The following is a 115,343-nucleotide window of genomic DNA, read 5'->3' on the forward strand; positions in this document are numbered from 1 at the left end:
CCGGCCGAATGACGTGCATATGGTGCTGGATGGCCCTGCGACCGTAAAGACCCTGCACCAGCGCATTGCGCGCGACCCCACGCTATCAGATACGGAACGGCACGACCTTGCGCGGTCGCTGGATGACATGCACCCGCTGGCGCTGAAGGCCTTCGGGCAGGAATTGATGGAACGCGCGGTTGCGCAGGGCGCGGATACGATACCGCTGCTGAAAAAACATACGGCCCCCAAGGGAACCTCATGACGGGCTGCTGCCCCTGCATGCCTGTACGGTGGTATTCATTCTGAAACCAAATATAAGAAAAAATGCATATAAATTTAATACATAAGTCTTATTTCAATAAAAACTTACCAGAGTAAATAAAAATCCCCTGCCGCATGTAAGTTGCAAAAGGGTAGGTTATTTATTGCATATCAGGTCGGCTCCCCCCTATCTGCGCTTTTACTGCCATCTCTGCGATAACGCACGGTATCTGTCTGAAATGGCCAGTGATGGCGCCATGTATACATGGCGGCCCGTGCCGGTCAGGCAGCCGGGATGGAAGGGGAAAGATGCGGCACTTTACCAGGACCTGTCAGCGGGGTGGCAAGGGGCATTCGTTGCTGGCGCTGTGGCAGGTCGCCGTTGCGGGACTGTTTGCCCTGTGCATGATTGTCACGCCAGCGCACGGCCATGCCGCCGAAGCGGATGCCGATACGGGGCAGGGCATGACCCGTGACCAGGCCCGGCAGGTGCTGGCCGTCATGAATGATCCGGAAAAACGCGCTGAATTCGCCAGTACGTTATCCGCCATCGCGTCCCGGCTTCCGTCTGTCCCGGCTGCGCCTGCCGCCGCACCCGCGCCCAAAGCCGCCGCGGATGCTCTGGCGGTTGAACCTGATACCCTGGGCAGCGACCTGGTGCAGGACATGGAAACCCTGCGTGGCCGGCTGATCGTGCAGGCCCAGCATTTCGTGGCCCTGTTTGGTGATCTGGTGTTCGTGGTGCACTGGACCCATACCATTTTTGCCGATCCGCAATCGCGGGTCATCCTGTTTGACGCCGTCGGGCGGGCCACCCTTATCCTGCTGCTGGCGCTGGCGGCGGAACATGGCTTTTCCCTGCTGTTGCGCAAGCCACTGCTCAAGGTGACCGAACGGGCGGTTGCGACCGAACGCCGCCTGAACCTGCCCGATGCCCCGGCCGGACCGCCCGTGCCGCCAGCCCCGGCGGCCGCTGCTGCGGCGCAGGACAGTGATGAAGCACAGACCCGGCAGGTCGACATGCAGGCGCAGCACGCGACGCTCCGCCTGCTGGCGCGTGTGCCCTATTCGCTCATGCACCTGCTGATCAAGCTGCTGCCGGTGGGGCTGTTCTTCGCGCTGGGCACCAGTTTCGCCTACCTGCTGACCACAACGCATCAGGCGATGCTGGTCACGCTTACGCTGACCAATGCCTATGTGGTCGCGCGCGTTGTCTATCTGTTGATGGAAACGCTGTTCGTGCCCCATTCGCCCGCCATCCGCCTGTGCAGCGCCAGCGACCAGACCGCCTTCATGGTCACGCACTGGCTCAATTTCCTGGTCGCCGCGCCATCGGTGGTGGTGTGCCTGTCCACGCTGGGCGGGGTATTTGACATGCCCGCGCGGGGGACGGAGGCCATCATCCGCTCTGTCGTGCTGATCGAACATGTACTGGTCGCCATTTTTACCTGGCGTGTCCGAAGGCACGTCGCACTGGCGCTGCAGCCACCCGCACGGTTGCGCACGCAGCCTTTCTGGATGTTCCTCGGGCGTCTGGTCTATCTGTGGTGGGTGCCGGCCATGTTCTTCAACTTTGCCCTGTGGCTGATCTGGGCCACGCATATCCAGGGCGGGTATGCGTGGATCATCCGCACCGTCATCCTGACGACAACTGTCGTGATCGTGTCACGTCTGCTGTCGGTCGTGATCTATAACCTGCAGAACCGGCTGTTCCATATCTCCCCCGCGATGGAGGCGCGTTATCCCGGCCTGCAGGCGCGGGTGAACTATTATTATCCCACGTCACGCAAAATCCTGTCGTTCCTGATGTTTTTTGCATCCGCCACGCTGTTCCTGCAGGCACTGGGGCTGCCCGCCATCCATTTCCTGTTCCACGGCAGGCTGGGGCCGAAGATCATTGGCGCGATGCTGTCCATCCTTGTCGCCTATACGGTCGCCATCATCACGTGGGAGGCCGCCAATGCGGCCCTGCAGGGACAGATCAGCCGGTTTGAACAGTCATCACAGACCGGACGCGCCAGCCGGCTGAGAACGGTCCTGCCGATTATCAAGACCGTCCTTCTGGCGTTGATCATCATCATTGTGGCTGTTACCACGCTGTCACAGATCGGGATCAATGTGGCGCCACTGCTGACGGGTGCGGGGATCATGGGTGCCGCCATCGCCTTTGGCGCGCAGAGCCTGGTGAAAGACTTCATCACCGGCTTCTTCATGCTGGTGGAAAACGCCATTCAGGTGGGCGACTGGGTTACGGCGGGCGGCGTGTCCGGCACGGTCGAACATCTGTCGATCCGTACCCTGCGGCTGCGTTCGGTCAACGGTGACCTGCATATCATCCCGTTTTCGGAAGTGTCGTCCATCGCCAATACGTCGCGTGACTATAACCTGGTGGTGGTTGATTTCATGATCGACCTCAGCCAGGACACGAAACAGCTTTGCGCCATACTGCATGAAGAACTGGAACTGATGCGCAAGACCCCGCGCTACGGGCACCTTATCATGTCCGGGTTCTCATTTCTGGGGATCGAGCAGGCGGATGGAAATGGCGCCCGCTTCCTTGGTTCGGTGCGGACCATGCCGGGCGCCAAATGGACGGTCTATCGGGAATACTACAGTCGTCTGGCCGTGCGCATGAATAATGAAGGCATCAAATTCCCGGTTCCCAGTTCCCTGAACCTGCTGGGAAATGGCCCGGACCCGGATGGCCTGAAGGTAACAGCCGCCGTATCGCCCACGCCTGGACCGCACGCGCCACAGGCGTGAGTATTCCGGGGGCAGGGTTACGGGCCCGCGGTCAGCCCTGTTGCCGATGACAGGGCTACGCCGGCGTTGACGAACAGGCCCTTCAGCGGAATGCTGCTGATGGATTTGAAATAAAGCGGGGTCCATCCGGGCGTGCCGTCAGAGGCGACCAGCCGGTAGATGTGCAGCGTTGTCGGCGCGGGCGCTGGCGCCGCCCCGGCAGGGGAACGCACGGCCTCGATCAGCAATAATACAGGCGTATTGTCAATCCGGGCGGTCGCAAACGATAGCGCGGCAAGGGCGTCGTCACCCGTGTGCGGGGTATCGGTCAGGTGGTCATGAAGGCTGTGGTCCCTGCTTTCGGGCAGGGGATCGGCCCCGATAACGCTCTGTCGTCCATCCGGTGTTACGGCCGTGACAAGAAAGACGTGATAGCCCCATGCGTTGCCATTATCGCGCCATGCCTGAAAGACGGATATTTTTGTCCCCATTGGAATATCCGGCCGGTCCCCTGGCAGCACCCCTGGCGGAAGGGCCAGCACATTCGTGCCGTCATGGAGCGTGACCGGCGCAAGGCCGGCAGGCAGCCCGGCAACGGGTGCGGCCACAGCGGAAGAAACCGTGCCTGCAATGGCCAGCATGACAGTCGTTATTGTGTGGATCGACAGTTTTATCATGGATTGAATCCTGATGCCCGTATCTGTTCAGCCATACAGTTTCAACAGGGCAGGAACAATCACAATGACCATAATAATGACAGTAAAACGTCTCCTGCCTTTGCTACCCCGGCTGCGGGGAACTGTAACAGTCAGATCATTCGGCATCCCGGCAGGTTGCCTGCGGCACCTGCCGTCCGGGGGCAGGTCGCGAATACCATGGCACGGGTGGAAATGCTGTATCCGCAGGATCAGGACGATGGAAAAACCGTATCGAACAGCAGTTTGAAGTTCAGTACCACGATAATGGCCGCGACAAGCCACGATACCATGGCAAGGGGCCGGGAGATGACGAATGTCCCCATTTTCTGCCGGTCGGATACAAACATGACCAGCGGAATGACCGCAAAGGGTAACTGCAGGGACAGGATCACCTGACTGGCCAGCAGCAGGTCGCCCACGCCCCTGTCGCCATAAATGGCCGTGACAATGACAACCGGCACGATAGCCAGCCCACGTGTCAGCAGCCTGCGCGCCCAGTGGGGAATGCGCAGCCGCAGGAACCCCTCCATAATGATCTGGCCCGCCAGTGTGCCGGTAATGGTGGAATTGGTGCCTGCCGCCAGCAGTGCAACCGCAAACAGGGTAGAGGCAATGCCCATGCCCAGCACGGGCGACAGCAGGCGGTACGCATCTTCCAGTTCCGCGACATCCTGATGGCCGGTGGTATGGAAGGCAGCCGCCGCCACGATCAGGATCGCAGCATTGATGAACAGCGCCAGCATAAGCGCAAGCGTGCTGTCCCATGTGGCCCAGCGTATGGCGTCCCGTCGCCCCGGTATGGTGCGGGGAAAGGCGCGCGTCTGCACGATGGAGGAATGCAGGTACAGGTTATGCGGCATGACCGTCGCCCCGATAATGCCAATGGCGATATACAGCATTTTGCTGTTGGTCACGATCCGGGTGGAGGGCAGGAACCCTTTCAGCAGGGCGGCGATGGGCGGACTGGCGGCCGCAACCTGCACGGCGAAGCACAGGGCAATGATGCTGAGCAGCCCGATAATGAATGCCTCCAGGTACCGGAAGCCACGGTTCATCAGGAACAGGACAAGAAAGGCGTCCAGAACGGAAATCAGGGCACCTGCCAGCAGGGGAATGCCAAACAGCAGTTGCAGCGCCACAGCCGTTCCAATGACTTCCGCCAGGTCGCAGGCAATGATCGCCAGTTCACAGGCCAGCCAAAGGATAATGTTCACGACCGGCGGGAAATGATCGCGACACGCCTGCGCCAGATCGCGGCCGGTGGCGATGCCAAGCCGCGCCGACAGGGACTGCAGCACGATCGCCATAAGGTTGGACAGCATGATGACCGCCAGCAGCGTATAACCGAACTGCGCGCCGCCCTGCAGGTCGGTGGCCCAGTTGCCGGGGTCCATATACCCGACGGACACCATGTATCCCGGCCCCACGAACGCCATGAACCGGCGCAGCCATGATGCGCTGGCATCCGGCACGCGCACGCTGGCGAACGCTTCGGGCAGGCTGTTGGTGTCAGGTTCCCCCGTCCGGGCAAAACGCCATCCTGCGGATGAAGACGAAGGGGAGGTCGGGGGTGTTGGTGGCGTCATGGTCATACTCAATCGTATCCGCCATAAATATGCAATATGCTATATCACATTGCACAGGGAAATTTTATCAGCCTTTACCATGGCTGGGTGCTTGCGGGGGTATTGAAGAAAAATATGGGAATTTCTGAAAACTATATTTAATTTATAAAATAGAACTGAAAATATTTTGTATTTCCATTAAATAATATGAATTACCAAACAACAGGTTGTGTTTCATGTGTGCCGCATAAAACAGACGGTTCCATAAACCTGCCGACGATACGCCAGAAGTTTTTGGTGAAGCTTTTTTTCAAAAGCTTCGGTCCTGTCAGGAAAGGGGGAAGGTATCCCGCAGGCGTCGGTGCCTTACGCCATATCCAACGTAAATATCGCACGCAATGCTGTTGGAATGGGGATATTCTGGCCGGATATCCCTGATACGGCACTATCAATGGCGCGGATCAGGGGCGCAGCACGCGTCCTTTCCGGTGGAAAGGCGCGTAGTCGCTGTCCCTGTTTACGCCAGGGCTGCCTTGCCAGCCGCTGCCAGCGCGACATCCGCCTGTGGCGTATGGATACGTGCGCACAGTACATTGCGAAAATGACGTTCCAGCGGATTGTCCTGACTGAGTGCCGGATTACCAATCGCCGCAACCCCCAGTTCCACGGCCCTGATGGCGTTTTCCGTTATGACGTATTTGGCCAGATTGGCTTCCGTACCGGGATAATCCCCGCTTTCGGTCCTGCTGAGCGCACCAGCCAGTATGCTGCGGTTGGTCATCAGCAGCGCGTCAATCTGTCCCAGCAGGGTATGGAACCGTGGCAATGTTGCCAGCGGCCGGCCCAGTGCGGTCGGCACGCGGGCATGCAGGAAGGAGATCAGCCAGTCGCGGGCGGCGCGGGCAACGCCATCATACAGGGCCGCAATGGCCAGCGCGTGGCCGACAACCAGCGTGCCATCATTACTGTGCCACTGGTCTGGCGCCCGCAGGTCAACCAGCGCCGTTCCGGGCAGTTCGACATTTTCAAATATGAAGGTGTGGCTGCCTGTGGCGCGCATGCCCATCTGGTGCCAGCTTCGTTCAATGCGTATGCCCGGCGCATGCAGGTCAACCAGCACCTGCCCGACCCGTGGCTGCGCCTCATCTGTCGCAACCCATACCATTCCCCAGCGGAGCGCGGTTGACCCGGTGGAATAGATTTTCCGCCCGTTCAGCACGGGCCTGCCTGAAGCCTGCGAAATGCGCGTGGCAGGCAGGCCGCCGCGCGACGGGGTGCCAAGATCAGGCTCGACCCGTAAGGCATTGATAAGCGCACCATCATGCAGGGCGGTTTCAATGACCCGCCGCCGCGTGGTTTCGGGCCAGCCGGTGGCGCGTGCGATCAGGGCATGCTGCAGGAAGTGCATGGCCAGTATCAGCGCCGTGGACGGATCGCCCGTGGCCAGTGTGCCCGTCACTTCCACGATCTGCCTGATCCCGCCGCCCTGTCCGCCGTCCGCGCGTGCTATGGTCAGGCCATACAGGCCCGCGGCGCGACAGTCAGCAAGGTTGTCCATGGCAATGTCGCCAGACCGGTCATACGCGCCCGCGCGGGGGGCGAAACGTGCCGCCAGCGCATCCAGCGCCTGCTGTGTCACGGCGGGGGGCGGGGAAATGGGTGAACCCATAGTTCAGATGTCCTTGCAGCAGTTATCCATGGCGGATCGGGGTATGTGGACTTCATCATCATGAAACGGCAGGCGCAAGGCATGTCGTCCATCGTGATCCGCCCCGGCCAGACAGCCCGGCGGTCATCTGGCATTTGGACAGGAAAGCGCGTCCGCGCGGTTGCGCCATACGGGCGGGGTTGCAAGTATGGCGGCCCGTCATGCGGCGGTGCGGGTCATGCACGCGCCGCCCCCCTTTTTCCAGACCGCAGGTTTTTGACATGAAGCAACGTGAACTCGGGTGTACCGGTATCAGGGTCAGTGAAATCTGTCTTGGCACGATGACCTTTGGCCAGCAGAACACGGAAGCCGAGGGGCATGCCCAGCTTGATATGGCCGTGGCGCACGGCATCAATTTCATTGATACGGCCGAACTCTATTCCATTCCCCCGCGTGCCGAGACCCATGGCGCGACGGAGCGTATTGTCGGAAGCTGGCTCAGGGCGCGCGGAGGACGTGAGCGCCTGATCATTGCCAGCAAGGTGGTCGGACGCGGGACCATGCCATGGTTTCGTCCTGGCGGGGAGGAAACGCGCCTGACGCCGCAACAGATCCGCTACGCGCTGGACGGGTCGCTGCAGCGGCTGGGCACGGATTACATCGACCTTTACCAACTGCACTGGCCTGACCGGAAAATCGGCCTGTTCGGGGCAGGGGGCAACACGTTCACCACGCCGGCCGATGCGGATGAGGTACCGATTGCCGAAACACTGGGCGCGCTGGCCGATCTGGTGAAGGAAGGCAAGATCCGCCATGTCGGCCTGTCGAACGAAACCGCATGGGGCCTGTCGCAATATCTGGCCGAAGCCCGTAACGGCGCGCCGCGCGTCGTGTCCATCCAGAACGCCTATAACTTGCTGAACCGCACGTTTGAAATCGGGCTGGCGGAAATGTCGCTGCGCGAGGGCGTGGGCCTGCTGGCCTATTCCCCGCTGGCGCAGGGCTACCTGACCGGGAAATACCTTGATGGCGCCCGGCCCGCCGATGCGCGCACGACCCTGTTCAATCGCGGGCAGCGATATGAAAAACCGGGGGTGGATGACGCCATCCGCGCCTATGTCGCGCTGGCGCGCGAACATGGCATCGACCCCGTCCAGCTTGCCATCGCCTTTGTCACATCGCGGCCATTCGTGACATCCAACATTATCGGCGCGACCAGCGTGGCGCAGCTTGCGACCATTGTGGGGGCGGACAACGTGACCATTACCCCCGAACTTGAAGACAGGATCAATGCGATCCATCAGGTCCATTCCAACCCCGCGCCCTGACCATGTCCCGGTCGTGCGCGGTTTCAGGATAACGGGGACATGAAAACGGTTCCCGGGGCCGCCTTTTTAACAAAAGGCGGCCTTCCCCGAGGTCCGGAATGGTCCATGGACCCCACGCATCCGTGTCGCCATGACGGTCGTTTTCGTGGTGGCATCATGCCTTTTTCATCAATGTCCGGGGACAAAGTATAAATGACAGGGTGATCCTGTCAGATGGAACATATCTGTACAGATTTATAAAATGACATGCTATATTGTCCGCCGGTCATTTCATGGGTGTTCCGGTGATTTTGTTTTTTTCTGGCCTGATTGCGCTTGTTCTTCTGGTCGCGCTGAATATTTTCATTTCACTTTCCGAAATATCATTTGCCGCGGCGCGTGATGCGCGGCTGCGTTCCCGCGCCGAGGCGGGTGATGAACGCGCCACCGCGTTCCTGAAGCTGCGGCGCAACAGCGGGCAGGTCATGACGGTCCTGCAGATATGCCTCAACGGCGTGGGCGTGCTGGGCGGCATGATCAGTTCGGAAATGATCGCGCCCTCCCTGACCCATGGGCTGATGGGGTGGGGGCTGCCCCGTTCCACGGCGGAAACGCTGGCCACCCTGTTCGGTTTCGTGCTGGTGACGGGCCTGTTCGTGCTGTTTGCCGACCTGCTGCCAAAACGCGTGGCCATGAACGCGCCGGACAAGATTGCGCTGGCTGTCGGCTGGTTCCCGGCGCTGGCGCTGAAGCTGCTCTATCCCATTGTCTGGGTATTTTCCAAACTGTCCGACGCCATCCTGCGGGCGCTGAAGATTCCGGCAGCCTCGGCGGTTGAACCTGTCACGCCAGAGGACCTGCGCGCCATCCTTGCCGCAGGCACGGCGTCTGGTGTCCTGCTGGAACAGGAACACCAGATGATCCAGAACGTACTGGGCCTGCAGGACCGTTCGATCACATCCGCCATGACCCCGCGTGATGAAATCGTTTTTCTCGACCTTCAGGAAACCATCGAGGAACAGAAAACCAAGGTCCGGGCCAAGCCCTATTCACGCTATCCCCTGTGCAATGGCGGGCTGGATAATGTCGTTGGTTCCATCCGCGCCGAGGACGTTCTGGCGGCCGTGGTGGACCGGGACCCGGCGGAAGCCCCCCCGCCGGGGCCACAGGGCGCACTATCCAGCGGCAATGCGATTTTCCGGGTGCGACGGGATGTCCTGTCCGTACCCGAGACGATCAACCTGTGGGATACGCTGGCGCAGTTTGACACGCATGGCGTGGGGTTTGCGCTGGTCGTGAATGAATACGGGCTGGTCGTGGGGCTGATTACCTTCAAGGACATCATGGGCGCGCTGATGGGCGGACTGGCCAACCCGTTCGAGGAACAGCTGATCGTGCGCCGCGACGCCAATTCATGGCTGATTGACGGCGCGGCCTCCATCGGTGACGTGCGACGCGAACTGGAGGCCGCTGATCTGGATGAAGGCGGCCCCTTTGATACCATCGGCGGCTTTGTCATGCACCGCCTGCGCCGCATGGCGCGCAAGGCTGACCGCGTGGATACGCTTGGCTTCCGGTTTGAAGTGGTTGATGTGGAGGGCTTCCGCATCAACCAGCTTCTGGTCACCCGGCTGAACGGGGCGTAACCACGCCACGGGCCGCGCGATTACGGCCCGCGCATGCCGCCGCCCATATAGGGCCCCCGTCCCGGACCACCATATCCGGTGCCATATCCCCCGCGGCCATAGCCGTCATCATGCGGGCCACGGTGATGGTGGTGATAGCGGCCGCCATCATGGCAGGCCGCAACGGACAGGCCGATGGCCAGGGCGCAGAGCAATTGTGTGATACGTGTCATGTGTGCCTCCTGTAATCGCATGACAACGTCACGGCGGCGCGAAGGTTTGGGCGGAACGACACCTGACCGTCATTCCGCCCGACGACTGCGTTTCCGGACGATCCGGGCATGCATGGCGCGGACTCTCCACAGAATGGGGGCTGGAAGCTGGCGCGATCCGTCTGCGCAAGGTCAAGCAGGCACTGGGCAAGGGATTCAAGACAAGTCGATGACATCACGGTACAGGACCATGCGTTGTGCCGCAGGCGGCCAGTTCGGTCCGCATGTGCAGCCCTCCTGCCAGGGTGTGCGGGAGGGGCATACCGGCCCGGTTCCATGCCCGGCCCGCCAGTCAGGATCGGGACGGATATGCCTGCGTCGTGTCCGCCATCCCCTGGCCGGGGGCATGCGATGACGCTGCATGGCCCTGAAAAAGCGCCCTTACGTGGCGCAAGGTTCAGTCGCGCGGGGCGGGAGCGGATGATACGGTATCGACCGGCGTGCAGCCTTCTGGCGGGTTGTCACGCAGGAAGCGGGCGAATTCATTGAACGCCGGACCACGCGGGTCGGATGTGCGCCAGACAAGCCCGATCGTGCGGTAGGCTGACGGAAGCGCGGTCACGGTGATCAGCCCCTCCCATGCGGCCCGGTGGCGCAGGGCGAGACGGGGGATGAGGGAATATCCCTCGCCCGCGCCAATCATGTGCCACAGCATTTCCAGGCTGGTGGCCAGACGCGGCTGGTCACGCTGGGGCGGCATGCCACACAGCGTCAGCGCCTGGTCACGCAGGCAGTGCCCGTCTTCCAGCAGCAGCAGGTCCGGTCCCCGCAGGTCGGGCATCGCCAGCGTCCTGCGGTGCGCCAGCGGGTGACCGGCGGGAAAGGCGGCAAGAAAAGGTTCGCGGAACAGGGGCGCACATTCGAATCCGTCGCCGCCCACCGGCAGGGCCGCGAACACCACATCCAGTTCATCATGCCGCAGCATGCGCAGCATTGTATCCGTCAGGCTGTCGGTCAGCTGCAGCTTCAGTTGCGGATAGGCACGGCGCAGCAGCGGCAGCAGGTCGGGCACGTAATAGGGGCCAAGCGTTGCAATGACCCCCATGCGCACCAGCCCTTCCAGCGGGCCAGTGCGCACGCGCGCGGCCTCGATCATGGCGCGGGCGGCGGCCAGCACGTCGCGCCCCATCGCAATCAGGCGCGCGCCATCAGGGGTTACGGTTACATGACGGCGGGAGCGTTCAAACAGCACAACGCCCAGCAGGGATTCCAGCTTGCGCACCTGTTCCGACAGGCCGCCCTGGCTGACGCCGCAGCGTTCGGCCGCGCGGGAGAAGTTGCGCAGGTCATCCACCGCCACCACATATTCGATGTCGCGCAGCGACAGGCCGGAAAGGGGAATATAGCTCATGTCTATAGATAGGACCGATTTCGGTGTGTTTGTAAAAAGGTTTTTCCGATCACACCCATTGACAGAAACGGTTTCTCCCCATTTCGTGTTTGTGGGACAAATGGCCCGTCAACACCTGACAAGCCAAAGTAAGGAGCATTCCGCATGGCACGCATTAATTCATCTCTGAAGCCGTTTGAGACAGACGCTTTCCACAACGGAAAGTTCATCAAGGTGACCGATGCCGATGTGAAGGGTAAATGGTCCGTATTCTTCTTCTATCCGGCGGATTTCACCTTTGTCTGCCCGACGGAACTTGAAGATCTGGCTGACAATTACGAAGCGTTCCAGAAGCTCGGCGTGGAAATCTACTCGGTTTCGACCGACAAGCATTTCACCCACAAGGCATGGCACGACACGTCGCCGGCCATCAGCAAGATCAAATACGTCATGCTGGGTGACCCGACCGCGCACATCGCACGTAATTTTGATGTGTATATCGAGGAAGCTGGCGTGGCCGACCGCGGCACCTTCCTGATCGATCCGGAAGGCAAGATCCAGTACATCGAAATCACCGCCGGCAGCGTTGGCCGTAGCGCGGCCGAACTGCTCGCCAAGATCGAGGCCGCGCAGTACGTCGCCTCCCACCCCGGCGAAGTCTGCCCCGCGAAGTGGAAGGAAGGCGGCAAGACGCTGACCCCGTCGCTGGACCTCGTCGGCAAGATCTGACGTCCATGGTCATGGTCCGGCCCTTCGGGGCCGGGCCAGCCATGCCACCTTTTCCCAAAGAGCGGAGCCCATTCCCATGTTGCAAGATCCCATCAAGACGCAGCTCAAGGGTTATCTGGCCAGCCTTGCGCACCCGATCGTGCTGGAGGCCAGCCTGGATGAAACCCCTGCATCGCGCGAGATGCACGAACTCCTGCACGAGGTCGCCGCCCTTTCGGACAAGGTGCAGGTGTCCGAGGCGGGTCAGGCCACCCGGCGGCCCAGCTTTGTCATCCGCCGCGATGGCACGAAAACGCAGGTCACGTTCGCCGCCATTCCCATGGGGCATGAATTCACGTCCTTCGTGCTGGCCATGCTGCAGGTTGGCGGTCACGCGCCAAAAATCCCCGATGATGTGGCGGCCCGAATCCGCGCCCTGCCGGGACAGTACAGTTTCGAAACCTACGTTGCCCTGTCATGCCAGAACTGCCCCGATGTGGTACAGGCGCTCAACGCCATGTGCGTGCTGAACCCCAACATCCACAACGTCACGATTGACGGGGCGCTGTTCCCTGATGAAGTCGCCGCGCGCAACATCATGTCCGTGCCGCAGGTGTACCTGAATGGCAGGCTGTTCGAGACGGGGCGCATGGAAATCGAGCAGATACTGGCCCTGCTGGATGCCGACGCACCCCGGCAGGCCGCCGAAAAGCTGAAGGACATCGCGCCGTTTGATGTCCTGATCATCGGGGAAGGGCCCGCCGGGGCGTCGGCTGCGGTCTATGCCGCGCGCAAGGGACTGCGTACCGGGCTGGTGGGCGACCGTTTTGGCGGGCAGGTCATGGATACCGCAGGCATCGAGAACTTCATCTCGATCCCCGAAACCGATGGCCCGAAACTGGCTGCGGCACTCGAGGCCCACGTCCGGCAGTACGATGTGGAGATCATTCCCGGCCAGCGTGCAAAGGAACTGTTTCCCGCCCCCCAGCCCGGCGGCCTGCATGGCGTGGTGCTGGAAAATGGCGCGGTGCTGCATTCGCGCACGGTCATACTGGCGACGGGCGCGCACTGGCGGCATCTGGGCGTGCCGGGTGAGGAAGAATACCGCAATAAGGGCGTGGCCTACTGCCCGCATTGCGATGGCCCGTTCTACAAGGGCAAGCGCGTGGCCGTGGCCGGTGGCGGCAATAGCGGGGTGGAAGCGGCAATCGACCTTGCGGGTATCGTGGCCCACGTGACGCTGCTGCAGCGCGGGTCGCACCTGAAGGCGGACAAGGTGCTGCAGGACAAGCTGCATACCCTGCCCAATGTCACGGTCCTGACCGAAGCCCTGACCACCCGGATCGAGGGGAATGGGCGTAACGTGACGGGCCTGACCTATCGTGGTGGCGATGGCGCGGACCACCACATCGACCTGGAAGGGGTGTTCGTACAGATCGGCCTGCTGCCCAATACCGGCTGGCTGAAGGGGACGCTTGATCTGAATGACTTTGGTGAAATCATCGTGAATGACCACTGCGCCACATCAATCCCCGGTGTGTTCGCTGCGGGTGATGCGACAACCACGCCCTACAAGCAGATTGTCATTGCCGTGGGCGAAGGGGCGACGGCCGCGCTGTCCGCCTTTGACTACCTGATCCGCGTGCCTGCGCCCGCGCGGGAAAATCTGGTCATGGCCTGATCATCGATCCATCTGTCCCGACAGGACCATCATGAAGCGTTCCAAATGCCGCCTTTTTCAAAAGGCGGCATTTTTCTTACGTGCGAATGCCACGCAACCCGTCTGCCTTCGGGCCGTTTCGCAGGGGCAGGCGACATGAAGGTGGCGTTGGCCGACAGGTGCCACGCGGCCGCATGAACCACGCCTGTTGCCTCATGATCCCGACGGAGACAGGCCAATGGCGTACAAGACAGTCAATCCGTTTACCAACGAAACCATTGCAACATTTCCCGATCTGACGGATGCGGAACTGGCGCAGAAGCTGGACCGCGCCCATGCGACCTACAGGGACTGGTCGAAACTGCCCTTTGCCCGGCGTGCGGCGATTGTGGGCAAGGCCGCCGACCTGCTGCGCGAACACAAAGACAGGTATGCCCGCCTGCTGACGCTGGAAATGGGCAAGCTGTACCGCGAAAGTCTGGCGGAAGTCGAACTGTCCGCCGATATCCTGCAATATTATGCCGATAATGCCGAAACATTCCTTGCACCGCAGAAACTGACGGAAAAAAGCGGACGTGGGGATCTGGCCATGGTTGTCAGCCAGCCGCTGGGCATCCTGTTCGCCATCGAGCCATGGAATTTTCCCTACTACCAGCTTGCCCGCGTGGTGGGGCCGCAGTTCATGGCGGGTAACGTGGTGATGGTGAAGCATGCATCCAACGTGCCGCAGGCGGCTGCCGCCTTTGAACAGCTGTTCCGTGATGCCGGCGCGCCGGAAGGGCTGTACACCAACCTGTATGCCACCCGTGACCAGACGGGGCGCATCATTGCCGATGACCGTGTGATTGGTGTCGCCCTGACCGGCAGCGAGGGGGCAGGGGCCATTGTCGCGTCACAGGCCGGCAAGGCGCTGAAAAAGACCACCATGGAACTGGGCGGTAGCGACGCGTTTATCGTGCTGGAAGATGCGGACCTTGAAAAATCCGTGAAATGGGCGGTCTGGGGGCGCATGAACAATGGGGGGCAGTGCTGTGTCGCAGCCAAGCGCATTATCGTAGCCGAGCCGATTGCTGATGCCTTCCTCGATCGCTTTGCAACCGAACTGGGGAAGCTGGTGCCCGGTGACCCGATGGATGAAAAAAGCGGGGTTCCGCCCCTGTCATCGCAGGGTGCTGCCGACCAGCTGAATGAACAGGTGGAACTGGCGGTAAAGAATGGCGCGAAACTCATGCGTGTTGGCCCCACGCCCCCCAACCAGGGCGCGTTCGTGCAGACCGGTATCCTGACCGATATTACCCCCGACAACCCGGTGTTCCATCAGGAACTGTTCGGGCCGGTGGCCATGTTCTTCCGTGTCCGTGACGAGGCGGAGGCCATCGCCCTTGCCAATGACAACCCGTACGGGCTGGGTGGCTCGGTCTTTACGTCCGATCCGGCACGCGGCATCCGGGTGGCGGAACAGATCGAAACAGGCATGGTCTATGTCAACCATCCCACATGGACCACGTCAGACCTGCCGTTCGGTGGTGTCAAGCGCTCGGGCTTCGGTCGGGAACTGTCTTCCATGGGCATACAGGAATTCGTCAACAAGAAGCTGATTGACGTCGTGCCGATTGATGCCGGTCCGTAAAGGACGTTTGTGCGGTGCGCTGTATTGCCCGTCCATGACTGGATGATGCTCCACCCCTCCCGTTCAGCCCGTTACGACGGGTTGGCCGGGGCGGCTGGTCCCCGCGCGGCGTCAGGCGCCGGTGCCGCGGTGGGGGAGGCTGGCGCAAGCTGCGACGTCCGGGTGTCGGGCGTGGTGGCGGTAGCCGTGGCGGGCAGCCATCCCCCTTCAAACCCGGCACGTTCCAGTCCCGCGCGGATATAGGGGTTGCGCTTCATCACGTTCCATACCAGCCCGCTGCGCCAGTTTTCAATCATGAGCAGGATCGGCCCCTGATCGATGCCCAGATATTCCCTGTCGGTCCAGAAGGTCTGCCCGTTGCGGAAACTGGGGTTGAACGCATCAACGAAACCGTACTGGCCGTAAATACTCTGCCCGTACCTGTTTTTCATGTTGCGCAATGTCGGCAGCACGATTTCCGGCGCAAATGCGATGGACCCGGCAGCGGCGGTAGGGGCAACGGTGCCATCATCCTGCGTGTAGTCACGGCCCGTGCCACGGGCGGAATAGGACAGGAAGTGCCGCGACTGCCCGTCAATCTGCCGGGTGACATCACCGGGACCGTCACACGCGGTCAGGCCCCACATCGTGGCACTGTAATCATGCCATTTACCGGGGTTGGCAATGGCATAGGCCCGCTGGGCATAGACGGCGCGGCGGCTGTTTTCAAAATAGTCGATCTGCTTTTCACGCGCCCATGCATCCCGCACGCCACGGAAATCGATCCATGCATGGGTGTACTGGTGGCCGAACAGGGGCGCGAAATTCAGGAAAGTCTGTCCGTAATAATCCCCCCAGCGCTGGTTGTTCGTGGCCAGCCACGCCTGCCACGACGTAGGCGCAAGCGCATGGGTGGGTGAACCCAGGCCAAGGATATAGGCCATCATCCCCTCGCTGTACCCTTCCCAGTAGCTGGGAATGAAGCCGTGTTCGGGACTCCATCCCATGCTCAGCCGGTTGTCGGGGCGGGTCATCCACTGCCAGTTGACGCGTTTGTACAGCTGGTCCGCCAGGGTGCGGATCTCGGCTTCCTGCGGTATATCGCGATCAAAAAAGGACTGTGAAAACAGCACGCCCTGCATCAGCAGTGCCGTATCGATGCTGGACAGTTCGATATCATGGCTGAACCGCAGTCCCGTGCCTTTGTTCAGGAAGTGATAGTAAAACCCCTGATACCCCATCGCCCCGTCCGCCGTGTCGTTCTGGGGACCATCCATAAGATAATGCAGGGTGGCAAGTGTCCGTGTCGCGGCCTGCGCGCGGGTGACGTAGCCCCGGCTGGCCCCGATGCCATAGGCCGTCAGACCGAACCCGATGGAGGCCACGCTGCTCAGTGTCTGGGGGGATGGGTACCGGTCTGGCACCAGCCCGGTCTTCGGGTCGCCCGCATCCCAGAACCAGCGGAACGTCCGCCGTTCCAGATCGTTCATGAGCGCGGTATCCGCAGTGCTGGCGGCGGCATGGGGAACGGATGGCGCCGCCGCCGCGCTGGCCGTTACGCCATCAGCCGCGCGTGCGGACAGGATGGGGGAGGATGAGGCAATAATCAGGGCTGACAGGATGACACGCGCGTGCCGTCCCCTTGGTCGAGAATGCAAAACCCGGTCTCCCGCCCGTTGCCGTTCGGCTTTTATGAATTCAGATCCGGGCCGTGGCAATATCCCGGCAGGCATCCGGGGGCAGAAGTTTCATTACGAAATGTAACTGACGAAGCGGGCAGGGAGGTTTTAACGTCCCGCCGTGCGGAGCGGCTCAGGCGACGGTGTGGCGGATTCCCACCCCAGCCCAAGCGCCTTCTGCACGGCAATGTAGTCATTGGTCATGCTGGCCTGCGCCTGTGCCTGCTGCTGTTCGATCTGGACGCGCTGGCGTTCCACATCCAGCGCGTCAATGACCGACAGGGTGCCCGCGCGCTGGCGCTGCTGCGCCAGTGTCCATGACCGGTCGGACGCCCCGCGCGCTTCCTGCAGTTTCAGCACGTATTCCCGCTGGTGGCCAAAGCGGGACAGCGCGCCTTCGGCATCCTGCAGCGCGGACAGGACGACACCCTGATAATGGGCAAGGGCGGCATCACGCCCGCCCTTTGCTTCGCCCACGCGCGAATTGGTGCGGGCAAAGTTCAGGATGCTCCATTCCAGCGTGGGGCCGCCCATGTAGGAAAAACTGTCGCCCGAGAAGAAACGCTGCCCGTTGGCGGCGGTGAAGCCGACCGTGCCGAACAGGCTGATCTTGGGGAAATACTGCCCGATGGCCTGCCCGATCTGGGCATTGTTCGCGGCAATGTCGCGTTCGGCCACGCGGATGTCGGGACGCCTGCGCAGCAGGTCGGCGGGGTTGCCAACGGGCACCACGGCAGGCGGCAGGGGAACCGGGGCGGGCGTGGATAACTGCGCGTCAAGCTGCCCCGGCTCGCGTCCGGTCAGGGTGGCCAGCGCGTCCATGTATCCCGCCTGCTGGGCCTTCATGGGGGCAATGGCGCCCTGAATCTGTAACAGCTGCCCCGCGAAGCGTTCCACATCTTCCTGCGATGCCGTGCCCTGTGCCCGGCGCTGGCGGGTCAGGTCCAGCATGGTCTGCTCGATTTCGACGGAACGCTGCATAAGCTGGAGCCTGCGCTGCACATCACGCAGGCTGACGTAATTGCGGCCCACATCTGCCGCCAGCCGGACACGGGTATCGGCCAGCTGCGCCATCTGGGCCTCGCTTTGCGCACGGGCGCCTTCGTATCCGCGCCGGTTGCCGCCAAAGGGGTCGATTTCCCAGCTGGCGTCAAATCCCGCGCCATAGGAATCCGACTTGATGGCAGGCGGCAGCGACATGGCCTCCGGCTGTCCGCTGCCGCCAAGGACCGAGGTAATGTCCCCCGTGGGCAGGCGCGTGCGGTCCCAGAACGCGGCCATGCCACCGCCGGGGAAGAACCCGGCGAAGCGTTCACGCTGGGTTGCGCGCGCGGTATGCAGCCGGGCCGCCGCCTGCTTCATGTCGGGGCTGTTGTGCAGCGCGGTGGTGACAAGGTCGGTCAGCACCGGATCGTTCAGTCCGTCCCACCAGTGCGACAGGGGTGCCTGCGCCGTGGTCAGCGCGGGGTCTGCGCGGTGGAATCCTGCCGCATGTTCGGCCACGGGGGCGACGTGCGGCGGCCCCTTGTAATCAGGGCCCACGGAACATGCCGCAAGCGTCGTGGCCAGGGTGATACCGGTAACGGTGCGGCATGCGCGTGCATGACGACGGGAGGGGAAAAGGGTCATGTGCGTCATCCCACCGTCATGCCGGCATCTTTGGGCATGGGCTTGATAAGGATTACAAGGGGCATCATCACCAGCAGGGCGATGCCAAATATCCAGAACAGGTCGCCATAGGTCATGACCGTGGCCTGCCGCGTGATCAGGGCGCTCAGGCGCGCCAGTCCGTAATGCTGCACGAATTCCTGCCCCAGCGGGGAATTGGCGGTGATGGTTTCCTCGATACGGGCGGTATGCAGGTCCATCCGGCGGTCATGCAGGGTCGCGACCGCCGCCAGTCCGAATGATCCCCCAAGGTTGCGCGCGGCGTTGAACAGGCCGGACGCATCTTCCGCATACTGTATGGGCACCGCGCTGGTCGCTGCCTGGTTGAGGAACAGCAGCGAGAAGAACTGCGCAAAGCCACGCACCACCTGCGACCAGAAAAAATGCGGCCCCGCGCTGTCGGGTGACAGGTGCGCGTTCATGAAACAGCTGACGACATACAGGAACATGCCAAATGCGATGGCCAGCCGGATATCAAGCTTGCGCACCAGAATGGGAAATACCGCCAGCATAAGCAGGGTGGGAATGCCGCTTATGGCGGCCACCACACCGGACTGTTCGGAATTGTAGTCGGGAACGGCGGCAAGGAACTGCGGGATCAGGTACAGGATGCCATACAGCGCGCCACCCACCCCGAGGCTGAGGACAAATACCCCGAAAAAGCTTTTCTGCAGCAGGATTTTCAGGTGGATGACCGGCTGTCGTGACCGGAACTGTCCCACCACCAGCAGGATCATGCCAAGCAGGGACATGATGCTGAGTTCGCGGATCATGTCGGATTCAAACCAGCGTTCGCGCTGCCCTTCCTCCAGCACCACGGTCAGGCCACCCAGCCCCAGCACCAGCCCGGCAAGGCCGTAATAATCGGTGTTCCGGAATTCGCCCCAGTCGATCCGGCCCTTGGGCAGGCCGACAAACAGCAGCACCATCAGCCCGATGCTAATGGGCAGGTTGAGGAAAAAGGCATAATGCCAGCTCAGGTTTTCCGTCAGCCACCCGCCAATGACCGGCCCGATCACCGGGCCAAGGACCGCGGTCATGCCAAACAGCGCGATGCCCACCGGCCGTTGCGCCGGTGGCAGGCGCGTGGCCACGATGGTCATGGCGGTCGGGATCATCGCCCCGCCCGTAAAGCCCTGTCCCACGCGGCCGATGATCATGTGCATGAGGTTGGGCGAAAGCCCGCACCACATGGAAAAGATGGTGAACAGCACGGCTGCGATCAGCAGGAAATTGCGCAGCTTGAATATGCGCTCGAACCATCCGGCCAGCGGGATCATGACGATTTCGGCCACAAGGTAGGCCGTGGTGACCCATGTGCCCTCGCTGCTCGACGCCCCGATTTCCCCCTGGATGGTGGGCAGCGCCGAATTGACGATGGAGGTATCCAGCGTCGCCATAAGCGCGCCGATGGTGCCCGCCGCCACCGCCAGCCATGCCGCCGCGTCCGCTTTCTGCGGGGCGGTGGGGCCGCTGGGGTCTGCTGGCTGCGTGCTCACGATCCGCCACCGCCGGGGGCCGGGTCGGTTCCGGCTGCCAGCGTATCGACTGCCGCCGTAACCGACAGACCGGGGATCAGCACCACACGTTGCGCCGGATCTGGCTGGATATGGATGCGCACCGGCACGCGCTGCACCACCTTGGTGAAGTTGCCGGTTGCGTTGTCCGGCGGCAGCAGGGCGAACTGCGCGCCCGTGCCCGGCGCAAAGCTTTCGACCGTGCCGTGTATTTTCTCACCACCCAGCGCATCGACCGATACCGTGACCGGCTGGCCCGCGCGCATGCGACGGATCTGCGTTTCCTTGAAATTGGCGACAAGGTAGATGTCCTGCACCGGCACGATGGTCATCATATGCGTGCCCACGGCGGCGTACTGCCCCACGCGGGCGCTGCGGTCGCCCACGCGTCCGTCCACGGCGGCGCGGATGGTGGTGGCGTCCAGATCCACCTGCGCGGAACGCTGCTGGGCTATGGCCTGTTCAATGCGGGCCTGCGCCTGCAGGATCTCGGCGCGGAAGGTGGCGATCTGAAGCTGTGCGGATTTCAGGGCGGCTGTGGCCTGCGCCAGCTGGGCATGCGCCTGTGCGCTGCTGTTGCGCAACTGGTCGTAATGTTCGTTCGTTTCTGCCCCCGTGGCGGCCAGCGCACGGTAGCGGGCAACCTGCCGGTCGGCAAAATCGACCTGTGCCTGCGCTGCGTCGCGCCGGGCCTGCGCCTGTGCGATTTCGGCATCCTGCGCGTCGATCTGGGCCCTGGTCTGGATGATCGCGGCATTGCCCTGATCCGCCAGCGCGCGGGCCTGTTCAAAGCGCGCGCGGGGGTCGCGTTCATCCATGCGCACCAGTACCTGCCCCTTTGTCACCGTCTGGTTTTCCGCCACCAGGACCTGATCGACAAAGCCGGCCACGCGGGTGGATACCGTGACCTGATCGGCCTGCAGGTAGGCGTCGTTCGTGGACTGGATGAACCGCCCATGCGTCCACCAGTGAACCAGCCAGACCACAAACGCGATCAGGGCAAGACCCGCGATGCCTGCCAGTACCAGCCTGCGCATTGCGGCCTTGCGCGGGTCGACCGGTTTTTCCGGGGGGATGTCCGTTGTCGCACTGTCTGGTGCGCGCTGGCCTGAGGAAGAAGGATCGGTCTGGTGTGTATCAGGCATGCGCCACCATATATGGAACGATTTGGTACTGTTTTGTTAGGTGGACATCACGATATGGTCAAGCCACCCACGCATCGTGGTGGCAGCAGGTCACACGTGCACCGGAAGGCTGCCGCCAGAGGCCATGCCGGAGCAGGCCCCGGCATCCAGCAGGCCAGTTCCGGGCATGTCGTGCCGCTTCGGGGGCAATCGTCGGGCGCTGGGGCGGATCAGGGGCATCATGTGGCCTGCGATGCGCAGGATGCTGTCTGTGCACGACAGGGCAGGCCGGATGTGCGCGCACCTGCGCCCCACGGTGCTGATGGCAACACAGGTCAGTCACGTTTTTCAAACGCACCGGCAATGGTCAGCGTGACGGTATCGCCCAGCATTGGCATATAGGCCGTAACCCCGAAGTCACTGCGGCGCAGTGTGGCTGTCGCCTCGAACCCCACGGTATAGGCCCTGTCCAGCGGGTTGACGCCAGCGCCGACATAACGGGCCTGCAGGACCACCGGGCGGGTTACGCCATGCAGCGTCAGGTTGCCCGTAATGGCTGCGCCGTTCACGCCAGCGGGCACGACTGATGTGGAGGGAAAGGTCGCATCCGGATACCGGCCCGCGTCAAACCAGTCCGCATCCTTCAGTTCCCCTGTCAGCCTGTCGCTGGTGGTCTGAAGGCTGCCGATCGGCACGCTGACTGTCAGCCGCGCGGCGGATGGATGCGCCGGATCAAGCTGCAATGTGCCGCTTATGCCTGAAAACATGCCGGAATAATGCGTGAACCCCATGTGCAGCACGGAAAAGATGATCTGGGTATGGGCCGGATCGACCCGATAGCGTCCGGCCTGCACCTCTGCCACGGGTGGCGCGGCCAGGGCAGGGGCCGCCAGCAGCATGAAGGCTGCGGTAACGCTGGTCATGTAGTGTGTCATGAAACCACTCCACAGACGGGATGCCTGCCACCTTCAGCCAAACCGGAAACCCGATAGCGCCTTGCCCATCACGGTATCGCTGTAATCGCGCACGCCCCGGTCCGTCCCGGCGGCCCCCGCTACGAACATGAGCGGCAGCAGGTGCTCGGGCCGGGGGTGGCAGATCCGTGCGCCCGGTGCGTGCATCCATTGTGTCAGCGCCTCGGTCCGTACGTCCGGTGGGGCTTCCACCGCATGGGCCAGCCATGTGTCGAATTCCCGTGATACGGCGTTGGACTGCGGGTTCTGGCCCATGAAATGGTGCAGGTTATGATACGTCATGCCCGTGCCCACAATCAGGATGTTCCGCTCACGCAGGGGGCGCAGCGCCGCCCCGATCCGTATTTCCATTGCGGCGTTCAGGTCGCGTTGCAGCGACAGTTCCACAACCGGGATGTCCGCCTGCGGAAACGCCAGCATGAACGGGATGAACACGCCATGGTCAAACCCGCGTTCGGGGTCCTGCGCGCAGGCAATGCCCGCCCTGTCCAGCAGGGTGCAGGCATGCGCCGCGAGTTCCGGCGAACCCGGCGCGGGGTAGCGGAGCTGGTATGTATGCGGTGGAAAGCCGGAATAGTCATATATCAGCGCGGGATGCGCGCCGGATGTCACCGTGGGCACCCCCGTTTCCCAATGGCTGGACACGACCACGATCCCGTCCGGAGGCTGCGGCAGGCCTGCCGCCACCCCGCGCAGGTAGGCCGCCATACGGTCCCATGTATCGGACCAGTCCATGAAGAAACATGGCCCCCCGCCATGTGGCAGGAACAGGACGGGCTGGCGGGGCCGTGCCGTTTCGTTGATGGGGCGTGAGTGCTGTTCCATGCCGGTCACCTTCCTGTCGTGGTCGTCATGATCCCTTCATATCAGGATCAACGCCCCATATGCGCATCCGTTACGTTGCAGGGGCTACGTGCCAGCCCGTGGGGCGTGGCTGCGTGTGAATGGGGACGTCAGAATTTTATCTGGAACATCGACATGACCGCATGAAAATGTTCGGGCGTGTCACCGCCCGTGATCTGCCCGTATTCATATTGTATGGTCGTGCGGATGATTCCCGTGGGCCACCAGTTCACGGCCAGCGACCCGGTCTGCTGATCGCCGCCATGTATGGGGCCGGCGTCAAGGTCCGCCTGGGAATAGCGGGCTGCCACCTCCAGCACGCCATAGCCGTTGCACAGCATGCTCTGCTTCGTGTCGCATGAGGGCGAGGAAAACGCCGCCGTGCGTCCCTTCCACTCCCGTCCTTTTCCATTGATGGTGTAGCCAAGCTGCCCGTACCACCCGTGGAAGCGCAGTTGCTGGCTGCTGCTGTTGATGTGGCTGTTCAGCATGATGTCAAAGGCTTCACCCTGAAACAGCAGTTTCTGCCATGATACGGCGGCCTCCACCCCGAAGGCGCCTGCACTGTCGGACTGGATTTTTCCTGTATTGAGGTATTTTGAAACCGTTCCGGGATTGATTTCCGGATTGTCGGACAGCGACAGCGTGGGCGCCGCATTGCCCGCGGAGGCCGGGCGGAATATCCATTCCCCCGAAAACCCCAGATGGAACAGCAGCGAGCGCGTACGCACCGGCAGGCCGACCAGGCGGAACGCCATGGCGCGCTGGTTGCCGTTTTCGCCCGGGCCTGCGGTGCCAGCCGTGGCGGACAGGGCAAAATGATAACGTTTCCCATACGTTTCCGCCTGCACCGCCTGCCGTTCGATGCCCGTGGCCAGGTTGCGTGTCAGGGTGGAGATGCTGGAACGTTCGATAAAGACGGTATCGCCCTGCGCCTGCATGGATTCAAGGCCGAAGCTGGGTTTGAAAATACCCGCCGTAAACACGAAATGCCGCAGCCCGATATAGGAAACCTGGCCTTCAAACAGACGCATGGGCCCGCCGGGCGCAGGCCCGAAGTCCCATATCGCCCCGATTTCGACCTGTTTATGGATATTCAGCCGCACGCCATTGCGCATGCGCGCGCCACGTGCCCCCGTGCCCGGACGGGCAGGCGACGCGCCGGGAAACCCGCCAACATCAAGCTGGTCCGTGGCGTAGGGCTTTATGGTTATGCCGTGCAGGTCAATGGTGGGAACGCTTTGGGCATGGGCCGTGCCTGCGCACATCATCACGAAAGTGCACAGTGCGGATCCGGCTTGCAATTGGCATGACAAGGGGCAGTGCTCTCCACACAACGTCATGAGGCGGGTCTACAGCCCATAGCATGGAAAGGCGGGGGAAGAAGTCATCAAATCTGTGCACGGGCGCGTTGCCCGTCGGGAAACAGGGCGTGGCGGTCACCGGGCATGGTCTTTCGTGCGCATGACCCGGCCAAAGGGCACCTGTCCAAAATCATGGGCATAACCGCCATCGGTCCACGCGGTCCGGCCTGCGATCATGACATGGCGCACGACGCCGGGCGGCCGGTTGATGACCTGACGGCAGCCGAATGCGCTGCGATACACGAACTCATAGGTTTTTTCCGGGTCCCACCGGCGCAGGGCATCAGGGTCGATGACGCACAGGTCCGCCTGCGCCCCGATCTTCAGCACGCCGGTATCAAGGTTGAAAAAGGCCGCGGGCAGCCCGGTCAGCCGATGGACGGCAATGGCCACCTGCTGCGGCCCATCGGGCTGGGCGATTTTCAGGGTGCGCAGGTTGCCGTCATAAAAGCCGATATTGGCCAGATGCGCCCCACTGTCATTGAACCCAGGCAGGGTGTGGCGGCTGAACAGCAGTTTTTTCAGGGTGGCCGGATCATTGTTGGCAATGACCGTCTCCCATCGCAGGTCCGTATCCCACTGCCGCAGCAGGTGTATGAAAAAGGCGGCGTCGTCCTCGATGGGGTTGGGAAAGGTCGCGAAGAACGCGGCTTCCGCCGGGCTGGCGGCGCCATGGCGCCCCCGGCTTGCCTGCCACCGGCGCAGGCGGTGATAGGGCTGCTGCAGCGTCTCGCCATTCCAGTGGGGCAGGGGACATTCGGCCACCTTCATGTCCGACAGGCGGCGCGTCAGCACGGTATCCTCCAGCCGTAGCAGACGTCGCAGCCGTGCAATGGACCATCCCGCCTTGCCCTTCATCCACATCGCGCGAAAGGCCGCGATCCACTGCGGGCTGTCCAGAATGCGCAGGCGGCCCGCCCGGTCATCAAGCTCCAGCTCATTCAGGGCGCGCAGTTCGGGAATTTCATCCGCAATGGGGTTGATCGCCCCGTCGCTCCATATCCGGAACGGACCCGGCAGCACCTGGAAACGGAAGATGCCGCGCAGCAGCTTTGAATTGAGGATGGCCGACAGCATGAGGCACATCGTGACCGCCGCGCGGTTGGTGCGCAGGTCGATCGCCGCCAGCACCGTGGTCCGCAGTGGCCGGCCATACAGCCGGCCACTGCTGAGCAGGAAGGTGCGCACTGCCCTGAAGATATGATCCTTGGGGGGGGTCGCCTGCCACACGCGCCCATAGCGGCGCACGATGCGGGTCAGGCGCGACAGTTCGCGAAAACTGGCGTACTGCGTAGGTATCCGGCGTTTTTTGTGCGGGGCATTGGCCAGGAAGTGAAAGGGTAGCGCATCGGTGGAAAATCCGGCATAGCCCTGCGCCATGCCGGCCTCAAGCAGTTGCGCCATCTTCGCGCGTTCGCGGCGGCTGGGCCGGCGTTCAATTGACCGCCGCAGCCCCATTACCGCAATGCGCAGCATGGAATGGGGAATGAGCGGCACGACATTGGCCCCCAGCGGCAGGCGGGACAGGTGATTGAGATACCCCTGTGAATCCGTCCATGTGCAGGCATCCGCCACCCGGGCCAGAACGGATTTGGGCATGTTTTCCACCCGGGCGAAACAGTCTACTATGGGATCTTCCCCGTCATTGCGCAGGTGACCATAGGTTACGCCGATGGAACAGTTGCCGATGACCACCGTCGTGGTCCCGTGCCGCACCACCTCAGGCAGCTGGGGCGCCAGTTCCAGTTCAAGGTCAAGGTGCGTGTGGATATCCAGCAGTCCCGGCATCAGCCACAGTCCGGTGCAGTCCACCTGTATGGCGTTTTCATCCCACTGCAGGTCGGGTGAGATCGCCGCGATGCGGCCATGGGATACGGCAATGTCTGACATGACGGGACAGCCACCAGTCCCATCAAAAAAAAGCGCGTTGCGGTAAACGGTATCGGGCACGCGGGCCTCCATGCATCAGGGCGCAGGTATGGCCGGGTGTGGCCTGCATCCTGTCTTTGTATGACAACAGCATGGCGCGGGTGCGGTTGCGTTACGGTTTGTCGGGGGGACATAAAACCCGGCGCATACGGGCGTGTACGCTCTGGCCATATCGCGCGCCCATGCGTATGGAGATGCCCCACATAATCATGACGAAGGTCCGGGCATCCCGCATGGACAGGCAGCACGACGCAGGTGAGGGTATGGTGCACGCACGGAAAATGACATGTCGGTCCTGACGCGGCTGTTCCCGCTATGGGCGGTGCTTGTTTCGGTTGCGGCCATTGCGTATCCCGCGCCGTTTCTGGTGCTGACGCCCGCCATCACGCCGCTGCTCGCCTTTATCATGTTCACCATGGGGGTGACGCTGACGGCGGGGGACTTCATGCGTATCGCGCGCAGGCCACTGCCGGTGGTGGCGGGGGTCGTGCTGCATTACCTCGTCATGCCGCTGGCGGCGTGGGGGATCGCGCACGTCCTGGGCATGCCGGCCATGATCGCCACCGGCATGATCCTGGTGGGCTGTGTGTCCAGCGGCACGGCGTCCAATGTCATGATCTATCTGTCACGTGGTGATGTGGCGCTGTCGGTCAGCATCAGCACGCTATCCACGCTGGTCGGTATTATCGCGACGCCGGTACTGACGCGGTTTTACGTCTCGTCCGGTGTCAGCGTCGACAGTTGGGGGCTGTTTCGCAGCATTGTTGAAATCGTGGCCCTGCCGGTCATGGGCGGGGTGATTGTCAACACCATCTGTCCTCGGCTGGTCCGGCGGGTTGAGCCGGTGCTGCCGCTGGTGGCCATGGTATCGATCATGACGATCATCGGCAGCATCGTAGCAGGCGTGCGTCCGTCACTGGCGGCGGTGGGGCCGCTGGTGCTGGTGGGTGTGGTGCTGCACAACGCGATCGGGCTGCTGGGTGGATACTGGGGCGGGCGGCTGCTGGGTTTTGACGAAGCCGTATGCCGCACGCTGGCGCTGGAGGTCGGCATGCAGAATTCCGGCCTGGCGGCGACATTGGGGCGTCTGTATTTCTCCCCGCTGGCGGCCCTGCCGGGGGCGGTGTTTTCCGTATGGCACAACATATCGGGTTCGGCCCTGGCCGCCCTGTGGGCGGGACGGCCCCCGCGCGACGACCGTCCATGACCCCCTGACGCGCCACCATCATGGCGGCGGCGCGCTACCAGGCGTATGCAGCAACAAAAAAAGCGCGATGACCAGCAGGATGATCGGCAGCAGCCCGAGGCCGTTGAAACCGGTCCCCCTCGGGCCGCCGTACCAGCCGGAGCGGTAACCATAGCCACCTCCACCAATGGCGAAGATGATAAGGGCGATGATAAGAAGGGTCAGCATGGGATGTACTCCACAGAATGCCTGCTGACCCAACGACCCATCGGTGGGATGGTTCCTGTATTCGGCCCCGTTCTGCCAGACTGTTTTTGCGAAAAGTACTTCACGATAACCCGGCGGGTGAAAATAACAGGGGCTTTCGGGTGCGTTTTTTCTGGAAGGACAGTGTTTCCAGTCGCTTTTTGAAAAAAGCATCACCAGAAACTTCTGTATGCCCCGTGCTGGATTTCATGCGGGTCCGTTTCCATATCTATCTGACCTTCCATGTTTCATGTGTGCCGGGGTACTGGTGTGATTCCGTTTTCCGTCCTTGACCTTTCCCTGATCACGCGCGGCGGCAGCGTGGGCGATGCCTTCCGTAATACGCTGGATCTGGCGCAACGGGCCGATGATCTGGGGTTTGCGCGGTACTGGCTGGCTGAACACCATGCCATGCCGGGTATCGCGTCGGCCGCGACGGGAATCCTGATCGGGCAGGTGGCGGCCGCGACGCGCCGTATCCGCGTGGGGGCAGGAGGCGTCATGCTGCCCAATCACTCCCCGCTGGTCATTGCCGAACAGTTTGGCACGCTGGAAACCCTGTTTCCCGGACGGATCGACCTCGGGCTTGGCCGCGCGCCGGGGGCGGACCAGCGCACGGCCCGCGCCCTGCGCCGCGATCCGCACGCGCCCGAACGTTTTGCATCCGACGTGGTTGAACTGCTGCAGTATTTTGAACCGGCGGCCCCTGAAGACACCCACATGATCCATGCCATACCCGGCATGGGCCTGCGGGTGCCGGTGTGGCTGCTGGGGTCATCGCTGTTTTCGGCGGTTCTGGCCGCGCGGCTTGGCCTGCCCTATGCCTTTGCGTCCCATTTCGCGCCGGGGCAGATGGCGGAGGCGGTCAGCCTGTACCGCGCACGCTTCGAACCCTCGGCCCGGTGCCCGGCACCCCATGTGATGCTGAGCGTCAATATCATCGCGGCGGATGACGATGCGCAGGGCGCGCTGCTTGCAACGTCGTTGCAACAGTATTTCATCGCCCTGCGGCGCGGACGCCCCATTGCCTTCCCGCCGCCGGTGGCGGACACGTCCGGCCTGTGGTCGCCTGCGGAACAGGCAATGGTGGACCATACCCTGTCCTGCACGTTTGCGGGTTCGGCCCGGTCCATTACGCCCCGCCTGCGCGATTTCATCGCCCGTCATGAACCCGATGAACTGCTGGTTGCGCTGCCCGTTCATGATCATGGGCTGCGGTGTCACGCTCTGGAACTGACCGCTGAAATGCAGGCCGTTCTGGCAACTGGTTCACGCATCGGTTCGTAAGATGTACGACATCATGATCCACAGGTTTTGAAAACGTTTCTGGTGACTCTTTTTTCAAAAGCCCCTGCGAACATCACCTTTTGAAAAAAGACGATACCCGGACCCCCTGATGTCCTGCCTGACTGTTCAGACCACTGGCGTCAGCAGCGGCTGGCCTGCGAAATGTGCGGCAAGGTTGCCTACGACCAGATTGCCCATTGCCAGCCGGGTTTCCACCGTGGCGCTGGCGCGGTGGGGTTGCAGGACCGTGCGCGGCGAGGTGCGCAGGCCATCGGGCACATCGGGTTCATGTTCGAACACATCAAGGCCCGCGCCGCCCAGCGTCCCGTCGGTCAGGGCAGCGACAAGGGCGGCTTCGTCCACCACCGAACCCCGTGCCACGTTGATCAGCACGCCATCCGGCCCCAGTGCATCCAGCACCTGCCGGTTGACCAGATGCCGCGATCCCGCGCCGCCGGATGCCGCGACCACCAGCACGTCGCTGTGGTGCGCAAGTGCTGGCAGGTCCGGTACGAATGCGTAACCGGGCAGGGCCTTGTCACGCCGGTCGGTATAGGACACCGGCATGCCGAATGCACGCGCACGCGTGGCCACTGCCTGTCCCACATGGCCCATGCCCAGTATGCCCAGCCTGCGTCCCGATACCCTGTGGCCCAGTGGTGGCGGGGGGCTGCTGCCCCATGCGCCGTCACGCACGTAGCGGTCCGCCGCCGGCAGGCCGCGCAGCAGCGACAGCAGCAGGCCCATGGCCATGTCCGCCACGTCATCGGTCAGTACGCCCGGTGTGGTGGTGACATGAATGCCGCGCCGCCTTGCCTCATTCAGGTCGACCGCATCCGTGCCGATCCCGTTTATGGCAATGATTTCAAGGTGTGGCAGCCTGTCCATGACCGCGCGCGGCACGCCCGTGCCCCCGCCGGTGGCAATGCCACGGATCAATCCGGCAATTTTTTCCAGCTGTCCGGGCGTGGCGGCACGGTGGACGGTATAGGCGGCATCGAGCTGTTTCTCGATTTCAGGCATCATGGGTTCAAGCAGCAGGATATCGGGCTTCATGACAGACCTTTCGTGTGAAGGGCGCGCGTTCAGGCAAGATGGGTGCTGACCTGCCCCAGTGCGGGAAAGCTGGCGGTGACGTCCGTGCCATGCGGCACGAATATGGTGCCGGTGGTGGACCCGGTGGTGACCAGGCAGCCCGCACCGATGCCGATCCCCCGGCGGGATGCATGGTTGGCCAGCCAGACCAGCATGCGCAGCGGGTCGCCCGCTGAATTGCCGCCCGTGTGGTCTTTTACGACCCTGCCATCAATGCGCAGCACCACGGGTTCATGCACCGGGTCCAGCGTGCGCCACGCAATGGTGCCGGGGCCTACGATCAGCGCGCCATGGCTCTGGTGGTCTGCAGCATGCAGCAGCCTGTGCTGTGATCCGGGTTGGTCGAAACGGGTATCGAGGATTTCGATCACCGGATGCGCGGTGCCAATGGCGTCCAGCACCTCCCCGCGTGTCCATGGCGTGGCCCGTGGGGGCAGGGCGTGGGCGAAACGGTAGCCGATCTCGGCCTCGACCCCCAGATGGCGGCATGTGCCCGCCGGGACGGTCCCGCCATCCCTGAAAATGGTCGCAGCATGAATGGGCGCGCAGGCGGGTTCGGCATCCGGGCCGGATGCGCCGACCTTCCATCCCTCGACCGGTCCCAGATGGCGCGCGACCGCATCCTGCACCGCATAGGCCTCTGCCTCCGTGGCTGGTGCCAGCCCCTGATCCACGGAGGCGGGAGGGGAAAGCTGGCCACGCCGTATGGCAAGGAACAGGTCAGGCAGGCTGGTGGTGCTGGGCATGGAAACGGTTTTCCCCGGTACAGGTCATGGCTCCGGCACGATGGCACATCCCGCACCCGCATGCCATGCCACGACCGGGGACGCGCCCTGTGGTTACAGTGAACTGGCGGAGATTTGACAGGGCGATGCCATGTTTCAGACGCCTGTCCGGGAAAACTGCCCGTCTGACAGGGGCGACACGGGGAAACTTTTATTTTTCAGGGGGGTGGCTTGGAATATTCTTCCAACACCCTGTCATGACGTGGCAAGGGGAAAATGACAGGCGGCTTCATGACCCGGCCGGATGGGGCGCAGGGCAGGTTCGTCTTCCCGGCAGCGATCCTGCGCATATGGGCAGCGTGTATGGAAACGGCATCCGGCGGGCCGGTTGACGGGACTGGGTATGTCACCCCCCAGCGGCGGCGGGGGACGTGCGCCCACCATGGGACGGGGCACGGCGGCAGTCAGGGCGGCGGTATAGGGATGGACGGGATGATGCAGCACGCTGTCCGTCGGCCCGATTTCGACAATCGCGCCCAGATACATGACGGCCACGCGGGTGGAGACCTGACGGACTACCGCCAGGTCATGCGCCACGAATACATAGGTCAGTCCAAGCCGCGCCTGCAGGTCGGCAAACAGGTTGACGATCTGCGCCTGTACCGACACATCCAGCGCGGAAACCGGTTCATCCGCCACCACCAGCCGGGGGGACAGGGCAAGGGCGCGGGCGATGTTGATGCGCTGGCGCTGGCCGCCCGAAAATTCATGTGGATACCGCGCCAGCGCACTGGCGGGCAGGCTGACCAGGTCCATAAGGTCGCGCATGCGCCGGTCAATGTCCGCGGCCGGTCGCCTGCGTCCGTCCGGGCCGGGGTGGACGCGCAGCGGTTCGGCCAGCAGGTCCCCCACGCGCCGACGCGGGTTGAGGCAGGCGCTGGAATCCTGAAACACCATCTGCATGCGCGGGCGTAGCGGGCGCAGGCGGCGTTCGGAAAGGGTGGTGATGTCGCGCCCTTCAAACATGACCTGCCCTGCCGATATGTCCGTCAGCCGCAGCATGCACCGGCCCAGCGTTGACTTGCCGCAGCCGGATTCCCCCACCAGCCCCAGCATTTCGCCCGGCATGACCGACAGGGATATGCCATCCACCGCCGTCAGGCGCTGCCCATGTCCCACGCGGTAGGTCTTGGACAGGTTGCGCACCGCCAGCAGCGCGGCAGGGGCAGGGGATGTCGCGGTCATGGGCATGTGTCGCTGCTGGCGGGGAAAATGCGTGGCGGCAGGGGCGTTCCCTCGACCGGCAGCACGCAGGCTGCGGCATGGTTTGGACCAAGCGGCGCCAGCGCGGGCGGGGTCGTGGTGCAGGCCGCGTGGACATGGGCGCAGCGCGGGCCGAAGGCGCAGCCGGCGGGACGGTCCATGGGCGCGGGGGGCGTGCCGGAAATGGCGGGCAGCCGGTCGGGGCGGGGGCCATAAAGCGGCGGGATGGAATCCAGCAGGGCCGCTGTATAAGGGTGGCCGGGCCGGTCAAACACGCGCGCCGTCGGTCCCGTTTCCGCCACCCGGCCGGAATACAGCACCAGCGTGCTGTCGCAGGTCTGGGCCACGACGCCCATGTCATGCGTGATCAGCAGCACGGACGACCCATGCGTGCCACGTAGCGAACGGATCAGGTCAAGGATCTGCGCCTGCACCGTGACATCCAGCGCCGTTGTCGGTTCATCGGCAATCAGCAGGGTGGGGTTGCATGACAGCGCCATGGCGATCATCGCGCGCTGGCGCAGGCCGCCCGACAGCTGGTGGGGGTAGCGCCGTGCCACGCGTTCGGGGTCGGGCACGCCCATTTCCCCCAGTATCCGCACGGTGCGCGCACGCGCCTGCGCGCGGGTCAGGCGTTCATGGGCGCGGATCTGCTCATCGATCTGCCAGCCAATGGTATAGACGGGGGTAAAGGCCGTCATCGGGTCCTGAAAGATCATGGCGATGTCACGCCCGCGCAGGCGGCGCATCTGCCGTGGGGGCAGGCCGATCAGTTCACGCCCGCGAAAGCGCACCGACCCGCTGACCCGCATCCCTGGCGCGTCGATCAGGCCCATGATCGCCATGGCGGTAACGGACTTTCCGGACCCGGATTCCCCCACCAGCCCCAGTATCCCGGCTTCGGGCATGGTGAAGGAGACATGCTCCACGATCGGCACCATGCCCCCCCGCGCGGGGAAACCGATGCACAGGTCGCGTACGTCCAGCAGCGGGATGGGACAGTCAGCGGGCATCACGCACCCTTGGGTCAAGGAACAGGTAGATCACGTCAACCGCTGCATTGGCCAGCACCACGAACACGGCGGAATACATGACGGTGGCCATGATGACGGGCAGGTCCAGCGTGGTCAGCGCGCGATAGGTCAGCCGCCCGACACCGGGCAGGCCGAACACCACTTCCGTCAGCAGCGCGCCACCGCCCACAAGCTGAGCGAAATCCATTCCGAACAGGGAAACGAACGTGACCATGGACGTGCGCAGCCCATGCCACAGCAGGATACGCGCGGGCGACAGTCCCTTGGCGCGCGCCGTGCGCATGAAGTCCTCGCCCGCCAGTGTGACAAGGTCGGTGCGCAGCACGCGGCTGTATATGCCAATGAACATGACCGCCAGCACGACCCACGGAATGACCAGTGCCCGGAACCACCCCGAGGGGCTCTGGCTGAACGGTACGTAACCCAGTCCCGGCACCCATGAAAACAGCCATGTGTCGTGGTAACGGCTCTGGGTTACAAGGTTGGCGACTTCCCCCAGCCAGAATACGGGAATGGAAATTCCCACCAGCCCCAGCATCATCAGCCCCCGGTCCACCCATGTTCCCTTCATGGCGGCGGCCATCGTGCCCATGGCGATGGATACCGTAACCCAGATGAATGCCGCCCCGCAGACAAGGCAGGCCGTAACGGGGGCGGCCTGCAGGATTTCGGGCACCACCAGTTCGCCCCGGTCGGCATAGGATGCAAGGTCGCGGGTGATGAACAGTTTCTTCATCATGATTGCGTACTGCACCGGCAATGGTCGGTCGAAGCCGTATTCGTGGCGTATTTTTTCCATGATCTGTGGCGATGCGTTCCGCCCGGCAATGCGCGCGGTCGGGTCCACGCCGGGAGTGGCGAAAAACACGCCAAACACCAGCACCGACACGCCAAACAGCACCAGCAGCGTCTGGCCCGCGCGGCGCAGCACGGCGGTCATGACCGCCGCCCCCCGTCACGCACGTCCAGCGCATCGCGCAGCCCGTCGCCCAGAATATTGAGCGCAAGAACCACCGTCACGATCGCAAGCCCCGGCGCCACGGCCACCATGGGACGGGTATAGATCAGGCCCTCGCCATCCTGGATGATGGTCCCCCACGAAGGCTGTGGCGCCTGCACCCCCAGCGAGAGGAAGGACAGCGCGCTTTCGGCCAGCAGCGCCAGCGCCATCAGCAGTGGGCCAAGCGTCACCAGCGTGGTCATGACATTGGGCACGATGTCACGCAGCATGATCCGCCATCCTGGCACGCCCAGACAGCGTGCAGCGATGACGAATTCCGCCTGGCGCAACGCCATGACCCGCCCGCGTATCGGGCGCGCGGCATAGGGTACGTAAACCAGCGCGATGATCAGGACGGGAACAAGCAGGCTGTCCGCCCGCAGCACGAACGGGCCAAGGCGCATCTGCTGGCTGACCATGACAATGGAAAGCGATATGGCGAACAGGTAGACCGGCACCGCCCACATGATGTCCATGAGCCGCGACAGGATGGTATCGACAATCCCGCCGAAAAAACCCGCCACGATCCCCACCGTCGCTGCCAGCAGCAGGCACAGCACCGCCGCCGCCGCTGAAATCAGCAGCGAATTGCGGCCCCCATACAGCAGCCGCGCCATAACATCGCGCCCCTGGCTGTCCGCACCCAGCAGATAGGTGGCGCGCCATGTTGGCCCGATGGGGCTGAGGCCAAGATGCAGCGGGTTGTCATCGGGCTGCATGATGTCCACTTCCCGCCCGTCCAGCATGACGGTGCCCGCCACGGTAGACTGGAACGGATTGGTTCGCGCCACGTCACGGGCATAGATTGGGGCCAGCAGGCACGCCACCGTCACGGCCACAAGCATGCCCAGCGCCACCATTGCCGATGGGGTGCGTGCAAGCCTGCCTGCGGCCTGCCGCCATGGGCCGGGGGGTACGGGCTGGGTCGGGGCGGGCATGGTGGTATGGCACTCGGAAACTTGGGATCAGGACGCACGAACAGGGTGGCACCATATCCCCCGCTTGCGAAGGGGCGGGTATGGTCAGGGGCATGTTTTACCCCATTTCAAAGGCTGTTTAAAAAGTCAGCTCATGATGGTGTTTTAAAGCCAAAGGACGTTTTTGGTGAAGCTTTTTGCAGAAAGCTGCGACAGAACGAGAACGCCACCTTTTTAAAAAAAGGTGGCGCCCCGGAACTTTTCCCGTTTTTCATCCCCGTCATAGCCTTGGGACCGGGTGAGGATGGCCATGTTCGCGGCATGGGCAGGGCGCGTGGCACCTACGGTATGCGCCTGCCGGTGCCTGGTCCGCGCAGGTGGCGGGAGGCGTCAGGAATCTGTCGTATCCCGTGCCGGATCCGGTATCGTACCATGGTTTTCCAACAGGGCCACGGCGGTCGCGAAACTGGGGGCAAGGGGCAGCAGTGGAGTCATGGTGGCCTGCCATGCATGGTACAAATCGGCCTTGCCTTCATACACCACGGCGGATGGCCGGTTGTCGCGGTCCAGTTCCTGTATCCAGCCGCCACGCCTGCGGTCGATCATGAAGGTGTCGATATAGTCCCACAGGGTGCGGTACCACTGTTCATACCGTCGGTGGCCCGTGCGTTTCAGCAGGGCGGCCGCCGCGGTCATGGCCTCTGCCTGGCACCAGTGGGGACGGTTATGCACCATGGGGTCATGATTCCAGTCGATGGTGTACAGCAGGCCCGGCGCGCCATCACGCGCCCAGCCGGCGGTCATGCCCGAATGGAACAGTTCGATGGCATCTTCCATAAGCCACGATGGCGCGCGCCCGTCCGCGCGCAGCAGGGCAGCTTCCAGTTTGAGCAGCAGGTGCGCCCATTCGGTGAAATGGCCCGGCGTCATGCCATACGGGCGCAGGGCGTCGGTGGGCCGGTCGCGGTTATAATCCTTCAGCATGCGCCAGTCGCGGCTGTAATGTTCGGGCAGGCTGTATCCGGCATCACGCGCCAGCGTGTGGATGAAGCGTTCAGCCACCCGCACGGCCCTGTTGCGCCACAACGGGTCGCCCGTTACATCCGCGACCGCCATGCAGGCCTCGACCGAATGCATGTTGGCGTTTGCACCCCGGTAATCTTCCTCATCCGACCAGTCTGCAGCGAAACTCTCACGGAAAACGCCTTCGTCCTCGCTCCAGAAATGCCGCTCCCAGACCGCCAGCGCCTTATCAAGCAGCCTGCGTGCGCCTTTAACGCCCGCAACAGTGGCGGATGACGCGGCCAGCACGACAAACGCGTGTAGATAGGCCTGTTTGCGACCGCCGCCGTGCTGCTGTTCATCCGTGGGTGGGGCAAGGAACCAGCCCCCGTTTTCATGATCCGCCAGCGGGCCAAGAAGGGACGCCACCCCATGCGCCGCCAGCGGCCCGCAACCGGGCAGGCCGCGTCCCGTCGCCACGGCATGGACATGCGTCATGCGCGCCCCCAGCGTGGCGTCGGATACGGCCCCCGGCTGCAGGTTGCCGCAGTCATTCAGCGCGGCGAACCCGTCAGGCACCCGGGCGGGCCTGTAGAAATCCAGCAGCCGCTGCCCCTGCATGTCCAGCCAGCGCTGGTGCGGCCCACGACGCAGCCACGAGGAAACCGGCACCATGAGCGCGGGCAGGGTTTCACCCATTGATGATCATGCCCCCGTTTACATGCAGCGTCTGTCCCGTCACGTACGAAGAATCCCGGGCGGCGAGATAGACATAGGCCGGACCCAGCTCACTGGGCTGGCCAATGCGGCCCAGCGGCGTATCCTTGCCAAGGCTGGCCACGGCCTGCGGGTCCACCGGCCCCCAGCTTGCGGGCTGCAGTGGCGTCCAGACCGGGCCGGGGGCAACCGCATTGACCCGTATGCCCCGTGGCGCAAGCTGGAGCGCAAGGGCGCGGGTAAAACCCATTTCCGCGCCCTTGGTCGTGGTATAGGCGACCAGTGACGCATTGCCCGCAAACGCGTTGACCGAGGAGGTATTGATAATGACGCTGTCCCGTCCCAGATGCGGCAGCGCCGCACGGGTCAGGTAGAAATAGCCGTTGATGTTGACATCCATATGACGCTGCCAGACCTCGTCCGAAATATCGGTCAGGTCATTGCTGACGTACTGGACGGACGCATTGTTGACCACGATATCCAGTCCGCCAAGGGCCTGTACCGTGCGTGTGACCGCGTCATCGCAGGTGGCGCTGTGGGCGACGTCGCCCCGTATGGCCAGTGCGCGCACGCCTTCGGCCTGTGCCAGACGGACGGTTTCATTCGCGTCCTCGTCTTCTTCCAGGTACACGATGGCGACATCCGCGCCTTCACGTGCGAAATGCAGGGCGGCGGCCCGCCCGATGCCACTGTCGCCGCCGCTGACCAGCGCCCTGCGGCCCTTCAGCTTGCCGCTGCCCTGATAATCGGCGCGGATATGTTCAGCCGGTGGGTCAAGCAGCCGTTCAAGGCCGGGCTGGTGGGGTTGGCTCTGGGCGGGAATGCTACGGGGCATGCTGTGTTTCCATCGGGAGATGACAGGGGAAAGGAACGCCCGTCGGGCGTGCATGCAGGTCCAAACGTCGTGATGGCTGGATATGTTGCATGCCGGGATGCCTGTCCTTTGCACGGACACGAACATGACAGGCTGCCTGCCGTGCCTGTTCCCAGGGTATCCGACAGATCATAAAAAAGCGTTACGGGATGCTGCCTTTGTTATGAAAAGAGCGGCTCCCGATTAAAAACCTGCAATCATGGGCAGTTCATGGCGAAGCTCTTTTGAAAAGCCGACACCCGAAAACTTTTATGGATCGCTGCGAAGCCATCCTGCGGGTATCAGGCCCCCATGCCTGCTTTCCTGACGGCCTGCGCACAGGCATCGCGCCGTGCCGGAATGTCGAAATCCGTCAGGCGGGGGGAGCCGTGCGTGCCCGGTTGCAGGACGCCTGCCGTGCCATAGGCATAATCCATGTTGCCCCGCTCATCGGCCGGGACGGCGCCTGTATTGTGGATCAGCGTGTCCAGCAGCGGGGTCGCGCCCGCGTGGTCCGCAAGGCCATTGCCAATGCAGAAATTCAGGTAACCCGCCAGCCGCGCGCCCGGCGCGGCGTCAATCATGGCCTGCGGCGTGACGGTGGGAGCGGGGGCGGCCATGGCAGGCAGGCCCCCACCGGCCAGCGTGAGGCCAATCGCCATGACAGGCAGGGTTATGATCGGACGGTACGACATCTGGTGCATCCTGCTGCGGGACGTAGAATGACGTTGTGGCGTGGGGACGGGACGCTGGATCATGTCCTTTACCCCTCCAGTTGCCGCGGTCATAAACCCGCGACAGGGCAACAGGTTGCATCGGCCCCGACAGGAAGGTGCCTGAGCATGATTTTCGGGATGCTGGCCCGAATGGAAGACTGGCTGGTGCGTGGACCTTTTCAGGGGCAGACGCCTGTCACCCCCGGTGCCTGCATGCCTTGGCCAACCATTCTGCCTGTGGCGCTGTCCTGACGGTCGAAATCACGCCGCGGGTCAGGATGCATGGAAAAATTGCCGGGAACAATCCTGTGCCTGCGCTGGCGGGCACGTGCCGTTTTCGCATGATGTAAAGAGGATCGATACGGCACCGCACGGCATGAAGGGGAATATATCACCCCCATGCCATGTCGGGCTGAGTGGTTTATTTCTTCGCGGCCGCGCGCTTGCCCAGAAGCTGGATTTCAGCAGCATTGACGCCGTCGGGGTCAAGGGCGGCCCGTCTGGCGATTGCCTGCTCTTCCTCCGTGGCGTGTTCGCCGCTTTTCAGCACGTGTTCAGCCAGACGGATGGTTTCCGCTTTTGTCATGATGGCAGGGGAATGTGTCGCCTTGCGCACCAGGTCATGAATGGAACCGGCGGCATGGGGAACCTTGTGATCGGACATGTTAAGATAACTCCTTATGATATCAACATATGTTGATGGTCAGAGAGAGTGCTTCAATGCGGGAATACAAATATTTTCCATAAGCATTCCGGATCAATACATATTTATATATGTGATATATGATATTCCATGCCATGAATACCATCGTGCGCATACAATAGACCGGGCGTGCCTGCTCGACCTGTCCGGTGTCGCATCAGGGCAGGAGGGTGATCAGGTCGCCAAGCAGGTTGTCAAGGAATGTGTGGGGCGAAGCCGTATCATCCGACGTCGATGCCGCCGTCGTGGTGGGGGCGGTCGCAGGTGGCGGCGGGTTCTTGCCGGATGCAAGCTGCCACAGATATTCGGCCCACTGCCGTTCGGCCTGCATGGACACGGCTGCCCTGCGCAGGTTGCCTAGTGCCTGAACGGCGTTCTGGTCGCCGCGCCGGACAAGGGGGATCAGTGCTTCGGCTGCATCACTGACACGCGCCTGACTGTCCTCGATATGGGTGCCCAGCGTGAAGTAGGCTTCGGCAATGGTCTTGGGGTCCATGATGTACTCTGTCCTCTCCACGGCAATCGGGACGCCAGCCTAACGTACCGGCGGCAGCGACGCCAATCAGGGGAGGTATGACACCCCGACGGGACAGCACATGACAGGATGGCAGAAAGCCCGGCGGCACTGCGCCACCGGGCTTTCGGCAAAAAGGGATGCGGGGAATGTCAGAACAGGAATATCATGGCCGTGGACAGCGCGAACGCGGCGGCGATCAGTGCCGGCCCCGCAATATCCCATCTGCCCATCCACCCTGTTCGTGGTATGCCAGCCAGACGCTGGCGTCGCAGGTATGTCCACATTGCAGCCTCCGGTAGATGTAGTGCGGCACAGGCGATGCGTCCATGGGACGCGCCTGCACCATCAGATGAAGATGAACGACAGCCATAGGGCAAGGGTCAGCAGGACCATGCCAATACCGATCATGTCGATCGTGTCGGGGTTCGAACGGTAACGTGTTTCCCTGACCATGGTGACCTCCAGTCCGGACGGAAAGAAACCGCCCGATGGATGCCATGTAGGCAGCCCCCACCTGCCCCGAAAGGGGGACATGACCCCGCAGGCGGGCAGGCAGGCAGGATCTGCCATCACGTTTCCGGCATCATGCCGGCCAGTCCGCCACGATGGCGGTACCCCGGCGGGGACAGGGCGGCCAGTCGGCCGGATCAGTCCCCGGCCTGTTCCAGTTCGTCATTGATCTTCAGCGCCAGACGCGCCATCTGCAGCGCGCCTTCCTTGCTGCCTGCCCCGCAGATGAAGCGGGCGGGATGGGCGAATACTGCGTCGGCCACGCCCGATACCCTGGCCAGTGTCGCGCCATCCAGGCCACGCCATGCCTCGGGCAGGGAAACGCGCTGTCCGAAATCGCCGCGTGTGGGGGGCACCGCCTTGACGTTCCAGCGGTCGGGCGCGGCGGGCGAGACGACATAGACGACGGGCAGGTCGTTTTCAAAAATGACCTTTTCGGTTGGCATGCCCGTGTCCATCAGCAGGATGCGCTTGTCGTCGGCGGCTTCATAGGCGGCCATGACCCGGTTCGCCGCCTTCAGGCTGGCGCGCACGCGGTCCACCACGTTGACCAGATGGCCGGCAACGGTTGTTGCCGCATTGGCGAAGCCCAGTGTTTCGCGCCGCTTTGCTTCTTCCGGGCCATACAGTTCGGTGGTGTCCCATGCCGGACGACAGGAGGAGACGATATCCGCCAGCGACAGCCTGCCCATCTTCACGACGCCGTTGTCGTCCTCGTCAATCGGCAGGACCAGCGACCTGTCGATGGCCTGCCATATGGCGGCGACATCCGCATCGTCGGCCGGAGCCTGCAGGATATTGCGAATGGCGGCCGTGCCGTAATCCTTCCACAGCAGCCCTGCGGCGCTGTAGGGCGTTCCGTCATCACGCAGGGGCTTGTCCTTCATGTGATGGTCGTACCGCCCTTTGGCCGGGGCATACTGGCCGCCCACGTCAAATACAATATCGGATGCCGCGATCCGCTCGGGCGAACGCGAACGGGTGAAGGCCAGCCGGTCCGCAGGTGCGTCCCCCAGAATGCGCCCGCGCAGGTCGCCTTCGGGTGCAAGGGCATAGTGAAGGATGACATATCCCAGCGTCTCATCAACGTGGAAATTCCCCGAATGGGTCAGCGCCCGGACGGGGGCAGCCGCGTTATCGAGACCAATGGGCGTATGCTCGGACATATAAAAACCTGCTGACAGACAAGAATGGAGTGCTGGTACGCACCCTCATGCCGCAAAGGTCACGTCAAGACAACAGGCTTCATGGCGACCCGGGTGCCGCATGCAGGGGCATGGCGCCGCCGTCCATGCTGCATGTCCGGACATATGCTTCAGGACCATCCGCGCATGGACAGTCGTGCTGGAAGCATGCTGTCTTTGATTAACAAAACAGCACCGGCCGGTTTATTTTGAAATGATGGCCTGCCCCGCTGCCTGTGCAGCGGGGTGACTTACGGACGCGGCGTCCGGGTGCGCGGTATGATGCTGGACTTCATGCCAGTACAGGGGACGTTCACGGTGCCGGTCCTGACAGTCTGCAAGGCAGGAGATGACGGCGCAGGCTATGATTGTGTTCAGGATACGGCGCATGACAGGCCCCCGGTCGCTGCGGGTGCAACGCCGCATATGGGCGATGGTTCAGGGGCGTCATGCCGTCCCGGTTACGGCCTGGTCAGATGCAGGGATACAGTCAGGACGCCGTGCGCCAGGCGCTGACGGCCGCCATGCCGGTTTTCAGCAGTTCGGCCGTGCGTTCGGGGCTGTCGCCCTCCACATAAACCCGCAGTTCCGGCGCATTGCCTGAGGGGCGCAGGTGCACGATTTCACCATTTTCGAAGGTCATGCGCAGGCCATCGGTTTCATCAACATGCGCAAGCCCGCCGCAGGCATCAAGCAGCCCCAGCGATGCAGCCCCCCTGTCCGGGTCCTGCCGCAGGACTGCGATCTGCGCCTGGCTGCGGGCCGTTGGCATTTCAGCCAGCCGGTCACTCAGCGTAAAGCGCCGGGGCAGGGTCGCCACAAGGCCCGCCAGATCCACCCCCTGCTGCCGTGCCGCGACAAGGGCGCAGATCATGGGCAGGATGGAATCCCGCGTGGGCAGCGCCCCAAGGGTGCGCGTGTCCTGCGTTACGTCACTGGCCAGCAGGAAACCGCCATTGGCTTCATACCCGACGGAAGGCAGCAGCCCGGCTTCGGCCGCTTCGGTCATGGCGGCGACGACAAAGGGGGAACCGATGCGGGTGCGCCGGATATCCCGCGCGAAGCCTGCCTGCTCCAGCGCGGTATTGCTGCTGACCGGCGTGGTCACGGCGCGTGCGCCAAGGAAACGCGCGGCAATGATCCCCAGCACGTCCCCCCGCAGCCAGTTGCCGTGCCGGTCCGCCAGCAGCGGTCGGTCGGAATCGCCATCGGTGGTCAGGATGGCGTCCAGCGTGCCATCGCTGGCCCATTCGCGTGCCAGCGCTGCGTCTTCAGGCCGCACGGCTTCGGTATCGACGGGAATGAAATCGTCCTTGCGGCCCAGCGGCACGGCGATGCCGCCCAGTGCCTCGACAATTTCCACCATGACGTCACGCCCCACGGCGGAATGCTGGTAAATGCCCAGTTTCAGGCCGGACAGGGCATCGGGACCAAAGAAATCACGGTAACGGGCGACAAAGCCCGGCACGACATCCGTTATGACCGGCAGCACGATGTCACGCGCAAGCGCGCCGGTGGCATCAAACCAGCCATCGGGCAGGGTGACGTCCTGTTCGCGCATGGCGGCTTCGTCGGTCTTGAGGAATTCGCCCTGCGCGCGATTGAACTTGATGCCATTGCGGTCCGCCGGGATATGGCTGCCTGTCACCATAAGCGAGGGAATTCCCAGCGTGAACGCATGCAGGCACAGCGCGGGCGTGGGCACGAACCCGCAGAAAACCGGCACGCCCCCCATATGCGTAATGGCCGCGACACAGGCCCGCAGGATGCGCGGCGTGCTGGGCCGCAGGTCACCCGCCACCGCAACCTGCGTGCCGGGCGCGAATTCCCCCAGCGTGCCCAGATGCTTCAGATAACCCACTGTGTAGGCAAAGCAGACGGAATCCGTCATGGCGGTCACAAGGCCACGCGCGCCACTGGTCCCGAAGGCGACACCGGACTGCTTCATCCACTGGGCTATTTTCATGTGGTTCTCTCAACAACTGTGGTGGGGTTCGGGGCGGGGACCGGGCGGGTTCGCCTGCCCGGCCATGAACACATGGAATACGTCGCGGTTGGCGCACATGATCGTGGCCGCCCGGCGTGGCGCCGTCGTGACAGGCAGGATTTCGCGCGTCAATCCCATCAGGGCGGGTGATGTCATGCCGTCCTGTCGCCATATTCCATCCTGATCATGCGGTTCAGTGAATCACGAAAATGCGGCCAGAAAAAGCCCCGTCGCCTGTGGCGGCCGGTCACGTCGTCATATCAGGCCGGACACGATAAAGGCCGGGGCAGGGATCAGTCCAGGCTGGACAGGCGGTATCGGGAATGCAGGTGGGCTTGGTGTTTTTCGGGCTGGATGGGCACCCGCGCGCCATCCGATGTGGCGGGTGCCGTGCCGGGCCTCTCCATATTGTGTAGCCTGCGGCCGGTTTCATGAGGTGGGATGCACGACTGTCAGCAGGCATGTCGGGGTAACGGCACCGGATGGCGGACAGACGCCACCCGGTCACGTGAATCCCGCCCACCGGCATCAGGCGAGGGTCAGGCGAGGGTATCGACCAGAATGATCTCGCTATCTTCCAGGGCGCGTATGTGCAGTGTTTCGGTGTCGGAAATGGCGGCGCCATCACGTTCACCGACCGTCGTGCCCTCAATGTCCACCCGGCCCTGCGCGGGAACCAGATAGCCAAGCCGCGTGGCGCCCAACGGGTACTGCGCCACCTGTCCCGCCTTCAGCGTGGCCCCCAGCACGCGGGCATCGGCATTGATCGGCAGGGCGTCCTCATCCCCCGCATGGCCCGATGCCAGGACCACGAACTGTCCGGCCCGGTCCGCCTTCGGGAACGATCGCGTTCCCCATGAGGGCGCATGGCCCGCGCGGTCGGGCATGATCCAGATCTGGAACAGGCGGGTGGCCACGTCCTCGCGGTTGTGTTCGGCATGGCGGATCCCGGTGCCTGCCGACATGACCTGCACATCGCCCGCTTCCGTCCGGCCTGTGTTGCCCAGACTGTCGGTGTGGGTGATCGCGCCTTCGCGGATATAGGTAATGATTTCCATATCCCGGTGGGGATGCGTGCCAAAGCCGGTGCCCGGCGCGATCATGTCATCATTCCAGACCCGCAGCGCGCCCCAGTGCATGCGCGCGGGGTCATGATAATGCGCGAACGAAAAATGGTGGCGGGCATCCAGCCAGCCATGGTTGGCGTGACCCAGCCGGTCAAAGGGACGTACTTCAATCATCGGGTTTTCTCCATATGCCAGTGTTGGCCATGGACAGCACGGTATCGTCCCGATGGGTTCATGAATACAGAAACAAAGGAAAGTCATTGTTTCCATTTATTGACCGTAAATGGCCAGGAAGGGGAGACAGGTTCCGGACGATCAGTTATGGAAACAGCCAGTGGGAACCATTGCGTGGGACGGTGCAATGCGGCTGCCGGATTTTGAGGCATGGGCCATCTTTGCAAAAGTGGCGGAACGCGGCTCCTTCGCGCGCGCGGCGGAGGACATCCAGCTATCGAAACCCACGGTATCCAAGGCCATAGGCCGACTGGAGCAGTCGCTGGGTGTCGCGTTGTTCAACCGCAATTCACGACAGATGTCCCTGACTGAAACGGGACGAAGGCTGCTGGGGCATGCCAGCCGCATACTGGCTGAAGCGGAGACCGCGGAAATGGAGGCGCGCGGCGGCACCCTGACGCCATCGGGCCTGATACGGGTCGCCGCCCCCATGGTGTTCGGGAGCCGGCACCTTGCGCCCCTGCTGCCGGATTTTCTTGTGCGTTACCCGGAAATAGACATCACCATCGATTACAGCGACGCCATCGTGGATCTTGTGGCCGGTGGCTATGACATGGCGCTGCGCATTGCGTCACTGGCTGATTCCGCCCTGCTGGCGCGGCGGCTGTGTACGGTGCGGCTGCTGCTTGTGGCCACGCCGGAATATCTGGAGCGGATCGGCCATCCGGATGATCCGCGCGCGCTGGAAGGCCACAAAAGCTTTGTTTACACCAATACCTCCGCCCCCGGCATGATCCGTCTGCGGCAGGTGTCGGACGGGCGGGAGGTTGTCCTGTCACAGACCGCGCGCCTGCGGGCGGATAATGCCGAAACCTTCCTGCCGGCACTGGAGGCCGGGCTGGGGTTCGGGCTGTTTCCGGAATTCATGGTGTGGGACGGGCTGAAATCCGGCAGGTTCGTGCGTGTCCTGCCGCAGTGGGAGGCACCTCCCGTAGCCCTGTACCTGGTCACGCCCGCCAGTACCCTGCGGCCCATGCGGGTGACGGCCTTTATCGATTATCTTGCCGGGGCGTTTGTCCATCCGCCCTGGGCGAAGGACAATGCGCCGGTCGGGACATGACACGCCCGGCGGATGGTCGGGCGTGTCATGCGGGTCAGGCCAGCTTTCTGGCCAGTTCCGCAACATGCTGGCCCAGGAAGCGTGCGCCATCCAGTTCAGTGGCGCCGGGCTGGCGGGAACCGTCGCCTGCGGCGATCGTCGTCGCGCCATAGGGCGAGCCGCCGGTGACTTCATCCACCCGCACCTGTCCCTGGAAACTGTACGGCAGGCCGCTGATCACCATGCCATGATGCAGCAGGTTGGACATGAGCGAGAACAGGGTCGTTTCCTGCCCGCCATGTTGTGACGCGGTGGAGGTAAAGACCGCGCCAACCTTGCCAATCAGCGCGCCCTTTGCCCACAGCCCGCCCGTCTGGTCCCAGAAATTGGCCATCTGCGATGGCAGCCGCCCGAACCGCGTGGGCGCACCGACAATGATCGCGTCATATTCGGGCAGTTCCGCCGTGGTGGCGATGGGGGCGGCCTGTTCCGTCTTGAAATGGTGGGCCTTGGCCACATCTTCCGGCACCAGTTCGGGCACGCGCTTCACGTCCGCCTCCAGCCCTGCGGCGCGGACGCCTTCCGCTACCGCATGGGCCATGGTTTCAACGTGGCCGTAGGTGGAATAGTATAATACGAGAACCTTGGACAATGTCGTAACCCCTTGCTGTGTCATGGATCGTTTCCAACAGGAACCTTCCTGACAATACGGCCCGTCGCGCAGGTGCATACGCCAAAATCGGAAACGCTTCGTTTCCCGTATTTGCGCCGGTCACGCGCGGGCAGGGGCATTATGTGCCCGCAAGCGGCTCCCATCCCCCTGCGCTGCGGCCAAACATGGGAATATGGCCAAGGGCATGCACCAGTCCGGGCGCGTCCGGCCCCACCTGTTGCAGGGCGTCGCGCCATGCCCACCCTTCGGTCAGCACCGCCGTAATGCCGACGACCCGTGCCTGCACCTGCTGCATGAGTGCGATGGCCGCAACCGCCGTCCGGCCCGTGTTCAGCACGTCATCCATGACCAGAACGCGCCTGCCGCGAACCCGCTCGATCAGGGCGGGATCAAGGTACAGGCGCTTGGCCTGATCGGGACTGGTGGAGGATGTGAGTGGCTGCGACAGGGCGTCGTCATACCAGAATTTGCGCGAGTGGCCCAGCGCGACATAATCGTCAAAACCAAGGTTTTCCGCCACGGGGCGGGCATAGGCCAGACCCATGGTGGGCACGCCGACAATGACCTCCGGCCGCAGTTCCCGCGCCAGATCGGTCAGCAGGCGGACCAGCGCGTGTTCAACCGCGAATGCCGTCTGGTTGGACATGAGCAGCGCGATGGCCTTTTCCCCGTCCGGCAACGGACGTAATGGCAGGACCAGCGTGGAGCCGTCACGCAGGCGTACGGGATAGGTGGCGTCGTGGCAGGGCCGGTCCCCGGTCATGGAGGACGGGTAAAATCGGGTCTGGTAGGGCGGTATGGACACGGATGCTTCCGGTTGGGGCTGACTGTATGATGGACCGGCAGCAGGGCAGCCGCCGGTCCGTTACGATAGCCGTATGGTCTGCCGCGCGCCAGTCCCCGATTAGCGCCACGCCCCGCTTTCAACCATGCACTGGGCATAGAAATTGCGGCGTGACGCCATGCTGACGCCAACCGTCACGCTTTGCGACGTGACATTATCCAGTCCCCGGGCGGAACATTTTGCATCTATGTTGCGATATTCGCTGCTATCGGGCGGCAGGACGGCTGTATGGCCATGGAAATGGCCGAATTCCGTATTGACCTGCCGTGGGTGACGTTTCGTCGTGGGAATGTGGATACGGTGTGTCCGGCCCAGTGCGGGCGCACCCATCAGGACAATCCACAAAACGGGCAGGACGGACAGTATGGTTTTCATGATCACACAGGCACCTTGGAATATGTCGGATGCACCATATGCGCGCAACGTGACCAGCCTGTGTTTCGATCCTGTCTTTATGTATCTGGCAGATTAGGAATTGTTCATGTCGTGGACGCACGCCGCCCCTCCCCGTGGGCGGACGGCGTGCGGATGATGGACCTTACACGCCCACCATGACATCGGACGCCTTGATGATGGCCGTCGCCGCTTCGCCGACTTTCAGCTTCAGGTCGGCAACCGCTTCATTGGTGATCGATGCGGTGACAATGGTGCCACCGCCAATGTCGATGCCAACATGGGATGTGGTCGCACCCTTGGTAATGGATGTGATCTTGCCCGCGATCTGGTTGCGTGCGCTGATTTTCATTTTATGTCCTTCCTTGGGTTTCGGCCTGCCGGCGGCAATCACGAAATGGGGCGCAGTGCAGACCGTGGCCACGGCAGAGGTCACGGGCATTCGCCCACATTGCGGCGGGCGGCCCTTTACGCGCCGGCCTGTGCGATCACGACCGAGGCCTCGGTCGTCAGCACGCGGAATGTGAAGCTTTCCTGCAGGTACAGGTCCACCGATGTGTCGGAATGGCTGATATAGCCGATCGAGACATCCTGTCCGATCGACAGTTCGAAATCCCCCCCGCGGGTGGATACGATATAGGCGCCTTCAATGGCCGGTGCGCAGATGATCCTGCCTTCGGTCATCCGTTCGATATGGCGCAGTACGGGGTAGCCTTCCTCGTTCCCGCCGCTGACGGCGGCAAAGGCGCGGGCACCCAGCACGACGGCGTACGGGCCGTTCACGCCCGCAATGCGCAGTTCATTCAGGCCATCGGCAATGATGGCGGGATAGTCACGCGCGGATGCGGGCAGGGTGAATTTCGCGTTGGATGTATCCTGCCCGATGCCGGTGATCCCGGCGGCGGCGTAGCCGTCGAATATCGCGCGGTCCTCGGCATAGGCGATTTTCTTTGCCGCGTCCTTCAGCGGCTGCCAGTCGGAATCCAGCGCGCCGCGTTCCACGTCGTCAATGGCGTCACGGTCCAGCGTAAAGGGCACGCGCAGTTCAACCAGCGGCAGCACCTTGCGCTGCAGCGCCCGCACGCCGTCCGCCGGGCTGTCGATACGGGCCGTGTGGCCGGTGTCCACCGCGGCAAAGCCGACACCGCGGGCATCGGGCACGTCCACCACGCGCCGTCCGGCAAGGTAGCGGCGCAGCGTGCGGGACGCCTCCTGTTCGATTTCCGCCCATGCGGCGTCGGAAATGGGGGCAAGGTTCCGGTGCAGGTTGTTCATGTCAGGCTTCTTCCTTCAGTGACCCGATGCCAAGTGATCCGGCAGGTGTGGGGCGTGTGTCTTCATTGCTGTCCGCAGGTGCTGCCGCCGTGGCGTCATATGCCGGGGCGGCGTCAAGGAAATCGGCGGTGGGAATGAAAAACAGCGTGCCTGTCACCGCGCGGCTGACATCCAGCAGGCGGTCGTAATTTCCCGGCGGGTTGCCAATGAACATGTTGTCCAGCATCCGTTCGACCCGGGAAGGGGATTTGGCGTAACCGATGAAATAGGTTCCGAATTCGCCCCGGCCCACTTCGCCAAAGGGCATGTTGTCGCGCACGATCTGCAGCTGTTCGCCATTTTCCTCGATATTGGTCAGGACGTTGTGGGCGTAGCTGGGCTTGGCGGCTTCGGGCAGTTCAATGTCCGACAGTTTCCTGCGGCCAATGATCTTTTCCTGCTGCTCGACAGGGATCGCGTCCCATTTCTTCAGGTCATGCAGGTATTTCTGGGTAATGACGTAACTGCCACCGGCAAAGTCCGGGTCCTCGTCCCCGATCAGGGTTGCCTCGGTCGCGGCCTGGTTGACCGGGTTTTCCGTGCCATCGACAAAGCCAAGCAGGTCGCGGGCGTCGAAATACTTGAAGCCATGGACTTCATCGACCACCTGCGCCGCACCGTCCAGCCGGGCGGTGATGGCGGCGGCCAGTTCGAAACACAGGTCCATGCGCGTCGCGCGGATGTGGAACAGCAGGTCGCCGGGGGTGGAGGGCGCTTCATGGACGCCGTGTATGGCGCGGAAGGGGTGCAGTTCCCTGGGTTTCGGCCCCCTGAAAATACGTTCCCACGCATCCGCCCCGAAACCCATTACGCAGGACAGTCGCCCGTCGGGAATGCGGAATCCCACGCCACGGAGCATGGCCGACAGATCCCCGCACAGGTCGCGGACCGTGGCGTCATGTCCCTCTCCGGGGTCGAGCGTGAAAACGAGGAAAATTGCCGCACTGGTCAATGTGGTGTCAACGGGCTGTGGTGTCGCTGAAGGCACGCCTTACTCCCTGCATGGCGCCATGAAGAACATGCGGCAGACCCGGCGCGGCGTAGGTCTGCGGTTGACAGGGGATTCTATATGGTTCGGACCGCCAGCAAAAGGGCCGCCACGATGATTTCTCCCTGTGTTCTGACATGATGCGCGTGCATCCCTGCATCCGCCCGGGCGTTTGCAGGCAGTTTTCCGCCCATGTGCCGGGATATGTGGCCGTCGGGCGACAGGCGGCCATGTTGGGAAGGGCGCGGGAGGGATATTCAGGCATGCCCGCCCGGAATATATTTCCGCGCCACTGTTCAAGGAGGGAGAGGGAATGGCGAAAAAGAAGACCATCTATCATCTGACAAAGGGCCTGCGGGACAGGGTCGATGCCTTTATCATGCGGTTTTCCCTATTGCCGGATCAGGCGCTTTTTGATCCCTACATCATGCAGTGGGTCCGTGACCTAGAACGGAACTGGGAAAGAATTCGTGACGAGGCACTGTGCATGGCCACGACCGATATTCCCTCGCTTGGTGAGATTTCCCCCGATCATGGTCGGATCGCGGCGGATCGGCGCTGGCGGTCCTTCTTTCTGGAAGGTTACGGGTACAAGCGGCAGGAAAACCGTGCCCGCGTCCCGACGACGGCGGCGCTGATCGACCGGATCCCCAATTTATGCACCGCCAGCTTTTCCGTGCTGGAACCCGGCTGTCACATTCCCCGCCACCGGGGCATGACCAAGGGCATGCTGACCTATCACCTTGCGCTACAGGTGCCTGCCGACCGCGAAAACTGCTGGATCCAGTTCGAGGAAGGCGACAGGCTGCATGTCTGCCCCTGGACGGCGGGCAGGTCGATCCTGTTTGACGATACCTATAACCACGAAGTGTGGAACAACACGACCGACACACGCTACGTCCTGCTGATCCAGATCCGGCGTCCGTGCCGGTGGCCCGCGCGACTGCTTATGGATGTCTTCTTCCAGGGTGTCCGGTATTCACGTTTCGTTCAGGATATCCGCAAGAACCTGGACCGTCGCGGCGTATAACCCGCGTTTCCCCATTTCCCTTTCCGTAGTCCAGCCTGCGGGGCGCAGGGATGGCATGATCTCCATGTTTCCGCAGCCCCTCCCGGCAGGCTGTGCCGGCGGCGCAGTCATCCCGTGTTGCCCGCGCGGCATGGCGGAGGAAAGCGATGTCCGGAACAGCGACCGGCCCCCGTGTGCGTGACGACTGAATGCCGGTAGGACTTTTTCGAAAATACTATTTAGAAACAGCATATTATGATGGATCAGGACGAAGGGGCCCGCCTGCTTTTTCCATGACGATCCGCCTTGTGAAAATTTTGTCTGTTTCAGTGTGCTGAAACGCGAAATACGCCTATTCCATACAGATGTGGAAAGTGCCACAAGGCAGCGGAAAACCGGCGTCATGACACGGACGCCATTCAAAGCAGGTGATCATGCTGTTCAAAACCCTTCCTCCGGGCGCCATGGTCGGGCTGTGTGCCCTGTTTGCCTGCACCTTTACCGCCCTGACCAGTGAAGTCGCCCCCGTTGGCATCCTGATCGAGATGGCGCAGGCCTTTCACATCCGCGAAGGCCAGGCCGGGCTGGCCGTCAGCGCCTTTGCGCTGATGGTCATGATCGCCGCGGTTCCCCTTACGATCATGACGGCGCATATCGACCGCAAGCGGCTGGTCCTGCTGTCCCTGCTGGGATACGTCGCATCCAACCTTGCGGTGACCGTGGCGCCAACCTTTCTTATCCTATGTGCCGGGCGCCTGATCGGGGGGCTGGCGCATGCGCTGCTCATGTCGATCGCGGCGGCCTATGCCGCGCGGCTGGTGCCGCAGAACATGACGGGACGGGCCATTTCGTTCGTATATGGCGGGACGTCACTCGGCATGGTGCTGGGTGTGCCGGGGGCTGCGGCCATCGGGCATATGGTCGGCTGGCGCATGGCCATGGGCATCATGACCGTGCTGGCGGTGGTGCTGACGGTCTGCATCGCGTTTTTCCTGCCGCCAGTTTCGTCGCCAGTGCAGGTCAGGGAAGGGTTGCCCGCACTGGCGGGCCGCCGGGCGATGCGGATATTCCTTGTTGTTGTGGTGGTGGATGCGGTGTTCTTCTTTGCCCATCACCTGCTGTACACATACATCACGCCGCTGCTGCTGGCGCATGGGCTGTCAACCGGGACGCTCAGCATCGCGCTGCTGATGACGGGCGGGTTCAGCATTCTTGGGCTATGGGCGGCGGGGCTGGTGGTGGACCGCTGGCCTGCCGCAGGGCTGCTGGGCAGCGGGCTGGCCATGCTGTTGGGCATGGGGCTTATGTACGGGCATATCCTGTCGGGCTGGATGGCCGTGGCGGCGGTGGGCCTGTGGTGTATCGGCTATTCCGCCGTCGTGCCGTTTGTCATGTCCGGTGCGATCCGTGCCCGCGCCACGCGGCCTGATGTTGCGGGGGCGGCGATCAATGCCGCATGTAACATGGGCATATTGCTGGGATCGGCCGTAGGGGGAGAAGTGCTGTCCAACGGAGGATTTGCCATCCTGACCCCGCTATCCTGCGCCATGGTGCTGCTGGGCATGATGGTGGCCATGGTCAATCCCGCGGCCTTCCCCCGCGCGCTGACCCCAGCCGAGGAAGAAGGCTGAAAAGCTTTTGGGATATGAATGCCGCCTTCGGGAACAGAAGACGGCATCCGGAATATCGGCAGGGGCTTCTGTCAGTGGATTCCGGGCATGACCCGTCAGTGGATGGCCACCTGCGTCGCGACGGACAGGGGTATTGGCGCCGTGGGGATGGGGGGCTGCGTGGCAATCCGGGCGACGTTGTCCCCCGTGACGGGAATCAGACCATCTATCCGCGCCAGCAGGAAATCGGCCCCGCCGCGCGACAGGTGCTGCTGGTCCACGTAGAACGGGTCATTCCCCATGCGGAATTTGCATCCGGCTGGCGAACACAGTCCGTCCGCAAGGGAAAAATAGGTCACATCCGCCGTGTCCGCCGCTGCATGGCGCACGGTGTCGGCAATGGGCTGGCCGGGGACGGATAGCAGCAGGACCGGGGCGATATCCCCCGCAGTCAGGAATGACGGGTCCAGCACATGCGCGACACGCTGGCGCACGGGCATGAACGCCGTGACGGCCTCACGTGCGGGATCGAAGCGGAACTGCGGCACGTCCCCCAGTATGATGACATGCCTGTGCGCGCGGGCCAGTACCTGCGTTGTGGTGCGCACCGCGCCATCCAGTCGCGCAAGGCTGGTTGCCACGCCGTGGTTCGTCCTGTCACGCGGGTCGGTATAGGCATCGCCCCCGGCGTCAGGCGCGAATGGGGCGGCCCAGTATCCCGCCAGCACGACCGTCTGGATGCGCGGGTCGCGCATGACGGCAGCAAAGGCCCGGTCATTATAAAGCGCGCACTGCGCGGCATGACCCGGATGGGACGGCATGAGGCGTGTGGTCCCCAGCAGCGGGGGGCAGGAAGATTTGGTAAACTGGACGAAATCAAATCCCGCCTGATCCGCCATATGCGATAGTGATGCGGCAAGTGCCGATGCATGGCTGTCGCCCAGCAGGGCGATGCGCGGCCGTCCCGCATCATGCACGCAGTGTGGGGACATATTGGGTTCAGACACCCCGTAATTGGCCAGGCAGGCTTCCCCCCGTCCTTCCGCCAGCACCTGTTCCGTCAGCATCAGGCTGCGGTCAAAACGCCGGGGCAGCCCATCTGAGACATACACGGCCGCCAGCATGCCGACACCCAGTGCCAGCGCCCCCCCGTACCGGAGGACAACGCCACCATCCGGCCCGCCAGCCCGGCGGAAGGGCTGTTCGATGTAACGCCATGACAGCACGGCCGGAAGCAGTGATACGATCCCCGCCCCAATCAGCAGCAATGGCGCGGGTGGCTGGGGGGCACACACCCAGATGAACGCCATGAGCGGCCAGTGCCACAGGTACCATGAATAGGATATGCGCCCGATCCATATGAATGGCTGTGTGGACAGGATGGCGCGGTTGACAAAACTGCCATCGGACAGCAGCAGCGCCAGTGTGCCACCGACAGGCAGCAGGGCCGCGACACCCGGAAACGGCGTATGTTCGTCAAATATGAATATGGACAGCCCGATAAGAAAAAGCCCCGTCCAACCAATGAAATGATTGACGGGGCGGGGAAAGGACAAAGTATAATTTGATTTCGCCACGGCAAGGAATGTGCCCATGCCCAGTTCCCATGCCCGCGTGGGCAGCAGGTAGAATGCAGCGGCAGGCCACCGGCCCACGCCGATCTGGGCAATGCACAGCGACCCGATGCACAACGCGCTAAGCATGCAGAGCACATAGGCCCCCCGCAACTGGCGAAATGCAAGTATCAGCAGGGGGAAGAACAGGTAGAACTGTTCTTCCACCCCCAGTGACCACGTCATGAGGAATGGATTGAGGTGGGCATCGGGGGAAAAGTAGCTGATCTGTTTCCACAGCAGGATGTTCGACCACCCAAGTAGCGCGCTAATGGCCCCCAGGCTGCTCTGGCGTAATTCCGTCGGGCTGGAAAGTAACAGGCCGACCAGCATGACACAGATGACAGTGACCATGAGCGCGGGCAGGATACGTCGGGCCCGACGGGCGTAAAACCCAAGAAAACTGAATGTGCCCAGGCTGACATCCCTGTATACGATGCCGCCTATCAGAAAACCGGAAATAACGAAGAATATATCCACCCCGACAAATCCGGACTGTACGGGGTAAAGATTGGCGTGGAAAAGCACCACGGCGGTGACCGCGATTGCGCGCAGTCCATCAATATCGCGCCGGTAATTGGCGTGTAAATTCAGACTCATGGGATCACCCTACAGAAGCTGCATGACAACAGATTGGGGGTGACCTTGCGATCCCGCACAATTTGCCAACTGTAATAAAATGTAAAGTTAATACTGGTTTCACCGAACCTATAAATTTTTTTACAAATAAAAGCCGTGTGTTTGTTTTGCATCAGCCCACGATGTGGCGCAGCACGCCGATACCGGCCTGCGGCATTGCCCGGACCCCACAATCTTATGAAAAGCCTGACAGGCCCGACCTGCCTAATATGCCCCGACATTTGCCGCAGAAACCGGAGCCTGTGACCCCATGCTGCTTAACACCATCGAACTTGGTCCTGAAAACGGTGACCTGTCCCTGCCGCCTGTTGTATTCCTGCATGGGCTGTTCGGGCGGGCGCGCAATTTTGGCTTTTTCCAGCGCCGCATTGCCGCAACCCGCCGCACGCTGGCGCTGGACCTGCGCAATCATGGCCAGAGCCCGCATGGCCCCATGGATTATCCGGTCCTTGCGGCGGATGTGTGCGAAACACTGGCCACCCATGGGGCATTGCCCGCAACCGTGGTGGGACATTCAATGGGGGGCAAGACCGCCATGATGCTTGCGCTCAGCTTTCCTGCTGACGTGCATTCGCTGATGGTGGTGGATATTGCACCGGGTGAGGGCGGTTTTTCGCAATCTCACCAACTGGCACGCAACCTTGCCGCACTTCCCCTGCCGGATTTCCTGGACCGGGCGGGGGCGGAAGCATGGCTGGGTCAGGTCATTGCTGAAAAGCCCGTGCGTGATCTTATGCTGATGAACCTTGAACTGGGGGAAAAGCCACACTGGACGATCGGGCTGAAGGACATGGCGGCCTCGATGCCAGCGATCATCGGCTGGCCTGATGTGCTGCCCGGCGTCCATTATGACGGGCCAACCCTGTTTGTGGCAGGGGGACGGTCCCATTATATCCAGCCGGACAACTATCCCGCCATGCGCAGGCTTTTTCCGCATTACCGGCTGGAAGTCATACCTGATGCAGGACACTGGGTGCACGCGCAGGCACCACAGGCGTTCCTGAACGCGCTGGAGTATTTCCTGCGCGTTGCCTGATGGCGCGACGTTTACTGGTGGTCAGTGGTCGGTATGGGGACCGCGGCTCCAGTGCTGATGGGGATTGCGGTACTCATCTGCCAGATTCCGGTCGGTGTCGGGGCGATCACGGGCATGGCGGTGACACCCCGCGACCGACAGGATGACAAGGATGGCAAAAACCCTGCTGGCATGACGCATCTGCCGCCTCCCGTAATGGTGCGGGATGAACGTGCATGGTATGGGAAAGTTCAGGGAGCTGTATATTTAGGCTGCCTGAAGTCCTGTCCGGGAAATATCTGGAAATCATAAGAAAAATTCGGCGGTCGTCGCCTTTTGAAAATAAGGCGACACTCAGAAACTTTTCCCTGTTTTGATCAGAGCCTGCATGGTTATTCCCCAGCGCAGGAACCGCCGCGACAGACGCCTGTTCGATGGAGCCCTGTTCAGAGAGTGCCACCTTATCGAGAAATGGTTATTAAAAACAGGTTGCTCAATCTCACTTCCATGCGGAGCGACAGGACAGACAGATCATTTGCAGCCGCAATCATCAATTCATTGGCATAGGCAACTGACTGAAAATCTGGGGGTCAGGCAGCTTGTTTCCCGCTGTTGGGAGGTCGTTGGCATGGCAAAAACATGCGATAATATACATGAACTTCGTGAACGTGTTGCCCGGCATTATGGAAAAAAAGCGGTCCAGCTGACTATGTATTTTCAATTCCCTGCCACAATGAAATAGATCACTCACCAGCCATGACGGAGATTGATAATTCCCGGAAAGGCTGATCAGAAGATATGGATTCCAGAAATGACGTGACTGGTGCGCGGCCCGTTTGCGCGCACGCGGGCAGGAACGTCCGGGTTACGGTTTTATGCGCATGCCGTCATGCGGCATCATGATCCATACGCTTTCCACCGCCGGGCAGACCCCCTTCAGGCCGCCCGGTATGGACTGGCGGGCCACGCAGGTCAGGTCGAACGTCCGGGCGTAATAGTGCCGTAACGCCTGTTCATCGACGCAAAATGGCGGGCCTGCCTTGCGGGACTGGTCATATTCCATGCAGACCACAAGTTCGGGGGCCGCCCGGGTAATGGATACCAGATGCGCGGCGTATTCCGCGCGGACGGGGGCAGGCAGGGCAATCAGCGCAGCGCGGTCATACACGGCATCAACCGGCCCCAGTTCTTTACGCGTCAGGTTAAAGATATTGCCAACGAAAACACATAGTCCCGCTGCCTCGAACCGCTGCAGCGGCCCGACGGTGGACCTGTGCGGCGTCAGGTCCAGTTCGGCAAAAAGCTGTGTGACGGCGATGGGGCTCAATTCAATGCCAACCACCTGATACCCGCGTTCCAGCAGCCAGTGGATATCATGGCTTTTTCCACATAACGGCACAAAGACCCGTGCCTTCGCAGGCAGGTGTAATGCCGCGAAATGATCAGTCAGCAGCGGGTTGGGTCGCGGTTCGTGAAAACCGATTTCGTTGCGCTGCCATTTGGCATGCCAGAAGGCTTCATCCATCGCGTTGTATTTCCCTATGCCCGCGTCCTGTCCAGATTGGCGCGGTCACGATACCGGCATTGGCAACGCAGCGAAAGGTGGGGATGACCGATCCTGATCGCCCGCAGGGCGGGTTGCGCCAGACGGGAAATGATGATTTCTGGGGCCCGTCAAACCTGCGTTCGAAGCTGATGGATCAGTGCGGAGATACAAGAAAAACATTTGGTATTGGTTCTGCAGTATATTTCTGGCCACGATCGGGGCTGCTGGCGGGTGTCTTTATCTGTTCGTGGTGCTGGTTGACCCGTGGGGGGGACTGCCGCTGCCCCTGCACCGGCTGCCGGTTACGGGCAATGCGCGGTTCACCATGCCCATGCTGGCGCGCGATGGGCATTTTGATTCCGTTATGCTGGGGACCTCCACGGGGCGGTTGATGCAGCCTGCGGTACTGGATGGCCCCAAGCAGGTTCCCCTGAACCCCGAACCGTGGCCAGACTGGATGTATCAGGGAACGCCATGGATGGGCTATCTGCATATGGCCAACCTGTATGCGCTGCAGGAAGCGGCCAACCAGTTCATGCTGCAGGTCGGCCTGCGCCATGATCATTACGGGGCGGATGGCTACACCAGCTTCGTCGGTGCGGACAGTACCTATACCCGCGCACGCGCCGATAGGCTGTTTGTGCACTGGGGACCGGACCACATGCGCCCGCCACCGGGCGGCGTCGCGGCCGCCCCCGCCATGCAGGCATACCTGCCGCGGGTCCTGCATGCCGTGCCCGATACCACATTGCGCATTGTCTGGTTCCCGCCGGTACAGGCCATACGGCATAACCCGCAGGGATCAATGTATGACAGCATGTTCGCCGCCTGCCACCGTTATGTGGCGTCCGTGGCGGGACATATGCCCAATACACTGGTGATCGATTTCGATATTCCCGGCCCGATTGTCGATAACCGTGACATGTTCTGGGACCCGATCCATTACCGGCTCATGACGGCGGACCGCATCATGGGCGATATGATCGCGGCCGTTCATGACCGGACGCGGCCATCGCCGGATTATATCATCATTCCGTCCCCCTGCTCCGGTTCGGCCTGTCCCCGTTCATTAAAAGGGCGACATCCTGTTTTATCGTGATATTTAAAACAGGTAACCCGGCAGCATATCAGGCTGCCCCATCCGGTATGGGGGCGGCTTCTTTTGCATCCATAAACTATATGTCCTTTGGCTACAGGCAGTGCAGATGAACATGTCTTTCCTTACATCGGGTATGATGCTGGCCTTTGCCGCGTTTTCCTCGTTTTCGATCAGTGATGCGTATTCCAAGCTGCTGGCCGGTCAGCTTGATCCCTTCGAGGTCGCTTTTTCAGGCGGGATATTCGGTTTCCTGATCATTCCGTTCATCCGCAGGCCGGACGAACCCTACCGCGACATTTTTTCTCCCCAGCGACCGGGCATGTGGGTGGTGCGGGCGATCGCCATCTTCGCTTCCACCGCCGCCAGTGTTGAAGCCTTCATGCTGCTGCCTATGCCCGAGGCGCTTTCGCTCATGTTCCTCATGCCGTTTTTCGTGACGGTCCTGTCGGTCACGCTGCTGCATGAAAAGGTGTCCGGCTGGGCATGGCTGTCCGTTGTCCTGGGTTTCATCGGCGTGCTGATTGTGCTGCGGTCGGGCATGCGGGCACTGCATCTGGGGCATCTGTGCGCGGTGATCGCGGCGGTGGCCAATGCCGTGGGGGTCATTGCCTACCGGCTGGCGGGGAATGATACGCCACGGCTGTCGCTGTTCGGGTCCAGCCTGTTCGGCCCGCTGGTGGGCGATGGCCTGCTTATGCTGGCGCATGCGCACTGGCCGCATGGGCTGAAGACGTGGCTGTTCCTGTTCGGATACGGGTTTCTGGCGGCGTTGGGGCAGTTGCTGATGATGATGGCGACAGCCCGCGCACCGGCCAACCGGGTTGCCCTGCCGCAGTACAGCCAGATGTTATGGGCCGTGGCGTTCAGCTACTTCCTGTTTCACCAGCCGCTGGATAACTGGACGATTGTCGGCATTATCGTCGTAACCCTGTCGGGCATGCTGAACTGGATCCGCCAGCATATCAGCTTTGAACGCCTTGCCATAAGGGAACGGCGGGAGCGGCGGCGGCATCCGCGCGATCCGCAGGCATCAACAGGACAGGGGTGACCGCCCCCGTGGAACCACATGACCCGCGCGGGGCCGGACGTGCATGATGGCCATCGCCCGGCATGGCAGGTGGTGGCATGGCGGGCGGTCAGTCACGCCACGCCCGCACCATCGGGCCCTGCGCCCCCGTGACGGGGTCGGAATGGGGAAAGGGCAGGGACGCCAGCCTTGCCCGCTGCACGCCATCGGGGGCGCTGCGCACGATGTCGAAATCCTGTCCCGGCGGATACGCGCCCACCACCGCGAAATCAGGACTGGCAGACAGCTTCATATGTCCCGTTCCGGCGGGGAGCAGGACAATGTCCCCGGCCCGGACATCAACCACCTGCGCATCTGGCCCACCCAGCATCAGCCGGGCCTGACCACCATAGAAGCCCAGGACCTCATGCCCCATCGTGTGATAATGGTGGAAGGAATAGACACCGTTGCGCCATTGCGGCGGCCAGCCATTATGCTGGAATACCGTTTCGAACACGGCTGCCGGGTCGTCGCCGGAAGGGGGCAGGGCGTTGCGATAGACAATGACCGGCAGATTCGGGTTGTTGGGAACCCAGTCATTGGCCCGCAGGATAAAGCTTTCGGTCCGTGCCGGTGTCGCCCTGGCGGCCCGCACGCGGCCTGCGCCAAGTGAAAGGCCCAGCCCGGCAAGGATGGAATTGAACGAACGTCGTTCCATCATGTTCCTCCCCCAGGTATCAATATCCCACCATCAGCAGACGGGATGGATGACGGATATGACCCGCAGGCGCACTATAGCTGGTCCATGCCGCCGTTCCATTGCATTACGTTCAAAATACCGTCGTGCCGCCCACTTAATGGGAGTAGGGTGGCATGCAGCTTGAGGCAGGTCAGAAAGGATTCAGATGATCATACTTTACGGCATGCCGTTATCGGGGCATGTGCATCGCGTCCGGCTGCTGCTGTCCATGCTGGGCCTTGACTACCGCTTCGAGATCGTGAGCGCATCCGCGCCCGAACTGCTGGCCCTGAATCCGCTGGGGCAGGTTCCGGTCCTGCGTGATGGAGATCTGGTGCTGTCGGACAGTAACGCCATTCTTGTGTATCTGGCGAAAGCCTATGGTGCAGGCACGCACTGGCTGCCGGATGATGCAGTCGGCGCGGCACATGTGCAGCGGTGGCTGTCAATCGCGGCGGGTGAACTGCGACAGGGACCGGCAGCGGCCCGCATGGTGGCGTTGTTCGGCAAGGCGGGCGAACCGGCGGATGCACACGCACGGGCGGCGGGACTGCTTGCCTTCATGGATAACTGGCTGGACGGCCGTGCGTATCTGGCCGCAGTCTGCCCGACGCTGGCTGACCTTGCCTGTTACGGTTACACCGCCCATGCGCCGGAAGGGAGTATTTCCCTTGAACCCTACCCACATGTCAGGGCATGGCTGGAACGGGTCGAGGCGCTGCCGGGCTTTGTGCCCCTGCCGTGGCGGGACTGATACGTTACGGACTGTATCGCGCGACCATCCCGCAGCCTGCTGGCCGGAGCAGGATGGTCAGACGAAGGCCCCGATCCGGGCGCAGTCGATTTTTATCCGCTGGGAAGACAGCCGCTGGATCAGGCCCATGTCCTCCAGTTCCTTCAGGGTACGGCTGGTGGTTTCAATGGCAAAGCCCAGATAGTCGGCAATATCCTTACGGTCCATGGCCAGTGTCAGGATATTGGTCTGCCGGTCAAAAAAATCCTTCTGCCGGCTGCATTCAAGCAGGAACCCCGCCAGCCGTTTGATGACAAGCGGACAGGTCGCCAGCAGCAGATGGCGCTCCGCCGTTTTGGCATAGTCCAGCGCCTGCTGTAAAAACAGCGCCTGGATGCGGGGATAGACCTCCACCAGTCCTTTCAGCGCGGAACATGAAATCTGGAACAGGTAGGTGTCCACCAGCGTGATGGCGGATGTGTGGTACATCCCGTCTTCCAGCGTGCCAAACATGTCATCCGCCCACAGAAAGGCGAAAATCTGGTTGCGTCCGTCTTTCATGTGGTGTTCCAGCCGCACGGCGCCGGAACGGATACGATAGATATGATTTCCTGGTTCACCCTGTGTATAGACACGGCGCTTTGCTGGCCGGTGTATTCGGGTCGAGATCGCATTCAGCGCCTCGCGTTCCTCACCGGTCAGTTTGAAACTACTGAACATTATGACAATCTGTTTCTATATCGCAATCATTCATGACGCAGCGGCCATAAGGGGTCACGCTCACCACGCTGTTGAACCGGACCATGTCCGTTGAACCATGCGGGAAATGAACCGGTTGGCGTCAATTATATATACGATACTGTTTCGTATCGCAATATGTATATAAACGTCCATGTCGGGAACGCGCCGCCTGAACAGGTGGGGCGCAAAGGGCATGAAATCCGTAAAGAACCGGGCGGTTTCCTGCGTTGGCCTCCATGCGGAATGCCGCTTTCGTGCAGGCGGTCATCATGAATGGATGGGATCAAGCAGGCGGAAAGACAGCCGCCCAACCTGCCCCGACAGCTGCGCGCCACGGGTCTGTGCATGCAGGTTGATATCAACGCCACGGGCATTTTCCATAACAACACCCGCCGCGCCATGGTGGATTGTGGCCGTGCCCCCTGCGGTCCAGTAGGTGCCATTGAAATCCTGCACCCGCCCCAGATTGCGCACGCAGCCCCGCCCCGACAGGGCTATGCCACCAATGTTCAGCGCACCGCCCCCGCGCACGCGGAAGCGATAGTGATGCGTGCCGTCATGTAATGTGCCCTGTCCCCACAGGTAACCGATCCCTGCGCCAATCTGGTGGGCGGACATGTCAATCCATGCGTCCGTGTCTGCACAGCCTGTCTGTGCATGGCCCGTGCCATGACTGGCAAGAAAGCCTGCAAGGGCCAGAAGGCCCAGATGCCTGAAGCGGATCATGGTATGTCCAGTATGAAAATGGATATGACATATTCGTTTCATTTAAATGAACGAACCCGTTTCGTTTAATTTAGAAAAAAAGCTCCGTCAATTCCAAAACCGGTGCCCGACCGGACCGGGATCAAACTCCGTTCCGGACAGGCGCTGGAAAGGTATGTTCCAAAAAAATGAAGATGTTTCCGGTATGGCTTTTTCTGGCGCGACAGGATACCCGGCCTTTAAAAAACCTAACTGGCTGAAATATATGGTTTCTATTGACGGATATTCTGAAGCATCCGTTCAGCCATGGAACGCGACCCGCACCAGCACCATGCCCGCGCCCACCAGACCACATAGCGACAGCATGACGGTCAGGGCCAGCGGTCGCCCGGCCCGCATGACGGCGCGTATATCGACACTCAGCCCCAGCGCCGCCATTGCCTGGATGGTCAGCACGGTTGTCACATGGCCAAGCGGTTCCACAATGCCCGGCGGCATAAGGTTCAGGGAACGCACGACCATCATGCCCATGAAACCCGTAATATACCATGGCACCAGACGGGCAGGGGCGCGCATCCCGGCCCCGTGCCCACCATCAGTCCCGCCACGGCCGGATCGGGCGGTCAGTATGGACAGGACGATGCAGACAGGCCCGAGCATCAGCACCCGTATCAGTTTGACAAGCATGCCGACATGCATGGCCGCAGGGCCGAACGGCATGGTCGCGGCCACCACCTGCGGCACGGCATAAACGGTCAGCCCTGCCAGCGCGCCATGCGCCCACGCCCCCATGTCCAGCAACGGACCAGACAGCGCAAGCCCGATGACCACCACCAGCCCTGCGGCAGCGGTGAACGCAATGGTGGTGCCGACGTCTTCATCGCGGGCATGAATGACGGGAGCTGCCGCCATGATGGCGGAATTGCCGCAGATGGAATTGCCACAGGCCACCAGCAGGGTCCGGCTGGTATCCAGTCCGCATATGCGCCCGATACAGCATGTAAAGGTCAGGCTGAGGACTACCATGCCAATGACGGCGGCCAGCACCCACGGCCCGACGGACAGGACCGCATCAAGGCTGAACGACGCCCCCAGCAGGACAATGGCAATATTCAGCAGCGTGCGTGAACACAACCGGATGCCCGGCGTCCATGCCGGGCCGGGAGTGTGCATGGCGCGGCAGGCGATACCAGCCAGCAGGGCAAGATTCAGGCTTTCCAGCCATGCTTTTCCCAGCACACGCATTTCCATGCGTTCCAGCAGGCAGGCGAAGCCCGTTATCGCAAGGCACAGCCCGATACCTGGCACCTGCCGTATCCAGTGGGGGCGGGTCCGCTGCATCTGGCGAGACGGGACGTGAAGCAGTGTTGTCACGATACTCTTCCTTTCGCCCGACAGGGTAGGAGGAGCGCATTACATCATTCCAACTCATAGTTTTTCTTATTCCAATCGAAAATCATGATTGGTTGTGCTATGCGCGATGCATGACACTGGAACAGCTCCGCCTTTTTATCGCTGTCGCGGAACGTGAACACGTTACGGCCGCCAGCCGGGCCCTGAACGTGACCCAGTCCGCCGTATCAGCGGCCATCGCCACGTTGGAAGAACGACATGGCGTGAAGCTGTTCCATCGTATCGGGCGTGGCATCCGGCTGACGGAGGCCGGTCGGCTGTTCCTGCCGGAAGCGCGGGCGGTCCTGGCCCGTGCCGCCGTGGCGGAAAACGTGCTGGAGGAATTCAGCGGGCTGAAGCGCGGTACGCTGCGTGTCGTCGCCAGCCAGACCATCGCGGCGTACTGGCTGCCCGTCACACTGGTGGCCTTTCGGCGCGCATATCCGCATGTTGCGATCGAACTGGCGATCACCAACACGGAAGAAGCGGCAACACGCGTTCGTGATGGGGATGTGGATCTGGGTATTGTCGAGGCGATTGTGGATGATCCGGCCCTGGCGCAATGGCCGGTCGGGACGGATCGCCTGACCATCATACAGGCCGATCCCTGCCTGCCCGCCATGGTGGATACGCACTGGCTGCGCGCCGCCAGCTGGGTCATGCGCGAACCCGGATCGGGCACCCGCGCCACGCTGGAAGACAGCCTGCGCCAGCTGGGGATTGACCCGGCAGACCTGAATGTCAGCCTTGTCCTGCCATCCAACGAAGGGGTGCGGACCGCGATCGAAGCCGGGGCGGGTATCGGCGCGCTGTCATCGCTGGTGGTCGCGCCCGCGTTGCAGGCTGGCACGCTGCATGCCGTGCCACAGGCATTGGGCACCCGGTCGTTTTATGGATTGCGGCACAAGGAACGCTATCGCAGTCCGGCGGCGGAAGCCCTGCTGGGCCTTGTCGCCCGCCGGGGGACCTGACCCGCCGCCCTGCTCATGCGGGAAATACCCCACCCGGTCAGGCAGGGCATCCAGCCAGCTTACGCGACGCGCAGCGTGACCTTGTGCAGGTCCTTTTCTGCCCTGGCGTCGGGGTGGCCGACATGGAAGGCTTCGCCCGGCAGCAGGCGGATGTCGCTGATGTTGGACAGCGGCAGCACGCTCCATTCGCCCGTGGGGGGCACGCGCTTTTCATGGGCGTCCTCGCCACGGTAGATCATGACCTGCGACGTGCCGTCGCGCTCACCCAGCGCATGGGGGGAGCCAATGTAGTTCTTGCCATCGAAGGTAAAGCCGACAACGACCTTTTTCTGGATGGCGTCACGAAGCGTGTTTTCAACTGACATGCATATGTTCCATTCTGGTTGAACCCGGTGCGGGCTGCCGCATGTTATAACGGACCCGGCAGGTTATACCCTGTCTGGCGCTATACAGAAGTGCGGGAGGGTATTTATTGCCGCAATACTGCATTGCATTCCGATGTTTCTCGTCAAAACTGACATAGGTCTGCGCTGATTTTGTTTCGATAAAGTAAAGGGCAGCCCTGTATGGAACAGGCCGCATGGCAGGTTTGACCTGTGTCACGGTCGGGGGCGGGTATCGGTTCCAGAATTCGCGGCACAGGGCGGGCATGTCGCCGGACAGGCCGCCCCGGTTACGTAATTCAGGAGAATGACCATGATTGCTCGACCGACATTTGTTGCAACCCCGGTCCGTGCGACTGCGGCGCGGGTGGCAGATCCGTTTGCCGTACTGCAGCGTCAGGTGGGCAGGCTGATTGATGATTATCGTGCGCCCGACACGTTCGGGTCGGGCCGTATCGGGGCCACCGATATTACCGAGGACGCGACAGGATACCATATTTATATTGAAGTACCCGGCTGTTCCGAAAAGGACATCACGCTTAATGCCAGTAACGGCGTGCTGGGCATTTCAGGGGAGAAAAAAAGCCCCGTGGCGGAAACCGGCCACAAGACGCATGTCTCTACCCGCAGCTTTGGTGCGTTTTCCGAGCATTTCAATCTGCCGGAAGGCGTGGATGAGGATAAAATCACCGCCCGTATCAAGGACGGGGTGCTGAAGGTTACACTACCGCGCCGCGAACCGGCCAGGCCGACCGAACGCAGGATCGATATCCAGCCCGGCTAGGCCCGCCCGTCGCGGGCATCTTCCCACAGCCGCATGCCAGGCGCTCTGGCAGGTCCGGGCATGTGGCTGCGGGATTTCTCCATGCCATCTGCCTGTAACCTGCGGACAGAATGCGCGGACGGCGGGGCAGGGCGATGGTGCGCATGCTGTCTGGTGCGGGAACGGATATTTATGGCCGCCCGGTCCATGCCTTATCCACGCCTGATTGCATGGCCATTATTCCATGGATGCCATATATGGCCCCATGCCCGGCTTTCCGTCCGATTTTCCCATGTGCACCGAATGATATGACCCGAGCCGACATGTCATGGCGCTGAACCGGTCTGTTCGGCACATCCCGGTATGGAAATGGTGCAGCCTGCTACTGTCTGATTGTGGCGGCGTGTGTCCCTAACGGAAATCACCGCGGAATTTCGTGACCGCCGCCTGCGCGCAGGCTTCGTCCTTTTCCCCGCCAGGCGCGCCGGACACGCCAATGCCACCCAGCACGGTCTGGTCCGATGCCCGGCGCAGCGTGACGCCTCCCGGCACGAACAGTACCTCCGGAATGGTATTGAGCGCGCCATTGGCCGGCCCCGTGACCTTGGCGGCGATCAGTTCGCTGGTGGTGTTCATGTTGAAGGCAAGGCCATAGGAATAGGCCGTATAGGCCTTGCGGTAGGACACTGACAGGGATTGCAGCGGAACATTGTCCCCCTTGATGACAGCCTGCTGGTGGCCGGTCGTGTCCACGACGGTGGCGGTCACGGAATATCCCTGTTTGGCGCAGGCTGCCACGGCCTCCATCGCCAGATGCGCGGCCGTGGTCCAGTCCAGCTTGGGCATCAGGACCACATGGCCCTGTGCGCAGGCCGGGGAACTCAGGAACAGCCCACCTGTGATAATGACATGCTGCATGACCCTGTTCATATCCATTACGTGCGTCATTCCCTGCTGCGGACAGGTCCCATGATGCAGACCGGGGGGAAAGCCACGCAATCGGAAAAGCGGTCGGTCACACGATGGTGTTGGGGCAGCCGGGATCGGGCCGTCGACCCTGTCAGATGAGTTGCACTATCGGCCATCCACGTTACGATGGAACCGGAACGACCGTGTGCCGTCAGGGCAGGCCGCCCGGTCGTGGCGCGAACGGGGCCGGGTGCGGAACCTGTCATCATGCCGTTCCTGCCGGACCGGAGGGTGCTGCGGTCATGGGACGGCCGGGGCGCGGAACTGTCCCGTGCGGGTGGTGGAAACGTTGGGGCAGGGGGAGCGGCCCGGGTCATGTCGTGCAGGATGGATGGTCAGGAAACGATGAAGGTATCGGAAAAGAAGCAGGCGGCGACCGGACAGGTTCCTCCGGCCACGTATGAAGAACTGATCCGTGTCATCCATGACCGATATGCCCGGCTGAGCAATTCCTACCAGAAGATTGCCCTGTACATGACGCAGAACCCGAATGACGTGGCCGTTGATTCGGTCCATGTCGCCGCCGGGAAATGCGGTGTGCATGCGTCGGGCTGCGTCCGGTTTGCGCAGTCTTTCGGGTATCAGGGCTACAAGGACCTGCAGGCCATATTCCGCCACCGCCTGTCCACGGCCGCCCTTGGGTTCAGCGCACGCGTCAGGGCGCTGGAGGAGGAACTTGATACGCGGGAGGACCGGAGCGAAATGGGATTCATGCGCGAACTGATCGTGCGCGATATCTCATCACTGGAGGAACTGCTGGCCAATGTGACCGCGCAGCAGATCGCCCGGGCGGTTGATCTTATGGAACAGGCCGATACGATTTATCTGATCGGTCAGCTACGTTCAGCGCCCGTGGTCGAACTGCTGCGCTATATGCTGACCATGCTTGGAAAACGCGCGGTGCTGCTGGATGCAGCGGGCGGCCTTGCCACCCATATGGCCCGGACGATGCTGCCGACGGACATGCTGTTTGCGGTTTCATTCCGCTTTTATGCCAGTGAGGTCGTCAATATCGTGGAGGAAGCCGTGACCCGGAACATTCCGGTGGTGACGATCAGCGACAGTACCCTGTCCCCGCTTGCGCGCAATGCGGATGTGCTGTTTTCCGTGCCGGAGCATGAATATACGTTTTCGCGCTCGCTGGCCGCCCCCATGTGTCTGACACAGGGGCTGGTCGTGGCGCTGGCAACACGGTTGCAAAATGAATCCCGCAAGCCCCGGATTCCGGTCGCAACGCAGAAGTGACGGCCGCTTGGAAATAATTCCCTGACCGGGCTGTAAGTTTCCGGGCGTCGCCTTTGTTCAAAAAGGCAACGTTTCCTGAACGTCTTTGGGAAAAAATATGCCATCACAGATGCCCCGATGGCCTGCGGGATATGTCATGCGCTGGTATTTCCGGCAGGCCAGCGCATTGGCCCGTCCGGGGTGGGCATGCTGCGGGCGGTCGCCCCCCAGACGGACTGATCGAAATTCACGATCGCGCCGGTCATGAGACCGGCATCATCCGAGACAAGAAAGTTCACCGCACGGGCGGCTTCCTCGGGTGCGACAAGTCGTCCGAACGGAAGCTTTGCGGCCGCCTTTTCCATCCAGTCGGGGTCGTTCGTCTCGCCCATCTGGATTTCGTGTTCCTTGTCCGACGCCATCCAGCCGATATTAAGCTGGTTGACGCGGATCCGGTTGCCCATGACGGAAAAGGCCGTATTGGCGGTCAGTGTGGCCAGCGCACCCTTTGATGCGCAGTACGCACTGATGAACGGCTGCCCCGACAGGGCGGAAATGGAGCCGATATTACAGATCGCTCCTTCAGTCCCGTCCCGGATCATGTGCCTGATCGCCGCCTGCATCAGGAAATATGGCCCGCGCACGTTGGTTGCGAACATGCGGTCAAACAGGTCGGGGTCCGTATCCAGTATGGTGCCCCGCTGCGTCAGCGCCCCGGCGTTCACCAGCACATGCACACGGCCAAAGTGGTCATGTGTCCGGGCGATTGCCGCCTGGCAGTCCGCGACCGATTCAAGATCTGCACGGATGAAGAGCACGGGCACGCCGCAACTGTCCGAAATCTCGCGCGCGACTGCCGTGCCGCGCGCCTCGCTACGCCCCGTAATGGCAATGCCTGCAGCACCCGCCGCTGCAAGGCGGCGTGCAATGGCCGCCCCAAGCCCCTGCGTGGCCCCCGTGACCACGCATACCCTGTTATCCATCCGGTTCATGACGCCACCCTGTATTCCGCCTGCGCCATAAGCTGCATCAGCGCGGCATGCCCCTTGCGCGCCATGTCCAGCGGCGGGTTGAGGGCGGGGTCCTGCTCGGCCTCCACCACAAACCAGCCTTCATAGCCATAGGATGCAAGGCGTTTGATAATGGGCAGGAAATCGATCGACCCGTCCCCCGGCACGGTAAAGGCCCCCTTTACGACCGCGTCCAGGAAGCTTTCGCTGTTGCGGTCAAGGCTGTCGATGACAGCGTCGCGCACATCCTTGGTGTGCACGTGGCTTATGCGGGCATGGTGTCGGTCAATGACCCGCAGCAGGTTGCCACCCGCGAAATACATGTGCCCGGTATCAAACAGAAGGTGCAGCGCCGGGCCCGAATGTTTCATCAGCAGGTCAAGCTCGGCCTCGGTCTCGATCGGGGCGGCCATATGGTGGTGATAGGCAAGGGGCATGCCTTCATCGGCGCACCATTCGGCAAAGGCCGTCATCCTGCGGCCATAGATCCGTATGTCTTCTTCCGACAGGCGCGGCTTGGTCGCAAGCGGCGCGGACCGGATTCCCTGGATCGACCGCGCGGTTTCGCCATAGACAATACATGGCGCGCGGGCGGCGATGAAAAAATCCATCTGGGCGCGGATGCGGTCCTTCTCCGCTTCCATGTCCCCATCCAGCAGCAGGCCCGAAAACCATCCCCCGCAGACCGAAATGCCGTAGCGTTTCAGGATCGGTCCCAGTTCGTGCATGTCCATGGGAAAGCGGCGTCCGGTTTCCATGCCGGTAAAGCCTGCCTCGCTGGCCTGGCGCAGGCATTCCTCCAGGCTGACATCATCTGACAGTTCCGCAAGGTCGTCATTCCACCATGCAATCGGTGCGATACCCAGTTTTGCCTTCATGGCCATTACACTCCCACACGCTGTTTCGCGCGGATTTCTTCCTGTTGTTTTCTTGCCGTCTGCACCGATGCGCGGGTCGAGACCTCCGGCACCCCCACATCCCAGTCCGCATCGCCCGGCGTCCAGGCATGGGCGTCCGTGGTGATGGCAAGGATGGTGGTCCGGTCCGTGGTCTTCGCCCATTCAAGGGCCGTGGCCAGTTCGGCCATGCTGTCGCATCTGCGGCCCAGCGCGCCCATGGATTCGGCATGTTTGACAAAATCGACATGCAGGGGCCGGTCGGGATGCTGCACGTGACAGTCAACCAGCAGGTTGTTGAAACCCGGCACGCCCTTGGCCTGCTGCAGGCGGTTGATGACCGCGAAGCCGCCATTGTCACAGACCACGACAATCATCTTGTGGCCCGTCAGCACGGTGGAATAGATGTCGGAGTTCATCATCATGTACGTGCCGTCACCAATCATGACGATGGGCGTGCCGCCTGTCCCGCCCGGTCCCTCGCTGGCCATGGCGTGGCCCCAGCCCGCCGCGATTTCGTACCCCATGCATGAAAAGCCGAATTCAAGATCAAAGGTATTGGGGGCCTTGACCCGCCAGCCCTTGCACACTTCGCCCGGCAGGCCGCCCGCGGCGGTAATGATGGTGTCGCATTCCCCCGCTGCGTCATTGACCGCATGCACGACCTGCGCATAGGTCGGAACGGGGCATTCGTGGGGGCCTGCAGTTTTGTCAGCAGGTCGTCCCATTCGCCAAACAGGAGCCGGGCGCGCTGCATCTGTCGCGGGTCCGCTGTCCAGTCCCCCAGCAGCGTGTCGAATTCAGTTATGGTTTCCAGCGCGTCGCCCACAACCGCCAGCGCACGATGCTTGACCGCGTCAAACCGGGCGGTGTTGATGGAAATGAACCGCGCCGTCTGGCTGAACAGGGTCCATGACCCGGTGGTGAAATCCTGCAGCCGCGTGCCGATCGCCACGATCACATCCGCATCCCCCGCCAGCGCATTGGCCGAGGTGGAGCCGATAATGCCGATCGGCCCGGCATGCGCTTCATGGTAATGCGTCACGCTGCCCTTGCCCGCGATCGTTTCCACAATCGGGATGCCGCGTTTTAGCGCAAATGCGGCGACGGCTTCCTCCGCCTGTGAATACCGCACCCCGCCGCCTGCGATCAGCAGCGGCTTTCTGGCCGTTTTCAGCAGGTCCACCGCCTGCGCCAGCCTGCGGCGGTCCGGCCGGGGGCGGGGAATGGCCCATAGTTTTTCTTCAAAGAAGGTGACGGGATAATCAAAGGCGATTTCCTGCACATCCTGCGGCAGGGATACAAAGGCCGGCCCGCAGTCGCCCGGATCAAGCATTGTTGCCGTGGCCTGCGGCAGGGATGACAGGATCTGTGCCGGGTGCATGATCCGGTCCCAGTAGCGGGTCACGGCGCGGAACGCATCATTGACCGTTATTGTGGGATTACTGAAATGTTCGACCTGCTGCAGGACCGGGTCGGGCAGGCGCGTGGCGAAGGTATCGCCTGCCAGCAGCAGCAGCGGCAGGCGATTCGCATGCGCGGTGCCGGCGGCGGTCACCATATTCAGCGCGCCCGGCCCGATGGAGGACGTGGCAACCATGATCTGCCGCCGCCGCCGGGCCTTGGCGAAACCCGTTGCGGCCAGCGCCATGGACTGTTCATTCTGCCCGCGCCATGTGGGCAGCCTGTCCTGCACGGCTTCGAGCGCTTCGGACAGGCAACTGACGTTGCCATGGCCAAAAATGCCGAAGACTCCGGGGAAAAGCGGAACGCGCTGACCTTCGATTTCCGTAAACTGATTGACCAGCCATTGCACGATGGCCTGTGCAGTCGTGAGGCGGATTGTCGCCTGTGTCATTTTTGTTTCCTCCCTTGACGGGTTGTTGTCACCATATCCAAATGCAATAGACGTTGACAACACAATAAATACGCAACATTAATTGCAAATACAGAAAAGGAAGAAAGGAGCCTGCTGACCCGGCCCGATGATCGGGGACGCCGTCATGTGGACGCAGGGGGACAGATGGCATGCCGGTGGTGAACGCCGTAACGCTTGCACGGTTCATGACACCATGACGCCACGACCATGAATGTTTACCCATGTTCAGGTGCCCCGGCGCCAGCAGTGGCGCGGTGGATGGCCGAACCGTCATCGAATGCGTGGAAAGGACGGTCCTGCTGCCTGGCACTGCCGATGGATATGTGCCGGACAACAGGGCAAGGACGGACTGGTGGGCAGTTTTACCTGCGGGACGGGATGCACGCCGTTCCCGTCTGCCGTCACCAGACGGGGCGATCAGGTCAATCGCCATATGTCGTGTCACAAGAATAATGGGGACCCAATAATGTACACGAATTTCGGGTTGTTTATTGATGGCGCGTGGCGTCAGGCATCGGAAGGAAAAACCGAGCCGGTTATAAGTCCCGTATCGGAAAGCCCGCTGGGCGATGTGCCCAGCGCGGGGGCCGTGGATACGCAGGCGGCCATTGACGCGGCGCATGCGGCGCTGGCGCGGTGGTCGACCACGCCCGCCCATGACCGCGCCGAAGCCCTGCATGCGATTGCCAATGAAATGATCCGCCGCACGGAGGAAGCCGCACGGATGATTTCCAGCGAGACAGGCAAGCCGCTGGCGCAGGCGCGTCGTGAATGGGGGCTGAGTATTGACCAGTTCCGGTGGTATGCGGAAGAAGCACGCCGTATTTACGGGCGCATTATCGAAAGCCGTGTCCCGTCTGGCCGTTTCGAGGTCAGTCATGAACCGGTTGGCGTTGTCGCGGCATTTACGGCGTGGAACTTTCCGGCATCCCTGCTGGCGCGCAAGCTGGCGCCCGCGCTGGCGGCGGGCTGTCCGGTCATTGCCCGCCCGTCTTCCCAGACACCGGGCACCGCGATGGTCATGATTGCGTGCTGCCGGGCGGGCAACCTGCCGCCGGGCACTGTCAATCTGGTCGTCGGCTCGACGGAGGCGACCTACGGGCCGATCATGGCATCCAGGACCGTGCGCAAGGTTTCGCTAACCGGGTCTACGCGCGTCGGGCAGCAGATGATCCGTGACGCGGCGGATACAATGAAAAAGGTGTCGATGGAACTGGGCGGGAATGCCCCGCTGATCGTCTATGATGATGCGGATCTGGATATGGCCCTGAATACGGCGGCGCAGGCCAAATTCGCCAATACGGGCCAGGTGTGCGTGGCGCCTGACCGTTTCTTTATCCATGACCGCCTGCATGACGCGTTTGTGGAAGGGTTCGTGACCCGCGCGAAGGCGATCAGGCTGGGAAACGGGCTGGATGATGGCGTGGGCATGGGCCCGCTGATCAACGCGCACCGTCTGGCGGAAATGGAGGCCATTGTTGCCGATGCCGTGGCCGGTGGCGCGAAAGTGACGACAGGCGGCCAGCGGCCACCGGGGTTCAACAGCGGCTATTTCTATGAACCGACGGTCCTGACCGATGTCACGGATGATATGCGCGTGATGGCAGACGAAAATTTCGGGCCGATTGCCGCCATTACCCGTTTTTCAAGTGATGATGAAGTCCTGACCCGCGCCAATGCATCCGACATGGGGCTTGCGGCCTATGCCTTCACCCGGTCGCCCGCGCGTGCGCGCCGCACTGTGGCCGAACTGCAGGCGGGCATGGTCGGGATCAATTCCACGGCCCTGGCCGCGGCGGAAGCACCCTTTGGTGGCACCCGTTTTTCCGGCATGGGCCGCGAAGGGGGCAGCGAGGGCATTCTTGATTATCTGGATGTAAAACTGGCACAGGTGGTATTCTGACATGATCCCCAATCGCCTCAAGCAGCTCTGGGCCGAAGGGAAATCCACGCTCAATGGCTGGTGTTCCATCGGCAACCCCTTCACGGCTGAAATCATGGCGGCCCAGGGGTATGATTCCGTCACGATAGATGTGCAGCATGGCGCGCTGGATTATTCCAGTGCGCTGCCCATGATGCAGGCCATGCGCGCCTCGGGCGTCGTGCCCATGGCGCGGGTTCCGTGGCTGGAGCCCGGCATCATCATGAAAATGCTCGACGCCGGTGCATATGGCGTCATCTGCCCCATGGTGAATACGGCGGCACAGGCGGCCGAATTCGTAAGTTATGTCCGCTATCCCCCCTATGGGCAGCGCAGTTTTGGCCCGACGCGCGTTTCATTCGCGGCGGGCAGCAATTACGCCAGCCAGGCCAATGACGAACTCCTTGCCTTTGCCATGATCGAGACGCAGCAGGGCATGGACAATCTGGCTGAAATTGCCGCGACCCCGGGGCTTGATGGCATTTATGTCGGTCCTGCCGACCTGACGTTCAGCCTTGCGGGCGGACGCCTTCCCCCCGGTTTCGACCGGGAGGAAGCGGAGATGATCGACAGGCTGCACGAGATCATCGCTGCCTGTCAGGATAGTGGCATTCGCGCCGCCCTTCACTGCGGCACGCCGGAATATGCCGCGCGCGCCATTGGCTGGGGGTTCAACATGACCACCGTGTCGGGGGATTCCCGCCTGCTGGCCGCAGCGGCGGGCGCAAGTGTCGCGCAGTTCCGCAGGCTTGTCAGCCGCGACAGTGTGACCGTGGTGCAGGGAGGGGCGTACTGATGCCCCACGTACTGGTCGCGGGGCGCCTGCATTATGCGGGTCTTGCGCTGCTCGACCATGCCCCCGGCGTGACCTATGACTATGTCGAGGAAATATCGGAAGACAGCTACGCCCCCCTTGTGGCCCGTGCCGATGCCCTGATCCTGCGCACCCAGCCGCTTTCGGCCGTAACGGTGGGCAGGGCATCGCGGCTCAGGGTCGTGTCCCGGCACGGCGTTGGCTATGACGGCATCGACCTGCCTGCGCTGGACCGGCGCGGCATTACCCTGTGTGTGGTGGGGAACGTCAATGCGGTCTCCGTCGCCGAACACGCAATGACCCTCATACTCGCCTGCGCCAAACATCTGCTTCAGGCGGACCGGGCCGTGCGCCAGGGCCAGTGGGAGTGGCGCAACAGGCTCATGGCGGGCGAGGTGGGGGGCAGGCGGCTTCTGATACTGGGGTATGGCCGCACCGGGCGGCATCTTGCCACCATGGCTGCGGGCTTTGGCATGAAAATCCGCGCCTATGATCCCTACCTGTCCACCGGGGGAAAATGGCCCGCAGGCCCGGTGGGCGAGGTCGCGGACCTGCATGACGGGCTGGAATGGGCCGATATCATCTCGGTCAACGTACCAAAGGGCGACCAGCCGTTGATTGGCGCGGCCGAACTGCGCCGCGTCAGGCCGGGGGGTATCATCGTCAATACCGCACGTGGCGGCGTGGTGGATGAGGCCGCGCTGGCCACGGCCATCGTGAACGGGCATGTCGCGGCGGCAGGGGTGGATGTATTCGACCCCGAACCGCCATCCGTCCACAATCCCTTGATTGGCCTGGATCGTGTCATCCTGACGCCCCACATCGCCGGGCTGACCGCACAGGCGGCGGAGCGCATGGCGGTTGGCTGCGTGCGGAATGTTCTGGATTTCTTTGCTGGCACACTTGATCCCACCCTTATCGTGAACAGGGAATTCGTCAAATGACCAAACGTAAGCTGCGTATTGGCCTGATTGGCAGCGGTTTCATGGGCCGGACCCATGCTTTCGGCTATTCAACCGCATCAAAGGTGTTCGACCTGCCGTTCCAGCCGGAACTGGCCTGCCTGGCCGATATTTCGGAAGATGCGGCGGCACGGGCAGCCGGGGCGCTGGGGTTTGCACGCTGGACGGATGACTGGCGTGCCCTTGTGGCTGATCCCGACATCGACGTGATCAACATCACCGCGCCCAATGCCCTGCACAAGGAGATGGCGCTTGCAGCCATAGCGGAGGGCAAGCACGTCTATTGTGAAAAACCCCTGGCCCCCCTTGCCGCGGATGCGCGTGAAATGGCCGAAGCGGCAGAGGCGCGGGGCGTGAAGACACAGGTCGGATTCAATTACCTGTGCAACCCCATGTTCGCGCTGGCGCGCGAGATGATCGCGGCGGGCGAACTGGGTGAAATCCGTGGGTACCGCGGCCTGCATGCGGAAGATTACATGGCGGATGCCGCATCTCCCTTCACGTTCCGTCTGGACCCGGTGGGGGGCGGGGCGCTGGCCGATATCGGCAGCCACGCGCTGGCCACCGCCGAATTCCTGATGGGACCGGCGGCGGGTGCGATTACGCAGGTCATGGGTGACTGTGTCACGGTGATCGGGTCACGGCCGGACGGGAAAGGAGGCACCCGCGCAGTGCAGGTGGATGATATCGGCCGCGCCTTCCTGCGTTTCGAGAACGGGGCGACAGGTTCGGTCGAAGGGAACTGGATTGCGACCGGGCGCACCATGCAGCATGATTTCGAGGTCTATGGCACGAAGGGTGCGCTGGCCTTCAGCCAGCAGCGGTTTAATGAGCTGCATTTCTTCTCGACCGCGGATGCGCGGGGCCGCAGGGGATTCCGCCGTATTGAGGCCGGGCCGGACCATGCGCCCTACGGGCTGTTCTGCGTGGCGCCGGGGCACCAGCTTGGGTTCAATGACCTCAAGGCGATAGAAGTCGCACGCTATCTGGAGGCACTGGCTGGCAACCGGCCCGAACCGTTCAGCTTCCGCGCGGGCCTGCGTATCCAGACGCTGGTGGAAGCCATTCATGATTCAAGCCGCGCCGCCGCATGGCGTGACGTGCCGATGGACAGGGTCGCGCGTCGGCACGAACACCGGCAGCATGAACAGGCATGACGGCCCCATATCTTGCCATTTTATGGAGGGAGCACCATGACCCAGCCAACCCATGACCGGAAGATCCGCTACGCCGTGATCGGATGTGGGCAGATTTCCCGGCAATCCTTTATTCCCGGTCTCGAACGGGCTGCCAATTCTACCCTGGCGGCCCTTGTGACGGGCGACATGCACAAGGCGCAGGACCTCGGAACCCGCTATGGCGTGCGGGTCTGGCATTATGATGACCTGCCGGAGCTTCTGGCATCGGGGGAGATCGACGCCGTGTATCTGGCAACGCCAAATGCACTGCACCGGCGCTATGCCGTGCCCGTGCTGGAGGCGGGGCTGCACCTGCTGCTGGAAAAACCCATGGCCACAAGCGTGGAAGACTGCGAGGCGATCCTGCAGGCGCGGCGCAGGGGTGGCGGCAGGCTGATGATTGCCTACCGGCTGCATTGCGAGCCGGGAACAGTGGAACTGGTTTCACGCTGCCGCAATGGGGACTTCGGCTCTCTTGTCGGGTTCAGTTCGGTCTTCGGGCAGGACGTGCCGCAGTCAAACCATCGCGCCCATGGCGGGTACTGGTCCGGTCCCGTGCCGGATCTGGGCAATTACCCGATCAATGCGGTGCGCCACATGTTCGGGGCCGAACCCGTGGAGGTCACGGCCACAGGCACGCGCACGCCGGGCCGGACCTTCAATTTTGATGATACGGTGTCGGTCGTGCTGCGCTTTGCGGATGGGCGGATCGCGGATTTTATGGTCAGCTATGCCTGTGCGCCGGTTGAGGGACTGACCCTGTTCGGCAGCCGGGGCAGTGTCAGGGCCATGCCATGCTATACCTTCGGCCCATCCGTCGCCATTACTTACACCACGCTGATTGACGGCAGGGAAGACAGGCGCAGCCATGGCCCGGTCGAACAGTTCGGGGGGGAAGCCTTCTATTTTTCGGAATGCATCCTCAATAACCGCGATCCCGAACCAGATGGCGAGGACGGGCTGCGTGATGTCCGTGTGCTGGTCGCGGTGGAAGCGGCCCTGCGCACCGGGAAACCGCAGTCCCTGCCGCCGCTTGCCCCGCGCGAGGGGATACGTGAAGACCAGGTCGTCATCCTGCCGCCCGTGGCCGAACCGCATGAAAGCGACCTGACCGGCGTGATGCCACAGGCCGTGTCATGACCCGCGACCGCGCGGCTTCATCCATGCAAGGACGGACATCATGACAGTCACGACCTGTCCCCGACCCCTGAACCATATCGGGATCAGCGTGCCCGATATTGACCGCGCCATTGCGTGGTACGGCGAGGTTCTGGGCTACCGGCTGTTCAGCGGCCCGTTCGATCTGGTCGCCAGCCCACCCGCACTGGCGCAGTTTCAGGATGCGTTGGGGGAGCGGTGCCAGCATGTGCGCATCGCGCATCTTTCAACGGGTGGGGGCGTGGGAATTGAACTGTTCCAGCCTGTCCTGCCAGCGACCCTGCCCGCGACCACGGATATCCGCTTCGATCAGCCCGGTCCCTTTCACATATGCGTCACGGACCCGGATATAGAAGGGCTGATCGACAGGATTGTTGCGACAGGGGGCACCCAGACGTCCCGCATATGGGACGATCGCCCCCCATCGGGCATATACCGGATGGTGTACTGTCGCGACCCGTTTGGCACTGTTATCGAAATCCATACGCATTCCTGTGAAATCGTTCAGGGATGGCGGGAGGGAAAACAGACGGGCCAGTAGAACTGTCCTGCTATGGGCACGATGCATTCATGACGTTCATGCATCTGCTTTTGAAAGCATCAGTCCATACGTTCCAGTATATGTTTCCCGTAAACACATAATGACCGGAGAACCATGAATGTACACGGGCGTTGAACGCATTATTCAATGCCTGCCCGGTCCGGTTTTATTTCATTTTCAGTTTCCTGTCCCTGCGCGTTCATGGCGCGGGATATGAAGCCGCCGTATCCGGTCCCGATGCATGTCGTGGCCGCCGTGTCTTTCGGGACCGGCTGCACACATGGCGCCGGGCGTGGAAACGGGTCGGTACCGCAGGGACAGGACCGCGGGCATGGTGGCCGGGGCAGGCTGCCGTCGCGCCATGCACTTTACGGCTGGATTCATTTAAAGGCGCGGACTGTCGTCCCGCGTCCCTCTGCTGAAACAGACAACAAGAACAAAATGACTGTTGGAGTAGTAAATGATGAAAGAATCCATAAAAAACGCCATGTTTGTCCGATCGGACCGGCATGACGTGGGCTACGTGCTGCGAATATGTGCGATTGCGGCATTGGGTGGCATCCTGTTCGGGTATGATACGGCGGTCATTTCGGGCGCTGTCGGGTCGCTGCAGTCCTATTTCCACCTTTCACCGGCGGAAATCGGCTGGGCGGTCTCCAACGTGCTGCTGGGCTGTATCCTTGGGGCCGGGGTTTCGGGCTGGCTGGCGGACCGCTTTGGCCGCCGTCCCACCCTGGCCGTGTCCGCCGCACTGTTTACCGGATCGGCGATCGGGGCGGCGCTGGCGACGGGTTTTACATCCTTCGTGGTCTATCGCTTCATCGGCGGGATCGCGGTAGGTGTGGCGTCTTCGATTTCGCCTATGTACATGTCCGAAGTATCGCCAAAGGACATGCGCGGACGGGCTCTGTACATGGAATCCTTCGCCATTGTGGGAGGGCAGTTGACGGTCTTTATCGTCAACTACCTGATTGCCCGCAGCGCCAGCGAAGCGTGGCTGACGAACGTGGGCTGGCGGTGGATGCTGGGGTCGGAAGTCATACCGTGCATCGTATTCTGCATCGCGATTTTCTTCATGCCTGAATCCCCGCGCTGGCACGTGCTGCGTGGGCGCGATGCCGATGCGATGCGGACCCTGACCCGCATTTCCAATGAACGTCATGCCCGATCGGTCCTGACGGAAATCAAGGAATCGCTTGAACACAAGATCGAGACATCCGATCTGGGCCGGGCGGTCGCCTCAAAGGGGGCACGGTGGATCATCTTCGTGGGGGCCATGGTCGCCATGCTGCAGCAGCTGACGGGCGTGAACAGCATGATGTACTACGCGCCGCTGGTGCTGGGGTCGGTCAGTGGCAGCGTGCAGAACGCCCTGTTCCAGACCATATGGATCGGGGTGGCATCCGTATCGGGCGCAGTGCTGGGCAGTTGGGTGATTGACCACAAGGGGCGGCTGCCGCTGTTCCGGTTCGGTTCGATCGGCATGATTATCGGCCTGCTGGCCACATCCTGGGCGCTTTATACACAGACGCATGGGTATTCCGCCCTGGTGGGCATGCTGGTTTACATGCTGCTGTTCGGCCTGTCGTGGGGGCCGCTGACATGGGTGCTGATCGCAGAGATCTTCCCCAACCGGATCCGTGGCGTAGGCATGAGCATTGCGGTGTCGGCCAACTGGGTGATGAACTTCATCGTCAGCCAGCTTTTCCCGATGATGGCGCAGAATCACAGGCTGGACGCGCTTTTTCATGGTGCGCTGCCGATGTGGCTTTTCGCGCTCTTTACACTGTTTTCGTGGTGGTTCGTTGAACGGTATGTGCCGGAAACGAAAGGCATCGCGCTGGAAAAGATCGAAAGCGTCATGCTGACCCCAAAGCGCCGACGCGCGGCGGCCGGCACGCCAACGGTCCCGACAGATGGCCTGACGGATATGGTCGGGCGGAAATGACCCTGTCGGGGAAAGGGGGCGCGCGGCGGGTCCCGCCGTACGCCCGTTTGCGGGGACAGGGCGCGCAGGAAAGAAAACCGCGCCTGTTTCCTTTTGTTCACAGGGAGAAAACTGATGCCGCTTTTACATTTCCACATGCTTGAAGGGCGCACGGATGAAGAAATCCGCACCCTTCTCGACGCGGCGCACGAAGCCATGCTCGAAGCATTCGCCGTGCCGCGTCGCGACCGTTATCAGCTTGTATCGGAATACAGGCCATCGTGCATGATTGTCGAGGATACGGGGCTGGATATCCCCCGGACGGACAGGGTCCTGGTCGTGCAGATGTTCAGCCGCCCCCGTGGGGCGGACAAGACAGCCGAGTTCTACCGCCTGCTGACTGAACGGCTGGAACGCGAATGCGGGATCGCGCCGTCCGACGTCATGGTGTCGGTTGTCGAGAATGAAGACGCCCACTGGTCTTTCGGGAACGGGCGGGCGCAGTTTCTGACTGGCGAACTTGGCGGGGGCAGACCCGTTCACTGACGCGCACGCTGCAAATACCGTGGGGGTGTCATTATGCCCCCACGGAACAGCGCCATGAACGTTTTTTACAGAAGACGGCATCCGCGGAACGGGTGCCATGTATTATCAGGCTGTGTTTGAAAACAGTTTCCAGTCTGCCATGCGCATGGATTGCTGATGCCCATCGACTGTATCCAGCAATGCGCACTGCCTGCCTTCGGCATATATGAAACTGTATTTACCGTATCCGTTCCATGACGCACTGACGCGTGCGATCCCCTGCGCCGGGTCTGACGCCTTACAGGGGATGCCGCGTGAATTCCCCGATATGCAGGTAAAGGCAGGCCCGCGCCCGGCAGCCTGTTACGGTGCCGGGCGCATGGCAGGCCCGGCGTTACCCGATTTCACCTGTCGTCACGATGCGGCCTTCCTTAAGCGATTTCAGGGCCGCTTCGGCAAGGAGCAGCGCCTGTCGTCCGTCATGATAGCTGACGGTAACCGGGCTGCCGTTTTCAACAGCATCGACAAAGGCGTCGATTTCCGCATTAAATGCCTCACGGTAGCGTTCTATGAAAAAGTTCAGCAGCGGGGCGGCATGTTCGGTAAACGTGCTGCCCGACAGCACCATGTGGTGCGGACGACGGTTTTCCGAAACCGCCATACCCTGACTGCCAAAGGCCTCGACCCGCTGGTCATAGCCATATGTCGCCTCACGCGAGTTGATGAGGATCGCCTGTCTGCCCGTATCCGTTGTCATCACCACCGTAATGGTGTCCTCATCCCCCAGCGCGTCCATAAGCGCAGGGGCCACCAGTCGCGATCCGACGGCGAATACCCGGGTCGGCTCCTCGCCCAGGATATAGCGGGCCATGTCAAAATCATGGATCGTCATGTCCCGCAGGATCCCGCCGGATTTTTCCAGATAGGCTTCCGGCGGCAGGCCCGGGTCGCGCGATGTGATGACAAGCTGGTGCAGGTCCCCGATCGTCCCGTCATGAACCGCTTCGAACACCGCCCGGTGTCCGGGGTCGAACCGCCGCACGAACCCGATCTGGACCGGCAGGGTCGTGTGGGCAATGGCCGCGGCGCAGCTGTCCACCCGTGCAAGGCTGAGGTCGATCGGTTTTTCGCACAGCACGGGCTTGCCTGCCGCGATTGCCTGTTCCAGCAGGTCGGCATGGGTATCGGTCGCGGTTGCGATCAGTACCGCGTCCACATCGGGGGCGGCAAAGACTTCGGCCGCGGATGGCATGACGGGGGCACCTGTTGCCCTGGATACGGCCTGCGCCGCAGCAACGTTGATGTCATATACCGCCGCGACGCGCGCGCGTGGATGGGCGGCAATATTGGCGGCATGCATGGCGCCGATACGCCCACATCCCAGAATGCCGATTCCAAGCATGATAAGGTCTCCCTGACCTGTATTGGTGTATGATGCAGTCATTTTCGGCGTCGGCTGTCCTTCAGCATGGATCAGTTACAGCCGACGGGTATTTTCCCCTTTCCTGCCCGGCGTGGGGCAGGAAAGGGGACAGGGATCAGCGCCAGACGGGCTGTTCCGCCCCGATGGTCTTGCGCGCCCTGGCGACATCGGCCGGCTGGACCGCCGGGGCGGCGTTGCCCATGCTGTTGCGGATATAGGTCAGGATGGCCGCGATCTGGTCATCATGCAGTTTCCAGCCAAAGGCCGGCATTGCCGCGCCGGTGGGGTTCGCGGCCGTCATGGGGCCGTTGGTACCACGCAGCACGATGTTCAGCAGGCTGTCCGGATCGGGCGCGTTGACCGCCGGATTGTCCTGCAATGTCGGGATCATGTTGCGGATTCCCGCGCCGCTGCTGACATGGCAGGCGCTGCACTGTACGATGAATTCCCGTGCGCCTGTCACCATCTGCGCGTTGGTGGCGGGCAGTGGCGCGGGTGCGGCCACAGTCCGGGGCGGCAGGGATTTGAAATACGCCGCGATGGCCTGCAGGTCCGCATCGCTGAGGTGTTGTGTGGAGTTCTCGATCGTTTCCGTCATGGGGCCGGACGCGGCGGTAAAGCGGTTTGTGCCGCTGCGCAGGTATGTGACAAGGTCATCCGCGCTCCATCTGCCCAGTCCCGTATGGGGGTTGTTGCTCAGGTCCGGGGCATACCATCCCTGCAGGGATGTGCCCTGGTAGGTGCCACGAGTATCGCCGCCAAGGAAATTCTTGGTGGTATGGCACGTGCCGCAATGCTCCAGCCCTTCAGCCAGATATGCCCCCCGGTTGACCTGTGCGCTTTTTGACGGATCGGGCGCAAAGGGGGTACGGTCAAGGAACAGCAGGTTCCACGCGATCATGAGGGCGCGGATATTATAGGGAAATGGCAGCTTGTTGGTGACCACCGCGTTGCGGACAGGCGGGATGGTACGGATGTATTCCCACAGGTCCGCAAGGTCGGTATCCGTGATTTTGGCATAGGCAGGATAGGGCATGGCGGGATAGAGGTACCCCTTCGGGCTTTTGCCATGCCTGACCGCGCCGTCGAACTGCTGCAGCGTCCATGACCCGATCCCCGTTTCCCTGTCCGAGGTAATGTTGCTTGTCGTGATGACGCCAAAGGGCGTTTTCAGGTCCAGCCCCCCCGCGAACGGCTTCCCGCCCGGCGTGGTATGGCACGCAAGGCAGTCGCCCGCGATTGCAAGGTACCGCCCGCGTTCAATCCGCGCGCCCCGGTCATCCTGTGCCTTTGCGCCATGGGCCAGAAACGCCACGGCGGAAAAGACCATGCCGCCACGCATGCATGTGCGTAGCGCAGTGCGAAACAGGTTTTTTGCCATGATCATAGCCTTACCAGCGGGCCGGGGTTCCTGAGGTACTGCTCTATGATCGCTTTCGCGGTCCATAGGGTCGTCGCCCCCACGACGACCGTCGGGTTATATCCGGCATTGTTGGGGAAGGAAGACGCGCCAATGACAAACAGGTTGGGAATGTCCCAGTTCTGCTGATAGCGGTTCTGCACGCTGGTCCGTGGATCCTCGCCCATGGCCACGCCGCCCTGCACATGCGATGAATCCCATGGTGTATAACCGGAATAGGGACGATCGGCGAAGGAATCCCCACCGACTTCGGTAGCGCCCATTTCCCGCGCGATTTCAACGCATCTGTCACGGATGAACCGGCCGGAACGCCGGTCGTTCTCGTTATAATCGAAGGTGATGCGCAGCAGGGGCCGACCGTAACGGTCCCTGTATGTCGGATCAAGGTCAAGGAACTGCTCGCGATGCGCGAAGCTTGTGCCCTGTCCCTGTATCTGGGCGTAATTCTGGTATCCACGCTGGAATGCCTGTTTCCAGCCCTTGCCCCATTGCGGGCTTCCTTTTGGCAGCAGTCCGGCCATGCCGATCGGCAGGCCCTGGTTGCTGAGCGACTGGATACCCGCCCCCCCGATAAAGCCCAGGCCCGTATGGTCGAAATTGTCGCCATTGAAATCATCGATCTGCGTGGCCAGCGCACCAGTATTCATGAAGGGGTTCATGTATTCGTTTTCAAAGAACATGAACGCCCATGACAGGGTCTGGAACGTAAACGCCCGGCCAACCACGCCCTGTCCCGATGCGACATCATAAGGCGTGCTGATGCCCGACAGCAGCAGCAGGCGTGTATTGTCCAGCGTAAAGGTCGCGGTTATGACAATATCGGCAGGCTGTTCGCCAGTATTGCCGTCGGAGTCAATGAACGTCACGCCAGTGGCCATTTTCTTGTCCGGCGTGGTGTTGATGCGCAGGACCTCGCATTCGGTGACCAGCGTGAAATTCGTGCGCTGCATCAGCACCGGCAGGATACAGATGTTCGGACTGGATTTGGACCAGTTGCCGCACCCGTACAGCTGGCAGTACCCGCAATAGGTGCATGGGGCCAGGTTAAGGCCCAGCGCATTGGTATAGGGCGCGCCGATCATGGCCGATGGCACGGGGAAGGGATTGTATCCCAGCCGGGTCGCGGCTTCGGCAAACAGCACGTTGGCGCGCGAGCGTTCCAGCGCGGGCGTGGGAAACGGGCTGCTGCGCGATCCCTCGTACGGGTTGCCGCCGGGCTGGCGCTGTCCGTTAACGACGCCCGCCGTGCCGGATGTGCCCGCGATTTTCTCGAACCGGTCATAAAAGGGTTCAAGGTCGTCATAGGTCACGCCCCAGTCCTGCAGGATCAGCCCGTCCACCAGCTGTCCTGCGCCATAGCGCTGCATGACATGGGTATGCGGCTGATGGTCGAATGGCAGCCACCGCCAGCTTGCGCCCGCCCAGTGCGTGCCCGCGCCGCCAACATTGTTGCCCAGTGTCAGGTTATGGTATTTGCGCAGGGGCAGGGCGGTCTGCCCGACCCTGTTGCGTACGGTATAGGTTTCCGTTACCGGTGCCTGGAGGATCTCCTTGCGTACGGATCCGCTGAGTTCATCAGGGTCACGTGTGGTTGGGAAGCTGGTGGAGGTCTCGCGCCATGCGCCCCGTTCGATCGCGACGACATTCAGCCCCGCGCGGGTCAGTTCCTCCGCCATTGTGGAACCGGACCAGCCCAGCCCGATAATGACCACGTCGGCCTTTGGCCTTTTGTAATTCATTCAGCTGCACCTTGTTTTTATTATCATTGTGCGCAGGACAACCCGATCGTACCGCCCTGCCGGGTGCGCCGCAATCAGGCGCGGGCCAGCAGGCTGACGGGATGGACATCAATCTTCTTGCCCCGTTTTGATACGATCCAGTCCCGATAGTCATAAATCGCGCCGGGAAACCCGACCAGTTTCCAGCCCACCATGTCGCGGTTGCCGCCATACATGGGATCGGCCAGATAGCCTTCACGGACATTTTGCAACATCAGTACAAAAAACTGGTCGGATTTCAGGGTGTCGAAAGAAATGGTGCCGCGTTCGACACCCTGCAGGAAAGTAATCTTCTGTTCTTCGGACAGATCAAGAAACGATTTGTTGAATTCCGCATGTGCTGCATGTTCCAGTTCAGCCAGTCCCCTGCGGTACATTTCCGCAGGCGTCATGATGCCCTGCGGCCCCTGCTGGGGCAGTCCTTCAACAACGGGACCAAGCCTGTAATCCTTTGCCGCCGATCCGTAGGGGCCGGCCAGCTGGTGGTCCAGAAAGGTCACACATCCTGCTTCTGTCGCGCCCATTCCCAGTTCATCCGCAGGGATCAGGACATCGAACACGGCACCCGCCAGACGTGCTTCCTGCGGTGTCAGATAGACAAGGCGCGTAGGGTCAACCACAGACAGCGGTGGGGGCGGGGCGGCCTTCCACATGCCCGTGCCACCAACATATGTGCGCGAATAGGCCGGTTTATAGATGGAGGCCAGCGTGGTGGTCGCCATCAGCACCAGCCCACCCTTTAAGACATCACGCCGCTTCATGACTTTCTCCTGATGTACACCGGGTGAGGGATGTCGTGCCGGACGGGTGCTTTTCTTCGGGGGCGGCTCTTGCGTTCCCCGGAAAAAAGACCCGTCTGTATCCGATCCGTGCCACGGCATCACGTCACCCCTGCGGCATTGCCGCAGGTACATGTTTTTCTGGTTTGTGAATGATCGGGGTGCCGCCTTACAGGCTGCTGACGACACCGCCCAGCCTGTGTCCCTCCAGCGTGTCCGGCAGCGCAAATCCCAGGGTTATGAAGGGCAGTTGCACCGCATTGACGCCCGCGTTGTTTGCTGGCAGGCGTTCCGTCTGGGCAACCGGCACCAGCATGTGGCGGTCGGTTGTGATAAACAGGGCGTCGCCATCAACCAGCCGGTCATCTTCAAGTAACGTAAGCTGCTTTTTCTCGGGTGTAAGCACCATGATCCGTCCGTGTTCGGTATCGGCAAAATAGAAATTGCCCAGCGTATCAATGGCCGTACCCATGATTGTCGGTATGTCGATCACCGTTTCGATCCGACCGGCGCGCTGGTCGTCCGTCAGGCTGGAATCCAGCAGGATGTTGGTCGGAATCCGCCGCAGCGGGCCGGAGGGGGTGGAGAAATAGAACCATTTGCGGTCCGCCGTGATCTCCAGCATGTCCGAATGTACCAGCGGTCTCTTGCCCGTCCTGTCCTGCAATATGTGCCCGTCGCGCCCGCGCAGCGGCTTGGCGGCGGTTGCGCGCAGCAGGGGGTGTTCCGACAGGCGGCGCACGGTCTCGCCGCTGCGCATGTTATGGATGATGATCCCGCCCAGACCGGAATCGGTCACGAACATAAGATCGCCTGCAATGCGCAGGTCATTCATTGCCGAACCTGGTGGCAGGATGTCCTCGCCCCATCGCAGCACCTGCATGATCCTGCCGTCGCGCGGGTCCAGCTGAACCAGTTTCTGGCCACCCGGCACGGATGCGCCCTTTGTCGGATCAATGCCCTGATCGACAACCCACAGCGTGTCGTCACTGAATATATGCAGGCCATTGACCATCAGGAAGGCATTGCGCGGGTCATCGCCCGGTTTCCATGCGTTCCAGCTTCCACCCGGAAAGGGATGCAGCGCGCCATCGGACGCCACGCGAAAGACGCTGGGCGTATCGGCCATCAGGTCCCATCGCGGCGCGCCAAGGAAGAGCGTGCCGTCGCGTGTCGCGGCGACGGCATTGCACAGGTAATGCGGCGAGGACGCGATAACGGTGGCCTGAATGGCCGCTGCATGCCGGGATGCAGCCGCAGCGCGCGATATGCGGGAGTCCACTCCCGCCAGCGCGAGCGAGCCCGCCAGTCCCCACAGGGTGGCGCGGCGCGACAGGCCATGGCCGCAGGCATCGGTAATGTGTGTCATGAAGATGTTCTCTTGATTATTGTTTATTATTATGACGGTTGATCTGTACTTGCGCCGTCGCCCGGAATGGACGCTCCCTTATTCCGGCAGGGAAAGACGCCTGATCCTGCCGACCACGAACAGGTAGAGCAGGATCGCAACGCCGCAATGCGCCGCGACGAATACAAGCGCCCCGTCATAAGACTTCGTGATTGCGACGATGTATCCGATTACGATGGGCGTCACGATACCTGCAATATTGCCGATCCCGTTGAAAATGCCCGCCGCCAGACCCGGTGTTTCCCGGGGCGCAATATCGGATATGACGGCCCAGCCAATGGCGGCGACCCCCTTGCCAAAGAAGGCGAAGGACATGATCAGCACGATCACCCAGGCCGAGTGCACGAAGTTGCACAGGCAGATGGTGGAGGCGATCGCCATGCCAACGACATAGGGTGTCTTGCGCGCAATGTTTTCCGACCGTCCCGATCGCAGCAGCATGTCCGAAAGCGCCCCCCCGGCAATCGCCCCGGCCAGTCCGCACAGCGCGGGCACGCTGGCGGCCAGTCCGGTCTGCGTAAGGGAGAGACCGCGTGACTGATGCAGGTAAAGTGGAAACCAGGTCAGGAAGAAATACAGGATGGCGGTAATGCAGTACTGCCCGCCATACACGCCCACCAGCGTCCGGTCGGTCAGCATGAAGCGGACCTGCCGCCATGTCAGCGGTTTGCGCACGCGCATGGCGCGGTCGTCAATATCCACCAGCGCGCCACCTGCGCGGATGAAGGCCAGTTCGGCGGCATTGACCGACGGATGGGTGGCGGGTGGCCGCATGCGCATAAGCCATATCCCAGCCAGGACCACGCCTGCAATTCCCATCACGGCAAAGATGTATTCCCATCCGAATGCCTGGGTAATCCATCCCATAAGCGGCGCGAAGAACGCCACCGCCACGTACTGGGCCGAATTGAAGATGGATGTGGCAAGACCGCGTTCAGCCGTGGGAAACCAGCTTGATACGATACGGCTGTTGGCGGGAAAGGTGGGGGCTTCCACCAGCCCCAGCCCGGCCCACAGGATGAACAGAACGGGAAAGGCGATGGTATGCGGGACATGGCCCATGCCCGCAATGCACAGCGTACACACCGACCACGCAAACAGGCTGACGCCGTACACACGGATGGAGCCGAACCGGTCCAGCAGCCAGCCGCCGGGCACCTGGTTCATGACATAGGCCCAGCCGAAGGCGGAAAAGACGTAGCCCATCGCCACCGGGCTCAGCCCCAGATCGTGCGAAATGGACGATCCCGCAATCCCGAGTGTCGCGCGATCACCATAGTTGATCGCGGTGATGATGAACAGGAATGCAAGGACACTGTAGCGGACGGCGCTGCGTGGCATGGCGCGGGATGCCCCGGTGGCAATTGACGGATGCGTGGTGGCGGGGCCTGCGGTGCGCCCTCTTGTTATGGTCACCCTGTTTTCTCCCTCGATGGCGGGACCGGTGCGGCGGGCCGGGCGGTGCCGGCCGCCTTCTGGCCGCATCTGGTCCTGTGCGGAAGGGAACGCAGCGCGATGGCACAAGTCAAAATTAAACTTCGTATGGAGTGATGCAGTACAGGCATCGTTCACGCCATGACTGCGGCATGGCAGTGAACGGCGTCATGCCGGGCGCGCGCCAGGTCCATCCGCTGCGGTGATCTGGCCCGCCACAGCCATGACATTGCCAAGGACCGGGCTGGCGTCACTGGTGCGGTGGACCATGTACAGCTCCGCCATGATCGCATCGCCAAACGCCAGCGGGCGGCAGATGACATTTTCGATACCAAGCCGCGAGGCGGATTCGGGAATAAGGGCAATGCCGACCCCTGTCCTGACCATGGACAGGAGGGCATGGATCTGGGTCAGGTGATGGACTAGCCGGGGCTGGATGTTCGCGCTGACCAGCAGGCGGCGTACAAGGTCGTGAAAATACCCGCCACCCAGTATGGAATACATGATCAGGTCCTGCCCCTCCATATCCGCAGGCGTCAGGGCGGTGTGCGTTGCCAGCGGGTGGGTGTGGGGCAGGGCGGCCACCATGGGTTCGCTGCGGACCAGTCGGGCATGGGTGTCCCGCGCGTCAAACGGGGGCCGCACGAAAGCAAGGTCGATGCGGTGCGACGCAAGGGCGGCAAGCTGGTCGCGGGTGATCATTTCCTCCAGCGTCAGTTCAATATCGGGATAGGTCGCCCGCAGCGCATGGATCAGGCGCGGCAGGAAATCGTAGCTGCTGGCGGGCGTAAACCCGATCGCGACCTGTCCCAGCGCGCCGCGCCCTGCGCGGCGGGCCATCAGCATCGCATCTTCCGCATTGCGCAGCAGGCGTCGCGCCTCGGGCAGGAATATGGCGCCTGCGGCCGTCAGCCGTACGCTGCGGCTGTTGCGTTCCAGCAATTCAACGCCCAGCGCATGTTCCAGCAACTGGACCTGTCGGCTTAACGGGGGCTGGGTCATGTTCAGCCGTGCTGCCGCGCGACCGAAATGCAGTTCCTCCGCGACGGTGACAAAGCACCGGACCTGGGTAAGCTGAAGCATCAATATCAATCCTGTCTCAATCCATGCCGTATCTGGTCTGGACACCCCAGAACGCCCTTGCCCTTACTGCAACACGCAGCGCCCCTTCCATCAGGCTATCGTGACCGGGCAGGGCGCACAGGGAGAACAGAGGAATGTCAGAAGAAGCCGGAACACGGCCAGAAGGCGGAAATATGGAAGGGAAGGAAAAACGCACGCTGCGCAGTGAACGCTGGTTTGGTCCCGCGGACCTGCGCAGTTTCGGCCACCGTTCCCGTGCGATGCAGATGGGGTATGACCCGCAGGACTGGGAAGGAAAGCCTGTTATCGCCATCCTGAATACCTGGTCGGACATCAATCCCTGTCACATGCATTTTCGCCAGCGTGTCGAAGATGTGAAGCGCGGGGTGCTGGAAGCGGGGGGATTTCCGATGGAACTGCCTGCGATCTCGCTGTCCGAAAACTTCATGAAGCCAACCACCATGCTGTACCGCAACATGCTGGCGATGGAGGCGGAGGAACTTCTGCGTGCCTATCCCGCTGATGGCGCGGTCCTGATGGGCGGATGCGACAAGACCACGCCCGGCCTGCTGCTGGGGGCGACCAGCATGGATATTCCCGCGATCTATGTCCCCGCGGGCCCGATGCTGCGTGGGAACTGGCAGGGAAAGACCCTGGGTTCAGGATCGGATTCATGGAAATACTGGGATGAACTGCGCGCGGGCAAGATCACGCCGGAAGACTGGCGCGGGGTCGAGGCTGGAATTGCCCGCAGCGCTGGCACCTGCATGACCATGGGCACGGCAAGCACCATGACCGCCATTGCCGAGGCGATCGGCCTGTCTTTGCCGGGGGCCAGTTCCATTCCGGCGGTTGATTCCAACCATATCCGCATGGCCAAGAGTTCGGGGCGGCGGATTGTCGGTATGGTGTGGGAAGACCTGAAACCATCAAGAATCCAGACCCCTGCCGCCTTCCGCAATGCGATTGCCGTGGCGATGGCGATGGGGTGTTCGACCAATGCCATCATACACGTGATCGCCATGGCGCGCCGCGCGGGCGTGCCCGTCGGACTGGATGATTTTGACCGCGCCAGCCGCGAAATCCCGGTCATTGCCAATGTCCGGCCCACGGGCACGACCTACCTTATGGAAGATTTTTACTACGCCGGGGGCATTGCGGCGCTGATGAACCGGATTTCCGGTTTTCTGGATCTCGACTGCCTGACGGTGACGGGGCGCAGCGTGGGGGAAAACATCCGCGATGCAAAGGTGTGGAATGACGATGTCATAAGGCCCCTGGACAAGCCGATGTTCACGGGGGAGGCAGGGGGCGCGCTGACGGTGCTGCGGGGCAACCTTGCGCCCGATGGATGCGTGATGAAGCCCGCCTGCTGCGATCCGAAATTCCATAAGCATCGTGGACCGGCACTGGTGTTTGATGATTATCCCACCATGAAGAAGGCGCTGGATGACGTGACGCTGGATGTCAGCCCCGATCATGTGCTTGTGCTGCGCAATGCGGGCCCACTGGGCGGACCCGGCATGCCGGAATGGGGGATGCTGCCCATGCCCAGACGCCTGGTGCAGGAAGGCTACCGCGATATGCTGCGGCTGTCCGACGCCCGGATGAGCGGCACGAGCTACGGCGCCTGCGTGCTGCATATTGCGCCGGAAAGTTACGTGGGCGGCCCGCTGGCGTTGCTGAAGACGGGGGATATCGTCGCCGTGGATGTGGAGGCGCGCTCAATCCATATGGAAGTTTCCGATGAGGAACTGGCCCGCCGCCGCGCGGCATGGAAGCCGCCCGCACCGCGTTATGAACGGGGATATGGCTGGATGGCGGCCCACCATATGCGGCAGGCGAATGAAGGATGTGATTTCGATTTCCTGCAGACCGATTTCGGTGCGTCCGTGCCCGAACCGGTCATTTACTGACCCCCTGCTGCCTGATGTGAACGCGGCGGGGGCACTGCTTCGATATTGACCAGACAGGGGGAGCGGAAAGGAACAGGCAGGTGGCAGTCGGGGTGGGAAAACGCCCGTTCCATCATCACGCACATATCTGAAATACGGTTCGACACCGTGCAAAGAAGAAAAACAAAATGTTCATGAAGTCGAATGCGGTTCCATCGTCATATGTGACATTGCGCCCGCGCTACATACCTTACTGGCCATTATGGCTGGCACTGGCCGCCTGCGTGGCGGCCATGGTCTGGTCGTCCTTTATTGTTCCGGTCATACCGGACTTTGCCTGTCTTTCAACAATCGGGCTGGATGGCCTTGCGCTGGCCATGACCGTCATGGTCATGCCACGGCATTTCGTGATTGGTTTCCTTGCCTCGCTCCTGCCCTTCATGATCAGCTGGCGGGTGGCGGCCATTCATGGAGCGGTGCCGGGCATGGCCACCTCCACGGTCGCGTTCATGATTTACCTTCTGCTGTATGTGGATTGCATGGTCCATGACCGGGCGGCAGGCTGGAATGACCATTTGCAATGGCAGACGGCGACAATCCGAATATATTTCGGGTTCGACATGGTCGGGCATTTCGCGGAAAAGCTTTTTGCGGGTGTTCATTCCTTCCACCACATGGAACAGGTATTCGTCGGTTTCGGTTTCCCGCCGGATGGACAGGCCGTCATTGCTGGCGGATTGTGTGAACTGTCCATTGCGATCGGGGTGGGGATGGGCGTCCTGACCCGGTTTGCCGGGATTGGTGGCGCCCTTTATTACCTGATCGCCAATCATTATGGACGACATTTTGGTGACGGGTTCACCTGGAACAACGCCCCCGTGGGTGGCTGGGAATATCCGATGCTCATGATCGTGGCCTTCGCCAGCTTTGCAATTGCAGGGGCGGGGAAGTTCTCGATTGATGGCTGGCTGATCGCCCATGGCTGGATGCCGCGGTTCCTGCTGCCCCTGTGTGTTTCTGGCATGCGCACCCATGACCGGCGAAGTGCCTGACAAATACTTGTCATGTTTGGCAGGCGCTTATGTAACGCATGCGTTTTTCATGAAAAATGGTGAAAGGATATGTCACGTAAGCGCGAGTGTTTTAATTGTTATTTGTCTGTATGGCAAAGACTGTAATATAATGCTTCGTGCGATATGAGACCAATTCTATCGTATGATCTGAACTGAACGACGGCTTTATTTCCCTGGCATGTATCGACCTGCGGGACATAAGGCGTCGTCAGGGGTTCAATAATAACACCCGGAATAAGGTAACCCTTGAAATGAAGCAGATGCTTGGAGTTCTTGCATTGCTGGCGTCGTTCGCCACCCCGGCATTCGCACAGACGTCATCCACCGCGCCGCAGCTCAACATCACGACGGCGGCGGCAATGGACATGGCGCATTATGCGGTCGGGCTGGCGGAAAACCGACACCTCAAGCTGTGCATAGCGGTTGAGGATACGGATGGAAACCTGGTTGCGTTCATCCGCATGCAGGGCGCGTACGCGGGATGCGTGGAAGCCTCGATCGCCAAGGCGAAATCGGCGGCACGATTTGCCCGCAATACGATCGAATTCTTTGACGCCGTGCGCACGCAGAACCTGCCCATCGGTTTTGTTCCGGGTATCCTGCCATCAGCAGGGGGGGCGGTGTTCAAGCAGGGCGACACCGTAGTGGGCAGCATTGGCACCAGCGGCGACACCAACGAAAACGAACAGGCGCTGGTGATTGATACGGCCAAGCATTTTCATTGATGCAGATGGGCCGGATCGAGATTTCTTTGTAAATAAAAACAAGTATCCAGACACCCTTGTTTCAGGATATACCATGAAAATCAGACATATCGGGCCGCTGGCCATTCTGGCGTGCCTTCCGGCGTTCTTCAATGCACGTGCCGATGACGCCAAATTGCTGACACGACCGCAGTTGAGCAGCGCCGGTGCAAAAAGCCTGCTGAATGCGGCGGAAGCAGAGGCAAAGCAACGCGGCATGCAGGTCAGCATCGCGGTGGTGGATGCATCGGGCAGGTTGCTGGCCTTTACGCGCATGGATGATTCACAGACCGGCACCGACGAAACCGCCATAAAGAAGGCCCGAACGGCTGCGCTGTATCATTCACCGGGCAAGGTGCTGGCACAGCGGATCAGCCAGAACCAGGCGTTTCTGGCGACACTGCCGGGGATTACGGCCGTACCGGGATCCTGTCCGGTCATGGAGGGGAAATACCTGATCGGGGCGGTCGGGGTCAGCGGCGCGACGGATGATCTGGACAATGCCGTTGCAACGGATACGGCAACCGGCTTCCATTCCTGAAGACGCCAGTCCCTGACAGAAATGGACAGACCCGGTTGCATGCAGGACATGCGGTTGGGTCTGTCCATGTAAAAGCACACGAAAGAAGGAACATGGAGGTGCCGGACTGTCAGCATTATTGCGCTGACCGGGTATTATAATAAAATCTGAATAAAATAATGGTTCCCAGGGACGTATTTTTAAAAGCGGTTCTGAAAACAGGCCTTAGAACGTAAGGCCTGTTTTCATGCCAATGACCGTCACCATTTCCCTTTGGGTGTAACCACCCGGATTGACCCAGAACTGGATATTGGGTTCGATATAGACCCACGGGGTAATCTGAAGCGTATAGTCTGTTTCGATTGCGAATTCTGAATCGCGGCGTGGTCCTTTCCTGCCGGCCTGATACCAGTCCAGCGTGGCCAGCCGTGAATTGACATGATTGGTGCCAAAAGCCAGCGTCAGGGCATCATGCCTGCGCCACGGAAGTCCAAGATAACGCAGGCTGCCTGTTACCTGTGATGAAACGGGACTGGTTTCCTTATCGACCATGGTAAAGGTCACATAAGCGGTCAGCCCCTGCTGAACAACGGCGTCCTGTCCGGGTTTTTCGCTAAAGGTTCCCGTCAGTTGCTGCTGGAACCACAGGTAACCACCGTGGGAACTGCCCCGTTCAAGCATGGCCAGTCCGCCGGTGACAGCAGGCTGTCCGTTTGCCGCCAGTAAAATGTCAGGAGCATTGGCCGTATTGACCCACCCGCCAATGCGATAGACCCCGGGATAATGATGGGATCCCAGATGGATACGCAATCCGGTTTCAAAAGGCAGGAGAACACCAGTTGCCCCATGCACATAACCAAGGAAGAATTTATTATCCAGGTTACGCGCGTTCTGTTCATAAGCCCCCGCCAGGAAATACCAGCGCGGGTCGTTATACTTGACCAGACCGCCCCATGTGCTGACGGGCCAGTTGAGCCAGCGATTGCCATCCATGTTGCCGGTTGTTGCACCGCAGAAATAGTTTACCATTGTCAGGCAGGGCACATTATCAAAATCGGCGCCGGTTGGCAGGCGGCCGATCTTGAAGCTGACATGATCACCCAGCTTCTGGTTATACCATAGCTGGGTCAGTCGGGATGTCTGTCCGCGCCCCCATACTTCCTGCGGTTGCTGGAGGGTATACAGTCCCGCCCGTGTAATGAGGTTGCTGCCCCAGCGGGTGGTGAATGTAAAGTTGAAGGATGCGCCTTTCCATTTCAGCAGTTTTTCGGCATCGATATCCATGATGGCGGCAAGCTGGTTGGTCTGGGCCGCAGTGTGCCGGTCCCCGCCGGTCACGTTTCCGGCGGTTTCGTTCGTCCACGCGCCAGCCAGATCTATGCCCTTGTTACGAAGATAGAGGCGTGTGCCCCCCCAGTCGCCGGTCATTGTTGTGGATGGATGCTGGGCGCTGGCACGCAGTGCATAACTGGCATCATCGCCCAGACTGCCATTGGGCAGCCCGTTTGCAGGTGCTTCAGATGCGCAGATGACCATGTGCATGGAAAAACCGAAATATAATATTCCGATATTTCCACATCTACGTGTGAAATATTTCATTTTGAGGCCATCAGTATATTATTGTTTTTATATCTGTGGCATCTAAACGGTTATGTTTCGGGTTGGTTTTTTATTTCATGAATTAATTTATTGTGATTTAGATAACCAATCTGTTTGTATATATTTATTACTGAACGTATATTTTTGTTATTGTGGAAATTTTATGGTTTATAAGATTTGTGGAAACTTTCGTCCTCATGCATTGCCGTCAGACAGAGGCGTGCTTCAGGCTGCTATGTGCACATCCATATATTTATCTTAAATAAAAAAATAACTATATTATAATATTCATTTATAAAATGGAGATGACGCACTAAAGATATTGTATCAGGTAAGTGACAGACCCATTCCAGAATATCCATCGCCAACAATGATGCAGGCTCCTGTTCGTTGGCTGGCCTGGTATGAGGCCAGCATCATGATCCATGTTCGGAAATATGATGAATGACAGGTATGGAGTCAGCTGGAGGGTTTATTGCCGTACCAAATTGATGTGTCGGTATAACTTACGCCACTGTCTTGTTGTAAATTTTAAAAATTACTATCATAATTTTACATATATCTGTATTTTTTTTAATGTATTTTAAAATATAAATTTAATTATCGAGTGATTTTTTAAGTAAAATAAGTTTATATTTATGATGAAACAAGCAGCCCTGAAAATCGTTTGCTACGTCTGTTTATGAAGCATCCTGAAAATATTAAGGAAATGTCGTCTTCGAAAAAAGCCAACATCCAGAAATTTTACTACTTGTTTATTGATCGGGTATGCCCGGACATCATGATGGCGGATGACATGACAGGCAAGGGGAAATGGGTGGACGCCGGCCCATCCGGTTTCCCCGGAACGTGCGAAAGGGCCTGAAATCCTGGCAGTAAAACTGCCCCCACCATATGCATGATGGGGGCAGTGCGATCCGGTATTTCAGGCGAACGCTTCGTCCCACGTTCCCTGTGTTGCGCCCCGGCTATATTCCGTTGCACGGTTTTCGAAGAAGTTGGTGTGCTCCACCGCGTTCATCATCTCGTCAATCCACGGCAGGGGATTGCTGGGCACGTCATAGATCGGGTTCAGTTCCAGCCCGATCAGGCGGCGATTGGCAATGAAGCGGATATACTGCTTGACCTCATCCGCCGACAGGCCCTTCACCGGCCCCATGCGGAAGGCAAGGTCGATGAAGCGGTCTTCATTGGTCACGATCTCACGGCAGGCAAGGTGGATTGCATCGGCCACGGCGGGCTTGTCAATCTGGCGGCCGAATTCCTGCATGTAGGTCTTGAACAGGCGCGTGATGGATTCGACGTGCAGGCTTTCATCACGCACGGACCATGTCACGACCTGCCCCATGCCCTTCATCAGGTTATGGCGCGGAAAGTTGAGCAGCATGGCGAAGGACGCGAAAAGCTGCAGCCCTTCGGTAAAGCCCGCGAACACCGCCATGGACAGGGCGGTATTGTAGTGGTCGTCCATGTTGAAGCGTTTGAGGAATTCGTGCTTCGCGGCCATTTCCTCGTATTCAAGGAAGGCGGCGTATTCGGTTTCCGGCATGCCGATGGTGTCAAGCAGGTGGCTGTAGGCCGCCTGATGGATCGATTCCATATTGGTGAATGCCGAGAGCATCATCCGCACTTCGGTCGGCTTGAAGCGGGGCATGTACAGGTCGATATAGGCGTTCTCGACCTCGGTATCCTGCTGGGTGAACAGGCGGAAAATCTGGGTGACCAGATATTTTTCCGTATCGGACAGGTTGTTGTTCCAGTCCTTCACATCATCACCGAGGGGAATTTCCTCGGGCAGCCAGTGCAGGGACTGCTGGGTTTTCCACGCCTCGAACGCCCACGGGTAACGGAACGGCTTGTAGACCGGGCTGGGGGAAAGAAGGTTGGGTGTGTCTGTGCTCATGATTTCCTCCCTATAACCCAAAAAAATATCATGTGTCAGGGGAAGATTCTCATGCGGGGCGTGGCCTGCCCCGGTTATGGATGTCAAGGCCGCGGATTGCCGTTTCCACTGTATGGAAACCCGCCCGTTATCGGCTATTTTTTATCTTCAGGTGCGGCGCTGAAGACACATGGCCACGGACCATGGCCATGGTTCAGGAAAAAAATGGCATGACCTGCCATCGTCCGCGTTGGTCGCGTGTATCCGGGTTGACACGGATGGCCCATCCGATCAGAACCCTGCTGACGGTTCCCCTTCATACAAGGGGTGAAAAGGGAACGAAGTGCGGATTACGGTCCAATGCTTCGGCTGTCCCCGCAACTGTAAGCGGTATGTTTCCCGCATTGCCGGACATGTGCGCCGGGCCACTGGAAACCGCGGTTTTCCGGGAAGGTTGCGCGGGAGATGACGCCGCAAGCCAGGAGACCTGCCGTCATGATGGTTGCGACCGGGACCTGTCGGGCGGGGTGTCCTGACGGTGTGGCGCCACGGGTTTCCTTATGGATCGGAAGCCGGGTGGCGGCGCGCTCTCGTGGCAACGATGATATGACCGCGAGATCCAGACCTTATGACCATTTTCCGTGATTTTCTGATTGCCTCGACGGCATTCATGACTCTGGGCGCCACGATGGCGCATGCCGATGCGCCCATTGGGAAGGACATGCCAGAAAAATCGCCTGTGAAGCAGTACGTCGCTGGCAATGACGGGGCGAAAGCCTCTGCCATGCCGGGCAATGCGGGCCTGCCCGAACTGATCAGCGTCAGTGCCGCGCGCAGGCCGACAAAGGTGGATGACATCGGCACCAGCATGACCATCATCACCGAAAAGCAGATCCAGACCCAGCAGCGGCGCAGCCTGACGGACATCCTTGCGCGCCAGCCGGGCCTGAACGTGGTGCAGACGGGCGGGGCGGGTGGCACGTCGTCCATTTTCATGCGCGGCAATAATTCCCGCGAGGTCAAGGTCCGGCTGGATGGCATGGACATCAATGACGGCAGCAATGACACCAATGCCTTTGATGCCGGGCAGTTCCTGACCGATGGCATCGGCCGTATCGAAGTCCTGCGTGGCCCGCAGAGCGGCCTGTACGGCGCGGACGCCATGGCGGGTGTCATCGACATCACCACGGCACAGGGGCAGGGACGGTTCAGGCCATTCGTCCGGATTGAAGGCGGGGGGTATGGAACCTTCAACCAGAGCTTCGGCGCGCGTGGCAGCAGGAAGCGGTTCCATTATAATGTTGAATTTTCCCATTACCGCATGGATGGGTTCAACAACATTCCGTCTTACATCGAACGGTATTACGGCGCAGACCGCCAGCAGCGGCACGAAGGCAACCGTAATGACAACCGCAGCGCCAATATCAGGCTGGGTTACGACGTGACCCATAATCTCGACCTGGGCCTGACGGCACGCCTGATACAGGGCAATAACCATTCCTATTCGCTGTATGACCTGCAGGCTGAAAATGCGTATGGGGATTCAGGGGTACGGGAACAGACCACCCAGAACGAGGCCATCGTGCGCGGGACGGCGCATCTGGTTTCCTTCCACGGTTTTTTTGATCAGGTGCTGGGCCTTGGTTACATGACCAACCGCAACCGCTGGACCGAGACCGGCACAAGCTATGGCAGCCCGGTCAATCCCGATCCCTATTACTACCGCTCCGGCCGGTTGAAGGTGGACTGGCATGGCACGTTCAATTTCAGGCAGTACGGGCAGCTTCTGGTCGGAGCCGAGCATTTTCATGATACGTTTGACACCAGCCATACGGCATCCAGCACGTGGGACAGCGGATACGACACATCCGCCAGCATGGATACGACCGCAGGCTATGGACAGTATCAGGGCAACTGGAAGCACATCCTGTATGGCGCGGCCAACATCCGTTACGACGCCAATTCGCGCTATGGCAACCACGTGACCTGGCGCGTGGCGCCCGCGATTCATGTTCCCGGAACCGGCACCATCATCAAGGCCAGCGCCGGATCGGGTTTCCACGGTCCCGCCCTGTACCAGCTGTTTGTCAATCAGGTGGGGGCCGGTTATTCGGAAAGGGGCAACCCGGACCTGAAGGCGGAACAGCTGATTGGTTACGACGCGGGTGTGGAGCAGAAACTTCTGCACGATCACCTGAATTTTGGCGCCACATGGTATGATAACAGGGTGCGGAACCTGATCCAGTCCGCCGACTGGTATGATTCGTCGGGCAACTTCAACGGCACCTTTGACAATGTTGCGAAGGCGCGGATGTACGGGGTAGAGGCTTTCGTGAACTGGAAAGCGCTGGACAGTCTGGAATTCAACCTCAGCTACACATGGACCCATGCGCGTGATGAAACCAGCCACACCGAACTGCAGCAGCGTCCCCAGCACAAGTTCAATTTCAATACGACATGGACCCCCATGCGTGACCTGACATTTTCGGGCAATATCCTGTATACCAGCAGCTGGCGTGACCTGTCGGTGCTTGGGTCCGGCAATTGCAGTGAGTCCAGCATCTGTGCCAGGGGGCACGGCTATTTCACCATTGATGTCGCCGCCAATTATAAAATCAACCGTTATGTGTCCGTCTACGCGCGGGCGGACAACCTGCTGAACCGCCAGTTCGAGGAACCGGTCGGCTATCTCCAGCCCGGTCGGGCGGGATATGGTGGCTTCATGCTGACGTACTGACATGAAGGGGGTCATGGCAGGCATCATCGCCGGTATCCTTGGCTGTATCCCGATTGCACGGGCGCAGCCCCTGCCACGCGTGGTGTCCGTGAATGTCTGCACCGACCAGCTGCTGCTGCTGCTGGCCGCACCGGGGCAGATTGCCGGCATAACGCCACTGGCGCGCGACTGCTGGAATGCGGTGCTGTGCGAACGGGCACGGCAGGTTCCCGTCCTGCGCCCGACCGCGGAAAACGTCGTGGCGGCCCACCCCGATGTCGTGCTGGGCGAAAGTTATACCGCGGCGGTCGCGCTTCAGGTGGCGCGGGACAGGGGTGCGCGGGTGATCGTCCTGCCGCCGGCGCAGGCGCTGGCGGATATTCCCGACCAGATCATGGTGGTGGCCCGCGCCATTGGTGCTACGGCGCGGGGGCGGGAACTGACCGGGGCGTTCGCCAGCCGTCTGGCATCCCTTTCGACCGGGCGCGACCCCGCCGACCCTACGGCCGCGATCTACGCCGCCAGCGGGTTTGTCACGCGCGCGGGATCATTGCCGGATGACGTGCTGGCCCATGCCGGGCTGCGCAATTATGCCACCGTCATGGCGCAGCAGACATCTGCACGTCTTTCCATGGAAATGCTGATCGCCCATCCGCCTGACCTGCTGGTCCTTGACCGTTCGGGGCAGGGGACATCCCTTGCGCAATCCATGCTGGACCACCCGGCGCTGAAACAGGCCTTTGCCGGAGCGCATCATCTGGATATGCCCGCGCGGCTATGGTTGTGTGGCCTGCCACAGACACTGGACAGTATCGCCATGCTGCGCGCCGCGCGTGACAGACTGGAAACCGCACCGTGAAACCTGACCGGAATACCCTGTTGCTCAATATCGTGCTGCTGGCGGGTGTTGTCGTCCTGTCCGGCATGTCGCTGGTATGGGGGGAAACCCGTATCATGGTCTGGCAGGCGCTGGGGGACATACTGGCGGGACGCCATGGCGCAGGCGCCATTATCGTGGAGCAGTTGCGCCTGCCCCGCGCGCTTCTGGCCATCATGGTGGGCGGGACACTGGGGCTGTCGGGGGCGGTATTGCAGGGATATTTGCGTAACCCGCTGGCTGATCCCGGTATTCTGGGCGTATCGGGTGGGGCGGCGCTGGGGGCGGTCAGTGTGTTCTATACCGGCCTCATGCAGGTTTCCGTCATGGCCCTGCCGCTGGGTGGGCTGGCGGGGGCATTATGCGCGGTGGTCGTGCTGATGGGGCTGGTGGGACGCGGGGGCACGCTGGTGCTGCTGCTGGCGGGGGCAGCACTCAGCAGTTTTGCGGCGGCCCTGACCGCGCTGGTGCTGAACCTTGTGCCCAGCCCGTATGCGTCTTTTGAGATCATGCACTGGCTTATGGGATCGCTGACGGACCGGACCTTTACCCATGTCTGGATCTGCCTGCCCGGCGTGGTGTGCGGCATGCTGCTCATGCTGTCGGCCGGGCGTGCGCTGGACGCGCTGACGCTGGGGGAAGACGTGGCGGAAAGCCTTGGGTTCCGGCTGCATGGCGTGTGCGGCATGCAGACGCGTATCGTGCTGGGGGCGGCGCTGTCCGTGGGGTCATGCGTGGCGGTTTCGGGGGCGATCGGCTTTGTGGGGCTGGTGGTGCCGCATCTGTTGCGGCCATTGACGGGATACCAGCCATCGCGTCTGCTTGTGCCATCCGCGCTGGGGGGAAGCCTGCTGCTGCTGGGGGCGGATATGGTGGTGCGCGTGGTGAGTGCCGGCACGGAACTTCAGCTCGGCGTGCTGACGGCGCTGGTCGGTGCGCCGGTTTTCTTCATCCGGGTCATCATGCTGAAAAGAACCGGATCATGACCCTGTTGCGGGCCAACGGCGTCTCGCTCAGGCGCGGGGGGAGAGCTGTCGTGTCCGGCGCGTCCCTGACGCTGGGAAAAGGACGGGTTGTCGGCCTGATCGGGCCGAACGGGGCGGGGAAAAGCACGTTCATGCGCATGCTGGCGGGACTGCAGGCCCCGGATTGCGGGCAGATCGACCTTCTGGGTCGGAACATAGGCCAGATCCCGCCCGGATTGCGGGCCAGACAGCTTGCCTTCATGCCGCAGGACGGGGAAAAACCGCCCCCCATGTCCGTCCGTTCGCTGGTGGCCCTCGGGCGCATGCCGCATGGGCAGATGAATGCGCAGGCCGCGCGGCACCCGGCGGTTACACACGCACTGGCGGCAACCGGCCTGCAGAACCTGTGTGCCCGCCCGGCCAGCCACCTGTCCGGTGGGGAACGGGCGCGCATGAACCTGGCGCGTGCGCTGGCGACCGACACACCGGTCATACTGGCCGATGAACCGATTGCAGCTCTCGACCCGGCCCATGCCCTGTCCATGATGCACCTGTTCCGCCAGCAGGCGGGGCAGGGCAAGGGGGTGGTCATCGTGCTGCATGATCTGGTCCTGGCAACCCGGTTCTGTGATGACCTGGTGCTGATGGACAGGGGATCGGTCATCCGCCACGGGTCGCCCATGCAGGTGCTTGATGATGACATCATGCGCACGGTTTACGGTGTCACGGTCCGGCGGGTGGGGGACGCCATCGTGCCATGGGCGCTGTGCCGGTAATGTCGCCCGCCTGCCGGTTGCGTTGCGATCGGGATGCCGTTCCGGCGTGACTGGGAAACGGGACGACGGTCGTGGCCCGTTTCCACGCCGGGGCGCATGTTACAGCGGGCTATGCCGCGCGGCGTCACTTTCAATGGCGCAGGCCGGGTCCTGAGATCCCACGGCATCGCGCCGGCGTGCCGTCAGTTCGCTGCGGGCCTGTTCCATATCCGCGCGGAAGGCGGGACTGCCGTGCATGGCCGCGATTTCGGCGGCCCCCACCATGTAACCTGCCTGCACATCGCTTTCCCAATGCACGCCGCATACGATCCGGCTTTCGCCAAAGACGCGGCCGCGCTGCAATATCGGCGTCGCGCGGTCGGGCAGCAGTTCCGCCAGGACCAGCGCGATGCTCCAGCCCAGCATGGTATGGCCGGATGGATAGGCCCCCGATGTCGCCAGATGGGCACGGTCATCTTCCGTGCAGATCGGCTGTCCATTGCCGACAAACGGGCGGGGGCGGTGCCAGTAGGCCTTGCTTTTGCGCATGTCGGGGGCTTCGGACATATCCATCGTATGGATCAGCGCCGCAAGGTGCGGTGTGGCGGCGGTGCTCAGATTCTGGCCTGCGGCACAGGAAAACGCATGCAGAAGCGCGTCTTCATGCAGGTCGGCATCCGACGTGGCCAGTGCCCAGCGCGGCGTGCCCTTTAGCGCACGGGTGGAGGTGAAGGCGCGGTCATCCGTGTGCTGCCGGGCGGTGCCGGGTTGGGGTGGGGGCGGCAGGTATTGCGTTCCGTCGGGCTGCATGGCGGGTGTCAGGTATCCGCCGTCCGGCCCGCTGGCGGGTGGTTCCGCCGCGATGCCCATGCCGCCACCCAGCAGCATGGCGGACAGGCAGATGCCCATTCCCCCCATCCATGACCATCCGCGTCGTGGCGCAGGAACAGGCACGCGGGCAGGTGCACCATATGTTGCCGGTGCGGGCGCAGGGGGCAGGGATGTATCGGGAAAGCGTTTGGTGGACATCATGGGACCATCTGCATGCATGACAGGAAAAGGACGTGCGGATGACCGCGCGTGTTGATAAAAAACGGGAAAATCATACCAGCAGGACTGTCCGGAACGAGCACTTTGTACTGGCACGGTCAAAATTTCATGAAATCGTCATAAATGTTTTCCGGGTGTCGGCTGTTTTGAGAACAGGCGACGTTTCCCGGAACTTTCTGGAAGAACGCTTCATCAAAAACGTTCAGCAGATTGACAGGATGCGTCATGAACCGATGGTTTCAGACAGGTTCAAAGTAAAGGCATCACATATTGGCAAGGCGCTGCTTCGCTCCGCCGCCCTGTCTGCCCTGTGCGCCCCGGCGCGGCGGGGTATCCGGCCAGACGTGAAAAGAAAGGGGGGGAACACGCGCAGACGTGTCCGCGCATCGGGTGTTATTCTTGCTACGGTTGCCGCCTTCATAATGAAGAAGGAAGTTGTCATGCAGGATAATCCCCTTTTTTCACTGGCGGGACGACGCGCGCTGGTAACCGGCGCGTCACGTGGGATCGGGCTGACGCTGGCGCGTGGGCTGGGGCAGTTCGGGGCAAAAATCGTGCTGAACGGGCGCAATTCCGAACCATTGGCCACCGCACGCGACATGCTGGCGGGGGAAGGGCTGGATGTCACGACCGCCGCGTTTGACGTGACGGATCAGGACGCCGTCATCGCCGGGGTTGAAAACATAGAATATGAACAGGGCCCGATTGATATCCTGATAAATAATGCCGGCATCCAGCGCCGCGCGCCGCTGGACCAGTTCAGCCGGGCCGACTGGGACGCGCTGATATCAACCAACCTGAACGCGGTATTCTTTGTAGGGCAGGCCGTGGCCCGCCACATGCTGCCGCGTGGGCGTGGGAAGATCGTCAATATCTGTTCGGTACAGAGCGAACTGGCGCGACCGGGTATCGCGCCCTACACCGCAACCAAGGGCGCGGTCAAAAACCTGACCAAAGGCATGGCGACCGACTGGGCACGCCATGGCCTGCAGATCAACGGTCTCGCGCCCGGCTATTTCAAGACGGAAATGAACGAAAAGCTGGTGGCCGATCAGGTCTTCACCCAATGGCTGTGCCAGCGCACGCCCGCGGGCCGCTGGGGCAATGTGGAGGAACTGGTGGGGGCTGCGGTCTTTCTGTCGTCGGATGCGTCAAGTTTTGTAAACGGACATGTTATCATGGTGGATGGCGGCATTACGGCGTCTGTCTGACCCGTTCTGTCCGTTCATTCCTGCTACCACCCCATGTTCCCCGGCCCGCTCCAGCCGCCGCCCAGGCTGCCCCAGTCCCCCTGTGGGCCGCCATTGCCGTGGTCGGCGGCCACGCGGGCATTACGGTCCATGCGCGGATCATCACGGTCCGCGCAGCCTGACAGCGCCGCCATCAGGGCAAGGACGGCCAGTACGGGGACAATACGAAGGCGGGCGGACATCATGCCCACCGTTATGCCGCGCGCATGGGCGGGAGGGAAGGGGTGCATCCCCCCCATGGCCATGCGGGGCTTCTGTCATGTCACAGTTCGGACCATTGCCGCAGCAGGTTATGATAGGTTGCCGTCAGCCCCAGCACGGCCGGGTGATCGTCGGGCAGGTTCCTGCGGGTTTCAATAATGGACTGGTCAAATTGGTACAGCAGCGTGCGTTGGACATCGTTGCGTATCATGGACTGTGACCAGAAGAATGACGCCCACCGGCTGCCGCGCGTCACTTCGCGCACGCTGTGCAGGCTGGTTGCGGGATAAAGCACCATATCGCCTGCGGGCACGCGGATTTCCTGCGTGCCGTAGGTATCCTGAATCAGCAGTTCGCCCCCGTCATATTCATCCAGGTCGCTCAGGAACAGGGTGGACGACACATCGGTGCGGATGCGGAAGCCCGTGCCCGGCAGGGGGCGGATGGCGTTATCAACATGGGTATGAAACCGCATGCCTTCGTCATAGCGGTTGAACAGGGGCGGAAAGACCCGCAACGGCAGTGCCGCGCTGTTGAATGTCGGGTTGCGGCCCAGCGCCTGCAGGATAAGGTCCGCCAGTTCCATGCCTTCCCGGCTGTCATGGGGGATCTGCAGGTTGAATTTCGCCTTGGCGGACTGGTCGCCTGCCGTCACCCTGCCATCGACCCACCGGGATTTTTCCAGTACGGTACGGCAGTACGTGATTTCCTGCCGGGTCAGCAGGGCGGGGATGTGGATCAGCATCGGCGTTCTCCGCGTGGGTGTGCTTGCGGCCCGTTCAATGCCGGTGGCCTGAACCGTGGGGCAGGATCTTCAGCAGGACATCATTGGGCCGCTGCCGGGCGTCCATTGCGATCTGTTCCAGTGTCTCATCGGTGGATTGGACATGATAACCCGCATGCGCCAGACGGTCGGCCAGTTCGTCCGGCGATGCATGAAGCAGGGGCGCAAGCGTGGTCAGCGGCGCATGTGTCAGGACAGGAAACAGCCGCTGGGCCGGATTGCCGCCCGCATGTCCCGTCATCACCATGAACCCGCCCGCAGCAAGCAGGCACGCGCCGCAGGCGACCAGCATGGAGGGATTGCGGAAATACAGCAGGAACTGTGCCCAGTTGCGCCAGACATGCGCGACGAACGGCACCAGCAGCACCATGCTCAGCCACGTGTGCATTGAATGGAACAGGCCCGGCATCCAGTGGAAGAACAGGGCCGTGCCCGATATGGCCGAAACCACGAACAGCCCCGTAATGAACGGGGTCGAATACTTTTTTACAATCAGGTTCATCTGTAGTTCCATATTATTATTATGACCCGGTCGCGTGGCGGGAAGGCGGGTGATCCAGCCGCCCGGCCGCCTGCGTGGCCAGCAGGCGCAGCGCGGGGTCCGTTACGCCATTCAGCAGGTGGATGATGGCGCGGAACACATCGCCAAATCCCTGTTCCAGCGCCACGCGTATCCAGTGTGCTGCGGCCGGGCCGTCGCCTGTGGCCAGATGCAGCCGACCCAGGTTGAGGGCGCCCCAGCAGTCCCCCCCCATGGCGGCGGCATGGAAAAACAGGGGGGCAGACCGGGGGGACACCATCGCGCAGGTTCCATCTTCCGCCAGAAGGCCCAGCATGGTCAGCGCCTTTGCCACCCCGCCACGCGCGGCCATGGCATACAGGTCGCCCGCCCGGTCCGGGTCGCCCGCCACCCCGCGCCCCGCCATGTACAGGTCGGCCAGGTTGAACGCCGCCCACGGATCACCGGCATACGCGGCCTTGTGGAAATACATGGCCGCCGCAGCCGGGTTGCACGCGGTCCCCCAGCCGCGTTCATAGGCGCGGCCCAGCATGTTCAGGGCGCGCGGTTCGCCACTGCGTGCCGCGGCCTCGAACATCATGAAAGCGTCCTGCAGGCGACCGTGGTCCAGATGGATCTGTCCCAGCATGAGCTGCGTTTCCACAACGGAAATCGGGGGGGTGTCCATGGCCGTATACGATCAGAACGTGATGCCGATATTGCCAAGGAAATACCGTCCGGGCGAGGGAACCGCGCGCGACCCGGAAAATGATGATGCATAATTCAGCCGGTTGGTTATGTTATTGGCGTTGAAGGATACCCGGTAATGCCTGTACTCCCATGACACCATGCCGTTCAGGTTGAAGGTATAGGGCATGCGCGCGGTATTGGTCGTATCCGGTCCCGCCCAGTAGCCAGACGAATACTGCGCCCCGCCACCAACCTTCAGGCTACCCCATTGCGGACGCAGCAGCGCGCGCGACAGGTCGTACGATGTCCAGACCGACATGTTGTTATGCGGGACCTGTGGCGCTGTCCGGCCATTATCGCCCGTATTGCTGTGTGTGACCCGGCCATCCATGTAGGAATAGGAGGCAAAGACCTGCCAGTCGTGCGTGATCCTGCCGTCCGCGCTCAGTTCCACGCCACGGATGCGGCGGCCGCTGCCGGAATCGGCAAAGCCGGTTTCCATGTCGCCATTCACGTCATAATAGCGCGAATTGTTTTCGCTGATCTGGAAAAAGGACACTGTGGTGCCAAGGCGCTTGTGAAAGAAGTCGGATTTGTTGCCGAATTCGAACAGGTCGCTGCGCTGTGGTGACAGGTTGACGCCGTTCTGCGCCACGTCGCCCGCCTGCGGCTTGATGGTGACGAGGGAGGAGACATCAGTGCCCACGGGTTTGTACGACCGCGCAAAGGTGAAGTAAAAGGACGTATCGCGCAGCGGTGAATACATGATGCTGGCCGAAGGGCTCCAGCGGTCGGATTTCTGCTCCGCGCGGCCCCGGCTGGCGGTGGCGTTGCTGTAATAGGTGCTGGCGAAGGAATCCCACCGCGCCGTGCCGAACAGGGAAAGCTGCCGCGTCAGCTGGATGCGGTCGGCAAAAAACAGCCCCAGGTCACGTGCGTTCGCATTGCCGTACCCCGATGCGGGAAAGCTTACGGACGTGCCGGAATAGGTATATTGCGGGTTGCGGATCGTCTGGTCATTCACCCGGTTGGTGAAGCTGCCCGGCCAGCGGGAGTCACTGGCGTAATTGATATCGACCCCGGCCTTGATGTCATGGTGCATGAAGCCCGTATTGAAGCGCGCGCGCCCCATCAGCACGTTCTGCACGCCCCAGCCTTCCTGCCGGTATGCCGCGCCGCCACCCGCGCCATAGGGAAGGGCGTAATTGGCGCCGGACAGGATGGCGGCGGCACATGCCCCCGAACAGGCGGCGGGCGTGGTGGCGGTGTAATCACGCTGGTACAGGCTGAGCCGCGTATCGTTGGTCAGCGTGAACCAGCGCGTAATGTCGGATTTGAGTGCCGATGTCAGCGTATGGATGTTGGAACGGTCAAAGTCGAAGCTGCGGGTATAGCTTGTATTGCGCGCCACGCCGTATTCGGTAATGGGGCGATAGATGCCGTTTACCTGTATCATGCTGACACCGTAATCGGGTCTGCTGTTACTGTTCAGCCACTGCCATGTCAGGTGCCATGATGTTTTGCTGCGCAATCCGACGCCAAAATCAACCGCCGCACCGTAACGGTTGGATGTCACGTTGTCCCGGTCAACCACGTCCTGCCGGTTGAACATGCCGTTGACGCGAATGGCCATGTCTTCGTTGATCTGGTAGTTGATGTCCCCCACGCCACGGTACAGCGGACCGCTGCCAAAGGACTGGTCATAACTGTAGCTGGTGCCCGCATGGGCATGTTTCTGGCTCTGGTTGATGACGCCGCCGACATTGCCCGCGCCAAAATATTCGCCCGATGGCCCCTTTATGACCTCGATACTTTCAGTATTGAAGGTATCGCGCGTATAGGTGCCGAAATCGCGCAGTCCGTCGGTATAGATATCCTGCCGCGCCTGCAGGCCGCGAATACGGAACTGATCCCCGTTCAGGCCGCCAGCGCCCTCGCCGGTGGACAGGGTAATGCCCGGAACATTGGCCAGCGCCTGATCCAGCGTAAAGGCGCGCTGCTGTCTGATCAGTTCCTGCGGTACGACGGTAATGGTCTGCGGCGTATCACGCACCCGGTCGGGCATGCGTGAAATGTGCAGGATCTCACTGTTTGTATTGCCCGATGCGTATCCCGCATCCGGCGCATCCACATGCCCGCCCACGCGCACGGTGGACAGGTGGATGGTGCTGTTCGATGCATTGGGCTGGTCAGGGGGCGTGGTGTCGTCGGCGCTGGCTTCGCTGGCGCCCGCGCCAATGCCCATGGTCATGCCAAGGGCTACGGCGACACGCAGGCCCCTGGCCGGCGGGGGTGGGGGGGACTGGTCTGGCTGGCTCATTCATTACTCCCGAAGCGTCATCCCGCAGGCGCGCCTCCTGAACACTGTGAAGGGAACAACGTGTTGATAGGGGGGAGTAGGTGAGAACGCAAATGATTCGCATCTTAGTCTGAAAGAATAACTGCATGTGTTGCGTGCCGGGCACACGGGCCAATACTGAACAGATTTGTATAAAATATGAAATAATATGTAATCATGTTCGAAACGATGATGTTATATCTCTGTAAGGCCTTGATTGTACAACCGGGAGCGGCGGGCCTGCGGAATGCAGGGGCCTGCGTGGTCGGCCCGGCGGGAGTGATGCGGTCGTGGCGGTGACTTGCGCCCGGATTGAAAATCTGTCATCGGCGGGATTTTGGGCCGTTCATGGACGTGATGCGGCGCCACTGTCCTGCATGTCTTTTATGGTAAACCCGTGCCAGCCGGCATGAGATTTTGCATCTCTACCGCGCATGGCCCGACGGTGCCTGTTGCCCTTACGAAATATGTCTGACTGATAATCCGGTCGCGCAATGTGCCATGAATCCGTTGATGTGGTACGACCTGACACCTGCACGCCACCAGCACTGGACCGGGAATATCGTGACGGTCGTGACGAAGGGGGCGGGCAGACCATGATGTGCGGTGGACCCATGTGTGACGCCGACCCTGCCCCCAGGATTGTCACCTGTCAGCTTCACCTTCAGGGGGCTGGGTCAGTCGTTGCTGAAGCCAAGCAGTTCCCCAAGCTCCGCAATGCGGGAGCGGACCGTGTGGAGGTCCTGGGCCAGTTGCTGTTCCCTGCGGACAAGACGGCGTCGTTCCTCACGCAGGGCTGCCAGATCCATGCGGGCGGCATCATTGACCGACGGCATGACTTCCCTGCGCAGGCTGGCAATTTCCTTGCGTGTGACATCGGGCCGGATCAGCCCACGTTCGTAGGCAAGTGTGAGCTGCTGGTCGTTCAGAAGCGTGATCTGGTATGCCGTACCATAACTGCCGGGGCATTTTTCCAACGGGATCCGGCCGCTTTCAACCGCGCGCGCAATCTGTCGGAACTGCGTTGCGGTTGCATCCGAAAAGGGGAACAGCCGATCTGATCCCGACCGAAGTTTCAGGTATTCCGCTTTCGACAGCACATTTTCCAGATCAAGCAGCGCGCGCCCGATCGACAGGAACGCATCCCTTGCCTGTCCCCAGCTTTCATTGATTTCGGTCCGGACCGCAAGGATGCGTGAAACCTTGCCCTGATCGGACAGAAGGGACGTGCCTTCGAATACATCCCGGATCACCGCCACCACGTCGTCCTGCACCACAACCTGCGATGTCAGGGTTTCAGCGCGACTGTCGACCGGTTGCGGGGCGTCATCCTTTTCCAGAAGTTTCAGAAGTCTGCTACGACCGAGGCGCTGGCCCTTGCTCACTGAAACACCCTCCGCTTCGTGCAGGTCCATAGCTCCTCGAATGATTCCAGTCCCCGGCTTTTGGTGAAATCAAGCAGCGTCAGTCCCTGTGCGCTGGGCACATGTACGTCTTCAAGCTGGGGAAGTTCAACCGGGCAGACATCAGCAATCTTGATCAGGCGGCCACGGACCCGCGCAAACGAATTTGTCCGCCGGTTGGCGCGGTTCAGGACCAGCATGCTGCGGCAATGCGTGGTGCTGAGCGCTTCTATCCACGGCGCAACGCTATCGACATCATCCTGTGTACAGACAGACGGCACGATGACCAGATCCGCCGCCTGCGCCAGGCTGGTTATGGCGGCCATATGGTCTTCAACGCTTGGCGGCGTATCAATGACGATCAGCTCGGCCTGTGACGCTGTCTTCAGCGGCGCGCGCCAGTTCTGCAGCGTGCCGGTGATAACCGACACAGGGGCGAAATCCGGGAACTTGCTGCGTGTATGCACGCGCCTCTGGCCCCATTTGTCCAGCGTGCCCTGACGGTCATAATCTATGCCGGTCACGTTCAGCCCGTCCTGCGCCGCCGCGGTCAGCAGATGTCGGGCAATGACTGATTTTCCGCTGCCGCCCTTCGGTGATGAGACCAAGATTGTTTTGCTCACCCACTTCTCCCGTTTTTCATCATTTTCAGCGTTTCATGCAGGTTGCTTCTAACATTTCCTGCCCTCTGCGCCATAGGGGGTGTGTCTGTTAAGAAAAATTAGACATGTCTAATTGCCATCCATGGTGGGGATCGCCGCCCCTGACTGTACGGGGGCGTAATGCGGGCCAGATCTCTGTCATGGCATGGGGCGAGCGTCGCGGTTACAGGACCTGCGGGCGTGAATGGCTGTTCATGGTTGCATGTCGGGAGTCCCGGCCTGCCCATTTTTTGCTTTATCCTGACCTCACCGGGGTTGATACGGATACCTGTCCAGCTGTCCCGAAACTGGGCATGATTGTTCCAGTGATTTGGTCTGGATATTGTGAATGTCAAAAATCGTGGTGTTTCTGAATGGACCTGTCGGCTCAGGCAAGACCAGCCTGGGGCGTGCCGTGGCGGCGTGCAATGGGGCCGCATTCATTGACGGGGATGACCTGTCCGATTCAAACCGTCCGTGGTTCTGTTCAATACTGCAGACAAGCCGCGCTATCGTGCGCGTAGGGGCCGGGCACCTCCAGCATGGGAAGTGCGTTATCATTGCGTACCCGCTAACCTGCATGAACTGGATTTATTTCCGCAGAAAATTTAATGACAACAACATCAGGACAGTATTTGTCAGCCTGAAAGCGCCGTATGAGACAATAACCGACACACGGCGCGGGCGGCATTTCGATGCCGGGGAGCATGACCGGATACAGGCCATGATTGCTGAAGGCTATGATACACGCACCTTCAGCGACATTATCTTTGATAATGATGGATTTGATTTCGGGGCAGCCGTGTCCCGGCTGGATACAGAACTCCGCCGCATTATTGCGTCGTGACAGGCATTTTGTGCCCCGTTTCGGGGCGGTTTACCCGGTCTGAACGATCATGATGACCGTGGTGAATATCCTGCGCCTTTGCCGGACCACGCAAAAGCGGGCAGCCGTTGTGGAGGAATGGCGGCGGCATGAATGTGGCTGGACCTGTTCCAGCACGTAACGCAAGGGGGCACCGGCAGGGATCAGCGTGGGACGGACAGGACAAAATCCGCTATGGCCGGCACGACGGCGGGAACAAGCGGCAGGCCGGGATTGGCGTAGGTCGCAAGATTGGCCCGACGGTCAGCGGACGCGACCGGCTTCATTACGTGGTTTGTATCTGGCAGCATGACGGTTTTCGCCGCCGGGTCGGCCTGTTTCAGGGCGTGTGCATCCTCAACACTGACCTGCATGTCGCGTTCACCCTGCACGATCAGGACCGGCTTATGAATCGTGGAGATGAGTTTTGCCGGGTCAATCGCGAATTCACTGATCAGGAAGTCCTGGATCGCAGGATGAAAAAGTCGCTGCAGGGCAGGATGGAACTGGCTGACATCAACATGGCGTCCGGCCTTAAGGTCAGAAATCGCAGCCAGTGCCTGATCCAGCACCGGTGCATTCGCCGGGTTGGCCCTTAGCTGCTCCGCAAGCGTCTGATCGGTTGGCCGCCCGGGCGTCGCGAGCAGGATCAGGCCGCAGATAGCGGTACTGTCCTGCGCTGCCGATAACGCGACCAGACCGCCTTCACTATGGCCAAGAACCCAGACGCATCGTGCATCCGTCATGTGCCGGATGGACATGATCCATGAATGAACATCTTTCGCGTAATCGCCAATTGTTACGGCATTGGCATCGGGAATGGCGCCAGCGCTTGCATACATCCCACGTTTGTCAACGCGAACGGTTGCGATACCATGTGTGGCCAGCCCTTCAGCCAGTAGCTTCAGCGTCGCCGCCTTCAGCCCCAGTGGACTGTTCCCGTCCCGATCTGTCGGCCCCGAGCCGGGGATCATAAGCACGACAGGAGCATCCCTGTCGGGGGAAAGCATGGTACCCCCGAGCGGCCCATCTGGCCCCGGTGCCGCAACGACTGTCTGAATGGGCGATGGGGAAGGCGCGGCCGCGCTGGCTGTTGTGGAAAGGAGTGCGACGGGTACGACCATTGCCGCAAAAATCATTGATCTGCGCATGAACGGCATATGGCAGTCTCCGGTTTTCTTTCGGGCTGGTTGTTCCGGTCTGTTTATCATGCGAACATACCAGACAGACACGATACGCCAGAAGCCTTCTGTCGGCAGACATATGGAAAAAGCCTGAAGGGCGATCTTGTGTGCCCGCCGTTGAACAGTCTCGCAATACGGTCATCACGGACCTGCATGTCCCGCGATCGAATGGCGGGAAAGAAACAGCCCGCTAAGATTACAGGATGCGAGGAGCTTATGCGCTATCCGCCGATATACGGGGTCATCTGCCTGAAGAAACCAGCGATATGCTGAAGATGCCTGCCCGATGAACGGAGCCGTCATATTATAAACACCGGACCTATGGATGCAATTTTCTCAAGAAATTTTGACGATCCGGGGTTTCCTGTTCAACACTGACATGTCTGAATTCAGATCCCTTATTCCAGCCAGACCGTGAAACCGGGAAAAAGGACGACGTGGTGTCGTGCGGCAGTTCCGTTCACTGACGGACTCCATAGCTTCGGTGGCTTATTTTTATCGGGTTGCGAAGTTCCTCTACCTGCCTTGTTTGATAGCCACGCGATCTTGTATTTTTTTCAGCGGACAATATCCGCGTCATGGTCACCGGTCCCGGCGGGTACCGCATATGGTGCTTTTCTGCATTGTCGCGGCCAGTTTCACGAAAAAGGTCTGCTGCATGCGCGTGTCTTGCTGGGTGGGATATGGGCTGCTGGCCTCCATGGTCCTTGGGGCGGCGGCTATTGCTGCCCCGACCCGGCATCCTGGATTTACCTGTCCCCGTCCGGATGATTCCGACATTCTGGCTGCGGCGCCGTGTGCCGATCCGGCCATGGCAAAAGCGGAACTGGATATTGAAAAGGTATTTCATGCCCATCTGGGACAGGCAGGGTCGCACATCCGACAGGTGTGATTGCGGATGATAAAGTATCCGATGTCCAGAAACCTGACGTGTTCCGCGCTGTCCGCTGGGTCCACCAGCGACCGGACAGGGCGGCCAGATCCGGGGATATGGGCTGAAGGTCGCCCCATCATGCGCGGTCCCGCTGACGCCGTTTATCCAGAATTCAACCCTCACTGTTGCCGACTGCCTGGAAAGCCGTGCACGGGTCAGATGTCGAGGATTACGTAAATATCGAGGT

106 protein-coding genes, 1 pseudogene and 1 riboswitch (1 of these 108 only partly in view) are annotated in these 115,343 nt (G+C 61.4%); of the genes and pseudogenes, 39 read left to right on the plus strand and 68 right to left on the minus strand.

Features of this window, described 5'->3' with window-relative positions; translation table 11 throughout:
- Both B7449_RS05580 and B7449_RS05585 read left to right on the plus strand, forming a co-directional pair.
- On the plus strand, positions 1–244 hold the 3' portion of the coding sequence (locus B7449_RS05580; RefSeq protein WP_039736121.1) for a hypothetical protein. The gene continues 224 nt to the left of window position 1, outside the view; the window shows 244 of its 468 coding nt (coding positions 225–468); its start codon lies off the left edge, out of view; its stop codon occupies positions 242–244.
- A 404-nt stretch (positions 245–648) separates the two neighbouring features.
- Entirely contained in the window at positions 649–3,006 is a 2,358-nt protein-coding gene (locus tag B7449_RS05585; protein ID WP_082084782.1) for a mechanosensitive ion channel family protein, read from the plus strand.
- A 17-nt stretch (positions 3,007–3,023) separates the two neighbouring features.
- On the opposite strand, the gene B7449_RS05590 is transcribed toward B7449_RS05585, so the two are convergent.
- The 3 genes from B7449_RS05590 to B7449_RS05600 all read right to left on the minus strand — a co-directional run bounded on the left by B7449_RS05590 (position 3,024) and on the right by B7449_RS05600 (position 6,917).
- On the minus strand, positions 3,024–3,662 hold the full coding sequence (locus B7449_RS05590) for a hypothetical protein (protein ID WP_052279987.1): 639 nt from the start codon (positions 3,660–3,662) through the stop codon (positions 3,024–3,026).
- Between the two features lie 230 nt (positions 3,663–3,892).
- Positions 3,893–5,275, minus strand: coding sequence for an Nramp family divalent metal transporter (locus tag B7449_RS05595; RefSeq protein ID WP_048883463.1), 1,383 nt, complete (start codon positions 5,273–5,275; stop codon positions 3,893–3,895).
- 490 nt (positions 5,276–5,765) lie between these two features.
- Positions 5,766–6,917, minus strand: coding sequence for an acyl-CoA dehydrogenase family protein (locus B7449_RS05600; protein ID WP_039733525.1), 1,152 nt, complete (start codon positions 6,915–6,917; stop codon positions 5,766–5,768).
- A gap of 260 nt (positions 6,918–7,177) precedes the next feature.
- On the opposite strand from B7449_RS05600, the gene B7449_RS05605 reads away from it, so the two are divergent.
- The gene (locus tag B7449_RS05605) at positions 7,178–8,224 is read left to right on the plus strand and encodes an aldo/keto reductase (RefSeq protein WP_039735733.1); all 1,047 of its coding nucleotides are present in this window, start codon (positions 7,178–7,180) and stop codon (positions 8,222–8,224) included.
- 284 nt (positions 8,225–8,508) lie between these two features.
- The gene (locus B7449_RS05610) at positions 8,509–9,849 is read left to right on the plus strand and encodes a hemolysin family protein (RefSeq protein WP_235721165.1); all 1,341 of its coding nucleotides are present in this window, start codon (positions 8,509–8,511) and stop codon (positions 9,847–9,849) included.
- A 20-nt stretch (positions 9,850–9,869) separates the two neighbouring features.
- Here B7449_RS05610 and B7449_RS05615 read toward each other — a convergent pair whose 3' ends face one another.
- Together B7449_RS05615 and B7449_RS05620 are read right to left on the minus strand one after the other, a co-directional pair.
- Entirely contained in the window at positions 9,870–10,061 is a 192-nt protein-coding gene (locus B7449_RS05615; RefSeq protein WP_039735735.1) for a hypothetical protein, read from the minus strand.
- A gap of 436 nt (positions 10,062–10,497) precedes the next feature.
- On the minus strand, positions 10,498–11,451 hold the full coding sequence (locus tag B7449_RS05620) for a hydrogen peroxide-inducible genes activator (RefSeq protein WP_039735736.1): 954 nt from the start codon (positions 11,449–11,451) through the stop codon (positions 10,498–10,500).
- Positions 11,452–11,595: 144 nt separating this feature from the next.
- Here B7449_RS05620 and ahpC point away from each other — a divergent pair, with 144 nt between their 5' ends.
- The 3 genes from ahpC (at position 11,596) to B7449_RS05635 (ending at position 15,428) form a co-directional block, all read left to right on the plus strand.
- The gene (ahpC, locus tag B7449_RS05625; protein ID WP_010513351.1) at positions 11,596–12,159 is read left to right on the plus strand and encodes an alkyl hydroperoxide reductase subunit C; all 564 of its coding nucleotides are present in this window, start codon (positions 11,596–11,598) and stop codon (positions 12,157–12,159) included.
- A 76-nt stretch (positions 12,160–12,235) separates the two neighbouring features.
- Positions 12,236–13,819, plus strand: a complete 1,584-nt coding sequence (gene ahpF / locus B7449_RS05630; RefSeq protein WP_039735738.1) for an alkyl hydroperoxide reductase subunit F — start codon at positions 12,236–12,238, stop codon at positions 13,817–13,819.
- A gap of 217 nt (positions 13,820–14,036) precedes the next feature.
- On the plus strand, positions 14,037–15,428 hold the full coding sequence (locus B7449_RS05635) for an NAD-dependent succinate-semialdehyde dehydrogenase (protein WP_039735739.1): 1,392 nt from the start codon (positions 14,037–14,039) through the stop codon (positions 15,426–15,428).
- Between the two features lie 71 nt (positions 15,429–15,499).
- Here B7449_RS05635 and B7449_RS05640 read toward each other — a convergent pair whose 3' ends face one another.
- The 8 genes from B7449_RS05640 to B7449_RS05675 form a co-directional block, all read right to left on the minus strand.
- On the minus strand, positions 15,500–17,065 hold the full coding sequence (locus tag B7449_RS05640) for a glucoamylase family protein (RefSeq protein WP_039735740.1): 1,566 nt from the start codon (positions 17,063–17,065) through the stop codon (positions 15,500–15,502).
- A 129-nt stretch (positions 17,066–17,194) separates the two neighbouring features.
- Entirely contained in the window at positions 17,195–18,715 is a 1,521-nt protein-coding gene (locus tag B7449_RS05645; protein WP_235721167.1) for an efflux transporter outer membrane subunit, read from the minus strand.
- 5 nt (positions 18,716–18,720) lie between these two features.
- Positions 18,721–20,253 carry an MDR family MFS transporter gene (locus tag B7449_RS05650; RefSeq protein WP_039735742.1) on the minus strand — a complete coding sequence of 511 codons (1,533 nt, stop codon included), beginning with the start codon at positions 20,251–20,253 and terminating at the stop codon, positions 18,721–18,723.
- Positions 20,250–21,416, minus strand: a complete 1,167-nt coding sequence (locus B7449_RS05655) for an HlyD family secretion protein (RefSeq protein WP_082084777.1) — start codon at positions 21,414–21,416, stop codon at positions 20,250–20,252. The genes B7449_RS05650 and B7449_RS05655 overlap by 4 nt, the downstream gene beginning before the upstream one ends.
- Positions 21,417–21,730: 314 nt before the next feature.
- Positions 21,731–22,330, minus strand: coding sequence for a YceI family protein (locus B7449_RS05660; RefSeq protein WP_039735744.1), 600 nt, complete (start codon positions 22,328–22,330; stop codon positions 21,731–21,733).
- A gap of 33 nt (positions 22,331–22,363) precedes the next feature.
- Entirely contained in the window at positions 22,364–23,194 is an 831-nt protein-coding gene (locus B7449_RS05665) for a DODA-type extradiol aromatic ring-opening family dioxygenase (RefSeq protein WP_039735745.1), read from the minus strand.
- Positions 23,195–23,322: 128 nt separating this feature from the next.
- On the minus strand, positions 23,323–24,483 hold the full coding sequence (locus B7449_RS05670; RefSeq protein ID WP_373321546.1) for an OprO/OprP family phosphate-selective porin: 1,161 nt from the start codon (positions 24,481–24,483) through the stop codon (positions 23,323–23,325).
- A 168-nt stretch (positions 24,484–24,651) separates the two neighbouring features.
- Positions 24,652–26,526, minus strand: coding sequence for an N-acyl-D-amino-acid deacylase family protein (locus B7449_RS05675; protein WP_039735844.1), 1,875 nt, complete (start codon positions 26,524–26,526; stop codon positions 24,652–24,654).
- Between the two features lie 265 nt (positions 26,527–26,791).
- Here B7449_RS05675 and panS point away from each other — a divergent pair, with 265 nt between their 5' ends.
- Positions 26,792–27,712, plus strand: coding sequence for a ketopantoate/pantoate/pantothenate transporter PanS (panS, locus tag B7449_RS05680; protein ID WP_039735747.1), 921 nt, complete (start codon positions 26,792–26,794; stop codon positions 27,710–27,712).
- An 18-nt stretch (positions 27,713–27,730) separates the two neighbouring features.
- Here the strand turns inward: panS and B7449_RS05685 are convergent, their stop codons facing one another.
- Both B7449_RS05685 and B7449_RS23495 read right to left on the minus strand, forming a co-directional pair.
- On the minus strand, positions 27,731–27,919 hold the full coding sequence (locus B7449_RS05685) for a hypothetical protein (RefSeq protein WP_010513336.1): 189 nt from the start codon (positions 27,917–27,919) through the stop codon (positions 27,731–27,733).
- Between the two features lie 100 nt (positions 27,920–28,019).
- The gene (locus B7449_RS23495; protein WP_264996781.1) at positions 28,020–28,148 is read right to left on the minus strand and encodes a hypothetical protein; all 129 of its coding nucleotides are present in this window, start codon (positions 28,146–28,148) and stop codon (positions 28,020–28,022) included.
- 59 nt (positions 28,149–28,207) lie between these two features.
- Here B7449_RS23495 and B7449_RS05690 point away from each other — a divergent pair, with 59 nt between their 5' ends.
- Positions 28,208–29,224 carry an LLM class flavin-dependent oxidoreductase gene (locus B7449_RS05690; protein WP_039735845.1) on the plus strand — a complete coding sequence of 339 codons (1,017 nt, stop codon included), beginning with the start codon at positions 28,208–28,210 and terminating at the stop codon, positions 29,222–29,224.
- Positions 29,225–29,350: 126 nt separating this feature from the next.
- Here B7449_RS05690 and B7449_RS05695 read toward each other — a convergent pair whose 3' ends face one another.
- From B7449_RS05695 to B7449_RS05770, 16 genes are all read right to left on the minus strand, one after another.
- Entirely contained in the window at positions 29,351–30,280 is a 930-nt protein-coding gene (locus B7449_RS05695; RefSeq protein WP_039735748.1) for a 2-hydroxyacid dehydrogenase, read from the minus strand.
- 29 nt (positions 30,281–30,309) lie between these two features.
- A complete protein-coding gene (locus B7449_RS05700) occupies positions 30,310–31,065 on the minus strand; it encodes a 2-keto-4-pentenoate hydratase (protein WP_039735749.1) in 756 nt (251 codons plus the stop codon).
- Between the two features lie 234 nt (positions 31,066–31,299).
- Positions 31,300–32,295, minus strand: coding sequence for an ABC transporter ATP-binding protein (locus tag B7449_RS05705; RefSeq protein ID WP_373321545.1), 996 nt, complete (start codon positions 32,293–32,295; stop codon positions 31,300–31,302).
- Positions 32,286–33,320 (minus strand): ABC transporter ATP-binding protein, encoded by a 1,035-nt coding sequence (locus tag B7449_RS05710; protein ID WP_039735751.1) that lies wholly within the window; start codon positions 33,318–33,320, stop codon positions 32,286–32,288. Before B7449_RS05710 ends, B7449_RS05705 begins: the two co-directional genes overlap by 10 nt.
- Positions 33,310–34,281, minus strand: a complete 972-nt coding sequence (locus B7449_RS05715; RefSeq protein ID WP_039735752.1) for an ABC transporter permease — start codon at positions 34,279–34,281, stop codon at positions 33,310–33,312. The genes B7449_RS05710 and B7449_RS05715 overlap by 11 nt, the downstream gene beginning before the upstream one ends.
- The gene (locus tag B7449_RS05720) at positions 34,278–35,279 is read right to left on the minus strand and encodes an ABC transporter permease (RefSeq protein ID WP_039735753.1); all 1,002 of its coding nucleotides are present in this window, start codon (positions 35,277–35,279) and stop codon (positions 34,278–34,280) included. Before B7449_RS05720 ends, B7449_RS05715 begins: the two co-directional genes overlap by 4 nt.
- 369 nt (positions 35,280–35,648) lie before the next feature.
- Complete coding sequence (locus B7449_RS05725; protein WP_039735754.1) at positions 35,649–36,959, minus strand: AGE family epimerase/isomerase; 1,311 nt, start codon at positions 36,957–36,959, stop codon at positions 35,649–35,651.
- Complete coding sequence (locus tag B7449_RS05730) at positions 36,952–37,812, minus strand: glucose 1-dehydrogenase (RefSeq protein ID WP_039735846.1); 861 nt, start codon at positions 37,810–37,812, stop codon at positions 36,952–36,954. The genes B7449_RS05725 and B7449_RS05730 overlap by 8 nt, the downstream gene beginning before the upstream one ends.
- A gap of 320 nt (positions 37,813–38,132) precedes the next feature.
- Positions 38,133–38,525: a hypothetical protein gene (locus B7449_RS05735; RefSeq protein WP_039735755.1), complete on the minus strand. Its 393-nt coding sequence runs from the start codon at positions 38,523–38,525 to the stop codon at positions 38,133–38,135.
- A 442-nt stretch (positions 38,526–38,967) separates the two neighbouring features.
- Complete coding sequence (locus tag B7449_RS05740; RefSeq protein WP_039735756.1) at positions 38,968–39,210, minus strand: hypothetical protein; 243 nt, start codon at positions 39,208–39,210, stop codon at positions 38,968–38,970.
- Between the two features lie 196 nt (positions 39,211–39,406).
- On the minus strand, positions 39,407–39,745 hold the full coding sequence (locus B7449_RS05745) for a hypothetical protein (protein ID WP_039735757.1): 339 nt from the start codon (positions 39,743–39,745) through the stop codon (positions 39,407–39,409).
- A gap of 366 nt (positions 39,746–40,111) precedes the next feature.
- Positions 40,112–40,336: a hypothetical protein gene (locus B7449_RS05750; protein WP_039735758.1), complete on the minus strand. Its 225-nt coding sequence runs from the start codon at positions 40,334–40,336 to the stop codon at positions 40,112–40,114.
- A 77-nt stretch (positions 40,337–40,413) separates the two neighbouring features.
- Complete coding sequence (locus B7449_RS05755) at positions 40,414–41,442, minus strand: MYG1 family protein (RefSeq protein ID WP_039735759.1); 1,029 nt, start codon at positions 41,440–41,442, stop codon at positions 40,414–40,416.
- 508 nt (positions 41,443–41,950) lie between these two features.
- Positions 41,951–43,408, minus strand: a complete 1,458-nt coding sequence (locus B7449_RS05765) for a phosphomannomutase (RefSeq protein WP_082084778.1) — start codon at positions 43,406–43,408, stop codon at positions 41,951–41,953.
- A 27-nt stretch (positions 43,409–43,435) separates the two neighbouring features.
- Entirely contained in the window at positions 43,436–43,603 is a 168-nt protein-coding gene (locus B7449_RS21020; protein ID WP_158003688.1) for a hypothetical protein, read from the minus strand.
- A 383-nt stretch (positions 43,604–43,986) separates the two neighbouring features.
- Entirely contained in the window at positions 43,987–44,688 is a 702-nt protein-coding gene (locus tag B7449_RS05770; RefSeq protein ID WP_039735762.1) for a pirin family protein, read from the minus strand.
- Positions 44,689–44,875: 187 nt separating this feature from the next.
- Between B7449_RS05770 and B7449_RS05775 the strand changes: the two genes are divergently transcribed.
- A complete protein-coding gene (locus B7449_RS05775) occupies positions 44,876–45,808 on the plus strand; it encodes a LysR family transcriptional regulator (RefSeq protein ID WP_039735847.1) in 933 nt (310 codons plus the stop codon).
- A 34-nt stretch (positions 45,809–45,842) separates the two neighbouring features.
- Here B7449_RS05775 and wrbA read toward each other — a convergent pair whose 3' ends face one another.
- The 6 genes from wrbA to B7449_RS05805 all read right to left on the minus strand — a co-directional run bounded on the left by wrbA (position 45,843) and on the right by B7449_RS05805 (position 49,999).
- On the minus strand, positions 45,843–46,439 hold the full coding sequence (gene wrbA, locus B7449_RS05780; RefSeq protein WP_039735763.1) for an NAD(P)H:quinone oxidoreductase: 597 nt from the start codon (positions 46,437–46,439) through the stop codon (positions 45,843–45,845).
- Positions 46,440–46,578: 139 nt separating this feature from the next.
- On the minus strand, positions 46,579–47,265 hold the full coding sequence (locus B7449_RS05785) for a phosphoribosyltransferase (protein ID WP_235721168.1): 687 nt from the start codon (positions 47,263–47,265) through the stop codon (positions 46,579–46,581).
- A gap of 99 nt (positions 47,266–47,364) precedes the next feature.
- Positions 47,365–47,679 (minus strand): hypothetical protein, encoded by a 315-nt coding sequence (locus tag B7449_RS05790; RefSeq protein WP_141654799.1) that lies wholly within the window; start codon positions 47,677–47,679, stop codon positions 47,365–47,367.
- Positions 47,680–47,842: 163 nt separating this feature from the next.
- Complete coding sequence (locus tag B7449_RS05795; RefSeq protein WP_039735851.1) at positions 47,843–48,049, minus strand: TOBE domain-containing protein; 207 nt, start codon at positions 48,047–48,049, stop codon at positions 47,843–47,845.
- A 116-nt stretch (positions 48,050–48,165) separates the two neighbouring features.
- Positions 48,166–48,972 (minus strand): family 1 encapsulin nanocompartment shell protein, encoded by an 807-nt coding sequence (locus tag B7449_RS05800; protein WP_039735764.1) that lies wholly within the window; start codon positions 48,970–48,972, stop codon positions 48,166–48,168.
- Between the two features lies 1 nt (position 48,973).
- Entirely contained in the window at positions 48,974–49,999 is a 1,026-nt protein-coding gene (locus B7449_RS05805) for a Dyp-type peroxidase (protein ID WP_039735765.1), read from the minus strand.
- A 313-nt stretch (positions 50,000–50,312) separates the two neighbouring features.
- On the opposite strand from B7449_RS05805, the gene B7449_RS05810 reads away from it, so the two are divergent.
- Positions 50,313–51,029 carry an aspartyl/asparaginyl beta-hydroxylase domain-containing protein gene (locus tag B7449_RS05810; protein ID WP_039735766.1) on the plus strand — a complete coding sequence of 239 codons (717 nt, stop codon included), beginning with the start codon at positions 50,313–50,315 and terminating at the stop codon, positions 51,027–51,029.
- A 413-nt stretch (positions 51,030–51,442) separates the two neighbouring features.
- Positions 51,443–52,639, plus strand: a complete 1,197-nt coding sequence (locus tag B7449_RS05815) for an MFS transporter (RefSeq protein WP_039735852.1) — start codon at positions 51,443–51,445, stop codon at positions 52,637–52,639.
- Positions 52,640–52,734: 95 nt separating this feature from the next.
- Here B7449_RS05815 and B7449_RS05820 read toward each other — a convergent pair whose 3' ends face one another.
- The gene (locus B7449_RS05820) at positions 52,735–54,831 is read right to left on the minus strand and encodes an acyltransferase family protein (protein ID WP_039735768.1); all 2,097 of its coding nucleotides are present in this window, start codon (positions 54,829–54,831) and stop codon (positions 52,735–52,737) included.
- Positions 54,832–55,120: 289 nt separating this feature from the next.
- Here B7449_RS05820 and B7449_RS05825 point away from each other — a divergent pair, with 289 nt between their 5' ends.
- Positions 55,121–55,906: an alpha/beta fold hydrolase gene (locus B7449_RS05825; RefSeq protein ID WP_039735769.1), complete on the plus strand. Its 786-nt coding sequence runs from the start codon at positions 55,121–55,123 to the stop codon at positions 55,904–55,906.
- 21 nt (positions 55,907–55,927) lie between these two features.
- On the opposite strand, the gene B7449_RS21025 is transcribed toward B7449_RS05825, so the two are convergent.
- Positions 55,928–56,086 carry a hypothetical protein gene (locus B7449_RS21025; RefSeq protein WP_158003689.1) on the minus strand — a complete coding sequence of 53 codons (159 nt, stop codon included), beginning with the start codon at positions 56,084–56,086 and terminating at the stop codon, positions 55,928–55,930.
- 664 nt (positions 56,087–56,750) lie between these two features.
- The gene (gene tmpT / locus B7449_RS05840; RefSeq protein ID WP_039735776.1) at positions 56,751–57,410 is read right to left on the minus strand and encodes a thiopurine S-methyltransferase; all 660 of its coding nucleotides are present in this window, start codon (positions 57,408–57,410) and stop codon (positions 56,751–56,753) included.
- Between the two features lie 268 nt (positions 57,411–57,678).
- Between tmpT and B7449_RS22775 the strand changes: the two genes are divergently transcribed.
- Both B7449_RS22775 and B7449_RS05850 read left to right on the plus strand, forming a co-directional pair.
- Positions 57,679–58,530 (plus strand): hypothetical protein, encoded by an 852-nt coding sequence (locus B7449_RS22775; protein WP_235721169.1) that lies wholly within the window; start codon positions 57,679–57,681, stop codon positions 58,528–58,530.
- Positions 58,531–58,636: 106 nt separating this feature from the next.
- Positions 58,637–59,578, plus strand: coding sequence for a DMT family transporter (locus B7449_RS05850; RefSeq protein ID WP_048883470.1), 942 nt, complete (start codon positions 58,637–58,639; stop codon positions 59,576–59,578).
- An 88-nt stretch (positions 59,579–59,666) separates the two neighbouring features.
- On the opposite strand, the gene B7449_RS05855 is transcribed toward B7449_RS05850, so the two are convergent.
- On the minus strand, positions 59,667–60,254 hold the full coding sequence (locus tag B7449_RS05855; protein ID WP_039735854.1) for a cupin: 588 nt from the start codon (positions 60,252–60,254) through the stop codon (positions 59,667–59,669).
- A 187-nt stretch (positions 60,255–60,441) separates the two neighbouring features.
- Between B7449_RS05855 and B7449_RS05860 the strand changes: the two genes are divergently transcribed.
- Positions 60,442–61,029 carry a glutathione S-transferase family protein gene (locus B7449_RS05860; protein WP_039735779.1) on the plus strand — a complete coding sequence of 196 codons (588 nt, stop codon included), beginning with the start codon at positions 60,442–60,444 and terminating at the stop codon, positions 61,027–61,029.
- 57 nt (positions 61,030–61,086) lie between these two features.
- Here B7449_RS05860 and B7449_RS05865 read toward each other — a convergent pair whose 3' ends face one another.
- The 3 genes from B7449_RS05865 to B7449_RS05880 form a co-directional block, all read right to left on the minus strand.
- Positions 61,087–61,728 carry a Crp/Fnr family transcriptional regulator gene (locus B7449_RS05865; protein ID WP_039735780.1) on the minus strand — a complete coding sequence of 214 codons (642 nt, stop codon included), beginning with the start codon at positions 61,726–61,728 and terminating at the stop codon, positions 61,087–61,089.
- Between the two features lie 288 nt (positions 61,729–62,016).
- Complete coding sequence (locus tag B7449_RS05875) at positions 62,017–62,475, minus strand: hypothetical protein (RefSeq protein WP_048883472.1); 459 nt, start codon at positions 62,473–62,475, stop codon at positions 62,017–62,019.
- Between the two features lie 279 nt (positions 62,476–62,754).
- On the minus strand, positions 62,755–63,795 hold the full coding sequence (locus tag B7449_RS05880) for a YeiH family protein (RefSeq protein ID WP_235721185.1): 1,041 nt from the start codon (positions 63,793–63,795) through the stop codon (positions 62,755–62,757).
- A gap of 143 nt (positions 63,796–63,938) precedes the next feature.
- Between B7449_RS05880 and B7449_RS05885 the strand changes: the two genes are divergently transcribed.
- Positions 63,939–64,817, plus strand: a complete 879-nt coding sequence (locus B7449_RS05885) for a LysR family transcriptional regulator (protein ID WP_039735785.1) — start codon at positions 63,939–63,941, stop codon at positions 64,815–64,817.
- Between the two features lie 59 nt (positions 64,818–64,876).
- Here B7449_RS05885 and B7449_RS05890 read toward each other — a convergent pair whose 3' ends face one another.
- Entirely contained in the window at positions 64,877–65,182 is a 306-nt protein-coding gene (locus tag B7449_RS05890; RefSeq protein WP_039735786.1) for a hypothetical protein, read from the minus strand.
- Positions 65,183–65,513: 331 nt separating this feature from the next.
- Here B7449_RS05890 and B7449_RS05895 point away from each other — a divergent pair, with 331 nt between their 5' ends.
- Positions 65,514–65,984: an Hsp20/alpha crystallin family protein gene (locus B7449_RS05895; RefSeq protein ID WP_235721171.1), complete on the plus strand. Its 471-nt coding sequence runs from the start codon at positions 65,514–65,516 to the stop codon at positions 65,982–65,984.
- A 390-nt stretch (positions 65,985–66,374) separates the two neighbouring features.
- Here B7449_RS05895 and B7449_RS05905 read toward each other — a convergent pair whose 3' ends face one another.
- Complete coding sequence (locus B7449_RS05905) at positions 66,375–66,893, minus strand: GlcG/HbpS family heme-binding protein (protein WP_235721186.1); 519 nt, start codon at positions 66,891–66,893, stop codon at positions 66,375–66,377.
- Positions 66,894–67,139: 246 nt separating this feature from the next.
- On the opposite strand from B7449_RS05905, the gene B7449_RS05910 reads away from it, so the two are divergent.
- Positions 67,140–68,177, plus strand: a complete 1,038-nt coding sequence (locus tag B7449_RS05910; RefSeq protein ID WP_235721172.1) for a MurR/RpiR family transcriptional regulator — start codon at positions 67,140–67,142, stop codon at positions 68,175–68,177.
- A 134-nt stretch (positions 68,178–68,311) separates the two neighbouring features.
- Here the strand turns inward: B7449_RS05910 and B7449_RS05915 are convergent, their stop codons facing one another.
- The 4 genes and pseudogenes from B7449_RS05915 to B7449_RS22785 form a co-directional block, all read right to left on the minus strand.
- Positions 68,312–69,148 carry an SDR family oxidoreductase gene (locus B7449_RS05915; protein ID WP_039735790.1) on the minus strand — a complete coding sequence of 279 codons (837 nt, stop codon included), beginning with the start codon at positions 69,146–69,148 and terminating at the stop codon, positions 68,312–68,314.
- Entirely contained in the window at positions 69,145–70,044 is a 900-nt protein-coding gene (gene iolE, locus B7449_RS05920; protein ID WP_039735857.1) for a myo-inosose-2 dehydratase, read from the minus strand. The genes B7449_RS05915 and iolE overlap by 4 nt, the downstream gene beginning before the upstream one ends.
- Positions 70,045–70,049: 5 nt before the next feature.
- Positions 70,050–70,790 (minus strand): thiamine pyrophosphate-dependent enzyme, encoded by a 741-nt coding sequence (locus B7449_RS22780; RefSeq protein ID WP_244465746.1) that lies wholly within the window; start codon positions 70,788–70,790, stop codon positions 70,050–70,052.
- A gap of 131 nt (positions 70,791–70,921) precedes the next feature.
- Positions 70,922–71,920, minus strand: a pseudogene (locus tag B7449_RS22785) (thiamine pyrophosphate-binding protein); the annotation flags it as partial.
- A gap of 487 nt (positions 71,921–72,407) precedes the next feature.
- Here B7449_RS22785 and B7449_RS05930 point away from each other — a divergent pair.
- From B7449_RS05930 to B7449_RS05965, 8 genes are all read left to right on the plus strand, one after another.
- The gene (locus tag B7449_RS05930; protein WP_039735792.1) at positions 72,408–73,844 is read left to right on the plus strand and encodes an NAD-dependent succinate-semialdehyde dehydrogenase; all 1,437 of its coding nucleotides are present in this window, start codon (positions 72,408–72,410) and stop codon (positions 73,842–73,844) included.
- A gap of 1 nt (position 73,845) precedes the next feature.
- Positions 73,846–74,658 carry an HpcH/HpaI aldolase family protein gene (locus tag B7449_RS05935; RefSeq protein ID WP_039735793.1) on the plus strand — a complete coding sequence of 271 codons (813 nt, stop codon included), beginning with the start codon at positions 73,846–73,848 and terminating at the stop codon, positions 74,656–74,658.
- A complete protein-coding gene (locus B7449_RS05940; RefSeq protein ID WP_039735795.1) occupies positions 74,658–75,620 on the plus strand; it encodes a hydroxyacid dehydrogenase in 963 nt (320 codons plus the stop codon). The genes B7449_RS05935 and B7449_RS05940 overlap by 1 nt, the downstream gene beginning before the upstream one ends.
- A complete protein-coding gene (locus B7449_RS05945; protein WP_039735796.1) occupies positions 75,617–76,795 on the plus strand; it encodes a Gfo/Idh/MocA family protein in 1,179 nt (392 codons plus the stop codon). Before B7449_RS05940 ends, B7449_RS05945 begins: the two co-directional genes overlap by 4 nt.
- A gap of 36 nt (positions 76,796–76,831) precedes the next feature.
- Positions 76,832–77,956 (plus strand): Gfo/Idh/MocA family protein, encoded by a 1,125-nt coding sequence (locus tag B7449_RS05950; protein ID WP_039735859.1) that lies wholly within the window; start codon positions 76,832–76,834, stop codon positions 77,954–77,956.
- Positions 77,957–77,996: 40 nt separating this feature from the next.
- Positions 77,997–78,515, plus strand: coding sequence for a VOC family protein (locus B7449_RS05955; protein WP_039735797.1), 519 nt, complete (start codon positions 77,997–77,999; stop codon positions 78,513–78,515).
- Between the two features lie 460 nt (positions 78,516–78,975).
- A complete protein-coding gene (locus B7449_RS05960) occupies positions 78,976–80,463 on the plus strand; it encodes a sugar porter family MFS transporter (RefSeq protein WP_071406656.1) in 1,488 nt (495 codons plus the stop codon).
- A gap of 114 nt (positions 80,464–80,577) precedes the next feature.
- Positions 80,578–80,988 (plus strand): tautomerase family protein, encoded by a 411-nt coding sequence (locus tag B7449_RS05965; protein WP_039735799.1) that lies wholly within the window; start codon positions 80,578–80,580, stop codon positions 80,986–80,988.
- A gap of 373 nt (positions 80,989–81,361) precedes the next feature.
- Here the strand turns inward: B7449_RS05965 and iolG are convergent, their stop codons facing one another.
- The 7 genes from iolG to B7449_RS06000 all read right to left on the minus strand — a co-directional run bounded on the left by iolG (position 81,362) and on the right by B7449_RS06000 (position 90,292).
- Positions 81,362–82,369 carry an inositol 2-dehydrogenase gene (iolG, locus tag B7449_RS05970; RefSeq protein ID WP_039735861.1) on the minus strand — a complete coding sequence of 336 codons (1,008 nt, stop codon included), beginning with the start codon at positions 82,367–82,369 and terminating at the stop codon, positions 81,362–81,364.
- A 136-nt stretch (positions 82,370–82,505) separates the two neighbouring features.
- On the minus strand, positions 82,506–83,771 hold the full coding sequence (locus B7449_RS05975; RefSeq protein ID WP_235721173.1) for a c-type cytochrome: 1,266 nt from the start codon (positions 83,769–83,771) through the stop codon (positions 82,506–82,508).
- A 2-nt stretch (positions 83,772–83,773) separates the two neighbouring features.
- Complete coding sequence (locus B7449_RS05980; protein WP_039735801.1) at positions 83,774–85,549, minus strand: GMC family oxidoreductase; 1,776 nt, start codon at positions 85,547–85,549, stop codon at positions 83,774–83,776.
- A gap of 74 nt (positions 85,550–85,623) precedes the next feature.
- On the minus strand, positions 85,624–86,349 hold the full coding sequence (locus B7449_RS05985) for a gluconate 2-dehydrogenase subunit 3 family protein (protein ID WP_039735802.1): 726 nt from the start codon (positions 86,347–86,349) through the stop codon (positions 85,624–85,626).
- 187 nt (positions 86,350–86,536) lie between these two features.
- Complete coding sequence (locus B7449_RS05990) at positions 86,537–87,736, minus strand: SMP-30/gluconolactonase/LRE family protein (protein ID WP_039735803.1); 1,200 nt, start codon at positions 87,734–87,736, stop codon at positions 86,537–86,539.
- A 78-nt stretch (positions 87,737–87,814) separates the two neighbouring features.
- A complete protein-coding gene (locus B7449_RS05995; protein ID WP_276325850.1) occupies positions 87,815–89,260 on the minus strand; it encodes an MFS transporter in 1,446 nt (481 codons plus the stop codon).
- 117 nt (positions 89,261–89,377) lie between these two features.
- Entirely contained in the window at positions 89,378–90,292 is a 915-nt protein-coding gene (locus B7449_RS06000; protein WP_039735804.1) for a LysR family transcriptional regulator, read from the minus strand.
- Positions 90,293–90,465: 173 nt separating this feature from the next.
- On the opposite strand from B7449_RS06000, the gene araD reads away from it, so the two are divergent.
- The 4 genes from araD to B7449_RS06020 all read left to right on the plus strand — a co-directional run bounded on the left by araD (position 90,466) and on the right by B7449_RS06020 (position 94,544).
- A complete protein-coding gene (araD, locus tag B7449_RS06005) occupies positions 90,466–92,208 on the plus strand; it encodes an L-arabinonate dehydratase (protein WP_199858377.1) in 1,743 nt (580 codons plus the stop codon).
- Between the two features lie 173 nt (positions 92,209–92,381).
- The gene (locus B7449_RS06010) at positions 92,382–93,239 is read left to right on the plus strand and encodes a DoxX family protein (RefSeq protein ID WP_235721174.1); all 858 of its coding nucleotides are present in this window, start codon (positions 92,382–92,384) and stop codon (positions 93,237–93,239) included.
- A 272-nt stretch (positions 93,240–93,511) separates the two neighbouring features.
- Positions 93,512–93,985, plus strand: a complete 474-nt coding sequence (locus B7449_RS06015; protein WP_039735807.1) for a GlcG/HbpS family heme-binding protein — start codon at positions 93,512–93,514, stop codon at positions 93,983–93,985.
- 73 nt (positions 93,986–94,058) lie between these two features.
- On the plus strand, positions 94,059–94,544 hold the full coding sequence (locus B7449_RS06020; protein ID WP_039735808.1) for a GlcG/HbpS family heme-binding protein: 486 nt from the start codon (positions 94,059–94,061) through the stop codon (positions 94,542–94,544).
- 204 nt (positions 94,545–94,748) lie between these two features.
- Here the strand turns inward: B7449_RS06020 and B7449_RS06025 are convergent, their stop codons facing one another.
- Both B7449_RS06025 and B7449_RS06035 read right to left on the minus strand, forming a co-directional pair.
- Positions 94,749–96,065 (minus strand): carbohydrate porin, encoded by a 1,317-nt coding sequence (locus B7449_RS06025; RefSeq protein WP_039735809.1) that lies wholly within the window; start codon positions 96,063–96,065, stop codon positions 94,749–94,751.
- 982 nt (positions 96,066–97,047) lie between these two features.
- Positions 97,048–98,025: a ribonucleotide-diphosphate reductase subunit beta gene (locus B7449_RS06035; protein WP_039735813.1), complete on the minus strand. Its 978-nt coding sequence runs from the start codon at positions 98,023–98,025 to the stop codon at positions 97,048–97,050.
- 268 nt (positions 98,026–98,293) lie between these two features.
- Positions 98,294–98,513, plus strand: a riboswitch (cobalamin riboswitch).
- 119 nt (positions 98,514–98,632) lie between these two features.
- Between B7449_RS06035 and B7449_RS06040 the strand changes: the two genes are divergently transcribed.
- From B7449_RS06040 to B7449_RS06055, 4 genes are read left to right on the plus strand one after another with little or no spacing between them, the layout of a single operon-like run.
- Positions 98,633–100,741 carry a TonB-dependent receptor plug domain-containing protein gene (locus B7449_RS06040; RefSeq protein WP_039735816.1) on the plus strand — a complete coding sequence of 703 codons (2,109 nt, stop codon included), beginning with the start codon at positions 98,633–98,635 and terminating at the stop codon, positions 100,739–100,741.
- Between the two features lie 13 nt (positions 100,742–100,754).
- A complete protein-coding gene (locus tag B7449_RS06045) occupies positions 100,755–101,579 on the plus strand; it encodes an ABC transporter substrate-binding protein (RefSeq protein WP_082084784.1) in 825 nt (274 codons plus the stop codon).
- Positions 101,576–102,583: a FecCD family ABC transporter permease gene (locus B7449_RS06050; RefSeq protein WP_039735818.1), complete on the plus strand. Its 1,008-nt coding sequence runs from the start codon at positions 101,576–101,578 to the stop codon at positions 102,581–102,583. Before B7449_RS06045 ends, B7449_RS06050 begins: the two co-directional genes overlap by 4 nt.
- Positions 102,580–103,338 (plus strand): ABC transporter ATP-binding protein, encoded by a 759-nt coding sequence (locus B7449_RS06055; protein ID WP_039735819.1) that lies wholly within the window; start codon positions 102,580–102,582, stop codon positions 103,336–103,338. Before B7449_RS06050 ends, B7449_RS06055 begins: the two co-directional genes overlap by 4 nt.
- A gap of 99 nt (positions 103,339–103,437) precedes the next feature.
- Here B7449_RS06055 and B7449_RS06060 read toward each other — a convergent pair whose 3' ends face one another.
- Positions 103,438–104,349 (minus strand): acid phosphatase, encoded by a 912-nt coding sequence (locus B7449_RS06060; protein ID WP_235721175.1) that lies wholly within the window; start codon positions 104,347–104,349, stop codon positions 103,438–103,440.
- A gap of 458 nt (positions 104,350–104,807) precedes the next feature.
- Between B7449_RS06060 and B7449_RS06065 the strand changes: the two genes are divergently transcribed.
- Entirely contained in the window at positions 104,808–105,578 is a 771-nt protein-coding gene (locus B7449_RS06065) for an SDR family oxidoreductase (protein WP_048883497.1), read from the plus strand.
- A 23-nt stretch (positions 105,579–105,601) separates the two neighbouring features.
- On the opposite strand, the gene B7449_RS06070 is transcribed toward B7449_RS06065, so the two are convergent.
- From B7449_RS06070 to B7449_RS06100, 7 genes are all read right to left on the minus strand, one after another.
- On the minus strand, positions 105,602–105,862 hold the full coding sequence (locus B7449_RS06070) for a hypothetical protein (RefSeq protein ID WP_235721176.1): 261 nt from the start codon (positions 105,860–105,862) through the stop codon (positions 105,602–105,604).
- A gap of 17 nt (positions 105,863–105,879) precedes the next feature.
- Positions 105,880–106,563 carry a Fe2+-dependent dioxygenase gene (locus tag B7449_RS06075; protein WP_039735820.1) on the minus strand — a complete coding sequence of 228 codons (684 nt, stop codon included), beginning with the start codon at positions 106,561–106,563 and terminating at the stop codon, positions 105,880–105,882.
- A gap of 34 nt (positions 106,564–106,597) precedes the next feature.
- The gene (locus B7449_RS06080) at positions 106,598–107,104 is read right to left on the minus strand and encodes a hypothetical protein (protein ID WP_039735866.1); all 507 of its coding nucleotides are present in this window, start codon (positions 107,102–107,104) and stop codon (positions 106,598–106,600) included.
- A 19-nt stretch (positions 107,105–107,123) separates the two neighbouring features.
- A complete protein-coding gene (locus tag B7449_RS06085; RefSeq protein ID WP_039735821.1) occupies positions 107,124–107,789 on the minus strand; it encodes a tetratricopeptide repeat protein in 666 nt (221 codons plus the stop codon).
- A 12-nt stretch (positions 107,790–107,801) separates the two neighbouring features.
- On the minus strand, positions 107,802–110,111 hold the full coding sequence (locus B7449_RS06090) for a TonB-dependent receptor (protein ID WP_039735823.1): 2,310 nt from the start codon (positions 110,109–110,111) through the stop codon (positions 107,802–107,804).
- 695 nt (positions 110,112–110,806) lie between these two features.
- Positions 110,807–111,514 (minus strand): hypothetical protein, encoded by a 708-nt coding sequence (locus tag B7449_RS06095; protein ID WP_039735824.1) that lies wholly within the window; start codon positions 111,512–111,514, stop codon positions 110,807–110,809.
- Positions 111,511–112,155, minus strand: a complete 645-nt coding sequence (locus tag B7449_RS06100) for a ParA family protein (RefSeq protein ID WP_048883480.1) — start codon at positions 112,153–112,155, stop codon at positions 111,511–111,513. The genes B7449_RS06095 and B7449_RS06100 overlap by 4 nt, the downstream gene beginning before the upstream one ends.
- Before the next feature lie 598 nt (positions 112,156–112,753).
- Here B7449_RS06100 and B7449_RS19685 point away from each other — a divergent pair.
- Positions 112,754–113,020 carry a hypothetical protein gene (locus B7449_RS19685; protein ID WP_141654803.1) on the plus strand — a complete coding sequence of 89 codons (267 nt, stop codon included), beginning with the start codon at positions 112,754–112,756 and terminating at the stop codon, positions 113,018–113,020.
- A 182-nt stretch (positions 113,021–113,202) separates the two neighbouring features.
- Here the strand turns inward: B7449_RS19685 and B7449_RS06110 are convergent, their stop codons facing one another.
- Entirely contained in the window at positions 113,203–114,012 is an 810-nt protein-coding gene (locus B7449_RS06110) for an alpha/beta hydrolase (RefSeq protein ID WP_235721187.1), read from the minus strand.
- Positions 114,013–114,097: 85 nt separating this feature from the next.
- Here B7449_RS06110 and B7449_RS21240 point away from each other — a divergent pair, with 85 nt between their 5' ends.
- Positions 114,098–114,316: a hypothetical protein gene (locus tag B7449_RS21240; protein ID WP_167335740.1), complete on the plus strand. Its 219-nt coding sequence runs from the start codon at positions 114,098–114,100 to the stop codon at positions 114,314–114,316.
- Positions 114,317–114,667: 351 nt separating this feature from the next.
- Positions 114,668–115,114, plus strand: coding sequence for a hypothetical protein (locus tag B7449_RS19690; RefSeq protein WP_148431324.1), 447 nt, complete (start codon positions 114,668–114,670; stop codon positions 115,112–115,114).
- Positions 115,115–115,343 lie beyond the last annotated feature (229 nt).

The organism is Komagataeibacter intermedius TF2, from assembly GCF_000964425.1.
Taxonomy (GTDB): Bacteria; Pseudomonadota; Alphaproteobacteria; order Acetobacterales; family Acetobacteraceae; genus Komagataeibacter; species Komagataeibacter intermedius.

Excerpts from the sequence above, each read along its gene's own strand:
- B7449_RS05585 (WP_082084782.1), top strand. The coding sequence starts at position 649 with ATGATTGTCACGCCAGCGCACGGCCATGCCGCCGAAGCGGATGCCGAT.
- B7449_RS05590 (WP_052279987.1), bottom strand. The coding sequence starts at position 3,662 with ATGATAAAACTGTCGATCCACACAATAACGACTGTCATGCTGGCCATT.
- B7449_RS05595 (WP_048883463.1), bottom strand. The coding sequence starts at position 5,275 with ATGACCATGACGCCACCAACACCCCCGACCTCCCCTTCGTCTTCATCC.
- B7449_RS05600 (WP_039733525.1), bottom strand. The coding sequence starts at position 6,917 with ATGGGTTCACCCATTTCCCCGCCCCCCGCCGTGACACAGCAGGCGCTG.
- B7449_RS05605 (WP_039735733.1), top strand. The coding sequence starts at position 7,178 with ATGAAGCAACGTGAACTCGGGTGTACCGGTATCAGGGTCAGTGAAATC.
- B7449_RS05615 (WP_039735735.1), bottom strand. The coding sequence starts at position 10,061 with ATGACACGTATCACACAATTGCTCTGCGCCCTGGCCATCGGCCTGTCC.
- B7449_RS05620 (WP_039735736.1), bottom strand. The coding sequence starts at position 11,451 with ATGAGCTATATTCCCCTTTCCGGCCTGTCGCTGCGCGACATCGAATAT.
- ahpC (WP_010513351.1), top strand. The coding sequence starts at position 11,596 with ATGGCACGCATTAATTCATCTCTGAAGCCGTTTGAGACAGACGCTTTC.
- ahpF (WP_039735738.1), top strand. The coding sequence starts at position 12,236 with ATGTTGCAAGATCCCATCAAGACGCAGCTCAAGGGTTATCTGGCCAGC.
- B7449_RS05635 (WP_039735739.1), top strand. The coding sequence starts at position 14,037 with ATGGCGTACAAGACAGTCAATCCGTTTACCAACGAAACCATTGCAACA.
- B7449_RS05645 (WP_235721167.1), bottom strand. The coding sequence starts at position 18,715 with ATGACCCTTTTCCCCTCCCGTCGTCATGCACGCGCATGCCGCACCGTT.
- B7449_RS05655 (WP_082084777.1), bottom strand. The coding sequence starts at position 21,416 with ATGCCTGATACACACCAGACCGATCCTTCTTCCTCAGGCCAGCGCGCA.
- B7449_RS05660 (WP_039735744.1), bottom strand. The coding sequence starts at position 22,330 with ATGACACACTACATGACCAGCGTTACCGCAGCCTTCATGCTGCTGGCG.
- B7449_RS05665 (WP_039735745.1), bottom strand. The coding sequence starts at position 23,194 with ATGGAACAGCACTCACGCCCCATCAACGAAACGGCACGGCCCCGCCAG.
- B7449_RS05670 (WP_373321546.1), bottom strand. The coding sequence starts at position 24,483 with ATGATGTGCGCAGGCACGGCCCATGCCCAAAGCGTTCCCACCATTGAC.
- panS (WP_039735747.1), top strand. The coding sequence starts at position 26,792 with ATGTCGGTCCTGACGCGGCTGTTCCCGCTATGGGCGGTGCTTGTTTCG.
- B7449_RS05685 (WP_010513336.1), bottom strand. The coding sequence starts at position 27,919 with ATGCTGACCCTTCTTATCATCGCCCTTATCATCTTCGCCATTGGTGGA.
- B7449_RS23495 (WP_264996781.1), bottom strand. The coding sequence starts at position 28,148 with ATGAAATCCAGCACGGGGCATACAGAAGTTTCTGGTGATGCTTTTTTC.
- B7449_RS05695 (WP_039735748.1), bottom strand. The coding sequence starts at position 30,280 with ATGAAGCCCGATATCCTGCTGCTTGAACCCATGATGCCTGAAATCGAG.
- B7449_RS05700 (WP_039735749.1), bottom strand. The coding sequence starts at position 31,065 with ATGCCCAGCACCACCAGCCTGCCTGACCTGTTCCTTGCCATACGGCGT.
- B7449_RS05705 (WP_373321545.1), bottom strand. The coding sequence starts at position 32,295 with ATGCCCATGACCGCGACATCCCCTGCCCCTGCCGCGCTGCTGGCGGTG.
- B7449_RS05710 (WP_039735751.1), bottom strand. The coding sequence starts at position 33,320 with ATGCCCGCTGACTGTCCCATCCCGCTGCTGGACGTACGCGACCTGTGC.
- B7449_RS05715 (WP_039735752.1), bottom strand. The coding sequence starts at position 34,281 with ATGACCGCCGTGCTGCGCCGCGCGGGCCAGACGCTGCTGGTGCTGTTT.
- B7449_RS05720 (WP_039735753.1), bottom strand. The coding sequence starts at position 35,279 with ATGCCCGCCCCGACCCAGCCCGTACCCCCCGGCCCATGGCGGCAGGCC.
- B7449_RS05725 (WP_039735754.1), bottom strand. The coding sequence starts at position 36,959 with ATGGGTGAAACCCTGCCCGCGCTCATGGTGCCGGTTTCCTCGTGGCTG.
- B7449_RS05730 (WP_039735846.1), bottom strand. The coding sequence starts at position 37,812 with ATGCCCCGTAGCATTCCCGCCCAGAGCCAACCCCACCAGCCCGGCCTT.
- B7449_RS05735 (WP_039735755.1), bottom strand. The coding sequence starts at position 38,525 with ATGTCGTACCGTCCGATCATAACCCTGCCTGTCATGGCGATTGGCCTC.
- B7449_RS05740 (WP_039735756.1), bottom strand. The coding sequence starts at position 39,210 with ATGTCCGATCACAAGGTTCCCCATGCCGCCGGTTCCATTCATGACCTG.
- B7449_RS05745 (WP_039735757.1), bottom strand. The coding sequence starts at position 39,745 with ATGGACCCCAAGACCATTGCCGAAGCCTACTTCACGCTGGGCACCCAT.
- B7449_RS05750 (WP_039735758.1), bottom strand. The coding sequence starts at position 40,336 with ATGGCAGATCCTGCCTGCCTGCCCGCCTGCGGGGTCATGTCCCCCTTT.
- B7449_RS05755 (WP_039735759.1), bottom strand. The coding sequence starts at position 41,442 with ATGTCCGAGCATACGCCCATTGGTCTCGATAACGCGGCTGCCCCCGTC.
- B7449_RS05765 (WP_082084778.1), bottom strand. The coding sequence starts at position 43,408 with ATGAAGCAGTCCGGTGTCGCCTTCGGGACCAGTGGCGCGCGTGGCCTT.
- B7449_RS21020 (WP_158003688.1), bottom strand. The coding sequence starts at position 43,603 with ATGACATCACCCGCCCTGATGGGATTGACGCGCGAAATCCTGCCTGTC.
- B7449_RS05770 (WP_039735762.1), bottom strand. The coding sequence starts at position 44,688 with ATGATTGAAGTACGTCCCTTTGACCGGCTGGGTCACGCCAACCATGGC.
- B7449_RS05775 (WP_039735847.1), top strand. The coding sequence starts at position 44,876 with ATGCGGCTGCCGGATTTTGAGGCATGGGCCATCTTTGCAAAAGTGGCG.
- B7449_RS05790 (WP_141654799.1), bottom strand. The coding sequence starts at position 47,679 with ATGAAAACCATACTGTCCGTCCTGCCCGTTTTGTGGATTGTCCTGATG.
- B7449_RS05795 (WP_039735851.1), bottom strand. The coding sequence starts at position 48,049 with ATGAAAATCAGCGCACGCAACCAGATCGCGGGCAAGATCACATCCATT.
- B7449_RS05800 (WP_039735764.1), bottom strand. The coding sequence starts at position 48,972 with ATGAACAACCTGCACCGGAACCTTGCCCCCATTTCCGACGCCGCATGG.
- B7449_RS05810 (WP_039735766.1), top strand. The coding sequence starts at position 50,313 with ATGGCGAAAAAGAAGACCATCTATCATCTGACAAAGGGCCTGCGGGAC.
- B7449_RS05815 (WP_039735852.1), top strand. The coding sequence starts at position 51,443 with ATGCTGTTCAAAACCCTTCCTCCGGGCGCCATGGTCGGGCTGTGTGCC.
- B7449_RS05820 (WP_039735768.1), bottom strand. The coding sequence starts at position 54,831 with ATGAGTCTGAATTTACACGCCAATTACCGGCGCGATATTGATGGACTG.
- B7449_RS05825 (WP_039735769.1), top strand. The coding sequence starts at position 55,121 with ATGCTGCTTAACACCATCGAACTTGGTCCTGAAAACGGTGACCTGTCC.
- B7449_RS21025 (WP_158003689.1), bottom strand. The coding sequence starts at position 56,086 with ATGCGTCATGCCAGCAGGGTTTTTGCCATCCTTGTCATCCTGTCGGTC.
- tmpT (WP_039735776.1), bottom strand. The coding sequence starts at position 57,410 with ATGGATGAAGCCTTCTGGCATGCCAAATGGCAGCGCAACGAAATCGGT.
- B7449_RS05850 (WP_048883470.1), top strand. The coding sequence starts at position 58,637 with ATGAACATGTCTTTCCTTACATCGGGTATGATGCTGGCCTTTGCCGCG.
- B7449_RS05855 (WP_039735854.1), bottom strand. The coding sequence starts at position 60,254 with ATGGAACGACGTTCGTTCAATTCCATCCTTGCCGGGCTGGGCCTTTCA.
- B7449_RS05860 (WP_039735779.1), top strand. The coding sequence starts at position 60,442 with ATGATCATACTTTACGGCATGCCGTTATCGGGGCATGTGCATCGCGTC.
- B7449_RS05865 (WP_039735780.1), bottom strand. The coding sequence starts at position 61,728 with ATGTTCAGTAGTTTCAAACTGACCGGTGAGGAACGCGAGGCGCTGAAT.
- B7449_RS05875 (WP_048883472.1), bottom strand. The coding sequence starts at position 62,475 with ATGATCCGCTTCAGGCATCTGGGCCTTCTGGCCCTTGCAGGCTTTCTT.
- B7449_RS05880 (WP_235721185.1), bottom strand. The coding sequence starts at position 63,795 with ATGCAGCGGACCCGCCCCCACTGGATACGGCAGGTGCCAGGTATCGGG.
- B7449_RS05885 (WP_039735785.1), top strand. The coding sequence starts at position 63,939 with ATGACACTGGAACAGCTCCGCCTTTTTATCGCTGTCGCGGAACGTGAA.
- B7449_RS05890 (WP_039735786.1), bottom strand. The coding sequence starts at position 65,182 with ATGTCAGTTGAAAACACGCTTCGTGACGCCATCCAGAAAAAGGTCGTT.
- B7449_RS05895 (WP_235721171.1), top strand. The coding sequence starts at position 65,514 with ATGATTGCTCGACCGACATTTGTTGCAACCCCGGTCCGTGCGACTGCG.
- B7449_RS05905 (WP_235721186.1), bottom strand. The coding sequence starts at position 66,893 with ATGAACAGGGTCATGCAGCATGTCATTATCACAGGTGGGCTGTTCCTG.
- B7449_RS05910 (WP_235721172.1), top strand. The coding sequence starts at position 67,140 with ATGCCGTTCCTGCCGGACCGGAGGGTGCTGCGGTCATGGGACGGCCGG.
- B7449_RS05915 (WP_039735790.1), bottom strand. The coding sequence starts at position 69,148 with ATGAACCGGATGGATAACAGGGTATGCGTGGTCACGGGGGCCACGCAG.
- iolE (WP_039735857.1), bottom strand. The coding sequence starts at position 70,044 with ATGAAGGCAAAACTGGGTATCGCACCGATTGCATGGTGGAATGACGAC.
- B7449_RS22780 (WP_244465746.1), bottom strand. The coding sequence starts at position 70,790 with ATGGGACGACCTGCTGACAAAACTGCAGGCCCCCACGAATGCCCCGTT.
- B7449_RS05930 (WP_039735792.1), top strand. The coding sequence starts at position 72,408 with ATGTACACGAATTTCGGGTTGTTTATTGATGGCGCGTGGCGTCAGGCA.
- B7449_RS05935 (WP_039735793.1), top strand. The coding sequence starts at position 73,846 with ATGATCCCCAATCGCCTCAAGCAGCTCTGGGCCGAAGGGAAATCCACG.
- B7449_RS05940 (WP_039735795.1), top strand. The coding sequence starts at position 74,658 with ATGCCCCACGTACTGGTCGCGGGGCGCCTGCATTATGCGGGTCTTGCG.
- B7449_RS05945 (WP_039735796.1), top strand. The coding sequence starts at position 75,617 with ATGACCAAACGTAAGCTGCGTATTGGCCTGATTGGCAGCGGTTTCATG.
- B7449_RS05950 (WP_039735859.1), top strand. The coding sequence starts at position 76,832 with ATGACCCAGCCAACCCATGACCGGAAGATCCGCTACGCCGTGATCGGA.
- B7449_RS05955 (WP_039735797.1), top strand. The coding sequence starts at position 77,997 with ATGACAGTCACGACCTGTCCCCGACCCCTGAACCATATCGGGATCAGC.
- B7449_RS05960 (WP_071406656.1), top strand. The coding sequence starts at position 78,976 with ATGATGAAAGAATCCATAAAAAACGCCATGTTTGTCCGATCGGACCGG.
- B7449_RS05965 (WP_039735799.1), top strand. The coding sequence starts at position 80,578 with ATGCCGCTTTTACATTTCCACATGCTTGAAGGGCGCACGGATGAAGAA.
- iolG (WP_039735861.1), bottom strand. The coding sequence starts at position 82,369 with ATGCTTGGAATCGGCATTCTGGGATGTGGGCGTATCGGCGCCATGCAT.
- B7449_RS05975 (WP_235721173.1), bottom strand. The coding sequence starts at position 83,771 with ATGGCAAAAAACCTGTTTCGCACTGCGCTACGCACATGCATGCGTGGC.
- B7449_RS05980 (WP_039735801.1), bottom strand. The coding sequence starts at position 85,549 with ATGAATTACAAAAGGCCAAAGGCCGACGTGGTCATTATCGGGCTGGGC.
- B7449_RS05985 (WP_039735802.1), bottom strand. The coding sequence starts at position 86,349 with ATGAAGCGGCGTGATGTCTTAAAGGGTGGGCTGGTGCTGATGGCGACC.
- B7449_RS05990 (WP_039735803.1), bottom strand. The coding sequence starts at position 87,736 with ATGACACACATTACCGATGCCTGCGGCCATGGCCTGTCGCGCCGCGCC.
- B7449_RS05995 (WP_276325850.1), bottom strand. The coding sequence starts at position 89,260 with ATGCGGCCAGAAGGCGGCCGGCACCGCCCGGCCCGCCGCACCGGTCCC.
- B7449_RS06000 (WP_039735804.1), bottom strand. The coding sequence starts at position 90,292 with ATGCTTCAGCTTACCCAGGTCCGGTGCTTTGTCACCGTCGCGGAGGAA.
- araD (WP_199858377.1), top strand. The coding sequence starts at position 90,466 with ATGGAAGGGAAGGAAAAACGCACGCTGCGCAGTGAACGCTGGTTTGGT.
- B7449_RS06010 (WP_235721174.1), top strand. The coding sequence starts at position 92,382 with ATGAAGTCGAATGCGGTTCCATCGTCATATGTGACATTGCGCCCGCGC.
- B7449_RS06015 (WP_039735807.1), top strand. The coding sequence starts at position 93,512 with ATGAAGCAGATGCTTGGAGTTCTTGCATTGCTGGCGTCGTTCGCCACC.
- B7449_RS06020 (WP_039735808.1), top strand. The coding sequence starts at position 94,059 with ATGAAAATCAGACATATCGGGCCGCTGGCCATTCTGGCGTGCCTTCCG.
- B7449_RS06025 (WP_039735809.1), bottom strand. The coding sequence starts at position 96,065 with ATGCACATGGTCATCTGCGCATCTGAAGCACCTGCAAACGGGCTGCCC.
- B7449_RS06035 (WP_039735813.1), bottom strand. The coding sequence starts at position 98,025 with ATGAGCACAGACACACCCAACCTTCTTTCCCCCAGCCCGGTCTACAAG.
- B7449_RS06040 (WP_039735816.1), top strand. The coding sequence starts at position 98,633 with ATGACCATTTTCCGTGATTTTCTGATTGCCTCGACGGCATTCATGACT.
- B7449_RS06045 (WP_082084784.1), top strand. The coding sequence starts at position 100,755 with ATGGCAGGCATCATCGCCGGTATCCTTGGCTGTATCCCGATTGCACGG.
- B7449_RS06055 (WP_039735819.1), top strand. The coding sequence starts at position 102,580 with ATGACCCTGTTGCGGGCCAACGGCGTCTCGCTCAGGCGCGGGGGGAGA.
- B7449_RS06060 (WP_235721175.1), bottom strand. The coding sequence starts at position 104,349 with ATGATGTCCACCAAACGCTTTCCCGATACATCCCTGCCCCCTGCGCCC.
- B7449_RS06065 (WP_048883497.1), top strand. The coding sequence starts at position 104,808 with ATGCAGGATAATCCCCTTTTTTCACTGGCGGGACGACGCGCGCTGGTA.
- B7449_RS06070 (WP_235721176.1), bottom strand. The coding sequence starts at position 105,862 with ATGGCCATGGGGGGGATGCACCCCTTCCCTCCCGCCCATGCGCGCGGC.
- B7449_RS06075 (WP_039735820.1), bottom strand. The coding sequence starts at position 106,563 with ATGCTGATCCACATCCCCGCCCTGCTGACCCGGCAGGAAATCACGTAC.
- B7449_RS06080 (WP_039735866.1), bottom strand. The coding sequence starts at position 107,104 with ATGAACCTGATTGTAAAAAAGTATTCGACCCCGTTCATTACGGGGCTG.
- B7449_RS06085 (WP_039735821.1), bottom strand. The coding sequence starts at position 107,789 with ATGGACACCCCCCCGATTTCCGTTGTGGAAACGCAGCTCATGCTGGGA.
- B7449_RS06090 (WP_039735823.1), bottom strand. The coding sequence starts at position 110,111 with ATGAGCCAGCCAGACCAGTCCCCCCCACCCCCGCCGGCCAGGGGCCTG.
- B7449_RS19685 (WP_141654803.1), top strand. The coding sequence starts at position 112,754 with ATGAACTGGATTTATTTCCGCAGAAAATTTAATGACAACAACATCAGG.
- B7449_RS06110 (WP_235721187.1), bottom strand. The coding sequence starts at position 114,012 with ATGATCCCCGGCTCGGGGCCGACAGATCGGGACGGGAACAGTCCACTG.
- B7449_RS21240 (WP_167335740.1), top strand. The coding sequence starts at position 114,098 with ATGGGCGATGGGGAAGGCGCGGCCGCGCTGGCTGTTGTGGAAAGGAGT.